Origin of the sequence: Tardiphaga alba (genome assembly GCF_018279705.1) — a bacterium.
In the GTDB taxonomy this organism is placed as follows: domain Bacteria; phylum Pseudomonadota; class Alphaproteobacteria; order Rhizobiales; family Xanthobacteraceae; genus Tardiphaga; species Tardiphaga alba.
Genome location: NZ_CP036498.1, coordinates 1342304 through 1456582, shown reverse-complemented (window position 1 = coordinate 1456582; position 114279 = coordinate 1342304). Strand labels below are relative to the sequence as shown.

Sequence of the window (114279 nt, the reverse complement as noted above, 5' to 3'; positions counted from 1 at the left end):
TCGAGCATCGGATTGCGCACGAAGCGTTCGATCAGGAATGGCATCGTGCCGCCGGCATGGGAGAAGATCCACCGGATGTCCGGGAATCTGCGCGCATTGCCGCTGAAGATGATATCGGCAATCGTGCGGGTGGTGTCGGTGCCGAATTCAATCATGACCGGCTGCTGCGTCGGAGCCAGATTGACGCAGCAATTCGCTCCCGTCGGATGCGTATAGACGAGCGCCTTGCGCCGGTTGAGCTCCTCCATCACCGGAATGAAGGAGGGATCGCCAAGCCACTTGTCGCCATAGCTCGTCATCAGGCCGATCCCGTCAGCTTTCAGGACGTCGAGCGCATAGGCGATTTCCTGCAGCGAACCATCGATGTCGCGCAACGGTACCATCGCGAAACTGCCGAACCGGCCGCGATGATCGGCCACCAGCCTGGCGGCATATTCGTTGGACTCGCGGGCCAAGGAGCGCGCCTGTTGTCCTGTCACGACATTGAGTGCCGGCGTCGTCACCGACAGAATGGACACGGCGATGCCGGCCTTGTCCATGTCCGCGATCGACTTTTCGGGCGTCCAGTTCTGCATCAACGGATCACCGAAATTGCCGGCCTTCGACGCCGACACATAGGTCGGCGGCGACAGGTGATGATGGACATCGATACGAAACGGTGCACCTTCCGCCGCGCGCGCCCGTTGTCCGGTGCCAGCTGCCGCCACGACGGCAGCGCCCGCCAGCCCACGCAGGAAACCGCGCCGGCTCGATGATGTATATGACAGAAGATTGGTCGAATGGAGCATGCAGTTGCATGATCCGGGCAGCATCCCGCCGAGTTTCATGGCCATTCACCTTCCGTTGCCTCGGTGCCTAATCGATGATCGCCACGGCGCGGGTCCAGCCGGCCGATGCCTTCTCGATCTTCACCGGGAAGCACGACACCATGAAGCCGGTGGATGGAAGGCCTTCGAGATTGTGCAGCTTCTCGATGTGGCAATAGCCGATGTGGCGACCTGCCTTGTGGCCTTCCCAGATCAGGCTGGCGTCCTTGGTCTCGGCATATTTCTGCGCGGTGAACACGAACGGCGCATCCCAACTCCAGCCATCGATGCCGGTGAGGCGCACGCCGCGTTCGAGCAGATACATGGTGGCGTCATATCCCATGCCGCAGCCGGAATTGACGTAGTCCTGCTGGCCGTATTTGACGCCGGCCGACGTATTCACCACCACGATCTCCAGCGGGCTCAGCGTGTGACCGATGCGCTTGAGCTCATCTTCGACGTCCTTGGCGGTGGCGACATAGCCATCGGGCAGATGGCGGAAGTCGAGCTTCACGCCCGGCTGGAAGCACCATTCGAGCGGCACTTCATCGATGGTCCACGACCGCTCGCCGCGATTCATGGTGGGGTGGAAGTGATAGGGCGCATCGAGATGCGTACCGTTATGGGTGGAGAGCGAGATCTGCTCCACCGCCCAGCCCTCACCATCCGGCAGATCGTCCTTCTTCAACCCGTCGAAGAACTGCAGCATCCGCGGCAGGCCCTGTTGATGGTCGATATAGTTGATGGTCGGGTGGTTGCCTGGCGGATCGGCGGGAACATCGTTCTGCAGGGGAACGGAGATGTCGATGAGTTTGCGGGCCATGGGTTTTCCTCGTTGTGTTTTTGTTTCGTGTCGTCGTTGCGAAAGGCGTTTCGCCTCCCGCTCGCTTGTCATCACCCGCGACAGCGGGTGATTCTGCAGAATTCGCGTTTACTGGATCGCCCGGTCATAACGCGCAATTGCGCGCTCGACAGGGCGTGCGTCACACGTCCTGCCGCACCACCTTGTTCCTGAGCACGCCGATCTTCTCGACTTCGAGTTCGATCTCGTCATTGTGTTCGAGATACCAGCCGAGTTCGAGACCGCAGCCATTGCCGACGGTGCCGGAGCCGATGAATTCGCCGGGCATCAGCGTCTCGTCCTGCGTGATATGGGCGATGAGCTCCTCGAACGAGAACAGCATGCCGTCGCTGACACCCGCTGAGCGCACCTTGCCGTTCACGCGGCATTCCATCTTCAGCTTGTAGGGATCGCCGATCTCGTCGGGGGTGACGATCCATGGCCCCATCACATTGCCGCCGTCGAAGCTCTTGCCCTTGGCGGGACCGAGACGACCTTCCATTTCGAGGCGCTGCGCATCGCGGGCAGAGAAGTCATTGAAGATGGTGTAGCCGAAGATGTGATCTTTCGCTTTCGCAGCGGAGATGTTGGCGCCCTTGTTCTTGGTGATGACGCCATATTCGAGTTCATAGTCCATCACCTTGCTGTAGCGCGGCCACTGCACCGTGGTGTTGGTGCCGCGCACGCTGAAGCGGTTGGTGATGTAGTAGATGGGAATTTTCTTGTAGACATCGGGCAGTTCACCCGGCGGTTCGGCATCGATCCGGGCCAATTCCGCCATGTCATTCGCCGCGCGTGCCGCGAGCCGTCGCTGGCCTTTCGGCGCGCCGAGAATGTGGATCGGAAACGACATGCCGTCGCGGCACTGCCGGGGCTCCGGCACCGGCGCGAGGATCTCGGCCCCGGCCACCGCGACCGACAGCGCAGCGTCGCTGCCATGCTTCTCGAAAATGCCGCGAGCCTTGTCGAGCGCGGCATCGCCGGCATCGATCAGCGCCAGCATGGAGGCGAAAGCGGGATCGCCGCCATCGCGGCCAGCGGCGGCCGCCAGATCGAACAGCCTGGCATCATTGGCGTGGACGATCCCCACTTTGTCCTGACCGCCGGCACGATATGTCGCGAGTTTCATGAGCGTCTCCCACTTGCTTGTTCTTGATAAAAATATATGATCAAAAAAAATATCGATAAACAAGAGGCGATCGCAAAGATCGTCATGAGGGAGAGACGACAATGACCCGATGGATGATGACCACTGCCGTCGCCATGCTTGCATTGACCGGCACGGCCCAGGCCCAGATCAAGCTTCAGATCGGCTGCACCGCCACCACCGACTGCGCCTCGGCCATGGTCGCGGTGGACGAAGGCATCTTCAAGAAGCATGGCCTCGATGCCGAGATGGTGCCGATCGCGATCAATTCGAACATTCCCGCCGCGATCATGTCGAACTCGATCCAGATCGGCGGACCGACCTCCACCGTGTTCCTGCAGGCCGCCGATGGGGGCCTCGACCTCGTTGCCGTCGCCGGCGCCACCGTGATGGGCCCTTCATCGAATGCCAACATCACCGCATTCGTGCGCAACGGCATCACCATCAAGGAGCCAAAGGATTTCGTCGGCAAGAAAGTCGGCGCCCCCGGCCTCGGCGCCTTCCTGCATGTGCTGTTCGTGAAATGGCTGGTGGAAAAGGGCGTCGATCCGAAGAAGGTCAACTTCGTCGAAGTCACCTTCCCGACCATGCCCGACATTATCAAGTCCGGCGGCGTCGATGCGGTGCTGACCGCCGAGCCGACGGTGTCGCGCATGCTTGCCGCCGGCAGCGGCAGCGTCGGCGCGCGCTATGCGAGCGAGTTGAACCGCAGCGAGCCGATCATCTTCTACGCCGCCTCGCGCGACTGGGCGACGAAGAATCCCGAAGTGATCAAGAAATTTCGCGCGGCCATCGCCGAAGGCGCGAAGATCGTCAACGACGATCGCGAGAAGGCGTCGGCCTCGATCGCCAAATTCACCAAGCAGACCATCGAACTGGTGAAGGCGTCGCCGCCGAACAAGTCCGAGCCCGAACTGAAGCCCGAGCAGCTCGCCTGGTGGATCGACATCATGTCGTCGCAGAAGATGCTCGAGACCAAGCTCGATCTCAACAAACTCATTCTGAAGTAGGAAGCACTGACTGCAATGGCGCCGACCGTCTCGAAAGCTCCGGAAGGTGCTGCGTCTGATACACTGAGCGAACGCGCGGCGTTGCGTCTCGAGCAGGACATCATTGCGGGCGATCTCGCGCCGGGCACGCGCCTCGGCATCGTCGATCTCGTGCAACGCTACGAGATCGGCGCCACGCCGATGCGCGAGGGGCTGTCGCGGCTGATCTCGCGCGGACTGATCGTCGGCATCGGCCAGCGCGGCTTCCGCGTGGCCGATGTCAGCCGTGAGGACCTCGCCGATATCACCCGGATGCGCACCGTGATCGAGGTCGAGGCGGTGCGCCTCGCCATCGAGAACGGCGACGACGCCTGGGAGGCCGACATTCTCGGCACCCTGCATCAGATGCGCCGCCACATCGAGCGCACCGGCGACGAATTCCGCGAGGGCGCGCCTGACTTCGACAGATTGCACAAGGGCTTTCACACTGCGCTGTTGGCTACTTGCGGCTCGCGCCGGCTCCTGACCGCACATTCCGAACTCTACGATCAGGCCTATCGCTATCGCCGCGTGATGATGCGCGGCTTCGACAGCGGCGCGCGTTTCGTCGCGGCGCATCAGATTCTGGCCGATCGCGTCCTCGCCCGCGATGTCGGCGCCGCCCAGGCGATGCTGACGTCGCATCTGCATTCCACACTGGATTACGTCTATCCACCCGGCCGGGGAGGCTGACCATGACCATCGCGGCTGTTCGCACCACCACAGCGCCCGTCACAGGCGAGAAAGCCCAGATCGCGTTTTCCAACGTGACGCTCGATCTCGGCGGCAAGCGCATCATCGAGGACCTCAGCTTCGACGTGAAGCCGAGCGAATTCCTCTGCGTGATCGGCGCGTCCGGCTGCGGCAAGACGACTGCACTCCGCCTTGCCGCGGGCCTGTATCAACCGACCTCAGGACAGGTGAACTTCGACGGCGCCGTGATGCGCGAGCCGCGGCGCGACGTCGCCATCGTGTTCCAGGATTACGGCAAGGCGCTGCTGCCGTGGCGCACCGCGGCCGGCAATGTATCGCTGGCGCTGGAGACCATCGGCATGCCGGCGGCGCAGCGCCCTGCCCGTATCGATGCCCTGCTGAAGAAAGTCGGCCTGCCCAATCATGCCGGCAAGTATCCCGCCGAAATGTCCGGCGGCATGCAGCAACGGCTGCAGATTGCGCGCTGTCTTGCGCAGGAGCCGAAGGCGCTGCTGATGGACGAGCCGTTCGGCGCGCTCGACGCGATGACGCGACAGGGCTTGCAGGACGAGGTGCTGACGTTGCTGGAGAGCAGCAAGGCGACGGTGATCTTCGTTACCCACGATCTGGAAGAAGCGATCTATCTCGGCGACCGCGTCATCGGCCTGCTGCCGCATCCCGGCCGCATCGGCATCGAACTGCCGATCGACCTGCCGCGCCCGCGCGATCAGCTCACCACCCGCGAGAATCCGGAATTCCTGCGGCTGCGCCGTGAACTGTTCGACTTCATCAAGGCATCTGAGTCATGAAGAGCAAGCGCCTCAAGGCGCTGATCCTGCCGGGCGTCTTGCTGATCGTGCTCGAAGTCTGGGCGCAGTCGGTGCAGATCCATAGCGACGCATTGGCGGCACCGAGCGCCATCGTCATCGCTCTGTTCGGCGCGTTCGCCGATGGCTCGATCCTCACCGCCACGCGCGACACGCTGGTGTCGGCCTTTGCCGGGCTCGCGCTCGGCGGCGCGCTCGGGCTGGCCTTCGGAATTGCGCTCGGCCTGATCAAGCAGCTCGACCGGCTGATGGAAGTCACCATCGAATCGCTGCGGCCGATCCCCTCCATCGCGCTGCTGCCGATCGCGCTGATTGCGCTCGGCTTCGGCTATCGCATGGAAATCGTCATCGTCGCCTTCGCCTGCCTGTGGCCGATCCTGATCCTCAGCCGCGCGGCGGTGCGCAGCATCGAGCCGCGGCTGATCGAGGTCTCGCGCGCACTGCGGCTATCGCCGCGCGATCGCGTGCGCAAGATCGTCATCCCCGCCGCATTGCCCCGCATCTTCCTCGCCTTCCGTCTTGCCGCCGGCATCGCGCTGATCGTCGCCGTCACCGTGGAGATCGCGATCAACCCGCTCGGCCTCGGCGCCGGCATCATGATCGCGCAGCAGGCGCTGCGGCCCGATCTCATGCTCGCTTACCTGCTGTGGATCGGCATCATCGGGTATGCGCTGAACATCGGCCTGCTGGCTGCGCAACGCCATCTGTTCGGGCCGGCCGCCATGGTGGGAGACGCCCGATGAGGTGGAGCACCATCTTCTGGCGCATCGCCAGCTTCGCCTTCGCGGCCGCGCTGATCGCTCTGTGGCAACTCGTCGCCGATCTCAAGCTGGTCTCGCCGGTGTTCCTGCCCGGCCCCGATCGCGCCTGGGCAGCGCTGGTGCGCGGCTTCACCAGCGGCACGCTCTGGGACAAGACGCTCGGCACACTCGAGCACATGTTCTACGGCTGGCTGGTCGCCTCCGTCGCCGGCATTGCGCTGGGTGCCATGATCGGTTCATCGAAAGCGATGCGCACCTATGTGGCGCCGTCGCTCGAATTCCTGCGCCCGCTGCCGGTGTCCGCGATCATTCCCGTGGCCATCGCGCTGTTCGGCCTGACCCAGGGCATGGCGCTGTTCGTCATCGCCTTCGGTGCGATCTGGCCGATGCTGCTCGCGACTATTCACGGCTTCGCCGCCGTGGAGCCGCGGCTCTACGAGGTCGCGCGCTCGCTGCACATGTCGCGTCTCGCGGTGATCTTCAAGATCGCGCTGCCCTCGGCAAGCCCGGACATCATCTCCGGCATGCGGCTCAGCCTGACCGTGTCGCTAATCCTTGCTGTCGTCTGCGAGATCCTCGCCGGCCTCGACGGGCTCGGCCATTGGGTGCTGCTGTCGGCCCGCGCGTTCCGCTCCGCCGACCTGTTCGGCGGCGTGATCCTGCTGGGCGTGATCGGCTATCTCACGGCGCTGGCGATGTCAGCAGTGGAGGCGCGGCTGCTGCGCTGGCGCAGCAGTGGACATTAGGACGATATCATTCCGGGGACGCGCATACTGCATGCCCCGGAAATGATAGTGTTGATTACTTCGCAAACACCTTCCCGATCGCCGCCTGGGCGTCGCTCTGGATCTGCTTGAGATGATCGGTGCTGCGGAAGCTCTCTGCGTAGATCTTGTAGACATCCTCGGTGCCTGAAGGACGTGCGGCGAACCAGCCATTGGCGGTGCTCACCTTGATGCCGCCAAAACTCTGGTCGTTGCCCGATGCCTTGCTCTCGGTGACCGTGACGGGATCGCCGGCGAGCTCGGTCATGCCGATCTGCTCGGGCGTGACTTTCTTGAGCACGTTCTTCTGCTCCGGCGTCGCCACCGCATCGATGCGCTCGTAATAGGGCGTGCCGAATTCGGCCGTCAGCTTCTCGAAGCGCTGGCTCGGATTTTCCTTCGTCACCGCCGTGATTTCCGCCGCGAGCAGACCGAGGATCAAGCCGTCCTTGTCGGTGGTCCACACGGTGCCGTCCTTGCGCAGGAAGGAGGCGCCGGCACTCTCCTCGCCACCGAAGCCGAAGGAGCCATCGACGAGACCACCGACGAACCATTTGAAGCCCACCGGCGTCTCGACCAGTTTGCGGCCGAGCTTCTTCACCACGCGGTCGATGATCGCGCTCGACACGATGGTCTTGCCGACGGCAGCGTCCTTGCGCCAGTTTGGACGATGCGCGAACAGATAGTCGATGGCCGTCGCCAGATAGTGGTTCGGATTCATCAGGCCGCCGGTTGACGTGACGATGCCGTGGCGATCCGCGTCGGTGTCATTGGCGAAGGCGACATCGAACTTGTCGCGCATGTTGATCAGCGGCGCCATCGCATAAGGCGACGAGCAGTCCATGCGGATCTTGCCGTCCCAATCCAGCGTCATGAAGCGGAAAGTCGGATCGATCGCGGTGTTCACGATGGTGGCGTCGAGCTTGTAGCGCGCGATCACCGGCTCCCAGTAATGCACGCCGGCGCCGCCGAGCGGATCGATGCCGATCTTCACGCCGGCGCTGCGGATCGCTTCCATGTCGACGACATTGGCGAGATCGGCCACATAGGGCGTGATGTAGTCATAGGGCTTGATGAATTCGGAGGCGCGGGCGCGCGCCAGCGGGATACGCTTCACGCCGGCCATATCGGCGGCGAGGAAACCGTTGGCGGCCTTCTCCATGATCCCCGTGATATCGGTATCGGCCGGGCCGCCATTGGGCGGATTGTATTTGAAGCCGCCATCTTCCGGCGGATTGTGCGAGGGCGTGACGACCACGCCATCGGCGAGGCCCGACGTGCGGCCCTTGTTGTAGGTGAGGATGGCGTGGGAGATCACCGGCGTCGGCGTGTAGCCGCCGTCCTTGTCGACCATGACATGCACGCCATTAGCGGCAAACACTTCCAGCGCCGAAACCATGGCCGGTTCGGCCAGCGCATGGGTGTCGATGCCGAGAAACAGCGGCCCATCGATGCCGGCGCTCCTGCGATAGTCGCAGATGGCCTGGCTGACCGCGAGAATGTGGTTCTCGTTGAAGGAATTATGCAGCGCCGAGCCGCGATGGCCGGAGGTACCGAAGGCGACGCACTGGGTGGCGATGGCGGGATCGGGCTTGCCGGCGAAATAGGCCGTGACCAGCCGCGGGACGTTCACCAGCTGAGAGGGGTCGATCGGTTTGCCGGCCAGCGGATGGACGTGAGCAGCCATGAAGTCTCCTTGCACCAAAACGCCCGGCAACCGCATCTCGGTCGCCGGGGGCGCGATTCATGGCATGTTTTGGCTGACAAATCAGCCGTCATTGCGGACGGCGGACCCTGACGGCCGGCCGGGCGCCTGGATCGTGGCCCAGCCCAAGGCGGCGGCAAAGCACAGGAACATGGCGAGGACGGCGGCGCTGACGATCATGCTATCGACTGGCATTGGTTCTCTCCCCTGATTGTTGGAGAGAACGATGCATCCTGAGCGCGAAAACCGCCTTGAGATGGATCAATTGCAGGAATGACGTCCCCGCGCCGACGGAACCGACGAATCAGGCGGCGGCCAGGTTGTCCAGACGATCGATCGACAGCAGGCGGACGCCATCGGGCACCACCACCAGTGCCTTCTCCTTGGCGAGCTTGGTCAGCGTGCGGCTGACGGTCTCGATGGTGAGACCGAGATAGTCGGCAATATCCTGCCGGCTCATGGGCAGCGGCACTGTCACCGACTTGGCGCCGATGCGGGCATAGCGGGCCTGCAGGTTGAGCAGGAAGGCCGCGACCTTCTCGTCGGCATTGCGGCGGCCGAGCAGCAGCATCTGATCCTGCGCCAGCGACAATTCGTGGCCGGCGAATTCGTGCAGGCGGCGCAGCAGATGCGGCTTGCCATCGACAAAACTCAGGAACGTGGAGCGGGAGAAGCGGCAGACACGCGTCGGGCTCACCGCCTCGGCAGCAACGCCGTAACGGTCCATCAGCGCGAGACCGAGGAAGTCCCCCGGCAGTGCGAAGCCGACGATCTGGCGGCGGCCGTCCGGCAGCGACTTGTAGAGGCGAACGACGCCTTCGGTGACATTGAACACGGCGCCGGCCTGGGCACCCTGATCGAACAGCATGGTCTTGGCCGGGAAGTTCTTGACCTGGCTGATATGGCCCATCTCTTCGAGTTCGTCGGGCTCCAAAGCCGCGCAAACGCTGAAAAGGCGAACCTTGCAATCATCGCAACCTCCACGGCCGTGCTTGCAGTCGGGCTTGTCGCCGCAATGGTCGGCGTGAAGATCCGCAACGGTCATCGCTCTTTCCGTGGTCATTTCGAAGTTCATCAAGGTCATAGCAGTCACGTCCTGAAGTTACCGCATATCACTTGACATGGATCAATCATGACCGCGTTGATCCATATCAATGCCGGTTCTCCAGCCCCGCGCCAGTTTAGCGACCCAAGCGGGAAACGGCCATGAAACATGAGGAATATCAGGCACTACCAATGACCTGGCGCGACGCGCCCGCGGCATATCCGCTTATCTATCTGCACGATGCCAGCGTCACGCTGGACGCATGGCTTGAATTCGTACGCCGGCGGGTAGATGTGGGGACCGACGACACCGGCCTGATCATCATTCGCGACTCACAGAACATCGTCCACGCCCTGTTCGCCTACAGGGTTGACCTCGACCTTAAGGGCGATCGTCAGCTGTGCATCGCGCAGTTGATCGTCGCGCAGATTCCAGGCTCGCAAATCGACCAGGCTGTGATCGCATCGACGCAACAGGCCGCGCATCGCCTCGGCTGTGTCGCGATCACGATCGAGCAGCCGTTCCAGTTGCCGCACCTCTCACAAACCGAGACCGCCGCTTAGTACGGAACACGCATCGCGCTGTCGCATCACGCATCACTGATCGATGCCTGCGCGATACGCGCCGCTGCGCGCGCATCTCGCCATATCTTTCTATCGCATCGTCGTTCGAACGGTCGACGCGTATCAGCCCCGCTCCCCGCACATTCCGCGCTCCATCGACGCCTATGGGATTGTTCGGGAGCGACATGACGACACCCACCACCATTCTGCGACTGGCCATTCGCAACGATGCCGCCGATCTGCAATCCTATTTCGGATCGCTGTCAAAAGCCGCGCGCTATAACCGCTTCCTCGGCCATGCCGCAACACCGACGCTTGATGACATCAACCGCATCATCGGCTGCGACGGCGACAACTTCTTCTGCGTGGTCGCCACCCAGCGATACGGCCTCGCACAGCAGATCATCGGCGAAGCCGTCTGCTCCATCGCGCCAAGTGCGGAGATTGCGCTGTCGGTGGACGACAGCGTGCAGGGCTGCGGCCTCGGCCGCGCGCTGCTGATGAGCCTGGAGTCGCTGGCGGCCCAGCGCGCAGCATGCGAGCTGCACGGCACGATCCTGAGCAGCAATGATCGCATCGCCGTGTTGGCGCGCTCGCTGGGCTATACGCTCGAACGCCCCGAAGGCGACTGGACCCATCGCGTGATCCGCAAGGCGCTGCCGGTCTCGGCCGTGATCCCGTTCCGCTCGAGCCCGGCCATGGCGGCCTCGCCCTGGCCCTACCTGAAAGGCGCCCTGCGCGCCGCCGCGGGGCGCGCGTGACCTGACGAATCATGGCGTTTCGGCTCGCAAGCCCGGGATTGCTCAGGGAACACGGGACAGCGCCCCGGCAGCGCTCGACTGGCCCCCGCTTGGTTGCTAATGCCCTCCCCGCAAGGAGCGCTTGAGTCGGGACATGACGGTTGCAATCGAGATGGGGCACACGACGGCGGGTGCGTCGGCGGCTCTCGACCTCGAGGAACTGCTGGCGACTCGCCTTCTGGTGCAGGGCAATTCCGGTTCCGGCAAATCGCATCTGCTGCGCCGGCTGCTCGAACAGAGCGCCCCTGGGTGCAGCAGACCATCATCGATCCAGAAGGCGATTTCGTCTCGCTCGCCGAGCGCTTCGGCCATCTCGTCATCGATGCCGAGCAGCACACCGAACGCGGCTTGCAGGCGGCCGGCGAGCGCGCCCGCATGCATCGCGTCTCCAGCGTGCTCAATCTGGAAGGCCTCGACGCCGAGAACCAGATGCGCCGCGCCGCGGCCTTCCTCAACGGCCTCTTCGATGCGCCGCGAGACCACTGGTATCCGATGCTCGTGGTGGTCGACGAAGCGCAATTATTCGCCCCCGCCGTGGCCGGCGAAGTCTCCGACGAAGCGCGCAAACTCTCGCTCGGCGCCATGACCAACCTGATGTGCCGCGGCCGTAAAAGAGGCCTTGCCGGCGTCATCGCCACCCAGCGCCTGGCCAAGCTCGCCAAGAACGTCGCGGCGGAAGCGTCCAACTTCCTGATGGGTCGCACCTTTCTCGACATCGACATGGCGCGCGCGGCCGATCTGCTCGGCATGGAGCGGCGTCAGGCCGAGGCGTTCCGCGATCTCGAGCGCGGCCAGTTCATGGCGCTGGGTCCCGCGCTGTCGCGCCGCCCGCTCGGCCTGCGCATCGGCGCCACCGAGACGAGCCCACGCAATGCGACGCCCCGCCTGATGCCGCTGCCGGAAGCGATGCTGGACGACGTGCGCGCCACCATCCTTGCCGCGCCGCCGCCGGAAGCCGTGCGGCCACAACGCCGCGCCCCGGCCTCGCCGGATCTGCTCGGACAGCTGATGGCGGCGAAATCGGCCGCCATGGAAGTGCGTCCGGAACCGGCGGAGCAGCTGCCGAGTGCCGAGGAAATCGCCGCGCGGCGCGAACGCGTCGACCGCGTGCTGCACGCCCTGATGGCGGAGCCCGATGCGGGCTTCCGCGCCGTCGGCGTGCTGTATCAGGAATTCGTCGTCCGCTGCCGCATCGAGGGCCTCGGCGCCGCGGTGCCCGACATGAACGAGTTTCGCCGCATGCTGACCCATGCGCGCGCCGGCCTCGGCTCGGGTGACATCGCGGAGAATGACGGCTGGCAGGACGTAGCGCTGCGCGCCTCCGTGCTGCCCGACGACATGCAGGGCGTGTTCATGATGATCGCCCGCGCCGCCAAGGAAGGCTGGCCCTGCCCCGGCGATGCCGCCATCGCGCGCGCCTATGGCTCGCATTCGCTGCGCCGGGCCCGCCGCCTGCTCAGCTATATCGAGGAACAGGGCCTGATCGTGTGCCAGGTCGACGGCACCGGCAAGCGCATCGTGACGCTGGTCGAACTCGCCTGGGCGACCGCGCCGGGCGACCCCAATGCCGACAACGCCGCGGCTGCGGAGTAACGCGGCTCACGCCTTCAGCGCGTAACCGCCGATATGGAGTTCGCCCGTGGAGGTGCGCTCGACGATGCCGTCGAGGCCATAGACTTCGCGCAACATCGTGGATGTAATGGCGTCCGACGCAGCGCCGCTCGCATAGAGCGCGCCATCCTTCATGACGACGACATTGTCGGCCCAGCGCGCGGCTGCTTGGAGGTCGTGCAACACGGCGATCACCGTCGTTCCCTGCGCGGCGACCTCGCGCACGATCTGCATCACCTGCAACTGATGCCGCAGATCGAGGGCACTGGTCGGCTCGTCCAGCAGCAGCAGCTTCGGCCGGCGCACCAGCGCCTGCGCGAGGCTGGCGAGCTGGCGCTGGCCACCGGACAATTGATCGAAGGCGCTCAAGGCGAGGTCGACGATGCCGAGCCGCGCCAGCACGGCGAGCGACGCATCGCGAAAGCCGTCGTTACTCCATGTCGCCGTCGATGGCGGCGATGCACGCAACGCGCTGATGACGGCTTCCAGCACGCTGAGCGACATGCGCTGTGGCATGAATTGCGGCATGAAGGCCATCACGCCGGCGCGCTGCTGCGCCGACGCCGTCAACAGATCCTGCGTGCCGAAGCGGATCGTGCCGCTGGCGGGGACGAGCCCGGCGATGGCGCGCAGAAGCGTCGTCTTGCCGGCGCCGTTGGGGCCGACAAGGGCCGTGACCTGTGCCCCCGGCACCGGCGGCAGCGACAGACCACGCAGCACCTTTCGTGCACCGTAACCGGCCGCGACATCCTGAACGACGAGATCCGGAGCGCTCATGGCAGGCCTCGCCGGCTGAAGATCAGCGAGAAGAACACGGGCAGACCAATCAGCGCCGTGACGATGCCGATGGGGATCAGCACGCCGGGAATAATGCTCTTGCTGGCAACGGAGGCCAGCGACATGATGATGGCGCCGGTCAGCGCGCTGGCCGGCAGGAAGAAGCGGTGATCCTCGCCGATCAGGAGCCGCGCGATATGCGGGCCGGCGAGACCGACAAAGCCGATGGTGCCGACGAAGGCCATCGCCGTCGCCGTGAGAATGCTGATGCGCAGCAGCGACATGAAACGCAGCATGACGATGTTGATGCCGAGGCTGCGTGCGCGATCCTCGCCGAGCCGCAGCGCCATCATCGGCCACGCTGCGCGCTGCGCGAATGGCAGCGCGATGACGACCACCAGCGCCAGCAGCCTCACCTTCTCCCAGCTCGCGCGAGACAGGCTGCCCATGATCCAGAACACCAGCTGCTGCAGCGCCTGCTGGCTGGCCAGGAACTGCGTCAGCGCCACCAGGGCATTGAAGGTGAAGAACAGCGCGATGCCGCACAGGACCAGAATGTCGGTGCCGGAGCCGCGCATCCGCACCACCGATTGCAGCACGATGACGGCGATGAAAGAGAACACGAAGGCATTGGCCGAGATGATCCAGTTCTGCGGCACGCCGGGAATGCCGATGCCGAGCACGATGGCCAGCGCCGCGCCGAATGACGCCGCCGACGACACGCCGAGCGTGAACGGGCTGGCCAGCGGATTGCCGAGAATGGTCTGCATCTCCGCGCCCGCCGTGGCCAGCGCCAGGCCGACCAGCACCGCGAGCAAGGCCTGCGGCAGCCGCACCTCCCACAGGATGGCACGCTGCGCGCTCGACAACGCATTGCCATCGAAGATGCCGCCGATCACATCGAACAGCCCGAGGCTCGATGGCCCGCTGCCGAGATCGAGCGCGAAGGCGACGAGACTGGTGAGCGCCAGCGCAGCCAGAACCACCACGCGCTTGCGGATGACGCGTTGATAGGCCGTTGCGGCAAGCTGGGTCGCGATATCGGTCACTTCAGGTCGACCCAGTAGATGCCGCTCATCGGCACCGCGAGGAAGCGGGCATTGATCTCGGCCATGGTGGCATTCGGATCGACATCAGTCATCGCTTGCGGATGCAGCCAGCGCGCCATCGCTTCCACGGCGAGCAGATTGAGTGGTGTCGACAGCATGTTGTGGAACAGCCCATGCACATGCTTCTCGCGCACGGCGCGCAATTCGGAAAAGCCGGGCCGCGCGACCACGGCGGCGAGACTGGCCTGGATCGTCTTGGCATCGAAGCCCGGCCCGATCAGCAAGCCGCCGGTCGCCTTCAGATGCGCGCCACCGGTGCCGACATAGATGTCGGGATTCTTGGCGATGATATACTCCAGGCCCAGCTGCGCCGACGGTCCCTTGGAGACTTCGGCGGAAATGCTGTCACCGCCGGCAAAGGCGATGAAGCGGCCGACATTCGCGGCGCCGAGCGAGTGGCAGCAATCGGACGGCGTGGCATGGGTCTCGACCAGGATGCTCGGCCGTTTCTCGCGCGACGCGGCGACGCGATCGGCGACGCGCTTCATATGCGCTTCGTAGAACGCTACATAATCCTCGGCCTGCTTGTCGCGTCCGATGACGCGCCCGAGAATGCGCATGCTGGGAACGGTGTTGTCGAACGGATTGATGAAGAAATCCGTGAACACGACGGGAATGCCTGCGGCTTCCAGCTGACGCGCGACATCGCTGCTGCGGCCACCCGGCGCGAAGCTGGTGCCGAGCACGGCGACGTCAGGCTTGATCGATATGGCCTTCTCCACCGAGAACGATCCGTCATTGCCCATGCCGAGCACGGGAATGTCGTCGATGGCCGGAAACTTCTGGCGATAGGCTGCATAGGTCTCGCTGTCATTGCGGCGGAAGTCACCGAGCCATCCGGAGAGCAAGCTGACGGGATCGGGATGCAGCAATGACAGGCCGGGGAACTGGCGCCCCTCCGCAAGAAGGATGCGTGTCGCCGGCTGCGGCAGCGTGACAGCGCGGCCGGTGATGTCCGTGACAGTAACGGGCTCGGCAACGGCAGGCGCGACTGCGAGGCATGTGCCGAGCACGCACGCGGCAATTGCAGAGATGGTGAAGCGGCGTGTCATGGAGGTCATCACGTGCCTGACATCAGCGAGAACCGCAGCGCCCGGCTGATCGCGGCCGGCAGCACCGATGCATGGTTCTCGTCCTCGAATTCCGTATAGGTGACGGCGAGCGCCGCGGGATCCATGGTCGCGAGATCCGCTGCAAGACCCTTGGCATTCTCTACCATCTTGTTGCGCCGAATCCACGAGTCGTAATCGGCGGAGGCACCGTCCGCGGATTGTGCCTCGGCCTGTTCGAGACCGCCGACGGTGACCAGCAAGCGGCGTGTGGGCACCGTGGGCTTCGCCGCCATGAAGCGCGCTTTGGCCTGCTGCAGATGGTCGCCGCCGAACCAGATCGAGGGACTTGCCGCCGCATAGTTGCGGAACAATGCCGGCCGCGTGAACAGCGTGTGCAGCACGAACAGCCCGCCGAAGGAATGACCGAACAACGCGCTCTGGTCACGATCCGCGCCGAACTCCGCCGCGATCATCGGCTGCAATTCGTCGGCGATGAAATCGAGAAACTCGTCGGCGCCGCCGGTGCGGGTCCAGCCGCCGCGATCGGGACGCTGCGGTAGCGCATCCTCCGGCACGGGCGGCGTGTAGTCATAGGTGCGGCGCTCGGCATCGAGCCACAGCGTGGTGGGATAGCCGATGCCGACCACGATGGCCGGCTGCACGCCGGTGCGCTCCGGCCGGCGCGACTGCAGCGCCACGGCCGATGTCGCGATGGGAAAGGTGCCGTTGCCGTCGAGCAGATAGACGACGGGCATCTTGTCGTGGAGCTGGCCGACGGCCGGCTGCCAGACGAAGATGCGGTAGTCACGCTGAGCCTTCGACACGATGTCGCGAACACTGGCGCCGGGCAGCATCATATTCGGCATAGAGGATACGCTTTGCTGGCTATTGGCTTGCATGATCCGGCATCGACCAAGAGCCGATGCCGGATCCATTCACTTACCACTGGTAACGGATCGTCCCCAGTGTGGTGCGGCCATTGCCGTAGAAGCACTGGTTGGCAGAGGCACACGCCGACACATAGGTCTTGTCTGTGATGTTGGTCATGTTGACCGCAAGCTTCCAGCCCTTGAGCTGCGGCGATGCACCGGCGAGATCGTAATGAACCGCGAGGTCGCCGAGCACGTAGGACGGCACGACCATCGCAGCCGTGTTGGCGGAGTCGCCAAAGGACGAGCCGACATAACGCACGCCGCCGCCGAAGCCGAAGCCGGTGAGCGGGCCGTTCTGGAACGTGTAGTCCATCCACAGCGATGCGGTGTTGCCGGGGGCACCCACCGGTACCTTGCCGATCAGCGCGGCCTGTGAATTCTCGGTGATCGAGATATTCGTGTGCGAATAGGCGCCGATGACGTCGAAGCCAGGCGACAACGTCGCCTTTGCGCTCAACTCGATCCCCTTCGAATGCACCTGACCAAGCTGGATCTGGCAGTTCGGGCCGGACTGCGTGCAGAGCGGATTGGCCGCGAACAGACGTGCAGTATCGACGGCCAGCACGTTGTTCTGAACGATGTCGAAATAGGACAGCATGAAGAAGCCGTTCAGGCCGGTCGGCTGATACTTGACGCCGAACTCATACTGCTTGCCCGTCGTCGGAACGAAGGCCGATCCGGTGTAGTCGGTGCCGATCACCGGCTCGAACGACGTCGAATAGCTCGCGTAAGGCGCGAAACCGTTGTCGAACAGATAGGTCGCGCCTGCGCGCCATGTCGCCGCAGAATCCACGGGCTTCGCACGGTTGGTGTAGACGCCGGTCGCCATCGTCTGGGTATCCGACGACGCGTTCGCCCAGTCCTGACGCACGCCCACGGTGACGGCGAGCTTTCCGAGCCGCATCTGATCCTGCACATACACACCGGTCTGCTCGCGCTTCTGCACGGTCAGCGTGGTGAGCGTGGGCGCAACGATGTTGCCGTAGGACGGGTTGAGATAGTTGACGTTCGGCGGAAGGTTGGCGGCCGAGTTCGGCGCGATATTGCCCGTCGCCGCAATGTTGCCCGAGGTGGCCGTTGCCGAGGTCGACTGGTAGTCGACGCCCATCAACACCGTGTGGTTCAGCCAGCCGGTGGCGAATTTCGCCTCGCCCTGGTTGTCAACCGTGAAGGACTTCAGGTTTTCCAGGAAGTAGGTCGATGACCGCGCCAGACACAGATTGGTGGTCGCGCCCGCGCCGCAGGACGCGCCGGTACCAAAGCCCGTGACAGACAGTGCCTTGAACGTGCTTTCCACTTCCAGGTAGCGCAGGTTCTGGCGCACGGCCCAGGTATCGTTGAACTTGTGCTCGAACTCGTAGCCCACCGAGGTCTGGGTGCGGCTGTATTCGTTGAAGTTGGGATGGCCGGCGAAGAAGTCGCGCGGGATCTGTCCGTTCGGATTGCGCTGCAAGGTGCCCAATGCAGGCAACCAGTTGGGCTGATAGCTCGACGGATCGCGATCATAGCTGCCGCGGACGGTCAGTTTGGTGTCGCTGTTCGGCGTCCACGTGATAGTGGGCGCGATCAGCTGACGCTCAGTGGTCGTGTAGTTGACGTCGGTGTCCGACTTGCGACCCAGACCGATCAGCCGGTACTGGAGATCGCCGTCCTTGGTCAGCGGACCGCTGACATCGAAGCCGCCCTCGACACGGTTGTTGTTCCCAAAGCGCGTGAACACTTCGCCTTGCGGCGTCGCGGTCGGGTTCTTGCTGATCAGATTGACCATGCCGCCGAGATTGTTCTGACCGTACAGTACCGAGGCGGGGCCGCGCAGGATCTCGACGCGCTCCAGCAGGAACGGATCGACCGATGGCATCGCATAGGAGACGCCACGCGGCAGGCGCAGACCATCCCAGAAATGCAGGTAGTTCGCATTGGCGCCGAAGCCGCCGAAGCCGCGAATGAACACGTTGTCGAAGCGATCGCCGACGCGGGTTTCCGCCACCACGCCCGGCTCGTAACGCAGCGCCTCGGCCACCGAGCGCGCGCCCTGTTGCTGGATCTGCTCGCGGGTCACCACCGAGATCGACTGCGGCGTTTCGAGGATGGACGAGTCGGTCTTGCTGCCGGTGCCCGTGCGCTTGGCGACGATGCCCTGCACCGGACCACGTGCGGTCTCGCGCGGCGCGGCCTCGACTGCGGGCGGCGGTGTCACGGCGGCGCGACGCGCAGGCGCGGCTGAGCGGGCGGCACGCTGCTTCGGCGCGGCACGCACGGCGCGCGGCGAGCCGCCTTCGATGGTCACCGCCGGCAGGGTCGAACTCGTTGCCTGCTGGGCGAGCACCGATGTGGCATCGACGAATGGAAGCGCCAGAGCGAGTGGTGAGACATGGAGCAGCCGGCTCCAGCGCAAATGTGTCGTCATGTGTCGGTGATCCCCGTGAAGTCCATGTGACGCCGGATAAATTCCCCGGTCCAGCGTCACCGTCTCTTGGCATGCAGGCCACAGGCGAGATAGGCGCGGACTTTCGTTTGCCGGACTCTCGCTTTCGTCTGAGGTTAGGAGACCTATAAATTGCCGCAGCTGGTGGAGGGGCTAGCGCAGGCTGCTGGGCGACACGCCGAAGCGCTTGCGGAAGATGGTGGCGAAATGCGCGGCGCCGTAGCCGACGTGATAAGCCGCCTCCGAGACGCTCATTTCGCCGGATGCGATGAGCTTGTAGGCCTGTTCCAGCCGGTATTCCTGCAGGAAACCGAACACGGTGGCGCCATAGACCCGACGAAAACCGTCGCTGAGCTTGCGCACATTGAGCCCGACCTGCTGGGCGAGGCCTTCGAGGCTCGGCGGCTGCTGCATCGCCTCGATCAGCAATTCGCGGGCCTGACGAATGCGATCGAAATCGCGCGACGACAGTTGCAAGGCCTGCGGTGCGCTGGCCTGGCTGAGGCATGAGGAGATCGCAAGCGCTGCCAGTTGCATCGCCTTGCCGCCGAGATAGAGCTCGCGCTCGGCGCCGCGGATCGGGCAATTCATGATCTGCGCGCTCAGCGCCTGCAGCGCATGGCCGGCGGAACACGACATCAGAAACGCGTCCTGATCGGCGGATGCATGTGTCGCCTCGAACGACGCCGCCATGGCCTGCGCCATCTCGGCGCTGACGAGGCCCTCCTGCATCTGCACGATAACGTAACGCACCGGCACATCGGCCGCGAACACCTGATCGCGCGTCGCACCATTGGGCGAGCGGATCACAAGCGCGGCGGGGCCGCAGATCTCATGGCCGGCGCCTTCACCCACCGCGATCTGCAGGCGGCCGCTGAGCAGCAGCACGATCTTCACCCCCGATGGCAGCGTCGCATTCACGCGCTTGGGCTGATCGAAACTCTGCACGCCCGCGGACACGACGAGCGCGCCTGACAGCAGGGTCAATCTTTCGCTGGGAGAGGATGATGTGGCGACGGAGGTCAATGGCCTGGCGGGGTTCAGCTGAGCACGAACCTTTGTCACTAAATCAATTGATCCACCGCACCCAAGGTGATTTCGCCCGCGGAACTTATAATTGGTCGAAACAGGAGCGCGCCGGCGGGGTTCCGGCTCACGATACCGGCCCCGTCATCCGGACTGCGCGGGCACGAGCTTGGCGATGGTGGCGAGAAGATCGGTCTGGGTGATCAGGCCGGCGATGGTCTGGTCGCGATCGATGATGATGACGGCATGGGTGCGGCCATCGGTCAGCGTCGGCAACAAGGCGACCGCCGGCGTGCTTGCCGCGGCCGTGGAGGCCGGCGACATCCGCGCGCTCATATCGCCGGTGCTGCCGAGGATTTCGCGCAGGCCGATGGTGCCGACGAGATGGCCCTGCCGATCGATCACCGGCAGCGTGCGCACATTGTGCCTAATCAGCCGCGTGCGTGCGAGCTCCACATCGTCCCACACGCCGACCGTGACGACATCGCGCGACATGATGTCTTCGCACAGGATGCTGCCATGGGTGCGCAGCATCGCCTGCAGCTCGACCTGCCGCAGCAGGCTCTCGAGATCGTCTGGTGCGATGTCGAATGTCTCTTTCAGCGCTTCCAGCGCCTTGTCGATATCTTCCGGCGTGAAGCCGGCGCGCAGTTCGGGGCTGATATCGCGCGTCTGATGCGGGTTCGGCAGCGGCGCGGCGGGCCGGTGCGGATAGGTGTGTCGCGACAATTTGTGAAACAGCAGGCCGAGCGCGACCAACAGCAGCGAATTGAGACCGACGGGGATGAAGGGAAAGAGGAAGCCCGCCGAGGTCACCGCGGGCCCGCCGATGATCGCCGTCAAGGCCGTCGCGCCACCGGGCGGATGCAGGCAGCGCGCGAACGACATGGCGGCGATGGCGATCGACACGCCGAAGCCGATGGCGAGGATCTGGTCATGGACGAAGTGCGCGATAATGACGCCGATCAGCGCCGAGATCGTGTTGCCGCCGATGATCGACCATGGCTGCGCCAGCGGCGACGCCGGCACCGCGAATAGCAACACCGCGGACGCGCCGAGCGGCGCCACGATCAGCGGCAGGCTGGTGTGATCGCCCAGCACGAAGCGGCAGATCAGCGCCGTCAGCGCGATGCCGACCAGCGCACCGACGCAGGCGACCATGCGCTCGCGCAGGCTGGCGCCAGCAAGAATGGGAGCGAAGAATTTGAAGCCGCGACGCCGTTGCGCCGATGCTGGTATTGAACCCTCCGCCCGCTCGGGGCGTTGGCTATCTGTCATGGAGAGGACCGCGCGGTCGACAATAAGAGGAAGCGCGATCGTCGTTGATCACGATGCGGGGTCACCCGCGACACTGCTGGCGACACGAAACGAGAGGCCGCGGGATGCGGCTGGCGTGGTTCTAGCGGCTGTCTCCGCCCGGAACCAGCCCGCAATCACCCCGCGGCACCACATTAAACATCGAAATATCCGATACAAACCATCGATTATATTCGCTTTTCAACCGTCAGCCCACGGCTACCCTCGATGCTGTGGCCATGTCGGCCACGCCAACAGGTGTCGCCATGAAAACGATCGCACACAGCCCGTCGCCGTTCACCACCGTCCTGCGCGCCCTGGACGCCCTGCTCCGGACCATCTTCGCACCCCCCGCCCTCACCATCACGCGGATCAGATCGCAGCCTTGGTTGCGAGATCTGGTCATCCATCCGGCGTGTAACGCAACGCGGACTTGAAAACGGCGTGCCTCAGCGCCGGCGTGCCTTCGGCTTCCCACGCGGCGGCGCAGGTTTCGTCTGCGCCGCCGCCAATTCGTGCATCAATGCAACCGCCTGCGTGATGACGGCGTGATCGCCGTCATCATGGAAGGCGACATAGGCCGCCATGTTGAAATCCGGTGCACCCGTGGCGACATGGAGCTGGCCGCTTGCGAGCAACGGGGCCACGATGCGGCGTGGAAAATAGCCGGCGCCGCCATTCTCCAGCACATGCTGCAGGCCGAGCCAGCCGATATTCGCGGTGATCGCAGCGCCGCTGAAATCGGGAAACAGCGCGATATGGCGCGCATAGAATTCCGGGCCCCAGTCGATATAGACATAGTTCTGTTGCGGCTCCGGCGGATGGCCGCGCCGGGTTGACACCAGCACGAGCTGCTCGATGAAGAGTTGCTCGACCTTGAGGCCGGGCCGGCTCTGCGGCGTATACATCACGCCGATATCGATGCGGCCCTCCACAAGCCCCTGCATCAGCTCCGGCTCGAGCGCACTCTCGGCACGGATCGCGACGTCGGGCATGTCCGCACGCATCGCCGGCAGCCAGCGCAGCAGATACTCCTCCCACAGGCCGATGCGGCCACCGACGGTGAGCGTCGCGCTGAAATCCTGCGCGATGCCGACTTCGTGCCGCGCCTGCTCCACCGTACGCACCAGCATCGATGCGTGTTTCTGGAATTGCCGGCCCGCCGCGGTGAGCGACGCGCCGGCCTTGTTGCGCACGAACAGCACGCAGCGCAGCTGCTGCTCCAGCGTCTGGATGCGCGCGCTGACGGTGGATTGCGTGACATGCAGGCGCTCCGCCGCGGCCACGAAATTCCCGGCATTCACGACTGCAAGGAATGTCCTGGCCAGTTCGGTGTCCATGCCCGCTCCGTCTCCTATGCGCCCTCGTCCAGCGCCACCATCTCACGCTTGCGCCGCAATGCCGGCAATAGCGGCGCGATCAGCAGGATCACCGCAAGGACGAGACACGCCGCCGAGATCGGCCGCTCGATGAAGGTCATCAGGTTGCCCTGCGACAGGATCAGCGACTTGCGCAGATTGTTCTCCAGCAGCGGCCCGAGCACGAAGGCCAGCACCAGCGGCGCCGGCTCGTAGCCGAACTTGCGCATGAAGTAGCCGATGATGCCGAAGGCGATCATCACATGCACGTCGAACACATTATTGCTCGAGCAATAGACGCCGATGATGGTGAACAGCACGATCAGCGGGAACAGAACATTATAAGGCAGCTTGAGTAGCTTCACCCACATGCCGATCAGCGGCAGGTTCAGCACCAGCAGCATGGCATTGCCGATATACATGCTGGCCACGATACCCCAGAACAGGCCGGGATTCTGCGTGATGAGCAGCGGGCCGGGCTGCAGGCCGTGGATGACGAAAGCGCCGAGCAGCAGCGCCATCACCACATTGGGCGGGATGCCAAGGGTCATCAGCGGAATGAAGGCACCGCCGGCGGCGGAGTTGTTGGCCGCTTCCGGCCCCGCAACGCCTTCGATGGCGCCATGGCCGAATTCCTGCGGCCGTTTCGACAGCCGCTTCTCCAGCGCATAGGAGGCGAACGACGCCACCACCGCGCCGCCTCCGGGCAGGATGCCGAGGAAGAAGCCGAGAATGGTGCCGCGGCCGATCGGACCGGCGCTGCGTTTCCAGTCTTCCTTGTTGGGCAACAGCTGCGTGATCTTGGCATTGATGATCTCGCGCTTGATCGCCTGCTCGGTGTTGAGCAGCACTTCGGCAAGACCGAACAGACCCATCACCACCGGGACGAGGCCGATGCCGTCGATCAGTTCGATGCGGCCGAATGTCAAACGCGGCTGCGCGGTGATGCTGTCGAGGCCGACGAGACCGAGCACGATGCCGATGCACGCCATCAACAGCGCCTTGGCCATGGAGCCCTGGGTGAGGAAGGTGAGCACCACGAGGCCGAGCACCATCAGGCTGGCATATTCGGCGGGCCCGAACGCAATCGCGACAGCGGCCAGCGACGGCGCCACCAGCATCAAGGCAACGAGCGCGAATGTGCCGGCGATGAACGAGCCCAACGCGGAAATGCCGAGCGCAGGGCCGGCGCGGCCTTTCTTGGCCATCTGGTGGCCATCGAGACAGGTGACCACCGACGCCGCTTCGCCGGGGATGTTCACCAGGATCGAGGTGGTCGAGCCGCCATACATGGAGCCGTAATAGATGCCGGCCATCATGATGATGCCGCTCTCCGGCGTGCCGGACAGTGTCACCGGCAGCAGCAGCGACATCGCCGAGATCGGGCCGATGCCGGGCAGCACGCCGACCAGCGTGCCGATGAACACGCCGATGAAGCAATAGAGCAGATTGACCGGCAGCAGCGCGACACCGAAGCCGTGAAATACGTTGGCGAGAACGTCCATGATGCCGCTCCCCTCAACCGATCTCGAACGTGCCGGTGGGCAGCATGATCGCCAGACCATGCTTGAGCACCCACCACACACCGACCGGCGCCAGCACCGCGAGCGGGATCGCCAGCGTCCAGCGCACGGGATCGATGATGCGCAACAGCAGGAGCATCAGCGGGATGGTGGCGACCAGGAAGCCGAGCGGTTCGAGCGCGAAAGCATAGGCGATCAGGCAGACGATGATCAGCACCGGCTTGCTCCAGCGCGCATCCTCCCAGCGCGAGCCGAAGGTCGGGCCGCCTTCGGTCACCGAAGCGAGGATGATGCCGACCGCGAAGGCACACATCATCAGGCCGATATAGAACATCATGAAGCCCGAGCCGGGATCATTGATCGTGCCGAGCTTCAGCTTGAGCCCGGAATTAATCACGAAAGCGCCAAGGCCGAGGCCGATCACCCCGGTCCAGAATTCGGAATTGTTGAGACGGAAGGGCGGACGGGTGGTGGAGGACATGGGAGAGCGCTTTCAACATACGTGTCTTGTAGGGTGGGCAAAGGCGCGCTTGCGCCGTGCCCACCATCAAGTGCCGCGGAGGTGATGGTGGGCACGCTTCGCATTGCCCACCCTACAGATGAGAAGCCCTACTTCTTCGCCAGCCCGATGCTATCGATCACCTTGCGCTCCGAATTGGTGACCTCCACCACGAACTTCTTGTAGTCCTCGGTGTTCTTGTAGTTCGGCACCATGTCGTATTTCGCCAGCGTCGCGACCACGGCGGGATCTTCGATGGCCTTCTTGAAGGCGTCATGCAGCTTGGCGACGATTTTCGGGTCCATGCCCTTCGGGCCGGCAATGCCGAAGGGCGAGTCGTAGACCATCGGATAGCCGTTCTCCTTCAGCGTCGGCGCATCCGGGAAGTTCGGCGAACGCTTGTCGGTCCACACCATCAGGAGACGCAGCTTGCCGGCATCGACCAGCGGCCGCCAGCCGGTGGAATCCGCCTGCAGCATGGTGTGATTGCCGAGCACGGCCGCATTGGTCTCGGCGCCGCCCTTGAACGGGACCTGCGTCATCTTGATGCCGGCGAGTGCCGCGATCTGCTCCATGCCCACATGCAGCGAGGTGCCGGTGCCGGGCGTCGCATAGGTCACCTTGCCGGGATTGGCCTTGGCGAAATCAACGACATCCTTCCAGGTCTTGAACTGCGATTCCGCATTCGTCGTGATGCCGAATGTGTAGCCGGTGAGATGGATGATGTAGGAGAAATCCTTGTCGGGATTCCATGAGACTTCCTGCATCAAAGGCAGGCGGAACACGGTGATCGGAATCTGCGAGATCGTGTAGCCGTCCGGCTTCGCTGCGGCCGCCATCGTGGCGGGGCCGACCGTGCCGCCACCGCCACCCTTGTTGTCGATGGCGATGGGCTGGCCGAGATGTTTCGATGCGGCATCGGCGATGGCGCGCATGGAAATGTCGGTGGAGCCGCCGGCCGGCCACGGCACGATCAGCGTGATCGGCTTGGTCGGATATTCCTGCGCGCGGACAATGGTGGCGGTGCCGAGCGTGGCGATCGCCGCCGCAGCAATGGACAAAGACAATATGGACCGTTTGGACAATGCAATGCGATTGCGTTGCAACATGAATTCTCTCCCTCTTTTATCTCTTGGTGGCCGCGGCTCATGTCCGGACCTTGTTGTGACGACAGTGTAACGCGGAAATCTGCGGCGGAAAGTGCGTCTTCCGTCGTATCGCTGCCGTGTTGGCAATGAAGGATGATTTGTGCGGCTGCGCAATTCCGATGGACTATTGTGCATGCGACATACCGTCCGCACGTCATGGCATCGCAACGCGCGTCACGACAACGCGAGGTAGGTCGCCAAAATATTTCGCGGCGCATGTCGGATCACCGTCGCCTGCATCGTCCTTGGTGCAACACCACGTCACTGAAGAGGAAATCGACCATGAGCAAAATGATCTTCGTGAATCTGCCCGTCAGCGACCTGCCGCGTGCGGTCGCGTTCTATGAAGCGGTGGGCGCGACCAAGAACCCGCAATTCTCCGACGACACCGCAGCCTGCATGGTGTTCTCCGACACCATCCACGCGATGCTGCTCACGCATGACAAATACAAACAATTCACGTCGAAGACGATCGTGGATGCGAAGACATCGAGCGAGGTTCTGATCTGCGTCTCCGCCGACACGCGTGATGAAGTCGATGCCATCGTCAACAAGGCGAAGGCTGCGGGCGGTGGTGTCGATCCCACGCCGACGCAGGATTTCGGCTTCATGTATGGCCGCAGCTATGAGGATCCCGATGGCCATATCTGGGAAGTGATGTGGATGGACATGGCGGCCGCCGAAGCCGCGATGGCCACCTGAGTCTGACGTCAGGAGGACATGTGATGTCGAAGATCTCTCCCTGTATCTGGTTCGAGACCGAAGCCGAGCAAGCGGCCAACTTCTACTGCTCGCTAGTGCCGAATTCTTCCGTCGATCGCGTGCAGCGCGCGCCGATCGATTATCCCGGCGGCAAGGCCGGCAATGTGCTGGTGGTCGGCTTCACGCTGGCGGGCCAGACCTATATCGGCCTCAATGGCGGCAGCCCCGCCGCCTTCAGCAATGCCGTCTCCTTCACCATCCACTGCGAGGATCAGGCGGAGGTCGATCGCGTCTGGGACGCCATCCTCAGCAATGGCGGCAAGGAGAATGCCTGCGGCTGGATCAACGACCGCTGGGGCGTGCCGTGGCAGGTCGTGCCCAACGGTTTTACGGAACTGCTCGCCAGCGAGAATGGCGAAGGCGCCAAGCGCGCCATGGCCGCCATGATGGACATGGTGAAGCTCGACATGGCCGCGCTGAAAAAGGCGTTCGACGGCAAATAGGGCGAACCTCGTAGGGTGGGCAAAGCGCAAGCGTGCCCACCGTCGCGTGCACGGCAGGGGTGGTGGGCACGGCGCAAGGGCGCCTTTGCCCACCCTACAGACCGGCACCACCATCGGCCGCCAAGCCCTTGGAAGATCGCCGCAATCGGCACTCTTCCGGGGATCTGTAACCGAATGGCGGAAAAGCGGATTTCCGGCGGTCGCTTTGCTTGACAGGGAGTCCCCCGCCTCCTTATAAGCGGCCCGTTCGCGACGCGGCATCTTGGCCGTCGCGGCCCTGTGGCGGGGTAGCTCAGCTGGTTAGAGCACGGGAATCATAATCCTGGGGTCGGGGGTTCGAGTCCCTCTCCCGCTACCAATTATCCTCCCGATAGAAATCCCAGCCTTTAGCTTCCATTCTTCTCGGCACGGTTCCCTGATCAGGCCGTGCGGCGCAGGGCGTCGTTGGCTGGAGGCGCGGCCTTGCGCTCGCGGTGCATCAGGCGTTGCGCGATGGAGATCATGGGGCGCTCGACCAGATGGAAAAAGGCGAGGCCGGTGATGGTCGCGGCGACCATGCCGATGAACAGGAAGGGCCAAGTATGGCTCATCACCTTGCCCAGCACCGACAGCGCGAGGCCGTGGGTCAAATAGAGCGAATAGGAGGAATCGCCGATGGCGCGCAGCCACGGCCATTGCGGGATCGGCCCGGTGCGCTCAAGGATGATCGCGCCCCAGACCAGCAATGCGGCCGGCACGCCCCAGACCAGAAGCCGCAGCGTAACCCAATCGGTGACATTCAATGCCACCAGCAGAATGAGCGATGCTGCCACGAGGCTCCAGCCGGCACTGCGCGAGAGCAGCATGCCGCGCTGGACGCTCACGGCAATCAGCACGCCGGCAAAAAATTCCAGCATCAACGAGTCCGACCAGGACAAAAGGATCGCATCGGTGCCGCGATAGAACAGGCCACCGATCACGGCGCCGACGAGCACGGTGCCCAGCGTCAGCAGGCGCGCCTGCCGTTTCAGTAGCAGGCAGCATGCGAACACGACGTAGAACAGCATCTCGTAATTCAGCGTCCAGCCTTGCACCAGCACTGGCCAGATCGGATCTGCGCCGCCAGACCCCGGCGGCCGCATCGGCACGAACAGATAGGAGCCGAGCGCATAGGAAAAATCGAATTTCAGCTTCGGGAATGCCGACGGCACCGCGAGCGCACCGACCACGAGCAGCGAGGTGACGAACCAGTACATCGGCACGATACGGATGAGGCGGTGCTTGAAGAACACCAGCGGCGATTGCGGGCGCGCTTCGGTGATGGTCCACATCAGGAATCCGCTGAGCACGAAGAAGATGTCCACGCCGGCATTGCCGATCGCCAGCGTATAGCCGGTCGGGCTGGCGTGAACGGCAACCACGCCCAGTGCCGCGATCGCCCGCAGATACTGGATCGAGACATAGGTCGAGGTCAGACGCGTGCTGCCGGAGTGCTGCATGATCTGCCCATATGACTTCGGCCGGTAAATAACAACCGTGACCGCCACTCATGGTGAATGAAGCGATGCGCGACAACCGTGCGCAACGGCGCATTTGGTAAAATTTGAATCAATTGCGATTCATCGGTCAGCATACCGGTGCCTCCTTGTCGCAGCATCGAAACGATTAACCGCGACAACGGCGATCGATTGCAGGCCGGCGGGCAGATAACTACCATTGTGCAAATACTGCCCCGACATATTCACTCTCTTTTGCTGCAACGGAGCGCGTCGTGACCGTCATTTCAGGCCTTCGTGATATGGACGGAAGCCCGGTGGAATTCCTGAAGATCGCACCCGGCGGATTCGTCATCGTCGATATCGACGGCGAACAGAAGCTGGTTTCGCGCGCGCGCTGGGATGCGCTACCGATCTGGGGACGCACGAAAGACGCGGCGCGCACGCGGCGATACGGTCCGTCGCATGACGCGCTGGTCATCGCATTGATCGGCGCCGTGATCTTCCTGTGCGAGATCATTGCATGGATGCTGCGACCGGTGATGCTGGCCTGGCATGCGATCAAACGACATATAGGCGTCCGACTGCGCGGCGCGGCTTCGGTCGGATATATCCTCTGGCCGGCCTGCATCGCGTTTCTTAACTGACACACCACCCGGCACCCCGGTGCCATGAAAGCCCGCGCTCATGAGGTATAGAAGCGACATCGACGGTCTCCGCGCTTTGGCGGTGCTGCCGGTCGTGCTCTATCACATGAGCATCCCCGGCATGAGCGGCGGCTTTCTCGGCGTCGATGTGTTCTTCGTGATCTCGGGCTTCCTGATCTGCGGCATGGTCGACAAGGACATCCGCAAAGGCTCTTTCTCGATCGTCGATTTCTACAAGCGCCGTGCCCTGCGCATCCTCCCGGCGCTGATCGTGGTGCTGATCGCCACCTCGCTGCTCGCCTATCGCTACCATCTGCCGGTCGAGCTGAAGGAATATGCCGCGAGCCTCGCCAGTGCGATCGCATCGATCTCCAACGGCTACTTCGCTGCGACTGCGGGCTATTTCGATGCACCGGCGGAAACCAAGCCGCTGCTGCACACGTGGTCGCTGAGCGTCGAGGAACAGTTCTATCTGTTCGTACCGATCTTCATGATGGCGATCTATCGCTTCTTCCCGAAGCGCGTCAGCCTGCTGCTGGTGACGGCGACGGTACTGTCGTTCCTCGCCGCCATCGCCATGAACATGCGCAACCCGACTTTCGCCTTCTACCTGACGCCGTTCCGCGCCTGGGAGCTGGCGCTCGGCGCCCTGCTCGCCATCGGCGTGATCCCGACGCCGCGCGGCAAGGTCATGCGCGAAATCTGCGGCGCGCTTGGCCTCATGCTGCTGCTCGGCAGCTATCATTTCGCCTCGCCCACCCATGCGCTGCCGCTCACCGCCGCGGCTGCCTGTATCGGCGCCGTGCTGTATATCGCATCGAATGGCCACGAGATGTCGTTCGCAGGCCACCTGTTGTCGTGGCGACCGATCGTCTTTGTGGGGTTGATCTCCTATTCACTGTATCTCTGGCATTGGCCGCTGATCGTATTCCAGAAGTCCGATGCGATGTTGCTGCAGAGCTCATCGGCGATGGCCGTGAACCTGGCCTTGCTGGCGACGATGTTCGCGCTTGCCATCCTGTCCTGGCGCTTTGTTGAACGGCCTTTCCGCACTGCTGCGCGGACGATGTCCACGCGATCGGTCTTCACGCTGAGCGGTGCTGCGATCGGCGGCGTGCTGGCTGCAGCCTGTCTCGCCATCATCGCCGGTGGCGCGCCCTATCGCTTCTCGCCGCAGGTGGTCACCATCGCCTCCTATCTCGGCTATGATCCCGCGCCTTCCTTCCGCACCGGCAGCTGCTATCTCGGCAACAACCGCCAGAGCTTCGACAGCGAAACCTGCCTGAAGCTCGATCCGGCGCGCCAAAACTATCTGCTGCTCGGCGACAGCCATGCCGCGCATCTCTGGTCCGGCCTCGCCGCCGCATTGCCCGATGTCAATCTGCTGCAGGCAAGTGCGAGCATGTGCCGTCCGCTGATCCAGCCGGTCTCGACGCTGGACATCCGCGCCTGCCCCGCCTTATGAACCAGATGTTCCAGTCCTTCCTCGCCGACCGCAAGGTCGATCGCGTGCTGCTGTCGGCATCGTGGAAAGACGAAGACATCGCCGCGCTCGCACACACGCTGGACGAACTGACATCCCGCGGCTTGAAGGTGACGCTGCTCGGCCCGATCGTGGAATATGATGGCGCGCTGCCGCGGCTTCTCGCCAGCGGGATCCTGCGCGGCGACGACAGCATCGCGCAGGCGCATCGCACCGCCGGCATTCGCGACCGCGACCATGCGCTGCGTGCGCTGGCCCGCGACAAGGGCGTGGATTATGTCTCGGTCTATGACGCCGTCTGCCCCGGCAACCGCTGCGACGAATATGCGGGCCGTGACATTCCACTGCAATTCGATTCCGGTCACCTCACTGCGCCGGGCGCGCTCATGATCGGTCTCCGCATCGCTGCCGCCATGCGCGGCGAGCGGCCGCTGTCGAGCGCCGCTTCGGCCCTGTCGCGTTGAGCCGCATGTCCGCACGCACCACCCTGCGCCTGGTGATCGCCGCATTGTTGCTCGGCCTTGCCGTCACGCTGTCGGTATCCGGCACGGCGGCGCCGGAACCATCGATCGCGACGCTGCCCACCGCCAAATATGCCGGCGCCTTCGTCAGCTGGGGTGATCGCGGCCGTGAATTCAATCTGCGGAAATGGGAAGACGAGCTCAACCAACCGCGCAGCTCGGCGCTCGCCGTCGATTACTATGCCCATGACAAATGGTCGGACTTTGCGGAGTATCGCTGGGTGCCGCTGCTGTGGCAGCGCCTGAACCCGTCACGCAACGTGGTCTGGTCGTTTCCACTGACGGTGAAAGGCACGCCGCTCGCCGACGTCGCCAACGGGTTGCATGACCGTGAATTCGCCGCGGCGGCGCAAGCCATTGCGGATGCGCAGCCGCGCGCGATCATCCGCATCGGCTGGGAGATGAACAGCATCGGCACGCCGTGGTTCGCCAAGGGCCAGGAACAGGACTACATCCGCGCCTTCCGGCATGTGGTCGGCATCTTCCGGCGCTATTCGTCGCAGTTCAAATTCGACTGGTGTCCGAACTGGGGACGACAGGAACTGCCAGCCGATTCCGTTTACCCCGGCGACGACGTGGTCGATTACATCGGCATGGATGTCTATGACTTCAAATGGCCAGGCAATGAAGAGAAACGCTGGCGCGACCGCTATCTCAAGGCCGATTACGGCCTCGAATGGCATCGCGACTTCGCGCGTGCGCATGGCAAGAAGATGAGCTACCCGGAATGGGGCGTCGGACAGTTCGGCGACAATCCCTATTTCGTGCAGAAGATGCACGACTGGTTCGTGCAGAACGACGCCGATATCGCCTATGCCGCCTATTTCAATGTGGACGGCGACTGGCCGACGCAACTCGACACCGGCAACTTCCCGAAATCACAGGCGGTGTTCAACAAACTGTTCCGGCGCACGCCGCCGCGGTGAAGCCGATCAGGCGTATTGGCGCTGCGCTGCCGGCGCTTGCTGCGCGCCGAGTTCACTGAACACGACGCCCACCAGCTTCTGCGCACCGCCATCGAGCCCTGATGTCGCGGCCTGCACATAGTCTTTCGGCGGCACGCGATCGGGGACGACTACAAACACGCCATCAATCGCATCGAGCAGACGGCGATCAGCTGCGCCGGCTGGGCCATTGGGACCATCAAGCACGATCAGATCATAGAGCCCGCTACGCCGCGCGGCTGCGAGCGCATCCAGTGCGGCGTCCTCGAAGCGAACGAGATCGAGACGCTGGATCGCGACGCCGCTCATCTCATCGACGGCCGGCATATGGGCCCGCTCGCCACCCGGCATCCCGGATCGTCCGACCCGCGAATTGAGGCGCTTGGAGATCGCCTGCGCGGAGCGGTCGGCATCGATCAGCAGCACGCGCCAGCCGGTACGCGTCGCGGCCAGCGCGACGTTGAGCGCCACTATGGTGCGGTCGTCGCGCCCGGGGCCCGTGGCTGCAATCGCCACCGGTCCGTTCTGCGAATGGCCTGCGGCAAGCCGCACCATCCGCAGCGATGCATCGGCGAAACGCTGCGAGGCGGGCCCAGTGAGCAAGGTCGGCCATCCCAGACGGACGATGTCGGGCCCGCCGGACAGCGGGAAGATGCCATTCAGGGTGCGCAACACATCGGCTTCCTGCAGCCGGACATAAACGGGCTCGCAGAGCTGAGCGACCGGCGCCGGCATCGGGCGCGGCTGGTGCTGCGGCAAGGGCTGAGGCTTCGGCTGCGACGGAGGTGCCTGAACGACACTGACCGGCTCGGCTTTCGCCTTGCGGCCACCATCCGGCCCGCGCGGCGGACCCATGGTGGGCAGTGGGGCGAGCAACCATGCGAACCGGTCGAGCAGGATGATGCATGCCATAGCGCCGAGTGCGCCAAGCGTGAAGCCGATCATCGCGAGCAGGCTCATGGGCGGCGGGAAGATGCGCCGCTGCGGCGTCGTCGCGGCACCGATGATGCGCGCATTCGACGTGTTCAGGCTTTCCTGCTCCTCGGTTTCGCGCGAACGCTTGAGGAAGGACTGATAGATGGCGCGGCTGGCTTCGACTTCGCGCTCGAGTTCGCGCAGCTCCACCGACGCCTGGCCGAGATCCGAGCTTTGCCGCTTCTGGGCATCGAGCGCCTTGGTCAGCGACGTTTCGAGATCCTGCGCGCGCGTGATGTCGTTCTTCGCGAGCTGGGCGAAGCGCGCGAGTTCCTCGCCGATATTCACGCGGAGATCATCGACCTGCTTATTAGCCATGCGCAGCGCCGGATGCAGCGGGCCGAGTTCGCCGATCAATTCGGCCTGCTTGCGGCGGGCTTCGGCGAACTGAGTACGCAGATTGGCGATGGTCGGCGACATCATCGCTTCTGGAATGGCGCCGGGATCGGTGGCGTTCTTGCGGCTTGCCTCGATCTGGCTGTAGCGCGCCTTGGCATCAAGCAAGGCCGCCTGCGCATTGGCCAGCCGCTGGGCGCCGGACAAAAGCTGCTGATCGCTGACCTGGGTATCCTGCGAGCCGATGAAATTATTGCGCGACTTGTAGACGGCGAGATTGTTTTCGGCGACGCGCAGTCGCTCCTGCAGCTCCTTGAGGCGGCCAGACAGATCGATGGTCGCGCGCCGCGCGGCCGCCGCCTGGGATTCCTTGGACTCGATCATATACGCATCGGCGACCGCATTGGCGAGCAATGCCGCCTTGGTCGCATCACGCGACCAGACTTCGATATCGACGATGAAGGTGCGGTCGGTGCGCTTGACCGCGATATGCCGTCGCAACGCATCGATCGCCGCAGCCTGTTCGTCGATCTCTAGGGTGCGCGCATCGGTATTGGAGCCGAACAGACGCGACAGGAAGCCGAGCGTGGCGCCGCCGCCGAATTCTGGATCGTCGCGCAGCTTCATGTCATCGACGACCTTGCGCAGCACGCTGCTCGACGTCATCAGGCGCACCTGACTTTCCGCAACCATGGTCAGGCCAGACAGGTCCTGCGAGCGCGGGGTGAGCTCGCGCTCCACCAGCTGGAGTTCGCGCGGATCGATATAGAGCTGGGTGGTGGCGGCGAATTTCGGCGTGAGGCTCTTGCCGATCACCACGGCGATCACGGCGCAGGCCAGCGCCGCGCCGATGATCCAGACGGCCCGGCGGAGCAGAAGCCGGATCAGATAAGTGAGGTCGAACGCAGGTGTCGTGGCCGCCGGACGATCGCGTCCTGGCGTATCCGGCCTCCGGTCAACTGGCTCGTCATACTTGAACATTCGCCGTGCCCGAGGCCCCTCAACGCAACACACACCGATCGCGTCTCGCCCTTACGAAGGGTTAACCATGACGCGGCGCCGATAATTGCGCGGGAATGGCAAATATTCAGTTAAATACCTGTGAGGCGAACCGCTTCCGCGACGCTGGCGACCTGAATTTTGCGCGCGGCGGCGCCGGCCAGTGCATGCCGGAGCAGCGCCGGCGAGCAGATGAATTCGCCGGATCGTGTCGCGACCTCATGCGCGTAGAAGATCAGCCAGCCATTCAGGGCACACACGTCATCCAGTGCGCAGTCCACGCCGGCCGCATCGATATGGGCGTCTTCCAGCGGCGTGCTGTGCAGGAAGTGGGGATCGATACGCCCGTGATTGATCCCCGGCTGCACGCTGCGGCAGGTCTGGAAGCGCCCCGCCAATGCGCGCTTGTGGCCGTAGTCGCCGAGGCCCCAGGGATAGGCGAAATTGCGCAGCGTGATCGACGGATCGAGCGCCCGAAAGAAAGCTTCGTTCCGGTCGCCTTCTGCCGCGAGCTCGGCAGGCCCGAGTTCATACATGCGCTTATGCGTATAGGTATGGCAGGCCAGTTCGTGCCCGGCGCGATGCAGCGTCAGGAGTTGTTCACGTGTGGCGTGGCTCCACAGCGGTTCATCCGTGCCCGCCAGGCTACCGGCCACATAGAATGTGCCATGGCAGCCATATTCGCCAAGGATCTCGGCACCCAGCGTCGCGGCGCTGACCGGAACGTCATCGAAGGTGAAGCTGACAAGCGGACCGGGATTGCGCATCTGCTTCCGCGCGACGGCGACATGCATTGCCAGCCGATGCTGCACGCGGGCTGACAATCGCGGCCACAGCGCGTCCGGCCAAACACCCGATCGCGACGCAACCGGAGATGCAGACGGCTCATCAGGCTGGGATAGCGACACGTGCATTACGATTAAGGAGAACTCGTTGGAGTAGAGGGACAGTAGCACAGAAATGTGTAGTAACAGTCGGTTAACGGCTCTTAAACCATGTAAAATACCGCTTGCGACAAATAGTCTTTGCGCGACCTCAAAATAACGCTGCTTTAGACGTGCCGCGGTAGATTTCCACGCTGCGTCACGATGCGCAAGTCGGATACCCGACTCGCGATCAGCACGGACAGCGATCGATTTCCGTGTAAAGCGGCTGCCGATCTCCGATAGGGTGTAATTCCATGACCGCGTCGCGTGAAGTCGCATATTCCTCGGCAGAAACAGGCGTTACGGCCGTTGTCTGCGTGCCGGCTTTCCGACGCCCCGAACATCTCCTGCGCACTCTCGCCTCGGTCCAGGCCCAGCGCACATCGCACCGGTTCGCCGTCGTGGTGGTCGAGAACGATGCTGGCCGCACCAGCATTTCGACGGCGCTCAACTTTTTCGAGAGTTCCAAACTGCCCGGCGCATGCGTCGTCGAGACGCAGCAGGGCAACTGCCATGCGATCAATGCGGCCTTTGCGACGGCCATGGCGCAGTTCCCGAATGCGGAAATGCTGCTGATGATCGATGACGACGAGATCGCTGCGCCGGATTGGCTGCATCGCATGATCGAAGCCGCCATCAGCAGCGATGCCGATGTGGTCGGCGGCCCCGTGTTCCCGCAATTCGACGACGTCACCAAGCGCGACCTCAGCCGGCATCCCGCATTCTGCCCCGCCTATATGTCGAGCGGCCCGGTGCCGATCATCTATGGCAGCGGCAACTGTTTGATCCGACGCCGTGTATTCACGACACTGACACAACCGACTTTCGACGTGCGGTTCAACTTCCTGGGCGGCGGCGACACCGACTTTTTCACGCGCTGCCGGCGCGCCGGCCTGAGCTTCTACTGGGCTGCCGAAGCCGTCATCACCGAAACGGTGCCGCCGGTGCGCACGCAGCCGGGCTGGATCGCTGCGCGCGGGCTGCGGATCGGCGCCATCAACTATCAGATCCGCGCCAAAGTGACGCGCACCTCGCTCGACCGCATCGCGCTGCTCGCACGGGTGATCGCGACATTGCCGCTGTCGGTATGGCGTGCCGGACGCATCGCGCTCACAGAGCGAAAACTGCTGATCGCCATGCATCCTATCACCGTGGCTGTCGGCGGCGTGCTGGCCGCTATCGGCATCGAGCCGCAACCCTACAAGGCGAAATCGGCGTAACGCGATGGCGAGTAGCGGACATCATCCTCCGTTCGACCACACCGACGGATTGCGGATGCAGGCGCCCGCCCTGTCGGCACCGATCAACAATGCAGGCCTCATCGCGTTCATCCGCTGCTGCATCGTGATCGGCTCGCTGCTGCTGATCTGGCTGACCTTCGAGCCTTTCGCCAATCTCCAAAATACCAGCCTGACCGAGATCGCGACCGGGCAGCTCGCCACCACCTACATCACCTTCGGTTCGCTGGCGCTGCTGGCTGTCGCCCTCTGCGCCAGTGACAGCCTACCGGCGCTGCGATCGCTAGGGACGCCGGTCAATATCGCCTTTGTGGCCTGGATGCTGATCAATATCGTGGCGTCTCACCTGCCGGGATTGTCGCTCCAGCGCTTCACGCTGACGGCCAGCGTCACCGCGCTCGCCTTTATGATCCCGCTGCTGCCATCGAGCCGCGCGCAACTCAATCTGTGCCTCGCCATTTCCGCAGGCCTTCTCCTGGCGATCTGCTATCTCGGCCTGCTGCTGATTCCCGACTACGCGATCCACTCCATCAGGGACGCCGTGGAAGCCAATCTCGACGGTGACTGGCGTGGCGCCTTCTCGCACAAGAACATCGCCGCACCGGTGATGGCGATCCTGATCTATCTCGGGCTCTATCTGATCCGCACCGAACTCACGGTGGCTGGCATCTTGATCACGGCAGCCGCCGTGATCTTCATGCTCAATTCCGGCGGCAAGAGCTCGACCGGCTTCTGCGTTGCCATCCTGCTGCTGGTGCAGATCGTCTCGCGCGTGCGTGGCTTCGCGATGAAATGCGCGATCTGCTTCGCCCCGCTCCTTCTCATGAACGTGCTGGCGGTGGGGTCGGCGATCAGCCCCGCCCTTGCCGGCATCGTCGCGACACTGCCGATCGACACGACATTCACCGGCCGCACCGGCATCTGGGAATTTGCGCTGACGGGATTCTTTGGGCGTCCGATCTTCGGCTATGGCTATGGCGCGTTCTGGAACAACCCGGCCAACCAGACCACGATCGGCTCGGCCTTCGAATGGGCCACCGATGCCTCGCACAGCCATAACGGATATCTCGAACTCGCCTTGAGCATCGGCTTCCCCGGCCTGATGCTGGCCCTCGCCGCCCTGCTCTATATGCCGCTGCGCGACTATCAGCGCATCCAGGACGGCGACCAGAACCAGCCGCTGGCGCATTTCCTGCTGACCGTGTGGCTGTTCGGAATCTATCTATCGACGATGGAAACGTTCCTGCTGGATAAGCAAAATCCGATCTGGTTCCTGTTCGTCATCGCCGTCGCCGGGTTGCATTACCTGTCGCGCTTCCGCCTCAAGCCGGATGCGCGCGACGACCGCATCGCCGCTCAGACCTCGGCGTAGATCGCGCGCGCCGTATCGTCCCACCATGCCTGCGCATCGATGGCCGCGTCCGATGGCGCCGTGCGAACGGATTCGAGAATTGCACGCGCATAGCCATCGGCATCCGCGTCGCGCGCCACGAGCGTAATCGTGCCGCGATCGATCATCTCGCGAAAGCGGGGGTGATGGTCGAATTCATGAACATCTTCGGGAGCGGTCACCACGATCGGGCGCCCTGATTGAGCAGCGGCGATGATGCTGGCGCGACGGGCCGTCAGCCCCTCGTCCAACTGATAGCAGAATGCGTCGACCTGCTCGAACAGGCCGAACATCTCGGCATCGGACTCGATGAAGCCACTGACCACGACATCCGACGCAATACCGAGCGCTTCCGCCTTTGCGTGGAACATCTCTTCGATACGATCTGTGCCGCGGATGAAGGAGCCGATATAGACAAGCAGCGGCTTGGCGCCCCGCGTCTTGAGCGCCGCACCGATCGCGAGGACGGCCTCCGGCTGCTTGCCGGGATAGATCGAGCCGAAATGACCGACGATCAGTTGCCCGTCGCGCTTCGCTGCGATCATGCGCTGACGCAGCGGCGAGTCCGCGATATGCGGGGGCGTCACGATATTCGGCGGCAATGGCGCCAGTACGCAGCGGCCAGCCAGCCAGCCGACCACGGGGTCCGCAGCCAGCTGGCGCTTCACCAACAGCGAGAATACGACGATCCGATTGGCCAGCAGCAACGCCGGGATATAGGTCAACCGGCGGGCCCAGTGCAGCGAATCCCACTCGTGCTGAATGACGACCACGCGGCGGCCGCGCAGGCGCGCCAGTGCCAGTGCCGCCAGCGGCCGCAACACGACGCGCTTCCAGCTGACGATCGGGAAATTGCAGGTGACGGTGCGCGCGCCGCGCAAGGCGCGCCAGAACTCACCGAGCGTGCCGCGCGCGCGCGTGAAGCTCACATCGATCCGCATGCCGGGATCAAGAGCATCGAGCGCATCGGACAGCTTTTGCGTGAAATGGCCGACACCACATTGCATCTCGGCACCGGCACCCAGGCAGATCACATGACGCTGCGATGTCCCGGCGGGCAGAGCCGATGAATCGACGACAGCGTTCACCGCGGTAGCCTCGGCCACCCCGTCCGCCAGACCAGACCGATTGGTAAAGGCGGCCTTAACCATGAGAACCATTGACGATCGATCCGAAGGAATTTCGAATCGGAATGAAATACAGTTGAAACTGCAATTGATGCAAAACGCATGTGTCAGTGATTTTACGAGAGCAGAGATGTCGTTCGCACGTCAACGCACTGCTCATTGTTAGATGAAGTTCAGTTAAGAAATCCATGACCCGACGCGAACATGACACGGTCTCGCTGATCACGCCAAGCTATCGGGGCGACCTCGAGCGCTCGGCATTGCTGTTCGAAAGCGTCGACCGCTTCGTCTCGTCCTTCGAGCGTCACTATGTCATCGTCCATGACGAAGACCTCGCGCTGTTCAAGCCGTTCCATGGCGGGCGGCGCGTCGTCATGCGCGCTTCCGAGCTGCTGCCCACATGGTTGCACGAGATCCCGCTGCTGCGCTGGCGCCGCCGCCGCTACTGGTGGTCGTTGCGCGCCAAGCCGGTGAGCGGATGGCACACGCAGCAACTGGTCAAGATCAAGGCCGCCGCGGTCCTGCCGGAGGATCGCTACTGCCTGATCGATTCCGACAATGTTTTCTTCCGCCCGTTCGACGTTGCGACCATCGCGCCACCGCATCCGCCGACCCTGCGGATCAATTACGGTCACGCGGACGACAGCCTGCCCGGGCACCAGACCTGGGTGAGGACGGCCCGCGACATCCTCGGCATGCCGGCACCGACGTTCCCGGCCGACGATTTCATCGACCAGATCATCATCTGGGACAAACAGATCGTGCAGGCGATGATCGCGCGCATCGAGACGGTGACGGGACGGGAATGGTCCGAAGCACTGTGCCGCGCGCGGGATTTCTCCGAATACATGACTTATGGCAACTTCGTCATGGGCACCGATGCCTTGCGCGACGCCGCAGAGATCACCACGGAAAGCCTGAGCAATACGCACTGGACCGAGGACGTCCTCAGCCCCGAGCAAATCATGGCAATGATCGCATCGGCGTCACCGCGGCAGGTCTCGCTGTGCATCCAGTCCTTCAACAAGACGCCGGTCAGCCAGATCCGCGACACGCTGCATGCCTATCTGGCATCGCAATCGAATGCTGCCGCGTGACGGCGGCGAACATGCGGACGTCCTGAGTTGTCGCTGGTCAAGCAAACCTCGGTCTATTTCGCAGCCAACGCGGCATCCGCGGCGTTCGGCCTGCTCAATGTCGTCATCTTCACCCGCCTGATGACGCCTGCCGAATACGGCATCTACATCATCGGCACCGCGCTCGCCGCCATCATCGGCGCCATTCTCTTCACCTGGTTGCGGCAGGCCATCGCGCGCCATGAAGCCAAGGCCGACGGCACCGACATGCGGGCGACGGTGATCGCCGGCTTCCTCTGCATCAGCCTGCCGCTTCCGCTCGTCGTGCTGGCCGCCGCCCATTTCAGCGCTTACGATCTCAAGGCCGTTCCGGCCGGCATCGTGTTCGCGCTCTGCGTCGGCTTCTACGAGCTCAGCATCGAATTGCTGCGCGCGCGACAGCAGACCCACCACGTGCTCTACGCGACGCTCGGCCGCGCGGTGCTGGTGACATTGCTCGGCTGCGGCGTGCTCTATGTCGGCGGCGATGGCCGCGCGCTCCTGCTATCGGGCGGCGTCGCCTATACGCTCGCGGCGCTGCTGGTCTCCCGCGAGGTGTGGGGCCGCACCAAGATTGATTTTTCGCAGACCCGGCTGTGGCACTTCATTGCATGGGGCATGCCGCTGACCTTCTCGATCGGCCTGCTCGCTCTGGCGACATCGACGGACCGGTTCATCGTGGCCTATCTCGCCGGATCCGGCGCGGCCGGGCAATATGGCGCATCGGTGGATCTGGCGCGCCAGGCGCTAATCATTCCGGCCATCAGCGCCGCCTCCGCCTTTGTGCCGATCGCCGTAAAACTGCTCGCCAATGAGGGCAAGGAGGCCGTTCAGACCCATCTGAAGAGCTGCCTCGAACTGCTGCTCGCCATCACGCTGCCCTGCTGCATCGGCTTCGCCATGCTGGCCCCGCGCATCAGCAATCTCGTGCTCGGCGAGGAATTCCGCGCCGTCGGCGCCAGCATCATTCCAATCGTCTCAATCGCTGTGATCTTCCAGATCTTCGTGCAGCAATATCTCCACATCAGCTTCTTCCTATCCAGCCAGAACCGCTTCTATCTGATCAATGCGGTGGTCACCTTCGTGCTGGGGACGATCCTCTCCTATTTTCTGATCGACGCATTCGGCGTCCATGGTGCAGCCTGGGGTCGTGTCGCATCCGAAATCATCAGCCTGCTCAGCGCGCTCTGGCTGGTGCGCAGCGCGTTCACGCTACCGTTCCCGTTAATGAAGTCGGCGAAAGTGGGGCTCGCCGTGGGCGCCATGGCCGTCACGATCGCCATCATTGATCCGCTGTTCCGGGACTGGGACAGGATCGCCGTCGCGGTGCTCGTGCCGTTCGGCGCGGTCATCTATCTCGCCGCCTGCTGGGTGCTCGACGTCGCCGATATCCGCGGCAAGGCCATGCGCGCGATTGTGCGGTTTCGTTCCCGGTTCGCGCCCCAGGATTGAGATTTCGCAACAGCTGCGAGTCTGAGATCGACACCATCTTCCGGTAACCTTGTGCGCGGATTTGGACCGGAATCACCGGCACAAATACTTCAAATGCAAAGTTGTGAGCGTATGTTCCGACCGTCCCGGTACTCATATCCCGGGACTGCGCCGGGTCAGACAACAGGATCGACGCAATCACTCTTCGCAGGGATTGGAGAACAGAACCATGGCCGACCGCATTTTGGTGGATTGGGACGAAAACAATGCACAGCTCTGGGGACATCAGCCGATCCTCATCAAGCACAATCTGCATCAGTCGCCGCTGTTCTCGCGGCAAGCGCTCGCAGAACTGATCGAAGCCTATCCCCGCGAGCACTACAATCTGATCCAGACCGGCCCGCGCGAAAGCCGCCGTGTCTGGCGTGAAGGTGATTTCGGCGGCCTCAGCGGCCTGCAGATCATCGACGCCATCGATGCCGGAACGCTGTGGCTGAATCTCCGCAACGTCACTGAAGTGGATCGCCGCTATCGTGAAGTCGTGCAGCAGCTGTTCGGCGAGATCAACGGCCACGTGCCGGGCTTCGGCGCGCCGCAGCACACGGCAGGCATTCTGATCTCCTCGCCCAAGGCGCAGGTGTATTATCACGCGGATCTGCCCGGCCAGGGCCTGATCCAGATCCTCGGCAGCAAGCGTGTCTATCTCTATCCGACCACGCCACCGTTCCTCACCCCGCAGCATCTCGAAGACATCGCGCTGTTCAGCGTCGAGGTCGATATGCCGTTCGAAAACTGGTACGACAAGCACGCGCTGGTCTACGACTTCAAACCGGGGGAGATGCTGCACTGGCCGCTGAACGCGCCGCATCGCGTCGAGAATCTCAACACCGTGAATATCTCGATGACGATCTCTTATACCGACGAGCAGATTCGCCGGCTGCAGATGGTTAATTTCACCAACGGATTGCTGCGCCATAAATTCGGCTATCAGGCCAAGAGCCGCACGACGTCGGGACCATCCTATCTCGCCAAGCGCCTGCTGCAGCGCGCTTTGCGCAACAGCTCATGGCTGCGCCGCGAGCGCACGGCCCGTCAGTCTGTGGACTTCAAGCTCGACAAGGCCAAGCTGGGCGAGATCATCGACCTGCCCAAGACGGCCGACGCTGCATGAGCCAGGCCGCCGGAATGATCTCCGGCGTCCGGATCCCCCAGATCCGGCGCGACACGTCGCATTACCTCGTCGAGCTGACCTCCAGCTGGGACGACGTGGCGGCGCGTTTGCGCGCGGATATGCTCCATGCGCACAAGACGCCGTTCCAGCATTGGCACTGGCTCGGCGCCTGGTATGACGCGCACCGGCACGACCGCAACAACGCGCCGCTGATCGCGATCGTTCGCGATCCGCGCCAGCATGATGTGCTCGCGATCATCCCGCTGATCGTGCGGTATCAGCACGGCGCCCGCATTGCCGAATTCGCCGGCGGCGCCGACTATAATGCGCCCATCCTCGGCTCGGCCGCGGCCGATCACCCTATCGATCCCGCTCTGCTCTGGGCGTCGCTGCAACAGGCTTTGTCAGCGGCAGGCGGCTGCGACGTCGTGCGCTTCAGCAAGATGCCTTCTGTGATCGGCGACCTGCCCAATCCGCTCGCCTCGCTTGCTCTCGCCCGTCCCTGCGCGATCGAGGGGCATCAGCTCATCATCGATGACGACTACGAGGCCCATCGGCTCGGGCGCGAGCGCACCTTCCGCAAGGAACTCGAGCGCAGCTGGCGCGTCTTCACCAAGCATGAGGGGGCTCGCTTCGAGCGGATCACCGACATGGCCCGCGCGCTGCACGTCTTTGCGACGCTGGAGATGCAGCAGAGCGAACGCATGCGCGGACTGGGCCAGGACTATGCCCTCGACGACAAAGACAGCTCGGCGTTTCATCGCGACGTCATCGGCCGCGGGCTGGATGAAGGTTATGTCGTTCTGACAGCCCTGACCTGCGGCGAGACCATCGTCGCGACCCTGCTCGGCATCTGCATCGAGGCGACCTATCTGATGGTCCGCATCAGCAATGCCGGTGGCATCTGGACCAATTGCTCGCCGGGACGCCTGATCATCGACCGCACCATGGCGGCCTTGCATCACGACGGCATTCGCAAATTCGATTTCAGTGTCGGCAGCTACGACTACAAGCGCCGCTTCGGCGTGACGCCACTGCCGCTTTACGATCTCGTCGCAGCCGTAAACTGGCGCGGCCGCGTCATGCTCGCGGCCGATCGCATCGTGAAGTCGTGGCAGGCCCGCGTCGCTGCGCTCAAGCCGCAGACATAACCTCGACCACACCGCTTTCGACGAGAATTTCACCGGCCTCGGGCTGGCTGAGAAACCCCGACGGGCTCGCCGTGCGGCCATAGGCGCCCGACTGCAGCACCGCGATCAGATCGTCTGCGGCGAGATCCGGCAGATCGGTCTTGCGGGCCAGCGTGTCGAGTGGCGTGCATAGCGGGCCGACCACGGTGGCCGGCGATGTGTCACGCGCATCCATCCGCGCCGGCGCCACGATCGGATAGTCGCGCTTGATGATCTGGCCGAGATTGCCGGACGCCGCGAGATGATGATGCATGCCGCCATCGGTGACGAGAAAGCGCGTACCACGTGACAGTTTCGAGGCGTTGACTGCCATCACATAGACGCCCCCGGGGCCAGCAAGAAACCGTCCGGGCTCGACAATGGGACGCGCGTCGGCAAGCAGCGGATCGGCGCGCAGCAGGCGCTGCAGATCCGGAACGGCCTTGGTGATCCCCGCCAGATCGAGCGTGCCTTCGCCCTGGAAATAAGGAATGCCGAGGCCACCGCCGAGATCGATGGTGTGCAGCGGCTTTCCCGCAAGGGCGGCGACGCGCGAGGCCACATCGATGGCGTGACGCCACTGGGACAGCAGCACATCGACATCGAGAATCTGCGTGCCGGCGAACAGATGCACGCCGCGCAGGTCCAGCGCGTCCTGCGCCATCACCGCAGCGACGACGTTTGACAGATCTTCTTCGTCGAAGCCGAACGGCGCCGGCTTGCCGCCCATGCGCATGGCGCCGCCTTGCGCGGCCGCCACTGGATTGACGCGGATCGACATGCGGACGCGTAGACCGACCCGCGCACCGATCGCGGCCACGCGGGCGATCTCCTCGTAGCTCTCGACATGGACTTCGTCGATGCCATCAGCGATGACGGCTTCCAGTTCGGCAACGCGCTTGCCGGGACCGGCAAACAGGATGCGATCCGGCGCGACACCTGCGGCACGCGCCGCGCGATATTCACCGATCGATGCGATCTCGACACCCGCGCCTTCGGAGGCAAACAGGCGAATGATCGCCGGTGCCGGATTGGCTTTGACGGAATAATGGATATGCGCAAAGCCCTGCAGCGCCTGCTTCAGCGCGCGGTAATTCGCCCGCATGACGCCGCCGTCATAGATGAACAGCGGCGTGCCATGATGTGCGGCGAGTTCGCGCACCGGCAAGCCGCCCACGCACAAATCCGCACCGGACACACTGAAATGACGCTGGACCAGCGTCTCCGTCAGCGTCGGTGTCATTGCGTCAGCCTGCGACATGCTTGCCCCGTTGCTGCGCCAGCAGCGGATAATCGATCTTGCCGTTCGGCGTCGTCGGTAGCGCATCGACGAATTCGATCGCGCGCGGGACCATGAAAGCCGGGAGCTGCTGCGACACCGCCTGCAGAATAGCGGCAGCATCCGCCGTTGCGTCGCGCGCGACGGCGACGGCATGCACCTTCTGCCCGGCTAGCGGATCGGGCAGACCGATCACCGCCACCTGCTTGAGAGCGCCTGTGGCCATCATGACTTCCTCGACCTCGGATGGACTGATCCGATAACCGGACGACTTGATCATCGCATCGGCGCGACCGACGAAGCTGAAATAGCCCTCGTCATCCTCGACGACGAGATCGCCGGAGTAACATACGGTGTCGCCGCCCTGGATCGCCGGCACGAACGGATTCGGCCGCAGCACCTTCGCGGTGTCGTCGGGCCTGTTCCAGTAACCGAGCGAGACCGTCGGCCCGCGATGCACGAGAATGCCGGGTTCGCCCGGTTTGCAGCGCATCCCGTCCGCCGTGACGGCGAACACCTCGCATTCGGGAATCGCACGGCCGATCGATGTCGGCCGGATATCGACTTGATCGGGCGGCAGGAAGGTCGATCGGAACGCTTCGGTCAACCCGTACATCAGGAAGATCTGCGTATCCGGAATCAGTTCGCGCAGCCGCTTCGAGGTCTCGGACGGCACGGCGCCGCCAGAATTGGTGATGTAGCGCAGCGACGGCAATGGCGTGCGCGCCAGCGACGGCGCAGCCTTGGTCAGGATGGCCCAGATGGTCGGCACGCCCGCCAGACCGGTGATCGCGTGCTGCTGAATGGCACGCACGATCTCGTCGCCGAGACGGAAGCTGAACAGCACGATCACGGCGCGTTGCTGCACCACCGTGAGGAACTGATTGAGGCCGTAGTCGAAGCTGAAGGGCAAGATCGACAGGATGCGTTCCTGCGCGGTTATGCCGAGATACTGGATCACGATCCGCGATCCCGCCAGCAGATTGCGATGACTGAGCATCACGCCTTTCGGCCGGCCGGTCGAACCAGATGTATAGAGAATCGCAGCGAGATCCTCGCCCAATGCAGCCTCGCGCCTGGCGCTGACGGCTGGTGCGGATTGCGGCGTGATGTCCTCGACGCACAGAATGGCTTTGAGCGGCACGCCGTCCAGTGCTTCGCGAATGCCATCCAGCGCAGCCCGCGAGGTGATCACGATACTGGCGCTGCAATCCGTGACGATATGACGGACCTGCGGCATTTTCAGCAAGGCGTTGACCGGCACGAACACGCCGGCCGCATGGCTGACGCCGAAGATCGCCCAGCATTCCTCGATGCTCTTCGGCAACGCGATGGCCACGCGCTCGCCCGGCACGAGGCCATGGGCGCGCAGGACCTCCGAACAGCCGACGACATGACGCAGCAGTTCGCCATAGGTCAATGTGCGCGCACCATCGATGATAGCGGTGCGCGGCTCGTCGGCGGTGCCGTCGAGCAGGTGGTGAAGGAGATAAGCGGGCCGGGTCACGGCAGTTTGCGCTCGACCAGCGCGACGAGATGCGCCGGGGTCTTCAGATTGTCGGCGTCGAAGTCATCGTCATCGAGCGCGATGCCGAACTGTTCCTCGAGAAATGTCACGACTTCGAGGAAGCCGAGTGAATCGATGGCCGCGCTGCCGAGCAGTGGCGTGTCGGTGTCGACGGCGCCAAGCAACGGAAAGCGCTGCTGCAGATAGCCGGTAATTGCCGCGCCGATGGCGGCGGTGTCCGTGATGGTCCCTGTGGTCATTGGCCCCTCCAAGATGTGCGGCAGGTTCAAGCCGTGCCGAGAAACACGAATTCAGAATAAGCGAGATCGACTTCCGCGCTGCCGCGCGGCCCCTTGATAAAAGTCGGCTCGGTCCAGCGCGCTGCGAAACTGCCCGCTGCGGAGTCTTTGCGGGTCGCATCCATGCGCAGGAAGAGCACCTTTTGTCGCAGCAGGAAGCGCGAGATGGCGCCGAGATTGTCCGTGACGAGCTGCTTGGACGCGGCGCGGATGAGGCGGACGCCCGGCACGCCGCGGCGCTGCATCGGCGTGAAGATGAGCGGCGACACCTGCCCGCCCGTCCGCAGGGCGCCGACGATGCAGCCGAGCGCGCGATGCTGCGCGAGCAGATGACGGTCATCGGCAGTCAGTTCGTCATACGCGTGCTCGAATGACAGCACGGTGGCGGAACCACCGAACCGCATCGCGGTGAGCGGCAACAGATAGATCAGGAAGCCTTCGTCGAGCAGATCGAAGCCTAGCCTGCGATTGATGACCTGCGCAGCGGGATTCGGCGTAAGATCGAAAAACACGGTGTTCGCAGTGGCGACGACCTTCTTCATCATCCGCGCAGCGAGCCAGCGATGCGGCTCGTCCATGTACCAAGCGGCAAGATGAATGACATCGGTCATCCCCGTCGCATCCGGCCGCTGGCTCGGGATCGTCAGCACCACGCCTGCGTCATCATTGCCGACGGTCATGAGATAGCCGATGGGCGGATGTCGCGCGGCATCGCGCATGGTTAAGATTCGCTGAAGACCTGCGCGCCAGAACGCATCGTCACGTTCGGGAAAGCCACGGACGAGAATCGACGTGGCGACGTCGACATTGCTGTCGTCGATCGGGCGCAAGTCGAGAGAGGCCATGGATTCCCACCGGTCATTCAAACGGGCCTTCCTTGGCCACGTCATATAGATACAACCAGTAGAGATAGATCCGACTAATACCGACGCGCTCCCTGCGCGAAATCAGGATTCAGCGTAAAAAAATCGCCACCCTATCGTTGCGTGATGTCGGCAGCGGCGGGTTCCACACCCATGGACCGCCAACTACGCGTAGTCTTGCGGATCGCAACCGTGTCCTGCCCAGCGCTCAGCAATGCAAAGCCACAGCGCACAAACATCACGGACAGCGCATCGATATCGCCCGCTTCCATGCTTTCGGTCTCATAGATCACGAGTTTCGTGGTCAGCGCCGCGAAATCGAACTGCGACAGGATGGCATAATCGAGCCCCTCGGCATCGACGACGACGATGTCCGGATCCCGCTCGTCGATCTCCGCCAGAAGTTCCGGCACCGTGCAGCAGGGCACGTCCTGCGAGCGGATATAGGATTCGATATCGGGAATCTGGTCGCCGAATTTGCGTATCTGATCGGCCGACAGTGTGCCGACGCCGCGCGCCCAGCGGGGCAGCCGGCCTGACGAGCAATCCAGCGAGAACATGGTCATATGCCCGGCTTCGCTGGCGATGGCTTTCTGCACGTAGCGCAGGCCCGGAAGGCCGCGATAGGTGTTCTGCAATTCGCGATGGTAATTGGCCTGCGGCTCGACAAAAGCGCCGCGCAACCCGTGACGGAAGATCGCCAGGTTGAGCGGATCCGACATGTAGCCATCATTGGCGCCGATCTGCAGGAAGCTGCGCGCGCCATCCTCTCGCACCAGCTGATCGACGATCGCCTCGACGCGCCGCATCCGGTAGCCGCCGAACTGGAAGGCGAACTTGCGCAATTGCGACTTCTGTCGCGCGGACAGCGACTGGGCCGCGAGGGATCGAAGGCTCACTTTGGCTACTCCTGTAAGCCAGCAGCCTTCATGCAAAGGCCTTAAGGTTTTGGTACCGATGCGCGACACGCCTGCCGGTGACGCATCAGGAGATCAGCACATGATTAACGATCGCAGGGCGCCGCACGCTCGATCGCATGTTTGGTTGTGGATGTGCTCATGAGCAGAGCTGCGACCACCAATGCGGCACCCGCCGCGAGATAAGGGAACAAACCTAAAGCCAATATCGCCTCCTGCCGAAGTTCGTCTTCGATCGATGGCGATCCTCGTCCCCGGGCCTTTCCGGTGACCTAAAAAAAGCGGTTGCCGGTTGGTGAACGCCGTCGATGGTTGAGAGGATGCAAACGCGGCAAGGGAAACCTTTACGATCGGGCAATCATATTTGCCGACCAGACCTCATGCCCATCCGGTCACGTCGTTTCCGCATCCGGACGCGTGCGGCGGAAGATGGAGGCGCGGGCGGTCAGGCCGGATGCGATGAAATTCGCCACAGTCTGCACGCGGTTGAGGCCGACCACGTCGAGATGGGTAGCCATCCAGTAGCTGCGCGTGAAGGAGACATCCGGCAACACCATTTCGAACACGGGGTCATCGTGAACGGCGTAGTCATGCAGGATGCCGATGCCGGCGCCGGCGCGCACGGCCGCCATCTGCCCCATCGCCGTCGCGCATTCGAAGCGGGAATATTCGGGCCTGTAGAGCTGCGGCACGAAATTCAGTCGGTCCGCAAACAACAGATCCTGCACATAAGTCACGACGGAATGCGCCGAGAGGTCGTCGATGGTCTGCGGCTGCGGATGGCGGTCGAGATAGTCGCGCGTCGCATAGAAGTGTAACGAGTAATCGATCAGCCGACGGATCGACAGCCGCCCTTCATCGGGGCGATCGATCATGATCGCAAGATCTGCCTCGCGCTTCGATAGCGAGAGCGTGCGCGAGATCGGCACCAGTTGGATCGTCAACGTCGGATATTGCCGCTTAAGATCGGCGAGCAGCGGGCAGAGAAACAGCGTGCCGAAACCATCGGGCGCCGCGATGCGCACGGTGCCGGCCAGATCGGATTCCGATTGCGACAGGTCGCGCTGGGCGCGCAGCAGGTTCGACTCGATGGCCTCCGCCGAGGCCAGCAGGCGCTCGCCGGCTTCGGTGAGCACGCTGCCGGTGGGGCGGCGGTCGAACAGCCGGCATCCCAGCGACTTTTCCAGCGCGATCACGCGCCGGCCGACGGTGGCATTGTCCATCTGCAGCGTCGATGCCGCCGCAGAGAAATGCCCGCCGCGCGCGACCGCCAGAAATACGCGTATATTGTCCCAGTCCATCCCACACCCGCACATCTGCAAGGAAGCTGACGGGTATTTACGGCATGTCGGCCGGGCGGCCAACCGCATCGATCAGGCGCCGGCAACGGCCCGGCCGCGGCGCGCATGGGCCTGATGGGCGCCGATACAGGTCCAGACGCTGAGCACCACAAAGGCGAAGGCGGCGCTTTCGAGCAAAGTCGGCCATCGCCGCTCCCACACATAGCCGTAGAACAGCGCGAACAGCGTCTCGAACAGGATCATCTGTCCGACCATGGTCAGCGGCAGCAGCCGGCTCATGCGATTCCAGAACGCATTGCCGACAATGGAGGCCAGCACCGCTATGGCGATCGACACGCCGGCGAACTGCGCCCAGGCCAGCGCATCATGCGCGACGGTGCCGGCAAGGATGGCCAGCGGAATGAGAACGAGGCTCTGCGCACCGGTGACGACGCCGGTGAGGAGATTCCAGTCGGAGGCCGAGATATCGTTCAGGCGCGCCAGCGCGCGGCTGTTGCCGATCGCAAAACAGGTCCATGAGACCAGCGCTCCAATCGCACAGAGCAAACCGATAAGCTGTTGTTGCTGCGAGGCTGCGGACGGCACCTGCAGCGCCTCCAGGCCGATCATGATGGCACCCGCCGAGCAGAGAATCAGCGACGGCATCAGGCGGCCGAGCGGCACGGCGCCCGCGGCCCGGCTGCCGATGATGGTCACCGCGACCGGCAGGAAGCCGATCACCAGCGAGGTCATCGCGATGCCGCCGATCTGAACCGCGCTGGTCAGCAATGTGTAATAGAGCGTGTTGCCGGCAAGTCCGAGCCAGAGCAGCGCGCTCCAGTCGCCGCGGCTCAGCTTGCGGCAAAGCTGCCGCCAGCGCGGCGCGATCAGCAGTGCCGAAATCGCGCCATAAACGAGATAGCGCCCGGCGGCCAGTTGCAGCGGGCTGAAAGCGGGCACCAGCTCCGGCGCCAGAAAGACCAGCCCCCAGAGCGCGCCAGCCCCGGCCCCGAAGGCGATGCCGAGGGATGTTGTCGTCTGCTGCGATCCGGACATCGAACTGGCCATTGGCGGAAATCTTGTTCTACCGAGCGATATCATCGCGCAAACGAGAAAAGTGCTCTTGATTGAGGCCCGAAATGCAACAAATACTCGCGCATGACGCGCAAAGCTTCTCCTTCCCGCTCTCTCGACCCATTTGACCGCGCCATCCTTCGGCTGGTGCAGGAGGACAATCGTACCCCGCAGCGCACGATCGCCGAGGCCGTGAATCTCTCGACCGCGGCGGTCCAGCGCCGCATCACGGCGATGGAGGCCACCGGCGTCATCGCGCGCAACGTGGCCATCGTCGATCCCGCAGCCGTGGCGCTCACCATCACCGCCATCGTCGAGGTCTATCTGCGCGATGAGCGCGCGGCGACCGTCGATGCCGCCAAAGCCCGCTTCCGTGACGCACCGGAGGTGCAGCAGTGTTACTACGTCACCGGCGGCACCAGTTTCGTCCTCATCGTCGTGACGCAGGACATGCGCAGCTATGAGGCCTTCACCCGCAAACTGTTCGAGGAGAACGACGCGGTGAACAACTATCGCACGCTGGTGGTGATCGACCGCGTCAAGACCGACACGCAGATCGTGATTCCGGATTAGCGGCTCGGGGCATCGACTGCGCCTCTTGAACCGGCCGGTGGACGTGCTATGAAGCCCCCGGCGCTGGACGACCTGCGCTGGCCTAATTCGTCGGGGACGGCCCCACATCTCTTTTGGGAAGAGATGTAGGGAGTGCCGGTCCGACCACCGATTCCCCCTGCATCCTTCCACCACCTTCGCTCCGTTGCGAAACGGCAGCGCGCTTTATCGTGTGTGACAGGACGCCATGGCAGGACCTATTGAACAATTCGAGATCAAGCCGCTGCTGCATCTCGGCGAGATCGGCGGACAGCAGATCAGCATCACCAATGCGACCGTCTATATGTTCCTCACGGTCGGCATCATCAGCGCTTTCATGCTGCTGGCGACGCGGCGCGGACGTCTTGTTCCGAACCGCTGGCAGTCTTCCGCAGAGATGACGTTCGAGTTCGTGGCGAAGACGATCCGCGAGAATGCCGGCGAAGAGGGCATGCGCTTCTTCCCGCTCGTGTTCTCGCTGTTCTCCTTCATCCTGGTGGCCAATCTGATCGGCATGGTGCCTTACGTCTTCACGGTGACAAGCCATCTGATCGTCACCGCGGCGCTGGCGATGCTGGTATTCCTCACCGTCACGATTGTCGGAATCGTCCGCAACGGTTTCGGCTTCCTCAAGCTGTTCGTGCCTACTGGCGTGCCCGGCTATATCGTTCCGTTCATCGTGCCGATCGAGGTGATTTCGTATCTGTCGCGCCCGGTGAGCCATTCGGTGCGTTTGTTTGCGGTGATGCTGGCTGGACATATCACGCTTAAGGTCTTTGCCGGCTTCGTGGTGGGCCTGAGCAGCCTCGGCGCGCTGGGCATTCTCGGCGCCATCATGCCGCTGCTCATGGTGGTGACATTGACCGGACTCGAGTTCCTGATGTCGGTCATTCAGGCCTATGTCTTCACGATGCTGACCTGCATGTATCTCAACGACGCCCTGCATCCCGGTCACTGACGCAAACGCACCCACTGAACAAACCGTATTTCGGGAGGACGGCCTCCCCATATCGGACATATCGACCGGGACGGCCCGGTCATGAGGAGGTCGACATGGCCTGGATCTATCTTGTTGCAGCTGGTGTTTTCGAAATCGTGTGGGCCTACACGATGAAGCAATCCGAAGGCTTTTCAAAGCTTTGGCCGAGCGTGATCACCATCGTGACGATGATCGCGAGCTTCGCGCTGCTGTCGCTGGCCATGCGCACGCTGCCGCTGGGCACGGCCTATACGATCTGGACCGGGATCGGCGCCATCGGCGCATTCATCGTCGGCATCACCGTGCTTGGCGAGGCCGTGACGATGATGCGTATCGCGGCCGCTTTGCTGATCGTTTCCGGCCTCACCATGATGAAGCTGTCGGCCGTCTCGTAAGACGCACTCCTCCGACCACCCCACACATCACAAGACCAGCGGACGGCGACATCTGATCGCCGTCCACTGCATCACTGCGCGACAGGCTATGCGCGGACCACCTCATCCGGCTGCAACAAGCCAGCCTGGTCCAGCTTATAGGCATAGGCTTCCTTCATCTTCAGGTTCCCGCTGTCCGTATAGACGAGCAGACGGTCGCCATCGGTGCGGGTCTTCACCATCCCGAATGCAGTTCGGCTGAAGCCGAAGAATTCGCCGCGCTTCTTGTCCTTGGTCTTGTCGGTGACGCGGGACCATCCCTCGACGTTGAAGAAAGCCACCAGCTCCGTCACCAGCACCAGCGGTTCCGGCACGCGCGACCACTTGCCCAGGGCACCCACCAGCGTCGCGCGCGGATGGATGTACTCCTTGCGCGCATTTTCATCGCCGCTGGAAATGATACTGACGACCGGCGCGACGGCCTGGATAAAGGCGCCGGAGAAATCGGCCGATCCATGATGCGGGACCTTGAACACCTCGGCCTTGAGGTTGATGTTGCCGCCATTGTGCTCGCGCGTGAGGTAGCGGCCGGCCTCGTCATTGAGATCGCCTGAGAACAGGTAGCTGATCCGCCCATAGGTCATGCGGAACACGATGGAGTGGCCGTTGATCGTATGCGAGGCCGACAGGCCGCTGGTCTTGAGATCGTCGACGTCGAGGGATTCATGCCCGATGCGCGGACCGCGCGGCGGCTTGCCGAGAAATTTGAGCGCGGGCTTGCCACCGACCTCCGTGGTCAGTGGCCCCAGCACCTCGACCTTGATGTCTTCCTCGTTGAAAAAATCGAAGGCGTCATTGTCCCCGATAGCGAGCCGCCTGAATTCGACTTTGGCGCGCTTGTTATAAGTCGCCAGCGCATTTTTCCAGGTCTTGAACGGCGCATTCATCTCGTCGTCATCGACCTTCAGCAGGTTGGTTTCGAGGCCAGTGAGAAACAGGTCTTTGCCGACTTTTCGGGTCGGACCGAGCATTGCCGCTTCCGGACGGTTCTTGCTGCCTTTCTTCTCCGGGCGCTTGACGATGCCATTGTGATAGACGCGCTTCGGCTGCATGAAGAGGCGCTTCCGCGGCGTCTTGTTCTCTTCCGACTTGAAGATTTCCGGCAGTCCGAGAAAGTGATCGGCATCGCCATGGGTGACGAGAATGCACTCGATCTCCTTGGGGCGGCTGAGCGAGGTGCCGCGGAAGCGGGATGCGAGATAGCGGGCGAATAGCTGATTGTCGCCGCCATCGACCAGCATCACCTTGCCCTGCGGCGACTCGATGACCGAGCCATCGCCCTGCTGGACATCGACGAAGTTGACCTTCAGCACCTTGTTCTGGCGGCGCGGGATGATGACATCCGCGAGCTTCAATCCTGATGTTTTGGACGGCTGGATGTAAGCGATGGTCTTTTCCGGCAGGATGCTGCCATCGTCCTGTTCGACGAAATCGACGGCCTCGATTTCGGCATAGTCGCGGGTCTGCTTGACGACACTGATCTCATCGCCCCAGGCGAGCGTCCTGATCAGTTTCTTCCGGTCTTTCTCCTGCCAGATATCGACGAGATCGACATTCACAACGAACTTGGTCGCCATAGTCGCAGCCCCCGGGGTTATTGACGTTTGGATCGTCCCCGCGAGGCTAGCAGCACAAAACCTGTAATTGCACCTCTATTTTCCACACCGCAGCAGCGGCCGGAGTAAACGAGGCGGCGCGGTGCGCTCCTGACCACACGCTTCAGCCGGAAGCCGATGCATCGCGCCGCCTTGTGCCGTCTTGCTACCAGGCGTAGCGGGCGACACCCTTGCCGGCATAACTGCGGCTGACGTCGGAGAACTCACCTTCGAAGGTCGCTGCGAATGTTAGGCCATTGGCGAAGGCCAGCTCGGCCGCTGCCGACGTCAGCGCCGTGTTGCTTGCCGGTCGCGCGCCGTTGACCACGAAGCTCGATCCCGGCAGCGACTGGAATGCCGCGCTGATATTGCGATCGGTGTTGATGTCATGCGCCCATGCTGCGCGGCCACGCAGTGTCAGGATCGCATCATTGAGCGCGTAGGACGTATCGCCGCGCAGGCCGAGCTCCGTGCGGGTCGCAGCAGCCCTCTTTGCCGCATAGGTCAGTGCCAGTCCTGTCGCGCCGACGGCGGTCTCCGCATAGGCCGGCAGATCGAACACCGTGACCTGGGCCGCCGCATAGGGCGTCACGCCGATGCGGCCGAGCGCCGGCAGCAGCCAGCGATGGCCGCCTTCGATGCGGGCCGAATAGGCATTGGCATCGAAGGACGCCCGCAACCGCTCGCTGGCCGGCAGAGTGAGAACGCGATCGGTGCTGACATCCTGCCAGCCATAAGCGACGGCCGTGGTGATATAAGCCGCAGCCATGTCATGACGCAGGAAGGCGCCGGCCTGGAACAGATCCGACCGGCCGGTGCCGTGGCCGGCCACGGAGAAATTCGTGCCGCCACCGGCGAGCGCGAAGCCGGCCAGCGTGGTCGGCGACAGCAGATAGTCGGCGCCCACCGCACCGCCTGCGATCGCGCCGGTGGTCCGCCCGGAGCCCACAACAGCATTGCCATCACTGGTCCGCGAACCGCCGAAGCCGGCCGCCCAGACATTCCACCGGTCTGCAAAGACGCGCGGCGGGGCCTTGGCGAACATGGCGTAAGCATCCCGTTCCGCCGGGCTGCGCTTGCGGCCATCGGCTGTGCGGGCAAATGCATCGCGATCTGCCGCAAAGCCGATGGCAGATGCCCCCGCCCCGGTGCGGCCGGCCGCGAAGGGATCGGTCATCACGCCCATGAACTGGCTCATGGCATCCACCGTCGTCTGCTGCACGCCGGTCGCGGTCTCGCCTGATACTTGCGTCAGCGCATGGAGCAGATCGTTGCCGGACAGTGCGAACAGCGCATCGATGCCGGGCGGCGTTGCCGTGTTGTTCACGAGGCCGCGATCGATGCCTGCTGCGACATTTCGCTGATTGATGGTGGGCATGCCCGGTAGCGTCGGCGACAGCAGGCCCGGATCCAGCGTCAGGATCACATCATTGCCCACATAACTCAGACGCGCATTGCGGGCATAATTGTTCGTGAGCATGACGCTATCGAATGTGCCAGTGAGCGTACCGGCCGTCATGATCGTGTAGCTGGTGGTCGCGGACAGACGCGTGAGTGAATCCACACTGACCTTGCCCGTGATGGTCGCAGTCCCGCCGACGATCGTCTTGTCGGACGCCGCGCCGGACACTTCAACCAGATAGGCAGCGGCTGCGGTCATGGTCAGGCCGGCACTCACGGTCAGCGCGCCAATCCCGTTGCCTGGCGCAAGCTCGCCGCCGCCAATCGCCGTTTTACCGACAATGCCGTTGCCGCCGAGACGACCGCCAGCAACGACGGTGAGACTGCTGGCCCCAGAGATATCGCCATCGACGCTGAGCGTACCGCTAGTGACATCGACCGTGCCGTCATAGATGCTGGTGCCGGTCAACGTCCAGTTCGATCCACCAAACTTTTTGAAGCTGGAGAAGCCCTGATATTGGAAAACAAGCTGCGAGACGTCGAATGTCGCGTTGCCTTCGCCGCCAAGCTCGAACCTGTTACTGCTGCCGCCGAGCACTGTGCCGGAAATCACTGATCCCGGTGCCAGCGTGAGCGTATTATTGCTACCCGTAAAGGTGATGGCGGCGGTGCCACCGCTGATCGTCCCGCCATTGTAAACGGATGAGCCACTTGCAGCCAGCGAGATGCCGGTCACGCCACCCGAGATTGAACCGAAATTCGAGATACTGGCCGCACCGGAGCTGTGGATGCCCGACGTGCCGCTCGAGATCACCCCAGTCGCTTCATTGCCCACGAATAAATCGCCGGTCGAATTGATACCGGCCGTCACCGTCCCCGAGATCGTACCAGCATTGCCGATCGTTCCGGATCCAACACTCACACCGACATCGCTGCCGCTCATCGTGCCCCCGGCACGATTGATCACGAATGCGAGCGTACCTTGGACAGCCAAGCCGGCCGTCGCCGTGATTGTCCCTTCATTGATGACCCAGATACTATTGCTGGCATACACGCCGCCACCGCCGGAAATCTGCCCCCCTGCATAGTTTGTAACGACCGCATCTGTAGTCGCGAAGATTCCGTTCCCGTTCCCGGCTCCGGTGATAGCGCCGTAATTATCGACTCTCGCCGCGCCCATCGTGAGGACACCGAATCTGCCCGATATACTCCCGCTCACGCCGTTCGTAACGAACGCATCTGTCGCACGTATTCCAGCAGACGTCGTTCCCGTGATGCTTCCATGGTTGTTGACCCACACCTGGTCTGTCGTTTGAACGCCGTAGAGTCCACCGCTGATCTGCGCACCGACCTCGCTCACCACAGAACCGCCGATCCCGGTCTGCAATCCGTTATCGTCACCGGTCACCGAGCTGCCTGCAGTCACCCGGATCGACATCCCGGTATCCAGGCTTGATCCATAGCCAGAGAACCCGTTCGAAGTTCCCGGTGCGCCAGCGCCCTGATTGATCGTTGTTCCCGTACAGACGGCACTCACATTGTTGGCGGGCATCGGCGTGCACGCCGCATCGGCGGAGCTTGCCGACATCAGCGCGAGGGATGACGCTACCGGAATGAGCGCGCCCGCGCGCTTCTGCAAATGGTTGAGACTGAACAAGACCATCACCCCGCCAAGAATTCCCTGCATCAAACACATTGCGGGGCTGCAGGATTCGCCGCGCCTGCGTAACGTGCCGATGGCGGGGCATGCGGGCGTCAACCGGCCGGTTGATCGATGCGGGTGGAGAGGCGCTTTTCGGATAGTGATGCTACACTGTGGCTCTACGGCATCACCTGCAGATATCGAAACTCGCGATGTAGAAACGGATCCACGGCGAACGGCTCGCCGCAAATATCCCGTATGCGACCATGCCGAGCAGCGCGATCCCACAAGCCATACGCGCCCGAACGCCAAAAGCCCGGCGCAAGGCCGGGCGTTCGTCTCCGGCGTGCATGTTACTTCTTGCGCGGATCGTCGGCGGGATCGACATAGGTGATCCCCTGAGGTCCGACGCCGTGAAGCTGAATTACCGTCTCTTCGGGAAACAGCGCATAATGCGTCATGCCTTTGGCGACGTAGGAATAGCCACCAGCTTTGACCGTCTCGACCTTCTTCTCGTCGAGCTTGTCGCCGGTGCCGATCTGGAACACGCCGGACAGGACCGTGACATTCTCGTCGTTCGGATGCGTATGCGCGGGGATGCGAAATCCGGCGGGCACCTTGAGGCGCACGACATACATGCCCTCCTTGGTCGGATCGCCCTTCACCACCGTGAACTGCGAGCCTTTGGCATAGGCCGCCGGCGCGATCCATGTGAGTGCATCGGCCTGAACCGTGGTGTGATGATCGCTCGCCGCGTGACTTTTGCCGATGCGATCCAGCATCAGCATGCCGACGGCCGACAGCACGCCGGCTGCCGCGCCGGCGATGAGAATGCGCTTGTCCATGATGTTTCCTCCCGGTGACGGCCATGCGCCGATACGCATGGGCAGCCCGAGTGTTTGGCGACATCAGGTCGCGATGGCGTCAACCGAATGGTTGATTCCGGAATTCTGCTCGCGCCAGCGCGCTGGCGGCAAACCGAATTCGCGCTTGAAGGCGCGGCTGAACGCCTCCTCGGACGCATAGCCGACATTGTGGGCCAGCTGCCCGATGGTCTTGCCGGTTTCTTTCAGATGCAGTTTCGCGGCCTGCAGACGCAGCGCGGTCTGATAGCGGATCGGCGATTGTCCGACCGTGGCGGTGAAGCGGTCCATGAAGGCGCTGCGCGACAGGCCGACCTGTTTTGCCAGCGATTCCGCGGACATCGGCGTGCTGATGCTGTCATGAATGAGCGCCAGCGCGCGGCCGATCACGGGATCCCGCAACCCGCGCAGCCAGCCCCCCTCGTCCTCACGCAGCGTCAGCGCATATTGCCGGACGGCCTCGACCAGCAGCAGTTCCGACAGTCGCGACATTACGCTCGACGCCGCGAGCCGGCCCGCGGCGAATTCGCTGGCGGCGAAACGCAGCGAGGCCTCGATCCAGTCACCTGATGTCCCCTCCCTGACATCCAGCATCAGCGTCTTGGGCAAGGTCGCAATCAGGGGACTGTAGGCGTCCTCGCTGGCGAGGAAGCCGCAGATCATGCGGGTATCGTCACCGCCGCCGCCATATCTGATACGTCGTGGTTCGCTCCCGGACACTGACGTGGCCCCGAGCAGGTCAGCGGCGCTGACAGGCGCGATACCAGGTGCGCTTGCGAGCAAGTGTTCGTCATTGCCGGGGAACAAGACGACCTGGCCTGCGTGAACCTCGACGGGCGTCTCGTCGCCGACCGTGATCAGCACCGATCCTTCCGTGACATAATGATAGCAAATCACCTGTTGGGGGTCGGCAGAAACCGCCTGCACTCATCCGCACTCATCTTCGCTTTCACGCACCACGGTGCGGTGAAATGCGCATCGACAAAAACTCCGCCGATGAGGCGCACCGACCTCAATACATCGGACAGCGGATCAACCATTCCTCGAACCTTCGATAGTTTGGACGTTCGGTCAGTGAAACCGGCCTTGCGATCATTCACGCGTGCCGCATGCTACTCTAACCCACAGCCTCCAAATCACAACCTGAGCGAAGCACGTGCACTAAGACGCAGCGCGGAATTGTTCGCCCATTTATTGGACAGGCACATATGACTACACTTACTGCAGAGCCGGACTACACAGCGATCAAGACTCGCCAGCAGGCCACATGGGCTTCCGGCGATTATGCTCTTGTCGGAACCACGCTGCAGCTCGTCGGCGAACGCCTGTGCGATGCGATCGACATTCGTGCCCATGAGCGCGTGCTCGACGTCGCCGCCGGCAATGGCAATGCGACGCTCGCCGCGGCACGTCACTATGCCGACGTGACCTCCACGGACTATGTGTCCGCGCTGCTGCAGCGCGGACAGGAACGCGCCCGCGCTGAACGCCTCGATGTCACCTTCAAGGAAGCCGATGCGGAGAACCTACCATTCGCGGATGGCACTTTCGATGTGGCGCTATCGACCTTCGGCGTGATGTTCACGCCCAATCAGGAGAAGGCCGCATCGGAGATGTCGCGCGTGGTGCGCCGGGGCGGCCGGATCGGCCTGGCGAACTGGACGCCGGCAGGTTTCATTGGCCAGATCTTCAAGACCATCGGCAAGCATGTTCCGCCGCCGGCCGGCGTGATGTCGCCGGCCCTGTGGGGCACCGAGGGACGCCTGAACGAGTTGTTTCCGAACCACGAGATCAACATCACCAGACGTATCTTCCATTTCCGCTATACCTCATCGCGGCATTGGCTGGATATCTTCAAGGCCTATTACGGCCCGACGCACAAAGCCTTCGCGGCGCTCGACACCGAAAAGCAGGCCGCATTGGAGGCGGACCTCATCGATGTGCTGGAACGGATGAACCGCGGCGGCGCGGGAACGCTGATCGTGCCCAGCGAATATCTCGAAGTCGTCATCGTCCGCTCCTGATCGTTCCATCTCTCCTCCATGCCGTGCGGCCGGCTTCCGACCGCACGGCATCAATATCGGGATCATCATGCTCGACCGGACCGTCTCCGATCTGATCGGTGGAATTTACGATACCGCGCTCGATCCGACCCTCTGGCCGGATGCGCTCGAACGACTGTCGGCGCATGTCGGCGGTTGCGGCGCGGGCATCTATTCGAAGAACTCCGTCGATCGCACGGCGGACATCGCTTACGACTTCGGCGTCGGCAGCGCGTTCCGGCAGAGCTATCTGGATACATATGTCCGCATGGACCCGACCACGGTCGGTTTCTATTTCTTCGACGTGGAGGACATCGTCACCATCGCCGACATCCTGCCGCGTGAAGAATTCATGAGCTCGCGGTTCTACGACGAATGGGTGAAGCCGCAGGGCTGGATCGACATGGCGACAGCGGTGCTGGAAAAATCCGCAACGAATTGCGGCGTGTTCAGTGTCTTCCGCCACGAAAGCCGCGGCCCCAGCGACGAAGCGATGCGGCAGCGGCTGACGATGCTGACGCCGCATATCCGCCGGGCCAACCAGATCGGCAACATTCTCCAGTCGCACAAGACAGACACGCGCTCGCTGACGGACACCCTCGACTGCCTCGCAGCCAGCCTGTTTCTGGTGGATGCCAATGGCCACCTCATTCAGGCCAATCTGAGCGGGCGGCAATTGCTCGCCGAAGGCACCGTGTTGCGCAGCTTCGGCCGCAGGCTCCGCGCCATCGACCCCGCCTCCGACGAGGCCATGCAGATGGCACTCGAACATGACGACACACAGACGGTCCCTGCACGGACCACGATTCCGATTTCATCTTCAGGCAACGGACATCATGTCCTGCATGTCCTGCCGCTGACATCCGAAGCGCGTCAGCGCAGCGGCATCGGTAGTGCGGCCAGGAAAGCGATCTTCGTCTCGCTAGCGGAGCTCGGCGCTCCGTTAACGCCAGACATCATCGCCCGCGTGTATGGCCTCACACCGAGCGAACTGCGCGTGTTGCTGGCGGTGTTCGAGGCCAATGGCGTGCCGGAGATTGCCGAAGCGCTCGATATTTCCGAAGCGACGGCAAAAACCCATCTGCATCGGTTGTTCGGCAAGACCGGCACCAAGCGGCAGGCCGATCTGGTGAAACTGGTCGCCGGCTTCGTTGGTCCGCATCGCTAGCCGCACGAACTGCGCCCGTGTAACGTCTGCCGTCACACAACGTGATTTGGACGGACGAGCGAGATGCGAATTGCAGTGATCGGAGCCGGTGCGGTCGGCTGTTACTATGGCGGCCAACTGCTGCGTGCCGGCCACGACGTTACGCTGGTCGGGCGGCGCGCGCATGTGGACGCCATCAATGCACGCGGCCTTCATTTCGAGAGCGCCACTTTCACCGGCTTCATCCCGGCCAAAGCCGTCACCGAGATCGCTGAACTCGCGTCCCCGGACCTGATCCTGCTCGCCGTCAAATCCGCCGACACGGACGAAGCTGCACGAGCGCTGCTGCCAGTGCTGAAGCCCGATACGATCGTGCTCAGCCTGCAGAACGGCGTCGATAATCCGCAGCGCCTGCGCGCCTTGCTCAGCCAGCCGGTGATCGCGGCCGCCGTCTATGTCGCGGCCGAAATGCCCGGCACGGGTCACATCAAGCACAATGGCCGCGGCGAGTTGATCATCGGCGCGTCCGATCGTAGCGCCCCAGTTGCGAAGCTGCTCACAGGTGCGGGCGTTCCAACGGAGATCGCGGACGATATCGACGCCGTGCAGTGGAGCAAGCTGCTCAACAACTGCGCCTATAACGCGCTGTCGGCCGTAGCGCAGATTTCTTATGGCGAGATGTTCAAGGTGAGTGGCGTGCCGGAACTTGTGACCACCACGGTTCAGGAATGCATGGCGGTGGCAAAAGCCAGCGGCGTGGCGCTGCCGGACGGTCTGCTCGACAATATTCTCGGCCTCGCCGCCACCATGCCGAAACAGCTGTCGTCAACGGCACAGGATCTCGCACGTGGTAAGCCGTCGGAGATCGACTTTCTCAACGGCTTCATCGTGCGCAAGGGCAAGGAACTGGGCGTTCCGACGCCAGCCAATCTCGCTTTGCACGTGATGGTCAAACTTGCCGAGCGGACAGGCGTGCGGCAAGCGTGATCGTCACGCCGAGACGTGATCCGTCCCGACTGTGCACGATCCCGCTGGATCTCAGCCGAACACTTTCGACAGGTCCTGATGCAGCTGTTTCATGCCGGCGGGCCCGTTGAAGATGTCCTTCACTTCGGCCAGTGCCTGCTGCGTCATCGCCTCTTCCGACCGCAAACCCTGCGCCGCCGTGGCGAGAATGCGGCAGGCAATGGCGGCCTGGTTGGTCGATGTCCGGTGCTGCGGGGGAACCTTGGCGACGACCTTGTGCAGGACCTCACGCATCAGGGCGATGGTATCGGGATCGTAGGATGCCGTCATGAACGCCTCCCGGTTTATTCTTATGTAGGAACGCTACACCCGTCTTCAATTTCGCGGTGCTAACATTCGCGTGTTGCAGCCCGATGCCGCACCTGCGCACGGCACGACCGTCAGCCGGCGCGGGCGATCGTATCCACCGCCGACGGCTGGGCGAAGGTCACGCAATTGCGGCCGGAACTCTTCGAGGCGTAGAGCGCCTTGTCGGCCGCCAGCGCCAGCGCGCTCGGGTCGTCGCCGGTCTCGCCGATGGCGATCCCTACGCTGGCGCCGATGGTCAGTTCGAGGTCGACCATCGCAAAAGGCTCGGACAGGATCTTGACGATGCGGCGCCCCAGCAGCATCGCCTCGTCGCGATTGGCGACCGCGCATTGCACGACCAGAAACTCGTCACCGCCCATGCGGACGGCAAAATCTCCGTCCCGCAACATGCCGCTGAGCCGGCCTGCCACCGCCTGCAGCAAAGCGTCGCCGATGGGATGGCCGTATCGGTCGTTCACGACCTTGAAGCCGTCGAGATCGATGCTCTGAACCGCCATCAGCTCGCTATATCCCTGCGAGCGGGTGGCAGTGAGGATGAGCTTTTCCTGGAAGCCGAGGCGGTTGGCCAGTCCCGTCAACGGATCGTGCCGCGCGAGCATGGCGAACTGATGCTTGAGCGAAATCTGCTCGACGGTCTGGCGATACAGGAAACTGACCGTCTCGAAACTGCCCAGCAGGAAAGCCAGCAGGATCACCGTATAGAACAGGAAGCTGCCCTCGATCCGACCAATTGCGGACACGGCCGTCGGCAGCGCGACCATCATCAGTGCCGGCAACGCAATCGCGGGGCGCGCGGAAATCCGGCATACGATCCCGGCCGCATAACCGAACACGAGCGCCGTGGTCAGCAATTGATGGGCTGAACTGGTGCCGCGGAACGCGACGAAGCCAAGCAGGCCGATCAGGGATGCGAAGACGAAGCTGCTGCCGCCATAGAGATATTCCCAGCGGCGCGACTCCGCTGGCGAGAAACCGCCGCGCGGCTTGCGCTTGTTGTAGAGAACGTCACAAGCGATCCGGAAAACGGTCACCGCGGCGCCGACCGCGCTGAGCACGCCGAGCCACATATTGCCGGACGCGCTGGCCATATGGGCGGCCACGATCGCCAGGGTGAAACCGGAGATCGCCAGCGGCACCCGGGTCTGAAAACACATATCGACGAGTTCGACCCGGACATGATCCGGAACGTCCGCGAATGCCCTACGCCACAAACCCTGCACCACAGTCCTCACTCCCAAGGACATCCGGGTACCAAGCAAAGCTGAAGGATCACGGAGTGCCATTGTTCAAATTGTAGAGAACACGAGGGTGACGTCGGAAAACCGCTCGGGAGGTCTCTGCGAGATCGTCCCTGATGCACCGACGACACAGGGATGCTACCAAGAATCATGCGTCTTTTCATCTTCGGTGTCGGTTACAGCTGCGAATATTTCCTACGGTTCCATGCCGGCGATGTCGAGCGCATTGGCGGCACCGTGCGCAGCGATGCGCGCCGGCGCGCGCTCGCAAGCCTGAATGCCGATCTGCATATATTTGACGAAGATCATGCCGATCCGCTCATTGCCGAGCGGCTAGCGGAGGCCGACCGGATCATCGTGTCGGTGCCGCCGGGCGCGGACGGCGATCCCGTGCTGTCGCGCTTTGGCCAGCAACTGGCCGCCGGTACCGCCCGCGTGATCTATCTTTCGACCGTCGGTGTGTATGCCGACCACGCCGGCGGCTGGATCGACGAAGCCGCCACGGCCGTGGCCGACGAAGGCAGACGTGGCCTGCGGACGCGTGCGGAAGCCGCCTGGCAGGCCGCCTGCCCCGATCGCGTCAGTATCCTGCGCCTTGCTGGGATCTACGGGCCGGGCCGCAATGCCTTGCGCAACCTGCGGGACGGCCGGGCGCACCGGATCGTCAAACCCGGACAGGTGTTCAACCGTATTCATGTGGATGACATCGCGAGGGCCATCAATGCAGCCGTCGCCGCTGACAAAGGCGGCATCTGGAATATCTGCGACGACGAGCCTGCGCCGCCGCAGGATGTGGTGACCTATGCCGCTCAGCTGATGGGGATGGCCCCGCCGCCGGAACAGGATTTCGACACGGCCGACCTCAGCCCAATGGCCCGCAGCTTTTATGCGACGAGCAACCGCATCTCCAATGCCCGGCTCCGGCAGGAGCTTGGCATCGACCTCGCCTTTCCGGATTATCGTAGCGGTCTCAAGGCATTGTGGAACGCCGGCGAAGGCCGCTAGTTTGCTCCGAACAGGTTCAATGACCGGACATCGGCCCCGATGGATCAAATCACCCCCGTTTCCGCACATCCCGAGCTGACGCACCCCAAACCGGGCATTGTCGGTGCGGCCGTCTATGCCAAGGGGCGGAAGGTCAAGGAACTCGAGGGGATCGCGGACGCCAAGAAGTGGACAACCAAGCCCGGCCATGTGGTCTGGATCGGCCTGTTCGAGCCGTCCGACGACCTGCTGCATGAGATCCAGCAGCAATTCGACCTGCATCCGCTGGCTATCGAGGATGCGCACAAGGCGCATCAGAGGCCTAAGCTCGAGCAATATGGCAAGGCCCTGTTCGTGGTCGCCCGGACCGCGCAACTGATCGACGGCCGCATCGCCTTTGGCGAAACGCATATGTTTGTCGGGCCGCGTTATGTGGTGACCGTGCGCCACGGTGCGTCCAGTTCCTACCGCGCCGTGCGTGAGCGCGCCGAGTCCTGCCCGACCACCCTGGCCAATGGCGAGGACTTCATCCTGTACTCGGTGCTGGATTTCATCGTGGATGAATATGCGCCGGTGCTCGACCAGATACGGACCGAGGTCGAAGCGCTGGAAGACAGCCTGTTGAAGCGCACCTTGTCCTCGCACCAGATCGAGCGGCTCTACTTGTTGCGTCGTGACCTGCTGCGTCTGCGGGATGCGGCCGCGCCGCTGGCCGAGGTCTGCCATCGCATCGAACATGCCGAAGTGGTGCAGATCGATCCCGAGATGCAGCCGCTGTTTCGCGACGTGACCGACCACATCCACCGGGTCAAAGAAGACATCAACAGCCTCCGCGAGGTACTGGCCTTTGCATTCGAGGCCAGCCTCATGCTCGGCCAGGCTCAACAGACCGACGTCACGCGGCGGCTGGCGGCATGGGCCGCCATCCTCGCCGTCCCCACTGCGCTGGCCGGCATCTACGGCATGAACTTCGACAACATGCCCGAACTCAAATGGCACTACGGATACTTCGCGGTTCTCTGCGTGATCGGCAGTATCTGCGCGGGATTGTACTGGCGTTTCCGACGCAACGGCTGGATTTAGCCCGGGATTTCAGGCAAATGCTGGCGGTCTGGCGAAAGTCGCCTACCTCGCTGTGAGGCGATCGTCGGCACTATCGGCCTCCCCGCCTGCTCCGAACCTCAACCCAACCGCGTGATGCACAACTTCCTGATCAAGGTCGGTCTTCGCTTCGAAGATCCGCACGACGAGCGCCGCTTCATGCGCAGCTTCGTGCGGGGCGATCTGCGTTTCACGCAGGCGGCGATGGTGCTGGGCGCGATCGTCTACTGCGCTTTCGCGATCTGGGACTGGATACTCGATCCCGTGGCCTGGACCACCAGCTTCGCGATCCGCGGCGCGGTGGCCGGCTTTGTCCTGCTGCCGCTGACGGCACTGCTGTTCGTGCCGCGGGCGCAGCGCTTCGCGGAGTGGATCTACCTGATCTATTGCGTCGTGCCCGGCTGCGTTCTCAGCCTGATCTATCTCGTCATTGATCGCGGCTTCGAGCACGCCACGGCAGGCATGATCATTGTCATCCTGTTCGTCTCGACACTGCTGCCGCTGCGCCTGCCGTCGCTGATGCTGTTCTGCATCTCGACCTGGGGCGTCTTCATCACTTGCGAATCCTACGCGACCTATCTCACCGAAGGCCTGCGCTTCATCAATAATTTCGAGATCAGCTTCGCCTATATCCTGTCGCTCTATGCCGTCGGCGCCCGCGAATTCCGCGCACGCCAGCAGTTTCGCACCGCCGAGGCGTTGCGGATCGAGAAGGAGCGGTCCGAAGCATCATTAGTCGAACTGCGCAACACCCAGGGACAGCTCGTGCAGGCGGAGAAGCTGGCCTCGCTGGGCCAGCTCGTCGCCGGTGTCGCGCATGAAGTGAGCACGCCGCTCGGCCTGGCATTGACGACAACGACGGCGATGGACGGTGAATTGAGCCGGCTCGCCACGACCATCCAGTCCGGCCAGGTGCGCCGTTCGGAGCTGACGCAGAGCATCGCCCGCATGCGCGAGGGCATGAAGCTCCTGTTCGACAATCATCATCGCGCGGCTGACCTGGTGCATAGCTTCAAGCAGGTGGCGACCGATGAAGCCGATGAAGAGCGGCGCAGCTTCGACATGTGCGAATGGCTCTGCGAGATCATGAGCACGCTGCAGCCTTTGCTCAGCCGCCGCGGACATCAGGTCAGCGTTCATTGCGAGGATGGCATCACCGCCGACACCTATCCCGGCGCGCTGGCGCAGGTCATTCGCAATCTCTCGCTCAATGCGGTGATCCATGGATACCCGGACAGGCAGATCGGCGAGATCACCATTGCCGTGACGCGCCTCGATAGCGCGCGGATGCGGATCACCGTGACCGATGACGGCGCCGGCATCGACGCCGACGATCTCCCCAAAGTGTTCGATCCGTTCTTCACCACGCGGCGCGACAAAGGCAGCACCGGACTCGGGCTGCATATCGTGTTCAATCTCGTGGTCTCGACCCTGAAGGGACAGATCGACCTCGCCAGCACGCCCGGCGACGGCACTCGCGTTACACTGGATCTGCCACTGCAACCCGAGGCGCTACAGCCGGCGGCGTAAGCTGCAGTGGCATGGTGGGCACGATGTCGGCGATGACCGGCAGATGATCCGAGATCGCGCGCGCGGCTGGATCGGTGAAACTATCGATGATCTTGACGTTGCGGCCATAGATCCGGTCGAGCCGCATCAGCGGCCAGCGCGATGGAAAGGTGCGGTGGCGCGTGCGTTCCGGAAATGTCTGCGCCAGCGACTTGCGCACCGAATTGACCCAGAACCAGTCGTTGAAATCCCCGATGATAACGGACGGATGCGCGGGCTCATGCGCCAGCGTGAGCAACTTGCCGGTCTGCTGCCGCCGCTCGCCGATGCTGAGGCCGAGATGCGTGGCGATCACACGGAATACGCCGCCCTTGGTCGCGACATCGGCGACCACGGCACGGCGCGGCTCGTGCTCGCCATAGGAGATATCGTGGATCTCCGGCGGCGCGGCCCATGGCCAGCGGCTGATCAGCATCTGGCCATAGTCGCCGTCGGTGGTGGCGATGGATTTGATACCGACGCTGTGGCCACCCAGCGCCTCTTCCAGAATGAGAAACGGATTGATCCCGCCGCCACGCGAGTCGATCTCCTGCAGCGCCACCACATCCGGCGACCATTTACGGATCAGCGCGATCACGCCGGGCAGATCGAATTTCGGATTGAGCGCAAACGTGCCGTGCACGTTCCACGTCATGATGCGGATGGAGGGCGCGATCACCGGCGGCGGCTCCACCACGTCACCACGAATTGCGCGCCGATGGAGAATGCGACCCACACCGCGATGCCGAGCAGCAGCAGCGCCACGCTGCCCCAGGATGGATTGCGCAGGAGATCGGCAATCTGCGAGCCGAACACCGACATGGCGATGAGGCCCGGCGCCATGCCGATCACCGTGCCGATGATGAAATCGCGAAACCGCACGCCGCTGGCACCGGCTGCCATATTGACCAGCGAGAACGGCGCCAACGGCAGCATGCGGATCAGCACCACGGCGATGACGCCATTGCCGACGATCTTGTTCTGGATGCGCCGCAGCCGCGGCCCGAGCATCCGCTGTACCGGCTTGATGCCGACGATGCGCCCGACCGCATACAGCAGCGAGGCGCTCGCAAGCGTGCCGAGCAGCGCGGATCCGAGGCCGATCCATGGCCCCAGCGCTGCAGCCGTCACCGCGATCATCACCGTGACCGGAAACAGCACCGCGCCGCCGATGACGAAGCCGGCGACGATCAGGAGCGGCGCCCAGGGCGAGCCCTCGATGGAGCGCAGCGTTGCCAGTAGCGTATCGGCATCGGTGAACTGATAGAGCGGCGTAAAGCGCCACATGGCGGCAATCGCACCGACCGCCCCGACCAGCGCTAGCAGTTTGATCGATGTCGGCACCGTGGCCCGCGCGGCACGCTCCAGCCCGAGCGGCCGCAACGGATCGGCGACCGGCGTGACGAAGTCCACGATCTCCCTGGCGTCGGGAATGCCGTCTTCCACCGGCTGCAAGCTGGCGCCATTTTCGCGCAACGTCGTCGCGGTTTCGATCAGCGAGCCGATCTGCGTCAGGCGTTCCGCGACTTCGTCTGCCGTCACGCCGCAGAAATGTGCGAGATGGCGGTCGCGGATGTCCGCAATCCGTTGTCGCTCATCGGCATTGGCCGCTTCGATCACCAGATCGCATTCGGAATCCGCGCCCATGGAGCGGTTGTTGAGATTGGCGGAGCCGATACGCAGAAAGCGATCGTCGACGATCATGACCTTCGCATGCACCATGACCGCGGCGGTGACATGATCCTCGGTCGCCTGCGGATGCAGCAAGCGCACGCGGTCGGCAACGCCGGCATCGTCGAACACTTTCATGAATTCGAGCCGGCCATTGCGCATGGTGCGCGCCTCGATCCACGACGCGTGCGTTTTCGGCGCGATCAGCAGCAGTTCGAGTTTCGGCTTCCGCTTGAGCTGCTCGGCCAATTTGCGGGCGATATGTTCGGCGCTGAGAAACTGGTTCTCGATATAGATCATCCGCTCGGCGGCTTCGATGGACGCCATGAACAGGCGATCGACTTCATTGACCGCCGGTTTGCCGCGCGCATAGGGCTCGGTGCGCGCAATGCCGATCATCGCCTGTTCGAAATCCGGTGCAAATCCATCCGGCCACAGCGCACGCGCAGGGCCGAGCTCCGGGGCCGCGCCGCAATTGGCGCAGGACCAGCGTTGCCGCACCAGTTCTGCAAGGCACCGCGCGGCGTCGCCATCCACCACCATCTGCACATCGTGAAACGGCGGATAGGCTTCGCCTGCGGGATCGACGCGACTAGGTGCTATGGCGGCATGTTCATCCGTGTCCCAGCGGCGGATGGTGAGGTCGAGGCCGCCGGAAAAGGCGACGCTGTCATCCACCACCACGATCTTCTGATGCTGCGCCGAGCCGGTGGGCAGGCAGTCGTCATAACAGAAGATCAGCCGGTCACTGTTCGGCACGCTGAATTTGGCCGACGGAAACCACTCGCGCTCGCCGGCATACAGCACCGGCGAATTCCAGATCAGCAGATGGATGTGGAGATCGGGCCGCTCATTAAGCAGCGCATGCAGGAACGGGCCGAATTCGCGAGGATAGCCGTCGTCGGCATCGCCGGATGGGCCGACCAGCGGCGTGCGACTGTGCACGTCCCAGCCGACGATGAAAACCGAGCGCTGCGCCTTCAGCAGGCAGCGGCGCAGGGCAAGAAAGTAGTTCGCAGCATCATTGAGGACGGCGGCACGCCGACACGACACGTGGCGCCAGACTGTCCGGCCTTCCACGATGATGCTGTCCGTCTGCGGACGCGCTTTTTCGAGGATGGCCTGGGACTGCACAATGAAAGACCTGCGTCATGGGGATACCCCATGGGAACGCAGGTCGATGCGGGAGGTTCCGTAGCCCGGATGGAGCGCAACGCAATCCGGGAATCAGAACATCAGCAAATCGCTGGTTCCCGGATTTCGCTTCGCTCCATCCGGGCTACAGGTTCCGCGCCTCAGAACCCGAGCGCCATGCCGTCCTTGCGATGATCCGAGGCGCCGAGCAGCACGCCGCGCTTGTAGTCGATCTGGATCGCCTGGGCGCCGCCGATGCCGGCTTCCATCATCTGCAGCTTGTGGCCGCGCGCGGCGAGTTCGTTGCGAACCGCTTCCGGGATCGTGTTCTCGACCTGCAATATGCCGTTGGTCGCGAACGAGCGCGGCGCTTCGGCGGCTTCCTGGATGTCCATGCCGAGGTCGAGCACATTGGACATGTATTGTGCGTGGCCGGTGGCCTGATAGTGCCCGCCCATCACACCGAACGGCATGATCGCGCGACCATCCTTCATCAGCATGCCCGGAATGATCGTGTGCATCGGGCGCTTGCGTGGGCCGAGCGAATTCACATGGCCCGGTGCTGCGCGAAAACTCCAGCCGCGGTGATGCAGCAGCACGCCCGACTTCTTGGCATAGATGCCGCTGCCGAACGGGCCGAACAGCGAATTGATCAGCGACACCGCATTGAGGTCGCGATCGACGACGGTCAGATACACCGTGTCCTTGTGGATGACGGAATCCCACTCTTCTTCCGGCGAGGCCTTCTTCATGTCGATCTTGGCGCGGAGATCGCCGATGAACTGATCCGACAGGAAGCGTTCGACGTCGGTCTTTGCCACGGCCGGATCGCAGAAATAGGCGTCGCGGGTGCGGTAGGCCGCCTTGGTGGCTTCGGCGAGCACATGGATGCGATCGGCTTCGCTCAGGTTCTTGATGTCGTAGCCGGCCAGGATGCGCAGGATCATCAGCGCAGCGACGCCCTGCCCGTTCGGCGGGATTTCGGTGACGTCATGGCCCTGATAGCTGGTGGACACCGGCGTCACGTAATCGGAGCGCTGGGCGTCGAAATCATCGGCTTCGTGGGCGCCACCGACAGCGCGCAGCGTGGTGATGATGTCGTCCGCCACCTGGCCCTGGTAGAAGCCGTTGCGACCCTCGCGCGCGACACGGCGCAGCGTGGCGGCAAGCGCCGGCTGCACGCGCTTGTCGCCGATCGCCGGTGCATGGCCGCCCGGCAGATATTGCGCGGCGCAGTCCGCATGGGCCTCCAGCTTGCGGCGCCACTTGGCCCAGTCCATCGACACACGCGGCGTGATGATGAAGCCATTCTCGGCGGCGTCGATGGCCGCTGCGAAAACCTCGGCCAGCGGCTTCGACCCGTGATCCCTGCTCAGCGTGCACCAGGCATCGATGGCGCCGGGCACGGTGACGGTCTCGACGCAGGTCTCTGGAATGTCGCGCTGGCCGCTATTGGCATATTTTTCGGAATCGATCTTGGCCGGGGTGCGGCCGGAGCCGTTCAGCGCGACCGGAGCACCGCCCTTCGGCGAATAGAGCGCAAAACAGTCGCCGCCGATGCCGGTCATCGCGGGATCGACCACGCATTGCACGGCCACAGCCGCCAGCGCAGCGTCGATGGCATTACCGCCCGACTTCAGCATCTCCACCGCAGCCAGAGTGGCCAGCGGATGGGAAGTTGCGGCCATCCCGTGCTCGGCAACGGCGACGGAACGGGCAACGGCCATGAAGTCACGCATGATGGTCCTCGAATGGTTGGTGGCATACCAGAACAGTTGTCCCCCAATACATCCGGAGCGCGCGTTTGTGAATGCAGCGTGACGAACAAAAAGCCGACACGGAACGCTCCATTTGTCGCCACCCGCGAAAGCGGGTGGCCCAGTAAACACTGGCGGATATGCTGCAGCACAACCGCCGGTGTTTACTGGATTGCCCGGTCAAGCCGGGCAACGACAGTGTGGAGAATTCACCCCACCTGCCGCCTTTGATCAGACCAATAGGTTGCCCGGATCGCCTTCTTGTCGATCTTGCCGAGTGGCGTCTGCGGTAGGGCATCGACGAAAGCGATCTGCTTGGGCGCGTGGAGACTGCCCTTGCGGTCCTTCACCAGCGCGATCAGTTCTTCCTCGCTGGCCTCGCTATCCCGTCGGCGCACCACCAGCGCGAACACGCTCTCGCCCCACTTCTCGTCGGGCACCCCGATGACCGCCGCCATGCCCACCGCCGGATGTGCCGACAGCGCGTCCTCGATCTCGCGCGGATAGACATTGAAACCGCCGGACACGATCATGTCCTTCTTGCGATCGACGATATAGAGCCGACCTTCCTCATCGGCGCGGGCGATGTCGCCGGTATGCAGCCAGCCGCCAGCCAGAGCCTGTGCGGTCTGCTCCGGCTGCTTCCAGTATTCCGCCATCACCAGCGGACCACGCGCGCAGATCTCGCCGGGCTGGCCGGGTTCGACATCGTTATTGTCGTCGTCGAGCAGGCGCACCTGACAGATCGCGGTCGGGAAGCCGCAGGCCTCGAACAGTTCCGGCCGCTTCAGGTCATGATCGCGCTTCGGCAGCGTGGCGATCGGATAGCATTCGGTCTGGCCATAAAGCTGCGAGAACACGGGCCCCAGCCGCTCGATGCCTTCGCGCAACCGGTTCGGCGACATCGCCGAGGCGCCGTAAAGCAACAGTTCGAGCGACGAGAGATCGTGCTTGTCGATGCCTGGATGATCGAGCACGCCATAAATCATCGTCGGCACCATCAGCGTGAAATTGATCCGCTCTTTGGCGATGGTCGCGAGCAGCACGTCCGGATCGAACTTGTCGAGCAGATGCACGGTGCCACCGCGCAGCAGGGTCGGCACCACATTGGTGCCCGACACATGGCTGATCGGCGCCACCGCGAGATAACGCGGGATGCTCGGCAGTTCGAATTCGCTGAGCACGCTGGCCGACATCGCCGCCATGGCGCCGGACGAGCGCAGCACGCCCTTGGCGCGGCCGGTGGTGCCGCCCGTATAGTTCAGCGATGCGATCATATGCGGCTGCGAGAGATCGGTGATGGACGCGGTGCCGCCCGCCTCGATGGCCGCGAGCGCATCGGTGCCGTAAGGTGCCGGGCCGAGCGTGAGTATCTTGAGGTCTGGCAGCGCCGCCTGCAACTCCGCACCGCGCGCCAGATAATGCGAGCTATCGAGCACCAGCACGACCGCTTCGGAATCTTCGAGCTGGAAGCGATGCGCTTCGGCCGAGCCCAGCGCGTGCAGCGATGTCACTTTGGCGCCGAGCCCCTGCGCGGCTATGCCGAAGCACCACGTCTCGGCGCGGTTCGAGGTGAGCAGCCCGACCGTCGATGTCGGTGTCACGCCGCTCGCTGCGAGCAGCCGCTGCGCGCGTGCGACAAATTCCAACGTTGCGGCGCCGGTCCATTCCACCGTTTTGGTCTTGAAGGCGATGCCGCGGCCATGGCGCAGCAGAGCGCGCGTGGTCAGCGCGAAATTGGTGGGAGATTCATGCACGCTCATATAGCCGCCCTCTTCTTAGCCGGAGGATTGGGTCAGGCGACGCAGCGTCGCCTCCCATGCAGCATGATATTGATCGCACGTCCTTGCAACCAGCGTCACGACAGAGCTGATGACCCCGCCTGACACAGGCGAATGGTCTCCGCGAACACGCCCCGGCATCCCTGCCGGGGCGCTCCGCCATCAGGCGGCGACCGCCGGCTTTGCGACCACCTGCTTGCCGCCGAACTCGGCGATGGCCTGGTCATATTCATCACGCAGTCGTGCAATGACGGTGGCGACAGCCGGCGCATCCTTGATGGAGCCGAGGCCCTGCCCTGCGCCCCAGATATCCTTCCAGGCCTTGGCCTTGGTGTTGCCACCGGAGCCGAAATTCATCTTCGACTTGTCGGAGACCGGCAGATTGGCGGGATCGAGGCCGGCTGCGACGAGCGATGGCGCGAGATAATTGCCATGCACGCCGGTGATCAGGTTCGTGTAGACGATATCGCCCGCCGCATAGTCGATCAGCGACTGCTTGTAACCCTCGACGGCATTGGCTTCCTGCGTGGCGATGAAGCGCGTGCCCATATAGGCCATGTCGGCGCCCATCATCTGTGCCGCCGCAATGCCATAGCCATCAGCGATGGAGCCGGACAGCAGGATCGTGCCGGAGAACCACTGACGCACTTCACGCAGCAGCGCAAAAGGCGACAGCGTGCCGGCATGGCCGCCGGCGCCGGCGCAGACGAGAATCAGGCCATCGACGCCCATCTCGGCAGCCTTGCGCGCATGGCGGATGGTGGTGACATCGTGAAACACCTTGCCGCCATAGGAATGCGCGGCATCGACGATGGACTGCGGCAGCTGCAGGCTGGTGATGATCGCCGGCACCTTGTGCTTCACGCAGATCTCCATATCCGCATGCAGGCGATCATTGGAGGGATGGCAGATCTGGTTCACCGCATAGGGCGCCACCGGCAGATGCGGATTCTTAGCGGCATATTCGCCAAGCTCGTTCTCGATGCGCGTGAGCCATTCACCTAGGACCGCGACGGGACGTGCATTGAGCGCCGGGAACGAGCCCACAATGCCGGCCTTGCACTGCGCGATGACCAGCTCCGGACCCGACACGAGAAACAGCGGTGAGCCCATCACGGGCACGGAGAGGCGATTCTGGAAGATCGACGGCAGCGACATGTGTGTTTCCATCCCGGATTTAAGTTGAGAGGATGATATCGGGAAATGCGGGATGGGTGATGCTCAAATATGGAGATGCTATCCGCCACATTTGGATACAAGACTTTTCACCTCATGGTGAGGAGGCGCCTTGGCGCCGTCTCGAACCATGAGATGGCGGGATGCAGAGCTTCGCGACCATCCTTCGAGACGCGCGCAAGAGCGCGCTCCTCAGGATGAGGGCCGAGCATGCGTCACCCCAGCAGCCGTGCCTGATCCTGCTTTGCCTGTTCCGCGATGAAATCCAGCACCGCGCGGATTTGCGGTGCGTCCACCAGATCCGGATGTGACAGCAACCAGATCTCGGTGGAGCTGCGCAGCTTTTCGGGCAGCACGCGCACCAGTGTTTTGTCGGCATCGCCCGAGATGCACATCAACGGTGCGAAGCCGAGCCCGGCGCGTGCCGCTGCAATCAGATCGATATGCGACGAGCACTGCAGCGCGCGGCGCGCATGCCGGGAGAGATTATCAAACCAGCCCATCAACGGATTATCGCCGACCAGTCCGATCGAGGTGTGGTCGGACCATTCCTCGCGTGTCTTCGGCAGCCCATGCGTCCGCGCATAGGATTTCGAGGCATAGACGCCCACGCCAAGCCGCCCGACTTTGCGGCCAACCAGATTTTCATTGCCCGGACCGAACAGCCGCAACACGATATCTGCCTCGCGTCGGCGCACCGACGCCGGCCAGCCATCGACGCGGATTTCGAGCATGATGTCGGGATAGCGGCGATTGAATTCGGCGATAGCGCCCATCAGCCACGGACCGGAGAGCACCTCGGTGATCGACAACCGGACGGTGCCGATCGGCTTTTCGCGGATCTCCGCGATCACGGACTCGATCCTGACGGCTTCCAGGCGCATGTTCTCGAGTTGCCGATGGAGCCGCTCGCCGGCCGGTGTCAGCGAATAGCCTTCAAGTGAACGCGCAATCAGGCGGACGCCGGTGATGGCCTCGAGCTCGGCGAGCCGGCGGCTCACTGTCTGCGCACTGACTTTCAGCAATGCGCCAGCGCGTGTCAGGCTCGCCTCCCCCGCGATCACGGAGAAGGTGCGCAGCAGATCCCAATCCAGCCCCTGCATGTCTCATCCCGAAGCAATGTGTTCGGGATGATGTACACGCTGGCGCATGATCCCGAAAAGTGGGTACCGGTTTTTCGGATCAGATCATGCTCCAAAACAATTCCCGGGTCACTCCGCCGGAGTAGCCGCGGGATGTGCGCTTTGCGCGCTCTGGGCCTTTGAGCCGCCCGGGAAAATCTTGCGCACCAGCACGTAAAGCACCGGGACGAAGAACACGCCGAGCGCCGTGGCCGTCACCATGCCGCCGGCCACGCCGATACCGATGGCGTTCTGGCTTGCTGAACCGGCACCCGTGGCCAGAGCGAGCGGCATCACGCCGAGCACGAAAGCCAGCGACGTCATCAGGATCGGACGCAGACGTTGCCTGGCCGCATGCAGCGTCGCCTCGATCAGCGACATGCCCTTCTGTTGCTGCTCGATGGCAAATTCCACGATGAGAATCGCGTTCTTCGCCGACAGACCTATCGTCGTGAGCAGGCCGACCTGGAAATAGACGTCATTGTTCTGCCCGAACAAGGTCGCCGCGCCGAGCGCGCCAAGAATGCCGATCGGCACCGACAGCATCACCGCGAACGGGATCGACCAGCTCTCATACAGCGCCGCGAGCGAGAGGAATACGATCAGCACCGAGATCGCATAGAGATACAGCGTCTGGCTGCCGGTCAGCCGTTCCTGGAACGACAGGCCGGTCCATTCATGGGCGTAGCCCGGGCCGAGCTTCGCCATCGCTTCGTCCACCGCGGCCATGGCCGTGCCCGAACTCGTGCCCGGCGACGGTTGGCCCTGGATCTGCACCGCGGCGACGCCGTTGTAGCGCTCCAGACGCGGCGAGCCGTAGCTCCAGCGGCTGGTGGCGAAGGCCGAGAACGGCACCATCGATCCCGATGAATTGCGGACGTACCATTTGCCGATATCCGTCGTGTCCATGCGGAACGGCGCATCGCCCTGCAGATAGACCTGCTTGACGCGGCCGCGATCGATGAAGTCGTTGACGTAAGCGCCGCCCCACGCCGCCGAAAGCGTGGTGTTGAGATCGGTGAGATTGATCCCGAGCGCCGTCGCCTTCGCCTGATCGATGTCGAGATTGAATTGCGGCGTGTCGTCCTGCCCGTTCGGGCGCGGTTGCGAGATGCGTGGATCCGCCGCGAGCAGGCCGAGCAGCTTGTTGCGCGTCTGCAGCAGCGCCTCATGCCCGGCATTGCCGGTGTCCTGCAGGTAGAAGTCGAAGCCCGACGCGTTACCGAAGCCGGGCAGCGACGGCGGCAGCACGGCGAAAGCCATGGCGTCGCGGATCGTCGAGAAAGCCGCCATCGCGCGGCCTGCCACCGACTGGGCGGATTTCGCGTGATCCTCGCGCTCGCCGAACGGCTTCAGGCTGACGAAAGCGAGACCGACATTCTGGCCCTGACCGGCGAAGGAGAAACCCTGCACGGCGAACACGCCCTCCACGGTGTCCTTCTCGTTCTCCATGAACTGCTTCTCGACCTTCTGGATGACGTCCAGCGTCCGGCCCGAGGTGGCGCCGACCGGCAATTGCACCAGCGAGATGATGACGCCCTGGTCTTCGGTCGGCAGGAACGACGACGGCAACCGCACGAACAGGAACACCACACCGGCCACGACCACCGCGAACGCGACCAGCGCGCTCGCCGGCCGCTTCACCAGGCGGCTTGTCCAGCTCTGATAGCCACCGGCGGTGCGATCGAAATTGCGGTTGAACCAGCCGAAGAAACCGCGCTTCTCGTGATGGCCTTTCTTGGGCTTTTTCAGGATCGTCACACACATGGCCGGTGTCAGGATCAAGGCCACCAGCACCGACAGCACCATCGCAGACACGATAGTCAGTGCGAATTGCCGATAGATGATACCGACCGAGCCCGAGAAGAACGCCATCGGCACAAACACGGCCGACAGCACGACACCAATGCCTACCAGCGCACCGGTGATTTCGTTCATCGATTTCTCGGTCGCCTCGCGCGGCGACAGGCCTTCTTCCTCCATCACGCGCTCGACGTTTTCGACCACGACGATGGCGTCGTCGACCAGCAAGCCGATCGCCAGCACCACGGCGAACATGGTCAGCGTATTGATGGAGTAGCCGGCAATGGAAAGGATGCCGAACGTGCCGAGCAAAACGACGGGCACCGCAATGGTCGGGATGATGGTCGCCCGCCAGCTCTGCAGGAACAGGAACATCACGAGGAAGACCAGCACCACCGCCTCGAACAGCGTATGCACCACCTTCTCGATCGACAGTTTCACGAAGGGCGTGGTGTCGTAGGGATAGATCACCTTCAGGCCCGCCGGCATGTTGGCCGTGAGCTGGTTGATACGCGCCTTCACGCCTTCCGAGGTCGCGACCGCATTGGCGCCGGTGGCGAGCGAGATGCCCATGCCGGCCGCGGGCTTGGTGTTATAACGCGCCACTGCGTCATAGCTCTTCGAGCCCAGCTCGACGCGTGCGACATCCTTCAACCGCACCGTCTGGCCGGAGGTCGATGTGCGCAGGATGATGTCCTGGAACTGCTCGATGGTCTGCAACCGGCTCTGCGACGTGATCGTCGCATTCAGCTGCTGCCCGTCCACCGCCGGCAATCCGCCGAGCTGGCCCGCGGTCACCTGCGTGTTCTGCGCCTGGATCGCCTGGGTGACGTCGCCCGGCATCAGGTTGTATTTGGTCAGCTTCTCCGCATCGAGCCAGATGCGCATTGCATATTCGGCGCCGAACAGCTGCACCTGGCCGACACCGGAGACGCGGCTGATCGGCTCGTTGATCGTGCTGGCCACATAGTCGGCGATGTCGCTCGCATTCATCGAGCCGTCTTCGGAAACGAAGCCGAGCACCATCAGGAAGCTCGACGACGACTTCACGACGCGGATGCCCTGCTGCTGCACCACCTGCGGCAATAGCGGCGTCGCCAGCTGCAGCTTGTTCTGCACCTGCACCTGCGCAATGTCGGCATTGGCCTCATTGGTGAAGGTGATCGAGATCTGCACCACACCGGTCGAGGTCGAATAGGACGACATATATTGCAGGAAGTCGACGCCGGTCATGTTCTGCTCGATGACCTTGGTCACCGAATTTTCGGCCGTCGTCGCATTGGCGCCGGGATAGTTCGCGGTGATGGTGATCACCGTCGGCGCGATTTGCGGATATTGGGCGATCGGCAGCTTCAGGATCGCCAGAAGGCCGCCAAACATGATCAGAATGGCGAGGACCCAGGCGAAGATCGGCCGCTTGATAAAAAAGTGCGACATGATCGATTAGTCCTTGCGCGTATCGGTCGCCGCGCCGGCCGCATTGGCCTGCCGCCCCGGCGCCACTGTGAGACCCGTCTTGGGATCGACAGTGACATCGATGGTCTTCGCGACCTGGCCCGGCTTCGCCTTTTGCAGTCCGTCGAGGATGACGCGGTCACCATTCTTGGCACCGCCCTCCACCAGCCAGTTCGGGCCGATCGACTGCGCGACCTTGATCACACGCTGCTCGACCTTACCGTCCTTGTCGACGAACATCGCAACGGCCTCACCGCGCGGATTGCGTGACACGCCGCGCTGCGGGATCAGGATCGCGGTCGGATCGACGCCGGCGATCACGCGCGCCCGCACATACATGCCCGGCAGCAGGTTGCGCTCGGGATTGGCGAAAATCGCACGGGTCGAGACCGAGCCCGTGGTTTCGTTGACGCTGGAATCGGTGAAGCCGAACTTACCCTTCTGCGGATGCGTCTTGCCGTTTTCCAGCACCAGTTCGATCTCGACGCCGCCGGCCGGTCGCTTCAACCGACCGCTGGCGACTTCGCTGCGGATACGCTCCATCTCCGATGTCGCCTGGTCGAGATCGACATAGACGGGATCGAGCTGCTGGATCGTGGTCATCGCATTGGTCTGGCTGGCGGTCACCAGCGCGCCGGGCGTGATCATCGATTTGCCGATACGGCCGGAGATCGGCGCCAGCACCTTGGTGCGATCCAGCGCGATCGCCGCGGTGTCGCGATTGGCCTCGGCCGACTTCAGATCTGCCTCGCCCTGTTTGAAGCTGGCCATGGCGCTATCGACATCCTGCTGGCTCGCCGCATTGGTCTTGAGCAGCTGCGCCTTGCGCTCTGCCACCAGCCGCACCAGCGCAAGATTGGCCTGTGCCTTCAGCACATTTGCCTCGGCGCTTTCCAGCGCGGCCTGATACTGCACGGGATCGATCTGATACAGCAGATCGCCCTCCTTCACCTCGGCACCTTCCGTGAAGACCCGCTTCAAGAGGATACCCGTCACCTGCGGGCGCACTTCGGAGACCTGATAGGCGACTACGCGCCCAGGCAGCACGGTGGAAACGGAGGCCTCTTGCGGCTTCAGCGTCATCACACCCACTTCGGGCGGCGGCGGTGCTGCGGCTTCCGACGCAGGCTTACCGCACCCGGCCAGAGCGAACACAGCGATCAAAGCCAGCGGGCGAGCAATTCCAGATGTCATTACCATCACCAATGCAAAAACGGCGCACGACACCGCGCAATCCCGCGCAGCTGACGTGGCCGTGAGAAATTTTGGGAAACTCTCTGGTTTCCGCTTAGGAAACTTGCTAGTTTCCTTGCGCCAAGTCAAGCGTCCGGCAGGTCGGCCCTGCTCAAGCGTTTGTGAGGCGGCTCGTATAACGGAGTGAATGTTCAATGGTTGCATCGGCCGGCGCAAAGAAGCCGCGGGGGCGCGTTTTGCCGCAGCAAAATGACCTGCGCGTGACATTGCCCGATGCCGGTGATCCATCCGCCGAGCGGATCGCCCAGCTGCTGGCGGTCGCCAAACGTACCTTCGGCGAGAAGGGGTTTGCCGCCACCACCATGGACGATATCGCCGGGGCTGCCGGCATGTCGAAAAAGACGCTCTACAAACTGTTCGACAGCAAGAGCGACCTGTTCCGCGCCATGCTCACGCACAATCTGCAACGGTTTCAGTTCGGAGTCGCATCGCGGTCGGGCATACCCGTCATCGACGAACTCCGGGAGGCCATGCGCTTCATTGCCGACGTGGTCTTCAGCCCCGACGAGATCGCCCTGCATCGCCTGATCGTCGCGGAACGCAAGCAATCACCAGCCCTCGCCGGCATCTTTACCGACGTCATTTTCAAGAGCGGCGACAACGGCGTCGTCGATTGCATCAAACGCATCAAGCTGAAATCCACGCTCGAAGACCTCCCCGCGCGCACTGTCGCGGAGATGATGATCGGCGCGGTCTTCAGCCACGACCATTTTCGCGCGATGGTCGACGAGACCCATCAGGTCAACCGGCGCGCCATCAACAAGCGGATCGATGCGGTGATCGCGACGTTTTGCGAGGCGGCGTAGCCGGATGGAACGCCCCATCCCCGCCCCAATTTCTTAACCGATTGCTCACCATGACCGGGCACACTGCGCCATCGCGCAGCATGCCGCTGCGTGGCATCGGATGGGCATGCCATGTTCCAGACATTCCTGCGGTCTCGCGCCCAAACCTATTTGCGCAGCATTGTCGGCGAACGCGAGTTCCGCGCCCGCTCGCCGGAGCGCGATGCCGAGACCGACCGTGAACGCCTCGATGCGGTGATGACCGCTATCAACCAGGCACTGGGAAGCGCCGAAGCCGAGCAGGCGGGCCTGACCAAGCGCGTCGATGACGTGCTGGCGCGCGCGGCCGTGACATTCGGCAATGGCGACGATGAATATCTGACCCGTGAAAGCCTCGACAGCCATCACCTCGATCTGTTCGAGACCGAGATCCAGAACGGGCAACGCCGCCTGCGCGAGCTGACCGGTAGCATTGCGCATTTCAAGTTTCTGAAAAGCGCGTTCCTGTCCCGCTTCCCCGACTACAAGGCCGCGCCAAATACGAGCGCGTAACGCGCTCACCCGTGGCGCATGTCACGGTTGGGATTGCCGCTGGGCCTGGCGCTCCGCGTCCGTCCAGCGCCGGCGCGGACCTGCTGCATCCCCACCGCCAGTGTTGCGCCGGCGCTCGCCGGTGAAATTGCGCATGTTCTCGTTGACGAAGGACATCAGCTCGGTGCGGAAACGCTCGGCCGAGAATTTCTGCGCATGTGCCCGGCACACATCGCGTGAGAAATCGTCTTCGCGCGCGATGAAGGCGCGCACGCATTCCGCGATCGCCGCGGGCTCATTGGCATCGAAAAACATGCCGGTGCGAAGCTCTGGCGATGCCGACACCGTTTCGCGGGCGCCACCGCGCCCGAAGGCAAGCACCGGCGCGCCTTCGGACTGCGCCTCGACCACGATGATGCCGAAATCTTCCTCTGCGGCAAACACGAAGGCACGCGCGGTCGCCATCAATTCGCGCAGCTTGGTATCGCTGACGAAACCGGCGAAACTGACATTGGGATTGGCCAGCGCCTTCAGCCGTTCGGCCTCGGGTCCATCCCCGGCCACGATCAGCTTCTGATCCGGCATCAGATTGAATGCCTGGATCACGGCCTCGATCTTTTTGTAAGGCACAAGGCGACTCGCCGCGAGGAAATGTTCACCGACCGGAAGATGCTTCGGCAGCGATGACATCGTCACCGGCGGATAGATCACGCGGGCATCGCGGCCGTAGACTTTTTTGATGCGCTTGGCGACGAAGTTCGAATTCGCCAGCATCGCGTCGGGCCCATGCGCCGTGCGGACGTCCCAGATCCTGATCCGGTGCAGCAACGCGCGCGCCAATGCACTCTTAATCCCGGCCGTGTAGCCGCTCTCGTTGAGATAAGCGTGCTGCAGATCCCATGCATAGCGCATCGGCGAATGCACGTAAGAAACGTGCAACTGGTTCGGACCGGTGATCACGCCCTTGGCGACGGCATAGCTGGACGAGATCACCAGATCATAGCCAGACAGGTCGAACTGCTCGATGGCGATCGGCATCAACGGCAGATAGGCGCGATGCTTGGTCTTGATGAAGGGCATCCGCTGCAGAAAACTGGTCCGCGCCTTCTCGAAGCCGATCTTTGCGCGATCCTCCGGCGTCAGCGCATCGAACAGCGTGAACACATCTGCGCCCGGATAGCATTGCAGAATTTCCCGCAGCACCTGTTCCGCACCGCCGAGCGTATACAGCCAATCATGAACGACAGCGACGCGCATTGAACCTCGAGACGGATCGTGACCAAGCGATTGGTCCACTAAATAGACCAACGAAGTCTTTCTACAATCCGGCGATTACAACTTGCGTTAATTGGATCGCGGCCAATTCGTAAAATCAGATTCAGATTGATTGCGTTCGTGCGCGCGATGCGTCGAAGCCTACCTACGACGCTGCAGTTCCATAGAGCGAAGTGCGCCAATACGCAGCTATGTACCGAGACGAGCGACGATCTCGACCACTTCCGCCGCGGTAAGGGTAACAGCAATATGCGCATACATTTGCGAAGTGATCGCGTGCGAAGCGCGACGAATGGTATTGACGCAAATAAAACATCTACACGCGAGCCCGCATGCGGATGTCGAATCATCGAACCAGTAGTTTCATTTACTTCGGCCGCACACTCTGATCGCCACCAGGGCTTCCCGGCGGCGGAATCACCGGCGTGTTGCTGCTGTCCGATTTGGGTGCGGGGGCGCGCATGGCCGGATCCACATTGCTCGGCGGGCATAACACGCCGTCCGATTTCGCGAGCTTGTCGCCGAGATTCTCAGAGCTCTTTCCGTCGGTGCTTGGCGTGATCGTGCCCTGAGCGTTTGTCTGCGTCGGAGTGCAATTCGCATTGGGGCGGTCGGCAGCTGGCGGGGCCGTTTGCGCCGGCGGTGTCGCAGGTGCAGGTGGTGCCTGCGCAAAGACTGCACCGGAACCAGCGATTGCAAAACCTGCTATGAGAAATGTCTGCCTGATGCTCATCGGAAGAGAACCGCCGGCCGCGCCGGATGTTCCTTCACGACAGCAACGTCACGCCTTGACGTAGCGGATCAGCGAGAAATGCCCCATCGGCGCCATCGGGCGCCGTTCGGCCAGCGTCACGCCGCCATGGGCACTGCACCAGTTCGCCAGCCGCGCCCACGGGAACTCTGGCCGCCAGCCGAGCCGGCGCGCCAGCGGGGCGAAAGCCAGCTCGAAGATTTTGCGCGGGCCGCTTTCGGCGCCGATGTGATTGACCAGGATGAGCTCGCCGCCCGGCTTCAGCACGCGGACGAAATCATCCAGCGTCGCTTCAGGATCCGGCACGGCGGTGATCACATACTGCGCCACAACCGCATCGAAATGATTGTCGGGGAATGCGAGGTTCTTCGCATCCATCACCGCCAGCGTCTCGACATTGTCGAGCTTGTGCGTGCGCACGCGCTCATGCGCCCGGCGCAGCATCGGCTCGGAAATATCGACGCCGCAGATCTTGGTCGTCGATGCGTAGTCGGTCAGCGACAGGCCGGTGCCGACGCCGACATCGAGGATGCGGCCGCCAATACGGTCGGCTTCGCTGATGGTCGAGCGACGACCTTCATCGAACACCTTGCCGAACACCATGTCGTAAATAGGCGCCCAGCGCCCGTAAGCCTTCGCGACCCCCGCGCGGTCGATATCGCCAGCCATGCCCCTGCCTTCAACTCCTCACACGCGCATTGCTGCGACGTCAGGGACATTAGCACTGCGATTGGCCGCACCGACAGAGCTTTTCGCCGCAGCGCTCTTGATGAAACCGCCGCCGAGCACGCAGGCCTGTCCGGATTGCGCGTCATAGAACACGCAGGCCTGGCCGGGGGACACGCCCTCCTCGCCGCCGACCAGCTCGACTTCGTAGCCGCCGTCAACCTTGCGCAGCCAGGCCGGGGCCGGTGGACGCGTCGAACGGACACGCACGAAGATTTCGAGGCCGGCGCCGATGGCCTGATCCATCGTCCCGCCGCCGATCCAGTTGACGTCGCGCAGCGCGATCTTGTGCATCCGCAAAGCCTCGCGCGGGCCGACCACGACGCGGCGTCTCTCCGCATCGAGGCGGATCACATAGAGCGGTGCCGACGATGCGATGCCGAGACCTCGGCGCTGGCCGATGGTGAAATGCGCGATGCCGTGGTGACGGCCGATCACATGGCCATCCATATCGACGATGTCGCCCGGCTCCATCGCATGCGGCTTCAGCCGCTCGATGATGTCGGTATAGCGGCCGGTCGGCACGAAGCAGATATCCTGGCTGTCCTGCTTGTCGGCCACCGACAGATCAAACTGCCGCGCCAGCTCGCGCGCCTGCGGCTTGGTCATGTCGCCGAGGGGGAAGCGCAGGAAATCGAGTTGCTCTTGCGTGGTTGCGAACAGGAAGTAGCTCTGGTCACGGTCGCTATCGGCGGCACAGACCATGCTGCGCGAACCATCCGCACGGCGGCGCGAGGCGACGTAGTGACCGGTGGCCAGCGCCTGCGCGCCAAGCTCGCGCGCGGTGGCGAGCAGGTCGCGAAACTTGACCGAGCGATTGCATTCGATGCACGGCACCGGTGTCTCGCCGAGAGCATAGCTCTCCGCGAAATTGTCGATCACCGACTCGCGAAACTTGGACTCGTAGTCCAGCACGTAATGCGGAATGCCGATCCGCTCCGCCACGTCGCGGGCATCGTGAATGTCGCGCCCGGCACAGCAGGCGCCCTTTCGATGCATCGCGGCGCCGTGGTCGTAAAGCTGCAGCGTAATACCGACGACGTCATAGCCCTGCGACTTCAACAGCGCCGCCGTTGCCGACGAATCGACGCCGCCGGACATGGCGACAACGACGCGCGTGTCCTCCGGGCGACCTTCGAGATCGAGACTGTTGAGCATGGTTCAAGGCCATGAGCTGGGACCGCAAACGGCGAAACCGATCGCGATCAGGAAAACTGAGGCAATCCCGGAACTTACAGAGATCCGACGATGGCTGGGATAGTGCACTTTAATATAGGCGACGTTGCGCTCAATCAATTGCGGGGGACCGGCTTCGAACGGCAAATCTTGCCGCCGGGCAGAAACGAAGCGGCAAGCGGCAACGTTCCGACATCCGCGGAAATCAACTAACCCATTGATTTATATGAAAATCATATAGCGCCCGGTTGCTGGCCCGGTCCTTGCTGAATAGGCACTGGAACTCTTCTGGAAAGGCCACCCGTGGTTAGCGTCACGTCCGATATCGCCTCGACCCTCGCACCGAAGTCCGCGCGCTCGAAATCCGCGCGCGATGACCTGCCCGCGAGCGCCGACCAGTTCGGTACCCTGGTCAGCCGGAACAGCGCTGATCCGGCCCCATCGGCCCAGCCGGACATTACGGCTCCTGCCCCCCGACGCGACGACCGGTCGACAGCGGACCGCCCGCGGGCAAGCGACCGGCGGGATGACCGCGCCGCGGCCTCGCAAGACCGCCGTACGGATGCCAAGCCGGGGACGGAACGGCCGGATACCGCCAAGCGGGCGGACGACAAGGCGGTGAAATCCGACCAGGCCTCCGATTCCAAATCGAAACCTGCGGACGAGACGGCAGATCCCAAAGCTGCCGCAAGCGATACCGAGACCACCGACGGCACCAATACCGACGCCGCTGAAAAGCCGGTGACGTTGGAGATGGTGGCCATCGCCGTTCCGATCTCCGCTCCATCGGCTGATGCGACCGTGGCACCGGCCACGCCGGACATGGCCGGCAACAGCCAACCCCTCGCCATTGCCGCCGCTGCCGCGCTCAAGGCCAAACTGGATGCCGGCGCGACAACCACCGCGACCGGCGCCGAAGCGTTGCCGAGCGACATGTCGATCGAAGGCGAGCAAAATTTTGCTGCGCTGATCGCGTCCGCAACGGCGGCTGCGCCGAAGGGCGGCAAGAAAACAGACGCCGAAGCTACGGCGACCGCGACATCGACCACCGACGCGAAAGCGGACGGCGATGTCGAAACGATCACGACATCGCCATCTCTGAATGCACCGGCTCCCGCGTCGAAGCCTGTTGCGGAAGTGAAGTCCGATCCGGCTGCCGTCGCAACACGGGCGCCCGAAGCCGCTCCGGCGGATGGCGAACTGGCGAAGGCAGCTGCAGCTCAGCACAAGGAGCAGCGCGCCGAACAGGCGCCGCAGACGGCCGCCCCGGATCTCACCAACACGACCCCAGCGCCTCAACAGCAAACGCATCTGCAGGCGGCCACCAATGCTGCCGCGGTCGCGCCGCAAGCCAATATGCCCGCCGCGGCCAATCCACCCGTGCCGCTCAGCGGCGTCGCCGTCGAAATCGCGCAATCGGCCAAGGCCGGCAAGACCTCGTTCGATATCCGGCTCGATCCAGCCGAACTCGGCCGTATCGATGTGCGGCTCGAAGTCGATAAGCACGGCAATGTGACCTCGCATCTGACGGTCGAAAAGCCGGAGACGCTGACCATGCTCCGCCAGGACGCGCCGCAATTGCAGCGCGCACTGGAACAGGCCGGCCTCAAGACCAATGACAGCGGACTGCAATTCTCGCTGCGCGATCAATCCCAGCAGCAACAGCAGCAGAGTGGCGAGCAGTCGGGCCGCCATATGCACCGCCTGACGATCAACGACGACGACACCGTCACCGTGGCCCCTGCAGCACGCGGCTATGGCCGCATGTATGGCGCCAATGGCGGCGTCGATATCAGTATTTGAGAGGAGTGACCCATGGCAGTTGATGCGACCTATTCGAACCCTGTCGTCTCCGGCACCTCAACCGTTACGAATACGGGCACCAATGCAAACTCCACGACGGGTCTTGCTGATAACTTCCAGACCTTCCTGACGCTGCTCACCACGCAGCTGCAGAACCAGAACCCGCTCGATCCGCTGGACACCAACCAGTTCACCCAGCAGCTCGTGCAGTTCGCGCAGGTCGAACAGCAATTGAAGTCGAACGACTACATGAAGTCGCTGGTCGAAATGGAAAAAGCCACCCAGGCCACGCAGGCGCTGGTCTATGTGGGCAACAATGTCGCCGTCGATGGCTCGACCGCACAGTTCAAGACCTCGGCGACATGGAATCTCCTTGCCGACAAGGCATCGACGGCAGAGGTCAGCATCAAGAATTCTGCGGGCAACGTCGTCTATAGCGGCAAGTACTCTTTGAAAGAGGGCCAGGGCACGTTCGTTTGGGACGGCAAGGGCAATGACGGCGTGCAGTATCCGGAAGGCTCCTACACGCTGACCGCAACCGCCAAGGACGACAACGGCCGCGACGTCGCAATCTCGACGGAAGTCCAGGGCATCGTCGATTCTGTCGATCTCTCGGCCAGCCCGGCGCTGCTCTCGATCAACGGCGCCAACTACACCGTCGATAAGATCAAGCGCGTGGTGCGCCCGACCACGGCACCAACGACACCGACCACGCCAACGACGCCGACCACGTGAGCCGTGGTGTCGGGGACGGGCGTGGCGGGTAGTTGAGCCGCTGGCCTGCGGTCAGCTGACTGCTCGTGCGTCATTGACGTATGTGTCATTGACGCATAAATTAATCCCTCATGACCACCCTGCAGACTGTCGTCGAGCTGCCGGAATTGTTGCGGCGCGCCAAGATGATCATGACAGACGGCGAACGCGTCGCTCTGGTGGACTTCATTGCAACTAACCCAGAAGCGGGCGTCTCGCTCGGCGGCGGACTGCGCAAAGTTCGCATTCCGCGGGAGGATGGCGGCAAGAGCGGCGGCTATCGGACAGTCTACGTGTTTGGCCGCGTGCACATGCCGATCTATCTCGTGACCGTGTTCGCCAAAAACGAAAAAGACAACCTGACGAAGGCCGAGCAGGCCGCCGCCGTCGCATTGGCCAAGGCGCTTATCGCAATTCATGGAGACGAGTAATGAGCGCTTACAAGAGCATCATGCAGGGACTGAACGAGGCGCTGGATCATGCCAAAGGCAAGGACACCGGCGCCATTGTCCGCAAGGTGAAGGTGCCCTCCGTCGATGTCGCCGCGATCCGCGCCAGCACCGGTCTGTCGCAGAGTGCGTTCGCACGCAGCATCGGCGTCGCCAAGGGGACGTTGTTGAATTGGGAGCATGGCCGCCGCCAACCCACCGGCCCCGCACAGGTACTGCTCGCCATGATCGCAAAACGCCCATCGCTGGTGAGCGAGTTGCTGCGCTGACAGGCCTCGCGCCTGTGGCCTGATTGGAGCGCTGCACAGTTCCGGCTGGCACTTTCGGCGATGGATATCGCCGCGCTCAGCGCATTCTACGGCTGCACGTGTGCGCCGCACTGCCCTAACCTCAATCGTCAACAAACCCTTTCACAAAGTCTATTCGCATTGGAGTTGTAGGCTTAGGCAAATTTTAAGCCGAGGGGCGTAGTTTGTTTCAGTGAGTTCAGTGGTTGAGAGTAGTGTGAGTACGCCATGACAGAACCCCATCGCCCGAGGGTCAAATACGTCATCGGGCCTGACGGCAGCCCATTAACAATTGCCGATTTGCCCGCGCCGGGTACCAAGCGCTGGGTCATCCGCCGTAAGGCCGAAGTCGTTGCCGCTGTACGCGGTGGCCTTCTCTCTCTGGAAGAGGCCTGCAGCCGATACACGCTGACCGTGGACGAGTTCCTGTCCTGGCAGTTTTCCATCGACCAGCACGGCCTGGCCGGACTGCGGACCACCCGCCTCCAGCAATATCGCCAGTAAACAGTTTCTTAATATCCCCGATTTGATGAAAACCGGCTCTCCCCAGGGAAGCCGGTTTTTGCCGTTTGGCAATAATGTGGCCAGCCGTTAACCGGCGTTAACCATATCGAAACCATACCCCGGCAAAATTTGCCCAGTCGGTCCTGGAGACCGAATCTCCAGGGGCCGGTTGTGCAGGGTCTGATCAGTTTCCTTAAAGGTCTCGGCGCCGCGCGCCTGGCAGCGATGTTCGCCGTCACGGTCGCCCTGATGGGCTTTTTCGCGTTTGTCATCATGCGGGTCACCACCCCTCAGATGACGACCCTGTTCACGGATCTGACGGTCGAGGACTCATCGGCCATCATCAAGGATCTGGAACGCCAGGCGATCCCCTACGAGATCAAGAACGAGGGCGCCGCCATTATGGTGCCGAAGGACAAGGTCACCCGCCTGCGCATGAAGCTGGCCGAAGGCGGCCTGCCCAAGGGCGGCGGCGTCGGCTACGAAATCTTCGATAAGTCGGACGCTCTCGGCACCACCAGTTTTGTCCAGAATATCAATCATTTACGCGCGCTCGAAGGCGAACTCGCCCGAACCATCCGGGCGCTCGACCGCGTTCAGTCGGCTCGCGTTCATCTGGTCCTCCCGGAGCGTCCGCTGTTCTCCCGCGAGACCCCAGAGCCGTCGGCTTCGATCGTGGTTCGGGTCCGCGGCACCCTCGACCAGCAGCAGGTCCGGGCCATCCGCCATGTGGTCGCCTCGGCGGTCAACGGCTTGAAGCCGACGCGGGTCTCGATTGTCGATGAAGCCGGTCAGCTCCTCGCCGATGGCGCCAGCGACCCGAACGCAGAGACAGCAGCCGGCGACGAGCGTCGCACCGCCTTCGAAAAGCGGATGCGCAACCAGGTCGAGGCCATCGTGTCCTCGGTGGTCGGCTCAGGCCGCGCCCGTGTCCAGCTCACCGCCGACTTCGACTACAACAAGGTGACCCAGACCTCCGACCAATTCGACCCGGAAGGCCGGGTGCTCCGCTCCAGCCAGACCCGCGAAGAGCAATCCCAGAGTGGCGCGGCCGACGGCCAAGTCACGGTCAATAACGAACTTCCCGGAAATCAGGGCCAAGGCAACGCTGCAAACGCCAAGGACCAGAGCAAGAAGTCGGAAGAGACCAACAATTACGAAATCTCCCGCATTACCAAGACTGAAGTCACCGAAGCCGGCCGCGTCAATCGTATCTCGGTCGCGGTTCTGGTGGATGGCAGCTACAGCAAGAACGAAAAGGGTGAGCAGGTCTACGCCCAGCGCCCAAAGGAAGAACTCGACCGCATCGCCACTCTGGTCCGCTCCGCCATCGGCTTCGATCAGAAGCGCGGCGACCAGGTGGAAGTGGTCAACCTGAAATTCGCCGAAGGCCCGGCGGCCCCCCCGGCCGCAGAGCCGACCGGCCTGCTCGGCGCCCTTCAGTTCACCAAAGACGACGTGATGCATGTGATCGAGCTCGGCGTGATGATGCTGCTCGGCCTCGTGGTCGTGTTCATGGTGATCCGCCCGCTGGTGCGCCGGATCCTCGCATCCGAGCCGGCAGCGCCGGCACTGCCGCCCGCTGGCATGATGGCGCTTCCAGACAATGTGACGGTGGCTGCGGACGGCACCACCCTCATCCCCGCGACCGGCGCCAACATGATCGACGTCGCGACCATCCAGGGTCAGGTGCACGCCCAGTCGGTTCACCGCGTTGGTGAACTGGCCGATCGCAATCCCAATGAAACCGCCGCCATTGTTCGTCAGTGGCTGCAGGAACCGGCATAATCGATGGCAGCAGTCCCGCAACTCGCCGACGACAATTCCAGCGACATCGCAACGGTCGTCGCCGGCCTTGCTGCGCGCCAGAGCGGACGCGCGCCCTCGAAGCCGATCAGCGGCCCGAAGCGCGCGGCCATCCTGATGCTGGCACTCGGCGAAAAATACGGCGGCAAGGTCTGGTCGCTGCTCGACGATGACGAAGTGCGCGAACTCTCGTCCCACATGTCCAATCTCGGCACCATCGAGCCCGATACGGTCGAAGACCTGATGCTCGAATTCGTGTCGCGGATGTCGGCCTCGGGCGCCCTGATGGGCACCTTCGACGCCACCGAGCGACTGCTGACCCAGTATCTGCCGGCCGAACGCGTCACCGGCATCATGGAAGAAATCCGCGGCCCGGCCGGCCGTAACATGTGGGAGAAGCTCTCCAACGTGCAGGAAGAGGTGCTCGCCAACTACCTCAAGAACGAATATCCGCAGACCGTCGCCGTGGTGCTGTCGAAGCTGAAATCCGAACACGCCGCCCGCGTGCTCGGCATTCTGCCCGAAGACCTCGCGCTCGACGTGGTCAACCGCATGCTGAAGATGGAAGCGGTGCAGAAGGAAGTGATCGAGCGCGTCGAGCAGACGCTCCGCGTCGAGTTCATGTCCAACCTGTCGCAGACCCGCCGCCGCGACGCCCACGAGGTGATGGCTGAAATTTTCAATAATTTCGATCGCCAGACGGAAACGCGCTTCATCACCTCGCTGGAAGAAGACAACCGTGAAGCGGCCGAGCGCATCAAGGCGCTGATGTTCACCTTCGACGACCTGATCAAGCTCGATGCCGGCTCGGCGCAGACGCTGATGCGCAATATCGACAAGGATAAGCTCGGCATCGCGCTGAAGAGCGCGAATGAGGAAGTCCGGGCCTTCTTCATGGGCAATATGTCGTCGCGCGCGGCCAAGATGCTGACCGACGACATGGCCGCGCTGGGACCGGTGCGTCTGCGCGATGTCGACGAGGCGCAGGCGCTGCTCGTCAATCTCGCCAAGGACCTCGCCGCCAAGGGCGAAATCGTGCTGACCAAGAACCGCGCCGACGACGAGCTGGTGTATTGATGGCCGCCCCCGCCAAATTCATGTTCGACATGGACTTCGCAGCGCCCGACAAGGCGCGCGCGCCCGTCATCACGCCGGCCGAAGTCGCCGAGAAAATCGCACAGGCCGAAGCCCAAGCCTATCGCGCAGGCTTCGATGCCGCGCAGCGCGAAGCCAAGGCCGAAGCCGACCGCCGCATGGCGCTGGCGCTCGAGCAGATCGGTGTCGCTATCGGATCGATCTCGCAGGGTTTTGGCGGCATAGCGACCAAGATGGAGACCGAGGCCGTCGATGTCGCCGTCGCCGTGGCGCGCAAGCTGTGCGACGAGTTGGTGGCCCGCGAGCCGCTGACCGAAATCATGGCGCTGGTTCACGACTGCTTCAAGCACCTCGTGGCAACGCCGCATCTGGTCGTCCGCATCAACGACGCTTTGTATGACGAAGCGCGCGAGCGCATCGAGAAGCAGGCCAAGCAGAGCGGTTTTGCCGGACGTCTCGTGATCCTCGCCGAACCGGATATCGAGAACGGCGACTGCAAGATCGAATGGGCCGATGGCGGTGTCGTGCTGGAACGCGCGGCCATCAGCGCCAAAATCAATGAACTCGTCGGACGCTATATGGCGTCCCGCAATCAGGCTTGAGTGCCGTGAGGACTGAACCATGAGCGATCCACAGGTCCCGCTTCCCGATCTCAACGCCAATGAGCCGATGGTGAATGGCGATATCGGTTATGCCGAGGAAGAAAACATCACGCGCATCGCAGCGGATCTTGAGGCGGTCTTCGACGTGCCGGTTCAGGTCTCGGCCGTGCTCGGACGCTCCAAGATGGATGTGGGCGAATTGCTGAAGCTCGGGCCGGGCACGGTGCTCGAACTCGACCGCCGCGTCGGCGAAGCGATCGACATCTATGTGAACAACCGACTGGTGGCGCGCGGCGAAGTGGTGCTGGTCGAGGAAAAACTCGGCGTCACCATGACCGAAATCATCAAGGCCGACAATTAACGGACTCGTCGCGCCGGCCATGGCGCGCTCAGGATAACAGGAGATCACCATGCGGCTTCTCATCGTCGGCACCCTGAAAGGGCAGCTCACAACGGCGACCAAGATCGCCATGGATAACGGCGCCTCGGTGGTGCACGCCGAAGGCCTCGACCAGGCCATGAACGTGCTGCGATCGGGCAAGGGCGCAGACCTTCTGCTGGTCGACGTCGCGCTCGACATCCGCGACCTCGTGATGCGGCTCGAGGCCGAGCACATCCACGTGCCCATCGTGGCCTGCGGCATCACCAGCGATGCTCGCGCCGCCGTGGCCGCGATCCATGCCGGCGCGAAAGAATACATCCCGCTGCCGCCCGATCCGGAACTGATCGCCGCCGTGCTCGGCGCCGTCGCCAATGACGCGCGCGACCTGATCTATCGCGACGAGATGATGGGCAAGGTGGTGAAGCTGGCGCAACAGATCGCCGGCTCCGACGCCTCGGTGATGATCACCGGCGAAAGCGGCACCGGCAAGGAAGTGCTGGCGCGCTATGTGCACAACCGTTCGAACCGATCGAAGAAGCCGTTCATCTCGATCAACTGCGCGGCCATTCCCGAACATCTCCTGGAGTCCGAACTGTTCGGCCACGAGAAGGGTGCCTTCACCGGCGCCATCGCGCGCCGCATCGGCAAATTCGAGGAAGCCACCGGCGGCACGCTGCTGCTGGACGAAATCTCGGAAATGGATGTGCGACTGCAGTCGAAGTTGCTGCGCGCCATTCAGGAACGTGTGATCGACCGTGTCGGCGGCACCAAGCCCGTGCCGGTGGATATCCGCATCATCGCCACGTCGAACCGCAACCTGTCGGATGCGGTGAAGGCGGGCACGTTCCGCGAGGACTTGCTGTTCCGTCTCAACGTCGTCAACCTGAAGATCCCGGCGCTGCGCGATCGTCCTGCCGATATTCTCGAACTCGCGCAGCATTTCGCCAAGAAATATGCCGAAGCCAATGGCGTGCCGGTGCGTCCGCTCTCGGCGGACGCACGCCGCGTCCTCACCGGCAATCGCTGGCAGGGCAATGTGCGCGAGCTCGAAAACACCATCCACCGTTCGGTGCTGATGTCCTCGGGCGACGAGATCGGTGCTGATGCGATCCTGACGCCCGATGGCGATCGTCTCGACCTTGCCAAGACCTCGCCGGCCGTGGCTCATGCGACCATGGCCGCCGAGACGGTGACGCGCGCGCTGGTCGGCCGCACGGTGGCGGATGTGGAACGCGACCTGATCCTGGAGACGCTGAAGCACTGCCTCGGCAACCGCACCCACGCGGCGAACATTCTCGGCATCTCGATCCGCACATTGCGCAACAAGCTGAACGAATATGCGGATGGCGGCCTGCCGATCACACCAGCCGGTGCGGGTTCAGGCGATTATCGCGGGATGATGGGCGCGGCCTAAGCCTGCGTTCGTCGATCCTCAGTCTGTCATCACCCGCGAAAGCGGGTGATCCAGTACACGGCGACTTCTCGGCCTTATCACGACTGCCAGCGCCTACTGGATCGCCCGGTCCCAGCGCGCAATTGCGCGCTTGGCCGGGCGACGACAGGTTGAGTTGAACGTCACGAATAACTCGGCGCATCCTGCTTGCGGAAAATCTTGATGGGATCGCCCGGCGTCAGATCCGGTTTGCCCCACATGTGCCAGGCAAACAGCGCGAGATAGCCGATCGACAGCGCGCCGACGATATAGACCAGCCAGACGCCGACACGCTTCACGCCGGCGCTCCATGCCGCACCAGGCGGCGATGCCACAGCCAGATCAGCGGCACGACGACGAGTTCGCCAATCAGGCTGACCAGCAACCCCACCGTCGGAAAGCCGTGGCCGATCACCGCCAGCAGACGACCGGCGGCACCGAACATCAGAATGAAGCTCACCACCGCGATCCGTTCGCCGCGCTTCTCCACATGCGGGATCGCCGACCAGTAGATCAGGCCGGCGGCAATCAGCACGCCCTTGATGAAGCGCACATAGCCTTCCATCGTGACACCGATGGTGGCGACGCCGGACAGGCTGGTGCCGAACAGCACGCCGGTGAGCCCGAACAGGATGGCGACGAGGCCGGCAATCGCCAGTGCGATCTGAAGCAGTGTGCGTTCCAATCCGGTCTCCTCTCGCGGCAGGCAATGGTCTATAACTGGGCCATCCCGCGCATCAGGGCAACCGTCCATATGGGCGCATCGGTCGTGCGCTTGCGCCGGCCGCCTGAATGGTTAGCTTCATCCACCGAGTCGCCGCCATAGCGGCCGCCTTCCCGAGATCCAATGACCAGTTTCACCCCGCATCAGGACGCCGCGCTCAAAGCCGTGGGCGATTGGCTGAAGGCCAAACCCGGCCAGAACGGCACGCCGCAAGTGTTCCGCCTGTTCGGCTTCGCCGGCACGGGCAAGACCACACTTGCGCGCCATGTGGCCGATGATGTCGATGGCGACGTGAAATATGCCGCCTTCACCGGCAAGGCGGCGCTGGTGATGCGCAACAAAGGCTGCCACGAAGCCTCCACCATCCATTCGCTGATCTATCGCGCCCGCGAGACCGGCGAGGAAACCCCGAATTTCGAACTCTGGGACGATGCACCCGCGTCCAAGGCCAAACTGATCATCGTCGATGAATGCTCGATGGTGGATGCCGAACTGGGCCGCGACCTGCTGTCCTTCGACTGCCCGTTGCTCGTGCTCGGTGATCCCGCGCAGTTGCCGCCGATCCAGGGCGGCGGCTTCTTCACCAGTAGCGAACCCGACGCGATGCTCACCGAGGTGCATCGACAGGCCGAGCACGATCCTATCGTCCGCATGTCGATGGATGTGCGTGAAGGCCGTCCGCTCAGCATCGGCACATTCGGCGACAGCGAGGTCGTCTCGCGAAAATCGCTCGATCCGGAACGCGTGATGGCCGCCGATCAGGTGCTGGTCGGCCGCAACAACACGCGCCGCGCCTACAATATGCGCATCCGCGAGAAACTCGGCCTGACCGACCCGTTGCCTGTCGCCGATGACAAGCTCGTCTGCCTACGTAACAATCGTAAGAAGGCGCTATTCAACGGCGGATTGTGGCGCGTGCGTGCGCGCGCCACGTCGAAATCCGCCATCGTCACCATGCGGATCATGCCGGACGAGGATTTTGGCGGGAAGGTCACGAAAGTCTCGGTGCGCGCCGACTGCTTCACCGGGGGCGTCGAGACGCTGCCCTGGGAGCAACGCAAGCCCTATGACGAATTCGACTACGGCTATGTGCTGACCGTGCACAAGAGCCAGGGCTCGCAATGGGACGACGTGGTGCTGTTTGACGAGAGTTTTGCGTTTCAGGACAGCCGCGCGCGCTGGCTCTATACCGGCATCACGCGCGCGGCAAAGCGGTTGAGCATTGTCGTCTGAGGCGGGTCAGACCCAGCGCGTATCGAATTGCTTGGCAAGGACGACAAACTGCAAGTCGTCCCGCAGGAATGTGCCCACGCTATCGTCGCCATAAGGAAAGGGCTCGGTTCGCCCGGTATCGATGAAGCCGCAACGCGCATACCAAGCGATCAGCATATGGCGTTGCTTGATGACGGTCATTCTCGCAACACGCGCCCCTCTTTCGCTGGCCAGACACTCGGCGCTCTATAGCAATCGACGACCGATACGCGCGCCCTGAATGGCCGGATCGACCGCCAGCATAGAGAGCATGCAGCTTTCGTCATCGTTTTCGACCGCGATACATCCCAGTGGATCGATATGACGGTCATCGCGCGCGACCAGTATCGTGATCGTCGGATCGGCAATCATCGCTTCCATGTCAGCGAGTCGAATCCGCGCGCCGGAGATCAGATCCGTTTCCGCCGTCCATCCTACACTTCCACCGCTGCCGCGATAGGCGGCATTGACGATTTGCGTGAGAGAAACGGCGTCGCTGGCAATTGCAGTGTCAATTCTCATCGTTACTTCCAGTTCGTACGTGGCGTTTAACGCGCCGGGTCGTTGACGCACGACTTCTGCGTCACTCCGAGATCCACGCCCATCAGGACCAATGGGCGAAGCGTAGCAGGCGCAAGATGTTCGCGGTGACGGCGTCAGGCGACTCCAAGCAAGGTGTATGCCCGGCGCCGGGCAACGCAATGAACGGACACCCGATCAGTTCTGCCATCTGCTCGCCCTCACGCGGAGGTCGCGGCACGTCTTCCAGACCGGTCATGACGATGCAGGGACACCTGATCTTGACCAGGTCACTCGCGGCGTCGCGGCGCTCGAAAATCATCTTGCCAATGGGAAGGACACTGTCCGCAAGGCGCTCCGACAGTATTTGCGACATCCCATGACGCACGATCGCCACGACGTCGGGTTTCGTCTCAAATGTTGCCGGGGCAAGCAGGATTCGCAGTATCTGCTCTTGCATAGCCGCCGGAATGCCTTGAGCATCCCTCACAGTCTCCATCAGTTGTGAATAGGACTGCTTCGATGCCTCCGGCTCAGGACCAAGATATGTGCCGATGAGCGCGAGCGCGGCAACGCGATCAGGTTGCAGAAAGATCATCTCGGCTCCCCACATCCCACCGAAGGAAAGGCCGACGATCGCAGCTTTATCGATGCCAAGCTCGTCCATGAGTGCGAGATATTGCTCGGCGACATGCCGGTTGTTTGCAACGCCACGGGGCAAGGCGCCGCTGTCGCCGTGGCCCCAGAGATCGGGTGCAATCACGCGATAGCGCCGGGACAGTTCGGCAATTTGAGGCGTCCATATACGTGCGTCGCAGAGGAAGCCGTGCCCCAGGATGACCGGGGGGCCTTCGCCTGCGTCGATATAGGCGGTAGCGATGGATGAACTGTATTTTTTGTCGAACATGGATCGGAAAACCCTTGGATGCACGACCGCAGATCGGGGCGATCGATTGAGGAGTGCAGTGGATGGACGCAAATTAGGCGCGCTTTTTTCCCTTATGTCGCTGTCATGCCTCGCGAAGCCGATCCCAGAAGTCGGGAGATTCGGGACTGACGGGAGAACGTTTCTCTGGCATCGAATGCTGAGCAGCGTTGAGGATGGTCGCCATGTCCGCATCGCTGAGCGGCGGACCGATGATGTCGATCTCGGCCAGTTCGGCGATAGCGCTGAGCTTGCCGACATCGGTGATCGCGAGGCCGCTTTTCTCGATTTCACGAAAGAAGCATTCGAAGTCTCCCGGCGAGACGATCACATGCAGATGAACTTCATCTTCGCCGTAGGAGCGCCACGCGTGTGCGATCCGCTTGGGCAGAATGACGACATCGCCCGGCTTCGCAACGTGGCTTTCCGTTTCGCTCCATACGGCAATCGTGCCCGATTGTACGATGAAGAACTCATCGTCGGCGCGATGGATATGACGCGGCGGTCCGAAGCCAGCAGGCGCGTAGTAGTCCATCAGCACGAACGGACCAGATGTGGAACTGGCAGGAATTCTCGTTCGCGCACGTTCACCCCAGCTTGTGACCGCGTATCCGACATCTGCGGGATGATCGATAATCGCAGCCCGTATCGTGTTGGAAGTCATCGCTGTTCCCTTCTTGCGTTTGGTGACCACACGACCGAGATCGTCGTGGCACGTTGTTGCAAGCAGGTGGGTAAGCTGCGTCAGCTGCAATGTGTACTTAAAAGGTTGCTAAACACCGTAAGCACATCCTAAAAGATCCTTAAGTGGAGACGGCATCGGGCCATGGTTCGTGATTGAAAACATCAGCGCCTTGTTCAACGATCGCGTGATGATGCTGATCACGTGGCCAACCTCTTCAGGATGGCCGCAGATCGCGCGCGGGATAGGCGCTCGCTTCGTGCGGCCCGACATGCTGGCCGTACTCGTTGCAGGAAGCCGATATCCAGCCATCCTGGGAACGGATTGGTCAAAGGGATGGACCGCCGTTACAGTCGCCAGAGTGACGGACTACACATCGTGCCAGATCAAAGGACCTGCGGAACTGCATGAAACAGTTCCGCAGGACCTCGAACTCGTCGCGGCCTATCGCAGCCGGATCACCGCCCTGTTCGGGAAGGCAGGCGCAGAACACGGCACGATCGACGAGTGGATCGGAGGAACGGATCTCAGACGTATCGTCATCAAGGTCTGTGAAGTCTACGATCAAACGCCGGGCCCCCGCGCGGGCACCACGGTGAAGGCAACAGCATGGTCGTGACCCTCGACCATCTGGCCGCCTGTTTCGAAGGCATCTATCCATCAGCGATCGCTACCCAATCCGCCGATGGCACGCCCAACATCTCCTATCTGTCGCATGTCTGGCGGATCGATGCGCATCATATCGCGCTATCGAACCAGTTCTTCGCCAAGACCGCCGCGAATATCCGCTCCAACCCGCGCGCAACGGTGCTGCTCGTCGATCCGCACAGCGGCGTTCAGTACCATGTGGCCGTTATCTGGCAACGCTCGGCCGATCACGGGCCGCTTTTCAAGCAGATGACTGCCGACCTGAACGCGACGAGCGCGCAAATCGGCATGTCGGATGTGATGCGGTTGCGGAGCGTGGACATTTTCCGCGTCGAGAACATCACCATGGTCGCGGCGAGTGATCACTTGCCTGCGTCATCGCAGCCGCTTCTCGACGCCGCCGCCATTGCATCGACGACGCGTGCGATCGGCGACATCAACGATCCATCTCAACTTCTGACCACACTTCTGGATTCGGTCAGAGAATTCGGCTTCGACCATGCCATTCTTCTGTTGAGCGATACCGGACAAGAGACGCTGACCACCGTTGCCGCAATTGGATACGGGCCAGGCCATGTCGGCGCCGAGGTCCCCTTCGGCATCGGCCTGATCGGCGGCGCAGCGCGATCAAGCCAGCCAATTCGCATCAACGATGTGAGCCGGCTACGTCGCATGGGCGGCGCGGTGATCCACTCATCGCACCCCGAAGACCTGCACGCGCGGCAGATCGCCATGCCGGGACTCTCTGACTCCCTGAGCCAGATCGCGGTTCCGATGATCGTCCATGGCAAGGTTCGCGGCGTCTTGTTCGTCGAGAGCGCAGGCAGGCTCGCCTTTGATCGCTCAGCAGTTGCAGGACTCGAGATCATCGCCAGCTACGGGGCTGCGATCCTTGCCCTCAACCAGCACGCGGAGGACATCGTTGCCGCTGCAGTCACCCAGGTGCCTGCACCAGCCGCGCCGTTCGAGAGAGACAAGATCGCCTACCTGCATCACGCTACGGATAACAGCGTGTTCATCGACCATGCTTATGTCATCAAGGGGCTCGCCGGGCGGCTCCTGACCTACATGGTCGACCAGTACGACAGCGATGGCCGACGGGAATTCACCAATCGCGAATTGCGGCTCGCGATGGCCGATGGGCTGCCGGACTTCAAGGACAACCTCGAAACCAGGCTACTCCTGCTGCGCCGGCGCCTGGAGGAACTCGTGCTTCCGATTCGCCTGGTTCGCGTCGAACGCGGACGGCTACGGCTTGAGGTGTCGGGGCGTATCGAGATCTGCCCGCGGGCATGAGGCGCGCTCTGCGCCGGCACGGCTCTGCCGATTGAGTAGATCTCTTCCACCAGCAACGCGCGAAACTGCGCGGGAATGCCGCAGGAACTAAATACCGCTGCCCTGAAACCGTCACCCTGCTAAGGCGTTAGTTCCATTCCTTGGAATCGAGGCAGGAGTTGAAATGAACTTGATGAAGTCCGCCGCCGCAGTCGTTTTCGCCGGTATTACCGCTGTGTCTTTCTCGGCACCGGCCGTGTCGGCCCCTCTCATGACCCAGAGCGCAATCAGCCAGAACGCCGTCAGCCATAACGGCTCCGGCATGGTCGAGCAGGTGCAATATTATCGCCGCCACCATCACCACCGCCATTACGGCTATCACGGCGGTTATCGCCGCGGCCCGAGCGCCGGCGCCGTGATCGGCGGCCTCGCTGCCGGTGCGATCATTGGTGGCGCCATCGCCGCCAGCCAGGCCCAGGCTGCCCAGCAGCAGCAGAACCACGCTTATTGCGCCCAGCGCTACCGGTCCTACGACCCGGCTTCTGGCACCTATCTGAACAACAACGGCATGCGTTACGCCTGCCCGTAAGAGATCGACATTCCGATCGGATGAAGCCGCGAGACTCCGTCTCGCGGCTTTTTCTTTGGCTTCAGCGTGGCCTCCTCCCTCACGAAACCGTGTCCGTCGCCGTGTAACGCGCTCCTCCGGTGTTCGTATCTCGAATGACTGCCCGGCGCGGCAATTGCCAGCCGCTTCCGTCGGGCTAGACTGCCGCTATCGGCACGCGACACATCGAGAGGATCCGCCATGCGTTCCCTGTTCCGCCGTCTCACGCTCACCGCCGCTGCCGGCGCCCTTGCCGTCACCACCGCGCTGATCGCACCGACCTTCGCTTCCGAAGAAGCCGTCGTCATTCCCGCTCCCGCCACGGATGCGCAGGCCGCAGACGGTTTGCAGACCGCTGTGATCGCCGGCGGCTGCTTCTGGGGCGTCCAGGGCGTGTACCAACACACGAACGGCGTCGTCAGTGCCGTATCGGGCTATTCCGGCGGCAGCAAATCGACTGCGAACTACACCGCGATCGGCACCGGGACCACCGGCCACGCCGAGGCCGTCGAGATCAAATACGACCCGAAGAAGATCAGCTACGGCAAGATCTTGCAGATCTATTTCTCGGTCGTCCACGATCCGACCCAGCTCAATCGCCAGGGTCCGGACACCGGCACGCAATATCGCTCGGAAATCTTCGCGACCACGCCGGAGCAGAAGAAGATTGCCGAGGCCTATATCGCGCAGCTCAATGCCGCCAAGGTCTACAAGAAGCCGATCGCCACCAAGCTCGGCATGCTGCAGGCATTCTATCCGGCCGAAGCTTATCATCAGGACTACCTGACGCTTAATCCAAGGCAGCCCTATATTGTCTATAACGACCTGCCAAAGATCGAGAACCTGAAGAAGATCTTCGCCGACAATTACATTGAGAAGCCGACGCTGGTGAATGCGGCCAAAGCCACGAATTGACGTGGCCTCGCAAGCCGGCGCAAGGCGGAACTGGAGGCATGATGTCCGACACCAAATCCACCGCTGACAAAGTCGTCAAAAGCGAAGCCGAATGGCGCGCCGAACTCACGCCGATGCAATATGCGATCCTGCGTGAGAAGGCGACCGAGCGGCCGTTCAGCGGTGAGTACGAATTCACCGAGACACCCGGCACCTATATCTGCGCCGGCTGCGGACAGACGCTGTTTGAGTCGGACGCGAAATTCGACTCGGGCTGCGGATGGCCGAGCTTCACGCAGCCATCACGAGAAAGTCATGTCGACGAAGAACGCGACACCACGCATGGCATGATCCGCACGGAAGTGCTGTGTTCTAAGTGCGATGGACATCTTGGGCATGTGTTCAACGATGGGCCGGGACCGACGGGATTGCGTTACTGCATCAACTCTGCGGCCTTGAAACTTCAGCCCAAATAAATACGTATCTCGCATCGAACGATTTCAATGCCCCGCACGACCCAATGGGTGGCGCGGGGCATTTCTGTCCCGACGCCAATCATTGCCTCCTGCATGGACATGCCTTTTCGGCATGCACGCCATTAACGAATTCCGGAAGATCACGATGTCGACCCGTTCCAACCGTCTGCTGCTCGGTCTCGCGCTTGCGGGGCTTCTGATCGAGAGCATCGTGTCGCATCCGGCACTGGCGACGGACAAGGTCTCGCTGTTCAAGGTCATCACTGCGAAAGACGAGATCATCATCGGCCTGACCGATGATCAGCTGTCGTCCTTCGAGGCCAAGAACGCGGGCGGCGTGGCCAAGCATCTCGTGCAGAAGGGCACGCTCACGGCCTGGCAGTACGGCGTCCGCAAGGCGGAGGCCGGCGCGCTCGAACAGGCACCGCTGCGGCAGGTCGGACTTTTGTCAAATGACGCTCTGCGGGTGGAGCCCTACACGACGCCGCTGAAGATCGTGCCGCTGCCCGATATGACGGGCCAATAAGCAACAGGCTTAACGCCTCACTCGCCGATTACGGGTAAACCTCTCAAATTCCTCATCAATTACGTCATTACCTCTGCAGCACGAAGATCGCGCCTGCAAAGTTCCTGGTGTCGCAATCGCGCAAAAAGTGCTTATATGGGGACATGTCCAGACAACATGTCCGCCTGTAGCCGCGCTTTCGGCCGCACTGCGAGTGACACCCCTTTCGTTGCGTAACCGATGAGGTCCCCGACCATGGCTGCTTTCAGCTACAATGCCTCCGCCGAGCTTTTCCCCGCCGCAATCCGCAAGAAGAAGCGCGCTGGTTTCGCCTATCGTCGTTTCGATACGGCAGCAGCCGCGGTTCAGTTCGCGATGGAACAGTTGCCGGCGGATTCGCTGAACGGCGCCTATCTGCAGGTGGATGAAGCGCGCTTCGATCAGCGCGGGATTCGCACGCTGTATGAAAGCGAGCACTTCCCGCTGGAGCGCCGTCCGCGCCCGGATGCCAGCGACGAGGCTGACGCGGACGCCGCGTAATCCGACTGCGAAGATTGCGCCGAGGCTCGCTTAGAGTCTCGGCTGCTTGTCCAGCCATTTGCGCAGCATTTTGACGTTGCGCATATTGGCCCGGAACATCACGTCGAACGCATCGCCGACAAACGGCACGATGCCGACCGCACCATCGACAGCGACATTGCCGAGCATACGCGCCGTGATGTGCCATGGCGCGCCGAGTGCGCGCGCCTCGCGCACGAGCCACAGCGAGATCGCCGTCGTGATGAGATCGCCGACGATCGGGATCAGACCGATCAGGCCGTCGATGCCGTAGCGGATCTTGGTTCCCGGCACGACGAAGGCGACATCCAGCAACTGAGCGATCGCTTCGATCCGGGCGATGCGCTGCTCGCGCGTCAGCGGCGCGAACGGGTTTGCTCCGGCCTGCCCGAAATCGAAGCGCATGCCCTGCCCGGCCGGGCCGAATTCACCCGGGTGAAACTCGTTGCCATCCTGGTCGATGATGGGCCCGGGCCTGCCCCCGGCGGGGCGGGGGGTCTGCATTCGGGAAAAGACCTGTTCATTCGTCATGGGGAAGACATGGGGCGCATCCAGCCGCGACGCAAGCGGCATGCGGTCGCGCGCCGATGCACCCAAAAATGCCCGCCCGATCCGCCCAGCGAACGTTGAAATGGCGCGGGATCGCGTTATTCTTCGAAATCCGGACCAAATGGTCCATTTTCGCAAAGCCGGGATTGCATATGCGGCGACCATTGGGGGACGTTTGCCTGGACATTGCGAGCTTCGCGCGCGAGCGGAAGCACGAATTCCTATCCTACATCCTGCGCCTGGCCGCAGCCGAGGCCTACAAGACCACGGCCGAGGACGATGTGTTCGAACTGCCGATGCAGCGCAAGCTGGCGGCGCGCTCGCTGATCGTCGGCATCTGGGACTGGGACATCAGCAACGACCGCAACCATCTCGACGCCGGCGCCGCCAATTTCTTCGACGTCGATCCCGAGCAGGCGGCACGGGGCCTGCCGAATATGAACTATCTCAGAGCGATTCATCCGGACGATGTGGGCCGTGTGCAGGCGGCTGTCGCCACGTCGATGCGGATGGGTGGCGCGTTCGAATGCGAGTACCGGCTGATCAAGAACGACCGCATCAGCTGGGTGCTAGCGCGCGGGAGCTGTACGCTTGACCGCCACGGACGGCCGGTGCGGCTGCCGGGGGCGCTGATCGACATCACCCACGACAAGACGATGAACTGACCGGTCACGCGCTCCGTGTGACCGCTTACGCCGTCCGCGCGCGGACGTGGTCGATCAACGCGTCCATGTCCATCTCCGGGGCCAGCGACGGCGCCTTGGGTTCGCACACCGCATAGCGGTTCTTGCCGTCATTCTTGGCGACATAGAGGGCCTGGTCGGCGGCGGCGATCAGGCGTTCCGGATACTGGCCGATCTGCGGCTGCCACTGGGCGACACCGATGGAGGCGGCGATCTGCACTTCGCCGGGCATGCAGGCGGCGGCATCGGCGCGGCAGGCATCGAGAATGCGGCCGGCGATCAGCGCGCCTTCGGCCAAAGTCGTGGCCGGCAGGATGATGCAGAACTCGTCGCCGCCGGAGCGCGCCAGCAGGTCGCCCGGCCGCAGCTTGCTCTGGGTCATGAGCGTGAAGTGCCGCAGGCAGTCGTCGCCGGCAGCATGGCCGTGGCCGTCATTGATTTCCTTGAAGCCGTCGAGATCGACGGCCAGCAGCGCGAACGGCTTCTGCGTGCGCCGCGCCAGCGCGCATTCCTCGGTGAGGCGCTGCACCAGATGGCGGCGATTGGCGACGCCGGTGAGGTCGTCCACCAGCGCGAGCTCGGCGACCTCATCGCGGAGGCGGTCGATGGCCATGACGAGAAACGCAAAATTCCAGCACATCGCGAGAAAGATCAGCACCAGCAACAGCCCGGCCTGAACATGGTTCAGATCGATCAGACTGATCGTGCCGCCGACATCCACCAGACCGCACAGCGAGCGGATCGCATGGGCGGTGATGACCAGCACCGCGAGCACCGCGGACAGCCAGCCGCCGGCGGTGCGGCCGCCATTGCTGCGCGACAGCGCCAGCGGGATCGTGGTGGCAACCGACACCGATTGCAGCGCTGCATAGACGGCAATCCGCATGGCGATGCTGTCATGCCAGACGGTGAACACCGTCATGCCGATGACGCCGAGGGTCACCACCGCCATTTCCAGCCGCCAGTTCGGCGCACGGCCATAGAAGCGGCTGACGCCCATGGCAGCGAGACTGGTGGAGCACAGCAGCAGGCCGTTGCCGAGCACGATGGGAATGACGGGATCGATGTCGGTCATCACGCGCAGTAGCGAGACCGCCATGCCGATCGCTGCGGTGAAGGCGGCGCCGGACCAGTAGCGCGCGGCGATCAGGTTCGGATAGCTGCGGCACACATAGGCCCACACCACGCCGAGCGCTAAAAAATTGACGTCGAACACCGTGAACAGCGTCGGTACGCTCAGCATGGAGATCGCTCCATGGGCTGATACGCGCACGCCTGCACGCTGGTTTGGATGGCCGTCATTCCGCTCACTCGCAGTTCCGCAATGCGGGCAAAATGCGGCGCGGATGCTTAAGGGAGTCTCACCGGCACGGGATAATCCACACTGTGGTTGGGAAAGGATGAAGGGTTTGTCTTCATCCTTTCATGACCATACGGGTTCCATCCGTTCGCTGGGCGATCATCGCGCGTAATCAAGCGGTTAGCCCGATACCCCGTCAACGCCCGAAAACCGTCAGCCGCCGGCGGCGAGGCGGTCGGCGAAATAGCCGATGGTCTTGCGATAGATGGTGGCCCGGTTCCACTCGCGCATGGCCTCGAAATTCGGCGTGCCCTCGCCATAAGGCTGGCCGCCCTTGAAGCCCGCGGTCTTCAACAGGTTCGCGGTGGAGGCCAGCACGTCGGGCACCGAGTGGCGCAGATCCACATGGCCGTTGCCGTCGAAATCGACGCCGTATTTGATATAGCTCGACGGCAGGAACTGCGTCTGACCGAGTTCGCCCGCATAGGCGCCGACCAGATCCTTCAGCGGCAGGTCGCCGCGCTGCACGATCTTCAGCGCCGCCAGCAATTCGCCCTGGAACAGTTCGGTGCGGCGGCAGTCATGCGCCATGGTCGCCAGCGTGCGGATCACCGGCATCTTGCCGATATCGCCCTTGCCGAAATCCGACTCGAGGCCCCAGATCGCCACCACGATTTCCGGCGGCACGCCGAAGCGCTGCTCGATGCGCGACAGCAGCGAGGCGTGACGCTGCAGCATCTGCAGGCCCATCTTGATGCGGCCGGCGCCGACGCGGGTCGAGACATATTGCTCGAAGGTCTTGTTGAAGGTGCCGCGCTGGCGGCGATCGAAATTCAGCACCGCCTGGTCCTGCGTCACGCCGGCAAAGGCCTGCTGGATCACGCTTTGCGAGACGCCGGCGGCCGCCGCCTCCTGCGACATCGCGGCGACAAAGCCCTGGAAGTCACCCCCGCATTTGGCGGCGTAAGACGGCGTGGCAAAGGCGGCAGATGCAATCGACAGCGTGGCAATGGCGGCGAGACGAAGTCTGGAGATCGGCGTCATGAAATTCCTGCCCGGTTGCGACCGGCCCGATGCGGCCGCGGGAAAAGCCTGCGCGACCATGCCATGACGGATGTGTCGGAACAACGGCATCGGGTTTCGGATCGCGGTGAAGCGGTGCGTCATCGTTGAGTGCACGTGTGAGAGGCGCGCTGTCTTTTCCCTCCCCGGAGCGCAGCGACTGGGGAGGGTGGATTGAAGCGAGCGTTCAGCGAGCTTCAAGACGGGTGGGGTCTCTCCCCACGTGACGTCCGTGCGTGGGGAGAGACCCCACCCCGACCTCCGCTTCGCTCGGTCGACTACGACGGACGAATTCGTCCGTCGGACCCCACTGCGCCGCTGCGCGGCTTGAGGGAGGGAGATTACGCGCTCCTGCGCGTCGTTGTCTGTTCAACATGTCAAACAGCCCTATCCTGAACCCACGCGATCTCGTTCTCGCGACGCCAGCGGCGCCCGAGCTTTGCGCATTCCCACTTCCCCCTACGAGAGGGAGCGCGGAACGCCGGGTGCCCGATGCACCCTTGGGCCTGATGCCGATGCGGTACTCCGCAAGGGAAGACATCAGGACTTTCGGACCACGGGCACTTGCTTACTTGCCCGACGTTCCGCACGCGGTGTTCGGCTTGCTCGTGTCGCCGGGGTCGACGGCCCCTGCAGACCCCTTTGCCCAAGGCGATGGGCCGGGACAGAGCACTCAGGCCAGACGCCGCCGAGAGGGTCGTCCGCCGAGCGGCACAAGGTCTCAGTCCATCTGAAGGAAGGTCGTTTCTGCGCCCAGGGGTAAACCGGGGCAGATCCGTCCGCCGACCGGCGAACGTCTTCCGAGCACCCACCCGACGCCCCAACCTTGGCGCCCACCGCATCCAGCCCCGCGAACGTGACGATCGCGAACGCCCCTCTCATCGAGGCCGGACAAACGAGACAATAATCCTTTCCGGAAATCCGTCAAGTACAAATCGTGAACATTCCTCACGCACGCCCGGCGTGTGCCTGGGGCGACGCCAATCCGGCCACGGCAAGCGGTACTGGTGGCAGCCAGGGCGGCGACGACAGGCTGTTGATGGCATGCATGCCCTGCGTGCAAGGGCTTTGACTCCGGCGCCGGCATCGCCGACAAGCCGCGCATGGCCAAGAAACCCGGTACCAATCCCAAAGGCGAATTCGCCTTTTTCAACGTCACTTATGTGGACGGCTCGCAGCGCTCCAACCGCCGCGTCCCCTCGGAGCTGCTCGGCGGCCTCGACGGCGACGAGCCGGCCAAGCAGGCCATCGCCGACCAGGACCGCGAGATCGCAGAAAAGAGCGGCAAGCCGCCGCTTGAGATCGCAAGCGTCGAGCGCGTTGGGGCGAAGAAGAAGTAGTTCGCTTCGCAAGAACAGTAGCTGAATTGGAAATGGCCGGGCTTGTCCCGGCCATTTTGCGTTAACCACGCGTTAACAAAACACACCCGGAGCATCAAAATATAACTATAAGTTGCACAATCTCTGCGGGTGACAAAGATGAGCAACAAGCTGTTCTTCGGAGACAATCTCCATATCTTGCGGACCAACATTCGCACGGAAAGTGTCGATCTCGTCTATCTCGACCCGCCGTTCAATTCGAACGCGAGCTATAATATTCTGTTCCGAGGGCCAGGCGGTCGTGATGCAGAAGCTCAGATTGAAGCGTTCGATGATACTTGGCACTGGGGGCCAACAGCAGCGGAAGCTTACGATGATGTGCTGCGATCGGGACTCCCAGTAGCCGATCTCATAAAGTCTCTTAGATCATTCCTCAGAGAAAACGACATGATGGCTTACTTAGCTATGATGTCGGTTCGTCTAATTGAACTTCATCGCGTTCTAAAGCCAACAGGCAGTCTTTATCTGCACTGCGATCCAACGGCGAGCCATTACCTTAAGCTTCTACTAGACGGCATCTTCGGTCCAACCAGCTATCGAACCGAATATAGTTGGAAGCGCTCATCTGCTCACAATGATGCAAAGCAAGGGCGAAAGCAGGCCGGCAATATTCGTGACGTGATATTGTTCTACACGAAAAGCTCTTCTGATTGGACATGGCACTGGCTCTACACGCCTTACGACGAAACTTATGTTCGTGATTTTTACAAGTATCAAGAAGAAGGCACGAACCGCCGTTACAGGATGGGCGACCTAACCGCCGCAAAAGAAGGCGGAAACACGCGGTATGAATGGCGAGTGAAACGGCGCTTGAACGGAAACTGGCAAGCCGACACAGACGACGACCATCTAAATCCAAAGCCGGGGTGGGAATACAAAGGAATCCTGCCGTATGGAAAGCGGATATGGGCATATTCCTTCGAGAACATGATGAAGTTCTCTGACGCCGGTCGCATTGCTTATGCAGGTTCTGGCGTTCCCAACTACAAGCGCTACCTAGATGAAATGCCGGGCGTTCCCCTTCAGAACAACTGGTCTGACATTAAGCCCGTTGGGCCAAGCGAACGCTTGGGCTACCCCACTCAAAAGCCAATCGCGCTACTGGAACGCATCATCGAATCATCTAGCAACCCTGGAGATGTTGTCCTTGACCCATTCTGCGGCTGCGGCACCGCAATTCACGCAGCTGAAAAACTGAACAGGAAATGGGTTGGGATAGACGTCACATTTCCAGCCATCCAGATCGTGAACGATCGGATGAAGTTTCATCACACCGCATCAAGCTACGAAATTCGCGGCATCCCAACTACAGTAGAAGACGCAAGAGCACTTGCAAACATCGACAAATTTCAGTTCGAGTTCTGGGCAGTATCCTTAGTGGGAGCACATTCGCGATACGGGAAAGCGCAAGCCGACCGTGGAATTGACGGTCAGTTCTATTTCAAATGCGATGCAAAGCGCGACGGCACCGGCCTAATCTCCGTAAAAGGAGGCAAGAACCTTTCTCCATCCATGATCCGCGACTTGAGAGGCACAATGGAGCGCGAGAAAGCGGAGATGGCCGTTTTTATCTCTATGGAGAAGCCGAGCCAGCAGATGCGGGTTGAGGCCGCAAGTGCTGGATTCTTTGATAGTTCGCAAGGAAAGCATCAGCGAATTCAAATTCGCACTATCTCTGACCTACTAACTGGAAAAGGCATTGACTGCCCGCTTCAGTACACGACGGTCACGATGGCGCAACGCGGAAAGGAAATCATGCGCTACGAACAACGGCGGACCGCTATGGATCCAATTCAGCTGCTGCAGCAACGAACACTTTTACTGCCAATATCGGGCGGATACTCCGCAAGCAAATCCGGCCAGATGAGTTTGGCGATCGAAACGCCGCAGGCAAAAACAAAAGAGAAGAGAAAAGCCGGTTAGCAGAGCGGGCAATGTACCGATGCACGCCAACGCTCTAAGCTCCATCTGTGCACTACAGATTTTCTGAAATTGAATACGATATTGTCATGAGGAAAGACTCAATGGCCCCATTCAAAATGCAAGAACGAGACCTTGATCTCTTTATCCTTGAAGAACTGCACAGCAACACTAATTTTCAAATTTGGTTCGCCGAAAAAGTTGGTCTGGCCGGCTATGCTTTCTTAAATGCTGAGCACTCAGTATACGTCAAAATCAATGAAAAATGGGGCGAGACAGACGTCCTCTCCTTCTTCAAGAAAGGTGAAGAGACGGTTGCAGTGTTGGTCGAAGACAAGATTGCAGCTGCTTTTGCCGACCAACAGGTGGAGCGCTATCATGAACGAGGCGCCGATCTGGTCAAACTTGGACGCGCTAATCGCTACGCCACTGCTCTCATTGCGCCAAATTCATACTTTGAAAAAATTCCAAAAGGCGAGGACTGGAGCAGCAGAATTTCAATTGAAGAACTCCGCGACTGGTTCTCGTCTGCTCATTCAAGTTATGCTCGCTGGCGCGAGCAAGCACTGACAGATTGCTTAGATCGCCTTTCTCGAAGCAAGGCGGCAGGATCCGCTGTATATCTCAGATTCTCTGAAGAATTCGCCGCGTTTCTAAAAGAACAACCCGACTCTTTCTCGCACGTGCCAACTGGCGATTCATGGGGTTATTTCATCTCGCATCCCGAAAAACCGAAAAACGTCCAGCTTATATGGAAAACTGGCATGAACCGCGTGGACCTATCACTGACAGGACCAAATGTTGGGAAGGCGAAAAATATAGATCTTCCTCTCAGTGTACGCGCCGCGTTTGCCGATGGGAAATCGCTTGCGAGTGACATGCTCGGGATAGACGTACCTGCCATTGATGTCACGATCTCAATCGGAGACCAGTTGGACATAGTGATTGATGTCTTGGCTGCAGTACAAGAGCTCTTTTCGCTGATCCCCATCATTTTGGCACATCCTGGAAACTAGCAAGTAGCCGCATGCGCGTAGCGATATGCGTGCTACATTACAGGTCGGCGATACGCGACAATTCGCGTAGCCCCCTCTCCAGCAAGCGAGAGGGGAGACGTGAGCGCGAGACACGGCCTGCAGTGACGCCGCCCATCCCCTCCCCCCACGCTGTCGCCCAAAACCCACACCGTGTTTGAAATCTTCGGTTGTGCGGCCGAAATCCCCGCTTCCGCGCCCGCACGTGGCTAGGCGGGGGCGCTGGCCGGTTCCATAGTTCCCCAACTGATTTGGATCAACCGGGGGACGGCGAGATGACAGCGCGCACAGGCTTGATCGTGGCGGCGGGCGTGATGGCGGCGGGGATGGCGCAGGCCGAGACCGTGCCGTCCAATGCCGAATTGTTTCGCATGCTGAAGGAGCAGCAGCAGACCATCAGCGAGCTGCGCAGCGAATTGAAGGCGGCGCGGCAGGAGCGGCGCGCGGCGATCACGCGCGAGACCCGCGAGGTCACCGCCGTGGCGCGGCAGGCCGGGCGCGATGCTGCGAAGGATGCGATGGCGTCGGCGCCGCCGGCACAGGCCTATGCGATGGTCGGCAAGGGGCCGGCGCTGTCGCAGGCATCAGGCCGCGGCGCCTATGTGGGCGTGTTCGGCGGCGGCGGCAGCCGCAGCGGCAGCGACCTCAGCCAGCTCGGCACGGTGTTTTTCATCGAGGCCGTGGGCGGCCCGTCGGCCGTGAATGCGAACGGGCGCACCGGCAGCGGCGGTGTCGGCTTCGGCGGCGCGCATCTCGGCTATGAATGGGCCTATGGCACGCATCTGATGCCCGCGCTGGAGATCGAGGGTTTTTATATCGCCGGCAATGACCGCCGCGCGACGCTGGACAATCCGACCATACGGCTGGAGGAGCATCGGTTCGACAATACGCTGCCGACGCGCAGCACCGTGCTGCTGGCGAATATGGTGCTGGGCTTCCGCTCGCCTTATGCGAATATCACGCCCTATATCGGCGGCGGCTTCGGCGCTGCGCATGTGTCGATCAAGGGCGCCACCTCGTCGCAGCTCGATCCGGCGGAGCCCGGCATCAATCACTTCAACAGCAATCCGGACGCCGCGGTCTGGACCTTTGCCGCGCAGGCCAAGGCCGGCGCGCGCGTGGCGCTCGGCAGCGGCGCCTATCTGTTCGGCGAATATCGCTATCTCTATATCGGCGACACCAGCCACGTGTTCGGCTCCACCAACTATCTCACCCATGCGGCCACCAGCCCCTGGACGGTGAACAGCGGCGGCACCTCGCACCATCTCGCCGCCGGCGGCGTCGGCTTCAACTTCTGACGGGTGACGGGGAAGCTCATGTCTTTGTTTGTTAGAGCATGATCTTTTCCGAAAACCGGTATCCACTTTTCGGGATCATGCTCTAGAGCGTTTTCGAGCGAAGTGGATTCCGGTTCGCGTGAAGAAAACGCGTCAAAACAAGAATCTAGAGCTTCGGTTCTGATTCTATCAGAACCGATCATGCTCTAGAGGCAGGCGTCCAGGCCTTCCCGGCCGCCTGCGCCCTTCTCGCCCGGCAGCGACGTCCGCATCCGGGGAAAGCGGGTCAGATAGATCTCCTTCGCTTCCTGGTAATGGCCATAGCGGGCCAGCGCGGTGACGACGACCTGCGAGGCATCCTGCGGGTAGTCCATGCTCACCGGCCGGCTGCGCAGATACTCCAGCAAAGCCGGCACCAGCGCACGGCCGATCGCCTCATCCGCCATGCAGGCGGCTTCGCCGGCGCTTTTGGCGGATGCCGGCTGCTTCAGCCGT

General features: G+C 62.7%; 107 protein-coding genes, 1 tRNA gene and 2 pseudogenes (2 of these 110 only partly in view). 54 read left to right on the top strand and 56 right to left on the bottom strand.

From position 1 onward, the window contains the following. The 3 genes from RPMA_RS06890 to RPMA_RS06880 form a co-directional block, all read right to left on the bottom strand. Positions 1-833: the 5' portion of an amidohydrolase family protein gene (locus tag RPMA_RS06890; RefSeq protein WP_211912122.1), read on the bottom strand. Its footprint begins 271 nt before the window's first position; the window shows 833 of its 1104 coding nt (coding positions 1-833); its start codon is at positions 831-833; the stop codon falls past the left edge of the window. Positions 834-855: 22 nt separating this feature from the next. Beyond that, positions 856-1629: a cyclase family protein gene (locus tag RPMA_RS06885; RefSeq protein WP_211912121.1), complete on the bottom strand. Its 774-nt coding sequence runs from the start codon at positions 1627-1629 to the stop codon at positions 856-858. 160 nt (positions 1630-1789) lie between these two features. Further along, positions 1790-2776, bottom strand: a complete 987-nt coding sequence (locus RPMA_RS06880) for a fumarylacetoacetate hydrolase family protein (RefSeq protein ID WP_211912120.1) — start codon at positions 2774-2776, stop codon at positions 1790-1792. A gap of 101 nt (positions 2777-2877) precedes the next feature. Between RPMA_RS06880 and RPMA_RS06875 the strand changes: the two genes are divergently transcribed. Genes RPMA_RS06875 through RPMA_RS06855 form a run of 5 tightly spaced genes read left to right on the top strand, consistent with a single transcriptional unit; the run spans position 2878 to position 6849 of the window. Beyond that, positions 2878-3804, top strand: coding sequence for an ABC transporter substrate-binding protein (locus RPMA_RS06875; protein WP_211912119.1), 927 nt, complete (start codon positions 2878-2880; stop codon positions 3802-3804). A 15-nt stretch (positions 3805-3819) separates the two neighbouring features. Further along, a complete protein-coding gene (locus RPMA_RS06870) occupies positions 3820-4515 on the top strand; it encodes a GntR family transcriptional regulator (RefSeq protein WP_211912118.1) in 696 nt (231 codons plus the stop codon). 2 nt (positions 4516-4517) lie between these two features. Continuing rightward, positions 4518-5324 carry an ABC transporter ATP-binding protein gene (locus RPMA_RS06865; protein ID WP_211912117.1) on the top strand — a complete coding sequence of 269 codons (807 nt, stop codon included), beginning with the start codon at positions 4518-4520 and terminating at the stop codon, positions 5322-5324. Then, on the top strand, positions 5321-6085 hold the full coding sequence (locus RPMA_RS06860; RefSeq protein WP_211912116.1) for an ABC transporter permease: 765 nt from the start codon (positions 5321-5323) through the stop codon (positions 6083-6085). The genes RPMA_RS06865 and RPMA_RS06860 overlap by 4 nt, the downstream gene beginning before the upstream one ends. Beyond that, a complete protein-coding gene (locus tag RPMA_RS06855; protein WP_211912115.1) occupies positions 6082-6849 on the top strand; it encodes an ABC transporter permease in 768 nt (255 codons plus the stop codon). Before RPMA_RS06860 ends, RPMA_RS06855 begins: the two co-directional genes overlap by 4 nt. 55 nt (positions 6850-6904) lie before the next feature. Here the strand turns inward: RPMA_RS06855 and pgm are convergent, their stop codons facing one another. The 3 genes from pgm to RPMA_RS06845 all read right to left on the bottom strand — a co-directional run bounded on the left by pgm (position 6905) and on the right by RPMA_RS06845 (position 9617). Then, the gene (gene pgm, locus RPMA_RS06850; RefSeq protein WP_211912114.1) at positions 6905-8554 is read right to left on the bottom strand and encodes a phosphoglucomutase (alpha-D-glucose-1,6-bisphosphate-dependent); all 1650 of its coding nucleotides are present in this window, start codon (positions 8552-8554) and stop codon (positions 6905-6907) included. An 81-nt stretch (positions 8555-8635) separates the two neighbouring features. Further along, entirely contained in the window at positions 8636-8767 is a 132-nt protein-coding gene (locus tag RPMA_RS28230; protein ID WP_256438215.1) for a hypothetical protein, read from the bottom strand. Positions 8768-8876: 109 nt separating this feature from the next. Beyond that, entirely contained in the window at positions 8877-9617 is a 741-nt protein-coding gene (locus RPMA_RS06845; RefSeq protein WP_211912113.1) for a Crp/Fnr family transcriptional regulator, read from the bottom strand. Between the two features lie 161 nt (positions 9618-9778). Between RPMA_RS06845 and RPMA_RS06840 the strand changes: the two genes are divergently transcribed. The 3 genes and pseudogenes from RPMA_RS06840 to RPMA_RS06830 all read left to right on the top strand — a co-directional run bounded on the left by RPMA_RS06840 (position 9779) and on the right by RPMA_RS06830 (position 12573). Next, positions 9779-10180: a hypothetical protein gene (locus tag RPMA_RS06840; RefSeq protein ID WP_211912112.1), complete on the top strand. Its 402-nt coding sequence runs from the start codon at positions 9779-9781 to the stop codon at positions 10178-10180. Between the two features lie 185 nt (positions 10181-10365). Next, complete coding sequence (locus RPMA_RS06835; protein WP_211912111.1) at positions 10366-10941, top strand: GNAT family N-acetyltransferase; 576 nt, start codon at positions 10366-10368, stop codon at positions 10939-10941. Positions 10942-11074: 133 nt separating this feature from the next. Next, positions 11075-12573 (top strand): annotated as a pseudogene (locus tag RPMA_RS06830) (helicase HerA domain-containing protein). A gap of 6 nt (positions 12574-12579) precedes the next feature. Here the strand turns inward: RPMA_RS06830 and RPMA_RS06825 are convergent. The 11 genes from RPMA_RS06825 to RPMA_RS06775 all read right to left on the bottom strand — a co-directional run bounded on the left by RPMA_RS06825 (position 12580) and on the right by RPMA_RS06775 (position 25697). Continuing rightward, positions 12580-13368 carry an ABC transporter ATP-binding protein gene (locus RPMA_RS06825; RefSeq protein WP_211912110.1) on the bottom strand — a complete coding sequence of 263 codons (789 nt, stop codon included), beginning with the start codon at positions 13366-13368 and terminating at the stop codon, positions 12580-12582. Next, entirely contained in the window at positions 13365-14417 is a 1053-nt protein-coding gene (locus tag RPMA_RS06820) for a FecCD family ABC transporter permease (RefSeq protein ID WP_249225581.1), read from the bottom strand. The genes RPMA_RS06825 and RPMA_RS06820 overlap by 4 nt, the downstream gene beginning before the upstream one ends. After that, a complete protein-coding gene (locus RPMA_RS06815; RefSeq protein WP_211912109.1) occupies positions 14414-15538 on the bottom strand; it encodes an ABC transporter substrate-binding protein in 1125 nt (374 codons plus the stop codon). The genes RPMA_RS06820 and RPMA_RS06815 overlap by 4 nt, the downstream gene beginning before the upstream one ends. Next, a complete protein-coding gene (locus RPMA_RS06810) occupies positions 15538-16428 on the bottom strand; it encodes an alpha/beta hydrolase (RefSeq protein WP_211912108.1) in 891 nt (296 codons plus the stop codon). The genes RPMA_RS06815 and RPMA_RS06810 overlap by 1 nt, the downstream gene beginning before the upstream one ends. 40 nt (positions 16429-16468) lie before the next feature. Further along, positions 16469-18868 carry a TonB-dependent siderophore receptor gene (locus RPMA_RS06805; protein WP_211912107.1) on the bottom strand — a complete coding sequence of 800 codons (2400 nt, stop codon included), beginning with the start codon at positions 18866-18868 and terminating at the stop codon, positions 16469-16471. Positions 18869-19039: 171 nt separating this feature from the next. Further along, the gene (locus RPMA_RS06800) at positions 19040-19873 is read right to left on the bottom strand and encodes a helix-turn-helix transcriptional regulator (protein WP_211912106.1); all 834 of its coding nucleotides are present in this window, start codon (positions 19871-19873) and stop codon (positions 19040-19042) included. Positions 19874-20056: 183 nt separating this feature from the next. Then, positions 20057-21190, bottom strand: coding sequence for an HPP family protein (locus RPMA_RS06795; RefSeq protein WP_211912105.1), 1134 nt, complete (start codon positions 21188-21190; stop codon positions 20057-20059). A 467-nt stretch (positions 21191-21657) separates the two neighbouring features. Beyond that, positions 21658-22548: a LysR family transcriptional regulator gene (locus tag RPMA_RS06790; RefSeq protein WP_211912104.1), complete on the bottom strand. Its 891-nt coding sequence runs from the start codon at positions 22546-22548 to the stop codon at positions 21658-21660. A gap of 14 nt (positions 22549-22562) precedes the next feature. Further along, on the bottom strand, positions 22563-24071 hold the full coding sequence (locus tag RPMA_RS06785) for a tripartite tricarboxylate transporter permease (protein WP_211912103.1): 1509 nt from the start codon (positions 24069-24071) through the stop codon (positions 22563-22565). Positions 24072-24084: 13 nt separating this feature from the next. Further along, positions 24085-24570 (bottom strand): tripartite tricarboxylate transporter TctB family protein, encoded by a 486-nt coding sequence (locus RPMA_RS06780; protein WP_211912102.1) that lies wholly within the window; start codon positions 24568-24570, stop codon positions 24085-24087. A 128-nt stretch (positions 24571-24698) separates the two neighbouring features. After that, complete coding sequence (locus RPMA_RS06775; protein WP_211912101.1) at positions 24699-25697, bottom strand: tripartite tricarboxylate transporter substrate binding protein; 999 nt, start codon at positions 25695-25697, stop codon at positions 24699-24701. 321 nt (positions 25698-26018) lie between these two features. On the opposite strand from RPMA_RS06775, the gene RPMA_RS06770 reads away from it, so the two are divergent. From RPMA_RS06770 to RPMA_RS06760, 3 genes are all read left to right on the top strand, one after another. Continuing rightward, positions 26019-26438 carry a VOC family protein gene (locus RPMA_RS06770; protein WP_211912100.1) on the top strand — a complete coding sequence of 140 codons (420 nt, stop codon included), beginning with the start codon at positions 26019-26021 and terminating at the stop codon, positions 26436-26438. Between the two features lie 23 nt (positions 26439-26461). Beyond that, complete coding sequence (locus RPMA_RS06765; RefSeq protein ID WP_211912099.1) at positions 26462-26941, top strand: VOC family protein; 480 nt, start codon at positions 26462-26464, stop codon at positions 26939-26941. Between the two features lie 281 nt (positions 26942-27222). Beyond that, positions 27223-27299: transfer RNA gene (locus tag RPMA_RS06760), tRNA-Met, on the top strand. A 61-nt stretch (positions 27300-27360) separates the two neighbouring features. On the opposite strand, the gene RPMA_RS06755 is transcribed toward RPMA_RS06760, so the two are convergent. Beyond that, positions 27361-28419 (bottom strand): acyltransferase family protein, encoded by a 1059-nt coding sequence (locus tag RPMA_RS06755; RefSeq protein ID WP_211912098.1) that lies wholly within the window; start codon positions 28417-28419, stop codon positions 27361-27363. 272 nt (positions 28420-28691) lie between these two features. On the opposite strand from RPMA_RS06755, the gene RPMA_RS06750 reads away from it, so the two are divergent. The 3 genes and pseudogenes from RPMA_RS06750 to RPMA_RS06735 all read left to right on the top strand — a co-directional run bounded on the left by RPMA_RS06750 (position 28692) and on the right by RPMA_RS06735 (position 31993). Further along, complete coding sequence (locus tag RPMA_RS06750; RefSeq protein WP_211912097.1) at positions 28692-29063, top strand: hypothetical protein; 372 nt, start codon at positions 28692-28694, stop codon at positions 29061-29063. Between the two features lie 40 nt (positions 29064-29103). Next, a pseudogene (locus tag RPMA_RS06745) lies at positions 29104-31010 on the top strand (acyltransferase family protein). 5 nt (positions 31011-31015) lie between these two features. Continuing rightward, positions 31016-31993, top strand: a complete 978-nt coding sequence (locus RPMA_RS06735; RefSeq protein WP_211912094.1) for a glycoside hydrolase family 26 protein — start codon at positions 31016-31018, stop codon at positions 31991-31993. Between the two features lie 6 nt (positions 31994-31999). Here the strand turns inward: RPMA_RS06735 and RPMA_RS06730 are convergent, their stop codons facing one another. Next, a complete protein-coding gene (locus RPMA_RS06730) occupies positions 32000-34303 on the bottom strand; it encodes a GumC family protein (RefSeq protein ID WP_211912093.1) in 2304 nt (767 codons plus the stop codon). Positions 34304-34413: 110 nt separating this feature from the next. Continuing rightward, positions 34414-35115, bottom strand: coding sequence for a polysaccharide deacetylase family protein (locus RPMA_RS06725; protein ID WP_211912092.1), 702 nt, complete (start codon positions 35113-35115; stop codon positions 34414-34416). A 386-nt stretch (positions 35116-35501) separates the two neighbouring features. Here RPMA_RS06725 and RPMA_RS06720 point away from each other — a divergent pair, with 386 nt between their 5' ends. Continuing rightward, positions 35502-36467 (top strand): glycosyltransferase family 2 protein, encoded by a 966-nt coding sequence (locus tag RPMA_RS06720; protein WP_211912091.1) that lies wholly within the window; start codon positions 35502-35504, stop codon positions 36465-36467. A gap of 55 nt (positions 36468-36522) precedes the next feature. Beyond that, the gene (locus RPMA_RS06715) at positions 36523-37857 is read left to right on the top strand and encodes an O-antigen ligase family protein (RefSeq protein WP_211912090.1); all 1335 of its coding nucleotides are present in this window, start codon (positions 36523-36525) and stop codon (positions 37855-37857) included. Here RPMA_RS06715 and RPMA_RS06710 read toward each other — a convergent pair. Beyond that, positions 37842-39035, bottom strand: a complete 1194-nt coding sequence (locus RPMA_RS06710) for a glycosyltransferase family protein (RefSeq protein ID WP_249225580.1) — start codon at positions 39033-39035, stop codon at positions 37842-37844. The genes RPMA_RS06715 and RPMA_RS06710 overlap by 16 nt on opposite strands. 155 nt (positions 39036-39190) lie before the next feature. On the opposite strand from RPMA_RS06710, the gene RPMA_RS06705 reads away from it, so the two are divergent. From RPMA_RS06705 to RPMA_RS06690, 4 genes are all read left to right on the top strand, one after another. After that, positions 39191-40099, top strand: coding sequence for a DUF6492 family protein (locus RPMA_RS06705; RefSeq protein ID WP_211912089.1), 909 nt, complete (start codon positions 39191-39193; stop codon positions 40097-40099). Between the two features lie 27 nt (positions 40100-40126). Then, entirely contained in the window at positions 40127-41569 is a 1443-nt protein-coding gene (locus RPMA_RS06700) for a lipopolysaccharide biosynthesis protein (protein WP_211912088.1), read from the top strand. A 208-nt stretch (positions 41570-41777) separates the two neighbouring features. Continuing rightward, positions 41778-42719 carry a cupin-like domain-containing protein gene (locus RPMA_RS06695; protein ID WP_211912087.1) on the top strand — a complete coding sequence of 314 codons (942 nt, stop codon included), beginning with the start codon at positions 41778-41780 and terminating at the stop codon, positions 42717-42719. Further along, positions 42716-43870: a GNAT family N-acetyltransferase gene (locus tag RPMA_RS06690; protein WP_211912086.1), complete on the top strand. Its 1155-nt coding sequence runs from the start codon at positions 42716-42718 to the stop codon at positions 43868-43870. The genes RPMA_RS06695 and RPMA_RS06690 overlap by 4 nt, the downstream gene beginning before the upstream one ends. Here the strand turns inward: RPMA_RS06690 and RPMA_RS06685 are convergent. From RPMA_RS06685 to RPMA_RS06655, 7 genes are all read right to left on the bottom strand, one after another. Continuing rightward, positions 43854-45149: a type III PLP-dependent enzyme gene (locus RPMA_RS06685; protein ID WP_408056512.1), complete on the bottom strand. Its 1296-nt coding sequence runs from the start codon at positions 45147-45149 to the stop codon at positions 43854-43856. The genes RPMA_RS06690 and RPMA_RS06685 overlap by 17 nt on opposite strands. Next, positions 45136-46674 carry an AMP-binding protein gene (locus tag RPMA_RS06680; RefSeq protein WP_211912085.1) on the bottom strand — a complete coding sequence of 513 codons (1539 nt, stop codon included), beginning with the start codon at positions 46672-46674 and terminating at the stop codon, positions 45136-45138. Before RPMA_RS06680 ends, RPMA_RS06685 begins: the two co-directional genes overlap by 14 nt. Continuing rightward, the gene (locus RPMA_RS06675; RefSeq protein WP_211912084.1) at positions 46671-46934 is read right to left on the bottom strand and encodes an acyl carrier protein; all 264 of its coding nucleotides are present in this window, start codon (positions 46932-46934) and stop codon (positions 46671-46673) included. Before RPMA_RS06675 ends, RPMA_RS06680 begins: the two co-directional genes overlap by 4 nt. Positions 46935-46960: 26 nt before the next feature. Further along, positions 46961-47818: a hypothetical protein gene (locus RPMA_RS06670; protein ID WP_211912083.1), complete on the bottom strand. Its 858-nt coding sequence runs from the start codon at positions 47816-47818 to the stop codon at positions 46961-46963. Between the two features lie 131 nt (positions 47819-47949). Then, a complete protein-coding gene (locus RPMA_RS06665; RefSeq protein WP_211912082.1) occupies positions 47950-48735 on the bottom strand; it encodes an FkbM family methyltransferase in 786 nt (261 codons plus the stop codon). Positions 48736-49145: 410 nt separating this feature from the next. Beyond that, complete coding sequence (locus RPMA_RS06660; RefSeq protein ID WP_211912081.1) at positions 49146-50054, bottom strand: LysR family transcriptional regulator; 909 nt, start codon at positions 50052-50054, stop codon at positions 49146-49148. Positions 50055-50126: 72 nt separating this feature from the next. Beyond that, a complete protein-coding gene (locus RPMA_RS06655) occupies positions 50127-51101 on the bottom strand; it encodes a DMT family transporter (protein ID WP_249225579.1) in 975 nt (324 codons plus the stop codon). 90 nt (positions 51102-51191) lie between these two features. Between RPMA_RS06655 and RPMA_RS06650 the strand changes: the two genes are divergently transcribed. The 3 genes from RPMA_RS06650 to RPMA_RS06640 all read left to right on the top strand — a co-directional run bounded on the left by RPMA_RS06650 (position 51192) and on the right by RPMA_RS06640 (position 53072). Then, the gene (locus RPMA_RS06650; RefSeq protein ID WP_211912080.1) at positions 51192-51680 is read left to right on the top strand and encodes an Lrp/AsnC family transcriptional regulator; all 489 of its coding nucleotides are present in this window, start codon (positions 51192-51194) and stop codon (positions 51678-51680) included. 226 nt (positions 51681-51906) lie between these two features. Then, positions 51907-52656: a F0F1 ATP synthase subunit A gene (locus RPMA_RS06645; protein WP_211912079.1), complete on the top strand. Its 750-nt coding sequence runs from the start codon at positions 51907-51909 to the stop codon at positions 52654-52656. A gap of 95 nt (positions 52657-52751) precedes the next feature. Further along, positions 52752-53072, top strand: coding sequence for a DMT family transporter (locus RPMA_RS06640; protein WP_211912078.1), 321 nt, complete (start codon positions 52752-52754; stop codon positions 53070-53072). Positions 53073-53158: 86 nt separating this feature from the next. Here RPMA_RS06640 and RPMA_RS06635 read toward each other — a convergent pair whose 3' ends face one another. The 4 genes from RPMA_RS06635 to RPMA_RS06620 form a co-directional block, all read right to left on the bottom strand. After that, a complete protein-coding gene (locus tag RPMA_RS06635; RefSeq protein WP_211912077.1) occupies positions 53159-54688 on the bottom strand; it encodes a ComEC/Rec2 family competence protein in 1530 nt (509 codons plus the stop codon). A gap of 184 nt (positions 54689-54872) precedes the next feature. Then, positions 54873-57764, bottom strand: coding sequence for an autotransporter outer membrane beta-barrel domain-containing protein (locus tag RPMA_RS06630; protein WP_211912076.1), 2892 nt, complete (start codon positions 57762-57764; stop codon positions 54873-54875). A gap of 338 nt (positions 57765-58102) precedes the next feature. Then, complete coding sequence (locus RPMA_RS06625; RefSeq protein WP_211912075.1) at positions 58103-58594, bottom strand: cupin domain-containing protein; 492 nt, start codon at positions 58592-58594, stop codon at positions 58103-58105. 63 nt (positions 58595-58657) lie between these two features. Beyond that, on the bottom strand, positions 58658-59476 hold the full coding sequence (locus RPMA_RS06620) for an AraC family transcriptional regulator (protein ID WP_211912074.1): 819 nt from the start codon (positions 59474-59476) through the stop codon (positions 58658-58660). A gap of 344 nt (positions 59477-59820) precedes the next feature. Here RPMA_RS06620 and RPMA_RS06615 point away from each other — a divergent pair, with 344 nt between their 5' ends. The 3 genes from RPMA_RS06615 to RPMA_RS06605 all read left to right on the top strand — a co-directional run bounded on the left by RPMA_RS06615 (position 59821) and on the right by RPMA_RS06605 (position 62788). Further along, positions 59821-60636, top strand: a complete 816-nt coding sequence (locus RPMA_RS06615) for a class I SAM-dependent methyltransferase (protein WP_211912073.1) — start codon at positions 59821-59823, stop codon at positions 60634-60636. Positions 60637-60703: 67 nt separating this feature from the next. Then, positions 60704-61822 carry a helix-turn-helix transcriptional regulator gene (locus tag RPMA_RS06610; RefSeq protein WP_211912072.1) on the top strand — a complete coding sequence of 373 codons (1119 nt, stop codon included), beginning with the start codon at positions 60704-60706 and terminating at the stop codon, positions 61820-61822. A 63-nt stretch (positions 61823-61885) separates the two neighbouring features. Further along, on the top strand, positions 61886-62788 hold the full coding sequence (locus tag RPMA_RS06605) for a ketopantoate reductase family protein (protein WP_211912071.1): 903 nt from the start codon (positions 61886-61888) through the stop codon (positions 62786-62788). Between the two features lie 51 nt (positions 62789-62839). Here the strand turns inward: RPMA_RS06605 and RPMA_RS06600 are convergent, their stop codons facing one another. Further along, complete coding sequence (locus RPMA_RS06600) at positions 62840-63097, bottom strand: hypothetical protein (protein WP_211912070.1); 258 nt, start codon at positions 63095-63097, stop codon at positions 62840-62842. Positions 63098-63207: 110 nt separating this feature from the next. After that, the gene (locus tag RPMA_RS06595) at positions 63208-64359 is read right to left on the bottom strand and encodes a GGDEF domain-containing protein (RefSeq protein WP_211912069.1); all 1152 of its coding nucleotides are present in this window, start codon (positions 64357-64359) and stop codon (positions 63208-63210) included. A 165-nt stretch (positions 64360-64524) separates the two neighbouring features. Here RPMA_RS06595 and RPMA_RS06590 point away from each other — a divergent pair, with 165 nt between their 5' ends. The 3 genes from RPMA_RS06590 (at position 64525) to RPMA_RS06580 (ending at position 67989) form a co-directional block, all read left to right on the top strand. After that, positions 64525-65379, top strand: coding sequence for a Rossmann-fold NAD(P)-binding domain-containing protein (locus tag RPMA_RS06590; RefSeq protein WP_211912068.1), 855 nt, complete (start codon positions 64525-64527; stop codon positions 65377-65379). A gap of 39 nt (positions 65380-65418) precedes the next feature. Further along, positions 65419-66441, top strand: coding sequence for a magnesium/cobalt transporter CorA (gene corA / locus RPMA_RS06585; RefSeq protein ID WP_211912067.1), 1023 nt, complete (start codon positions 65419-65421; stop codon positions 66439-66441). Positions 66442-66555: 114 nt separating this feature from the next. After that, positions 66556-67989 carry a sensor histidine kinase gene (locus tag RPMA_RS06580; protein WP_211912066.1) on the top strand — a complete coding sequence of 478 codons (1434 nt, stop codon included), beginning with the start codon at positions 66556-66558 and terminating at the stop codon, positions 67987-67989. Here RPMA_RS06580 and RPMA_RS06575 read toward each other — a convergent pair. The 8 genes from RPMA_RS06575 to RPMA_RS06540 all read right to left on the bottom strand — a co-directional run bounded on the left by RPMA_RS06575 (position 67940) and on the right by RPMA_RS06540 (position 81099). Then, a complete protein-coding gene (locus tag RPMA_RS06575; protein ID WP_249225578.1) occupies positions 67940-68686 on the bottom strand; it encodes an endonuclease/exonuclease/phosphatase family protein in 747 nt (248 codons plus the stop codon). The two genes, RPMA_RS06580 and RPMA_RS06575, sit on opposite strands and share 50 nt — an antisense overlap. Next, complete coding sequence (locus tag RPMA_RS06570; protein WP_249225577.1) at positions 68683-70812, bottom strand: VTT domain-containing protein; 2130 nt, start codon at positions 70810-70812, stop codon at positions 68683-68685. Before RPMA_RS06570 ends, RPMA_RS06575 begins: the two co-directional genes overlap by 4 nt. A gap of 161 nt (positions 70813-70973) precedes the next feature. Then, the gene (gene ggt, locus RPMA_RS06565) at positions 70974-72551 is read right to left on the bottom strand and encodes a gamma-glutamyltransferase (protein ID WP_211912065.1); all 1578 of its coding nucleotides are present in this window, start codon (positions 72549-72551) and stop codon (positions 70974-70976) included. A 227-nt stretch (positions 72552-72778) separates the two neighbouring features. Further along, positions 72779-74332, bottom strand: coding sequence for an AMP-binding protein (locus RPMA_RS06560; RefSeq protein ID WP_211912064.1), 1554 nt, complete (start codon positions 74330-74332; stop codon positions 72779-72781). Positions 74333-74512: 180 nt separating this feature from the next. Continuing rightward, complete coding sequence (locus tag RPMA_RS06555; RefSeq protein WP_211912063.1) at positions 74513-75508, bottom strand: NAD(P)H-dependent flavin oxidoreductase; 996 nt, start codon at positions 75506-75508, stop codon at positions 74513-74515. A gap of 233 nt (positions 75509-75741) precedes the next feature. After that, positions 75742-76629: a LysR family transcriptional regulator gene (locus RPMA_RS06550; RefSeq protein ID WP_211912062.1), complete on the bottom strand. Its 888-nt coding sequence runs from the start codon at positions 76627-76629 to the stop codon at positions 75742-75744. Between the two features lie 108 nt (positions 76630-76737). Then, the gene (locus tag RPMA_RS06545; protein ID WP_211912061.1) at positions 76738-79887 is read right to left on the bottom strand and encodes an efflux RND transporter permease subunit; all 3150 of its coding nucleotides are present in this window, start codon (positions 79885-79887) and stop codon (positions 76738-76740) included. Positions 79888-79893: 6 nt separating this feature from the next. Then, positions 79894-81099, bottom strand: coding sequence for an efflux RND transporter periplasmic adaptor subunit (locus RPMA_RS06540; protein WP_211912060.1), 1206 nt, complete (start codon positions 81097-81099; stop codon positions 79894-79896). A gap of 194 nt (positions 81100-81293) precedes the next feature. On the opposite strand from RPMA_RS06540, the gene RPMA_RS06535 reads away from it, so the two are divergent. Then, the gene (locus RPMA_RS06535) at positions 81294-81965 is read left to right on the top strand and encodes a TetR/AcrR family transcriptional regulator (protein WP_249225576.1); all 672 of its coding nucleotides are present in this window, start codon (positions 81294-81296) and stop codon (positions 81963-81965) included. 111 nt (positions 81966-82076) lie between these two features. Next, the gene (locus RPMA_RS06530; RefSeq protein ID WP_211912059.1) at positions 82077-82496 is read left to right on the top strand and encodes a hypothetical protein; all 420 of its coding nucleotides are present in this window, start codon (positions 82077-82079) and stop codon (positions 82494-82496) included. Between the two features lie 21 nt (positions 82497-82517). Here the strand turns inward: RPMA_RS06530 and RPMA_RS06525 are convergent, their stop codons facing one another. From RPMA_RS06525 to mnmA, 4 genes are all read right to left on the bottom strand, one after another. Next, positions 82518-83732 carry a glycosyltransferase gene (locus RPMA_RS06525; RefSeq protein WP_211912058.1) on the bottom strand — a complete coding sequence of 405 codons (1215 nt, stop codon included), beginning with the start codon at positions 83730-83732 and terminating at the stop codon, positions 82518-82520. A 385-nt stretch (positions 83733-84117) separates the two neighbouring features. After that, a complete protein-coding gene (locus RPMA_RS27965) occupies positions 84118-84483 on the bottom strand; it encodes a hypothetical protein (protein ID WP_249225575.1) in 366 nt (121 codons plus the stop codon). A gap of 48 nt (positions 84484-84531) precedes the next feature. Further along, positions 84532-85170 carry a class I SAM-dependent methyltransferase gene (locus tag RPMA_RS06520; RefSeq protein ID WP_211912057.1) on the bottom strand — a complete coding sequence of 213 codons (639 nt, stop codon included), beginning with the start codon at positions 85168-85170 and terminating at the stop codon, positions 84532-84534. A gap of 18 nt (positions 85171-85188) precedes the next feature. Continuing rightward, complete coding sequence (mnmA, locus tag RPMA_RS06515; protein WP_211912056.1) at positions 85189-86385, bottom strand: tRNA 2-thiouridine(34) synthase MnmA; 1197 nt, start codon at positions 86383-86385, stop codon at positions 85189-85191. Positions 86386-86706: 321 nt separating this feature from the next. Here mnmA and RPMA_RS06510 point away from each other — a divergent pair, with 321 nt between their 5' ends. From RPMA_RS06510 to flbD, 10 genes are all read left to right on the top strand, one after another. Then, a complete protein-coding gene (locus tag RPMA_RS06510; RefSeq protein ID WP_211912055.1) occupies positions 86707-88206 on the top strand; it encodes a flagellar hook-length control protein FliK in 1500 nt (499 codons plus the stop codon). 12 nt (positions 88207-88218) lie between these two features. Then, positions 88219-88941, top strand: coding sequence for a flagellar hook capping FlgD N-terminal domain-containing protein (locus tag RPMA_RS06505; protein ID WP_211912054.1), 723 nt, complete (start codon positions 88219-88221; stop codon positions 88939-88941). 110 nt (positions 88942-89051) lie between these two features. Then, complete coding sequence (locus RPMA_RS06500) at positions 89052-89390, top strand: type II toxin-antitoxin system RelE/ParE family toxin (protein ID WP_249225574.1); 339 nt, start codon at positions 89052-89054, stop codon at positions 89388-89390. After that, positions 89390-89677 carry a helix-turn-helix domain-containing protein gene (locus tag RPMA_RS06495; RefSeq protein WP_211912053.1) on the top strand — a complete coding sequence of 96 codons (288 nt, stop codon included), beginning with the start codon at positions 89390-89392 and terminating at the stop codon, positions 89675-89677. The genes RPMA_RS06500 and RPMA_RS06495 overlap by 1 nt, the downstream gene beginning before the upstream one ends. A gap of 246 nt (positions 89678-89923) precedes the next feature. After that, positions 89924-90199 (top strand): CtrA inhibitor SciP, encoded by a 276-nt coding sequence (gene sciP, locus RPMA_RS06490; protein ID WP_211912052.1) that lies wholly within the window; start codon positions 89924-89926, stop codon positions 90197-90199. 171 nt (positions 90200-90370) lie between these two features. After that, on the top strand, positions 90371-91987 hold the full coding sequence (gene fliF, locus RPMA_RS06485) for a flagellar basal-body MS-ring/collar protein FliF (protein ID WP_211912051.1): 1617 nt from the start codon (positions 90371-90373) through the stop codon (positions 91985-91987). A gap of 3 nt (positions 91988-91990) precedes the next feature. Next, on the top strand, positions 91991-93082 hold the full coding sequence (gene fliG, locus RPMA_RS06480) for a flagellar motor switch protein FliG (RefSeq protein ID WP_211912050.1): 1092 nt from the start codon (positions 91991-91993) through the stop codon (positions 93080-93082). Further along, positions 93082-93702, top strand: coding sequence for a FliH/SctL family protein (locus tag RPMA_RS06475; RefSeq protein ID WP_211912049.1), 621 nt, complete (start codon positions 93082-93084; stop codon positions 93700-93702). The genes fliG and RPMA_RS06475 overlap by 1 nt, the downstream gene beginning before the upstream one ends. A gap of 19 nt (positions 93703-93721) precedes the next feature. Beyond that, entirely contained in the window at positions 93722-94063 is a 342-nt protein-coding gene (gene fliN, locus RPMA_RS06470; RefSeq protein WP_211912048.1) for a flagellar motor switch protein FliN, read from the top strand. A gap of 49 nt (positions 94064-94112) precedes the next feature. Continuing rightward, the gene (gene flbD, locus RPMA_RS06465) at positions 94113-95498 is read left to right on the top strand and encodes a sigma-54-dependent transcriptional regulator FlbD (protein ID WP_211912047.1); all 1386 of its coding nucleotides are present in this window, start codon (positions 94113-94115) and stop codon (positions 95496-95498) included. Between the two features lie 161 nt (positions 95499-95659). Here flbD and RPMA_RS06460 read toward each other — a convergent pair whose 3' ends face one another. Further along, complete coding sequence (locus RPMA_RS06460) at positions 95660-95815, bottom strand: hypothetical protein (protein ID WP_211912046.1); 156 nt, start codon at positions 95813-95815, stop codon at positions 95660-95662. After that, positions 95812-96201 (bottom strand): DUF4345 domain-containing protein, encoded by a 390-nt coding sequence (locus RPMA_RS06455; RefSeq protein WP_211912045.1) that lies wholly within the window; start codon positions 96199-96201, stop codon positions 95812-95814. Before RPMA_RS06455 ends, RPMA_RS06460 begins: the two co-directional genes overlap by 4 nt. A 162-nt stretch (positions 96202-96363) precedes the next feature. On the opposite strand from RPMA_RS06455, the gene RPMA_RS06450 reads away from it, so the two are divergent. Continuing rightward, positions 96364-97473 (top strand): ATP-dependent DNA helicase, encoded by a 1110-nt coding sequence (locus RPMA_RS06450; RefSeq protein WP_211912044.1) that lies wholly within the window; start codon positions 96364-96366, stop codon positions 97471-97473. A 6-nt stretch (positions 97474-97479) separates the two neighbouring features. On the opposite strand, the gene RPMA_RS06445 is transcribed toward RPMA_RS06450, so the two are convergent. The 4 genes from RPMA_RS06445 to RPMA_RS06430 form a co-directional block, all read right to left on the bottom strand. Beyond that, complete coding sequence (locus RPMA_RS06445; protein WP_211912043.1) at positions 97480-97653, bottom strand: hypothetical protein; 174 nt, start codon at positions 97651-97653, stop codon at positions 97480-97482. Positions 97654-97698: 45 nt separating this feature from the next. After that, a complete protein-coding gene (locus RPMA_RS06440) occupies positions 97699-98064 on the bottom strand; it encodes a hypothetical protein (RefSeq protein WP_211912042.1) in 366 nt (121 codons plus the stop codon). 31 nt (positions 98065-98095) lie between these two features. After that, complete coding sequence (locus tag RPMA_RS06435) at positions 98096-98917, bottom strand: alpha/beta fold hydrolase (protein WP_211912041.1); 822 nt, start codon at positions 98915-98917, stop codon at positions 98096-98098. A gap of 103 nt (positions 98918-99020) precedes the next feature. Then, complete coding sequence (locus RPMA_RS06430) at positions 99021-99689, bottom strand: cupin domain-containing protein (protein ID WP_211912040.1); 669 nt, start codon at positions 99687-99689, stop codon at positions 99021-99023. A 79-nt stretch (positions 99690-99768) separates the two neighbouring features. Between RPMA_RS06430 and RPMA_RS06425 the strand changes: the two genes are divergently transcribed. The 7 genes from RPMA_RS06425 to RPMA_RS06395 all read left to right on the top strand — a co-directional run bounded on the left by RPMA_RS06425 (position 99769) and on the right by RPMA_RS06395 (position 104562). Continuing rightward, positions 99769-100236, top strand: coding sequence for a hypothetical protein (locus tag RPMA_RS06425; RefSeq protein ID WP_211912039.1), 468 nt, complete (start codon positions 99769-99771; stop codon positions 100234-100236). Continuing rightward, on the top strand, positions 100227-101561 hold the full coding sequence (locus RPMA_RS06420; protein ID WP_211912038.1) for a GAF domain-containing protein: 1335 nt from the start codon (positions 100227-100229) through the stop codon (positions 101559-101561). The genes RPMA_RS06425 and RPMA_RS06420 overlap by 10 nt, the downstream gene beginning before the upstream one ends. Before the next feature lie 163 nt (positions 101562-101724). Then, positions 101725-102129, top strand: a complete 405-nt coding sequence (locus RPMA_RS06415; protein ID WP_211912037.1) for a BA14K family protein — start codon at positions 101725-101727, stop codon at positions 102127-102129. A 219-nt stretch (positions 102130-102348) separates the two neighbouring features. After that, positions 102349-103062, top strand: coding sequence for a peptide-methionine (S)-S-oxide reductase MsrA (gene msrA / locus RPMA_RS06410; RefSeq protein ID WP_211912036.1), 714 nt, complete (start codon positions 102349-102351; stop codon positions 103060-103062). A gap of 41 nt (positions 103063-103103) precedes the next feature. Then, complete coding sequence (gene msrB, locus RPMA_RS06405; RefSeq protein WP_211913486.1) at positions 103104-103517, top strand: peptide-methionine (R)-S-oxide reductase MsrB; 414 nt, start codon at positions 103104-103106, stop codon at positions 103515-103517. 145 nt (positions 103518-103662) lie between these two features. Beyond that, complete coding sequence (locus RPMA_RS06400; RefSeq protein ID WP_211912035.1) at positions 103663-104043, top strand: hypothetical protein; 381 nt, start codon at positions 103663-103665, stop codon at positions 104041-104043. A gap of 234 nt (positions 104044-104277) precedes the next feature. Continuing rightward, the gene (locus RPMA_RS06395) at positions 104278-104562 is read left to right on the top strand and encodes a hypothetical protein (protein ID WP_211912034.1); all 285 of its coding nucleotides are present in this window, start codon (positions 104278-104280) and stop codon (positions 104560-104562) included. A 30-nt stretch (positions 104563-104592) separates the two neighbouring features. On the opposite strand, the gene RPMA_RS06390 is transcribed toward RPMA_RS06395, so the two are convergent. Then, positions 104593-105111, bottom strand: a complete 519-nt coding sequence (locus RPMA_RS06390; protein WP_211913484.1) for a DUF4112 domain-containing protein — start codon at positions 105109-105111, stop codon at positions 104593-104595. 170 nt (positions 105112-105281) lie between these two features. Here RPMA_RS06390 and RPMA_RS06385 point away from each other — a divergent pair, with 170 nt between their 5' ends. Continuing rightward, positions 105282-105794 carry a PAS domain-containing protein gene (locus tag RPMA_RS06385; protein WP_211912033.1) on the top strand — a complete coding sequence of 171 codons (513 nt, stop codon included), beginning with the start codon at positions 105282-105284 and terminating at the stop codon, positions 105792-105794. Positions 105795-105819: 25 nt separating this feature from the next. On the opposite strand, the gene RPMA_RS06380 is transcribed toward RPMA_RS06385, so the two are convergent. Both RPMA_RS06380 and RPMA_RS06375 read right to left on the bottom strand, forming a co-directional pair. After that, positions 105820-107055 carry a GGDEF domain-containing protein gene (locus tag RPMA_RS06380; protein ID WP_211912032.1) on the bottom strand — a complete coding sequence of 412 codons (1236 nt, stop codon included), beginning with the start codon at positions 107053-107055 and terminating at the stop codon, positions 105820-105822. Between the two features lie 270 nt (positions 107056-107325). After that, positions 107326-108147, bottom strand: a complete 822-nt coding sequence (locus RPMA_RS06375) for a lytic murein transglycosylase (protein ID WP_211913482.1) — start codon at positions 108145-108147, stop codon at positions 107326-107328. 1130 nt (positions 108148-109277) lie between these two features. On the opposite strand from RPMA_RS06375, the gene RPMA_RS06370 reads away from it, so the two are divergent. From RPMA_RS06370 to RPMA_RS06355, 4 genes are all read left to right on the top strand, one after another. After that, complete coding sequence (locus RPMA_RS06370) at positions 109278-109514, top strand: hypothetical protein (protein ID WP_211912031.1); 237 nt, start codon at positions 109278-109280, stop codon at positions 109512-109514. 138 nt (positions 109515-109652) lie between these two features. After that, on the top strand, positions 109653-111476 hold the full coding sequence (locus RPMA_RS06365; protein WP_211912030.1) for a site-specific DNA-methyltransferase: 1824 nt from the start codon (positions 109653-109655) through the stop codon (positions 111474-111476). A gap of 101 nt (positions 111477-111577) precedes the next feature. Beyond that, positions 111578-112489 carry a hypothetical protein gene (locus RPMA_RS06360; RefSeq protein ID WP_211912029.1) on the top strand — a complete coding sequence of 304 codons (912 nt, stop codon included), beginning with the start codon at positions 111578-111580 and terminating at the stop codon, positions 112487-112489. Positions 112490-112782: 293 nt separating this feature from the next. Further along, positions 112783-113805, top strand: a complete 1023-nt coding sequence (locus RPMA_RS06355; RefSeq protein WP_249225573.1) for an SPFH domain-containing protein — start codon at positions 112783-112785, stop codon at positions 113803-113805. 185 nt (positions 113806-113990) lie between these two features. Here RPMA_RS06355 and RPMA_RS06350 read toward each other — a convergent pair whose 3' ends face one another. Continuing rightward, positions 113991-114279, bottom strand: partial view of a hypothetical protein gene (locus RPMA_RS06350; RefSeq protein WP_211912028.1) — the end only. 1433 nt of this gene lie beyond the right edge of the window; only the last 289 of its 1722 coding nucleotides appear in the window; its start codon lies beyond the right edge, outside the window; it ends in the stop codon at positions 113991-113993.

What these genes read in the sequence shown, in the direction of transcription:
- RPMA_RS06605 (WP_211912071.1), top strand. Translation starts at nt 61,886, where the DNA reads ATGCGAATTGCAGTGATCGGAGCCGGTGCGGTCGGCTGTTACTATGGC.
- RPMA_RS06580 (WP_211912066.1), top strand. Translation starts at nt 66,556, where the DNA reads ATGCACAACTTCCTGATCAAGGTCGGTCTTCGCTTCGAAGATCCGCAC.
- RPMA_RS06360 (WP_211912029.1), top strand. Translation starts at nt 111,578, where the DNA reads ATGGCCCCATTCAAAATGCAAGAACGAGACCTTGATCTCTTTATCCTT.
- RPMA_RS06695 (WP_211912087.1), top strand. Translation starts at nt 41,778, where the DNA reads ATGGCCGACCGCATTTTGGTGGATTGGGACGAAAACAATGCACAGCTC.
- RPMA_RS06525 (WP_211912058.1), bottom strand. Translation starts at nt 83,732, where the DNA reads ATGCGCGTCGCTGTCGTTCATGATTGGCTGTATACGCTCGGCGGTGCG.
- RPMA_RS06530 (WP_211912059.1), top strand. Translation starts at nt 82,077, where the DNA reads ATGTTCCAGACATTCCTGCGGTCTCGCGCCCAAACCTATTTGCGCAGC.
- RPMA_RS06790 (WP_211912104.1), bottom strand. Translation starts at nt 22,548, where the DNA reads ATGGACACCGAACTGGCCAGGACATTCCTTGCAGTCGTGAATGCCGGG.
- RPMA_RS27965 (WP_249225575.1), bottom strand. Translation starts at nt 84,483, where the DNA reads ATGAGCATCAGGCAGACATTTCTCATAGCAGGTTTTGCAATCGCTGGT.
- RPMA_RS06520 (WP_211912057.1), bottom strand. Translation starts at nt 85,170, where the DNA reads ATGGCTGGCGATATCGACCGCGCGGGGGTCGCGAAGGCTTACGGGCGC.
- RPMA_RS06505 (WP_211912054.1), top strand. Translation starts at nt 88,219, where the DNA reads ATGGCAGTTGATGCGACCTATTCGAACCCTGTCGTCTCCGGCACCTCA.
- RPMA_RS06840 (WP_211912112.1), top strand. Translation starts at nt 9,779, where the DNA reads ATGAAACATGAGGAATATCAGGCACTACCAATGACCTGGCGCGACGCG.
- RPMA_RS06445 (WP_211912043.1), bottom strand. Translation starts at nt 97,653, where the DNA reads ATGACCGTCATCAAGCAACGCCATATGCTGATCGCTTGGTATGCGCGT.
- ggt (WP_211912065.1), bottom strand. Translation starts at nt 72,551, where the DNA reads ATGCGTGACTTCATGGCCGTTGCCCGTTCCGTCGCCGTTGCCGAGCAC.
- RPMA_RS06855 (WP_211912115.1), top strand. Translation starts at nt 6,082, where the DNA reads ATGAGGTGGAGCACCATCTTCTGGCGCATCGCCAGCTTCGCCTTCGCG.
- RPMA_RS06770 (WP_211912100.1), top strand. Translation starts at nt 26,019, where the DNA reads ATGAGCAAAATGATCTTCGTGAATCTGCCCGTCAGCGACCTGCCGCGT.
- RPMA_RS06395 (WP_211912034.1), top strand. Translation starts at nt 104,278, where the DNA reads ATGGCTGCTTTCAGCTACAATGCCTCCGCCGAGCTTTTCCCCGCCGCA.
- RPMA_RS06815 (WP_211912109.1), bottom strand. Translation starts at nt 15,538, where the DNA reads ATGACCTCCATGACACGCCGCTTCACCATCTCTGCAATTGCCGCGTGC.
- RPMA_RS06615 (WP_211912073.1), top strand. Translation starts at nt 59,821, where the DNA reads ATGACTACACTTACTGCAGAGCCGGACTACACAGCGATCAAGACTCGC.
- RPMA_RS06380 (WP_211912032.1), bottom strand. Translation starts at nt 107,055, where the DNA reads ATGCTGAGCGTACCGACGCTGTTCACGGTGTTCGACGTCAATTTTTTA.
- RPMA_RS06710 (WP_249225580.1), bottom strand. Translation starts at nt 39,035, where the DNA reads ATGGTTCTCATGGTTAAGGCCGCCTTTACCAATCGGTCTGGTCTGGCG.
- RPMA_RS06400 (WP_211912035.1), top strand. Translation starts at nt 103,663, where the DNA reads ATGTCGACCCGTTCCAACCGTCTGCTGCTCGGTCTCGCGCTTGCGGGG.
- RPMA_RS06655 (WP_249225579.1), bottom strand. Translation starts at nt 51,101, where the DNA reads ATGGCCAGTTCGATGTCCGGATCGCAGCAGACGACAACATCCCTCGGC.
- RPMA_RS06385 (WP_211912033.1), top strand. Translation starts at nt 105,282, where the DNA reads ATGCGGCGACCATTGGGGGACGTTTGCCTGGACATTGCGAGCTTCGCG.
- RPMA_RS06625 (WP_211912075.1), bottom strand. Translation starts at nt 58,594, where the DNA reads ATGGACAAGCGCATTCTCATCGCCGGCGCGGCAGCCGGCGTGCTGTCG.
- RPMA_RS06715 (WP_211912090.1), top strand. Translation starts at nt 36,523, where the DNA reads ATGCAGGCGCCCGCCCTGTCGGCACCGATCAACAATGCAGGCCTCATC.
- RPMA_RS06475 (WP_211912049.1), top strand. Translation starts at nt 93,082, where the DNA reads ATGGCCGCCCCCGCCAAATTCATGTTCGACATGGACTTCGCAGCGCCC.
- RPMA_RS06435 (WP_211912041.1), bottom strand. Translation starts at nt 98,917, where the DNA reads ATGTTCGACAAAAAATACAGTTCATCCATCGCTACCGCCTATATCGAC.
- mnmA (WP_211912056.1), bottom strand. Translation starts at nt 86,385, where the DNA reads ATGCTCAACAGTCTCGATCTCGAAGGTCGCCCGGAGGACACGCGCGTC.
- RPMA_RS06370 (WP_211912031.1), top strand. Translation starts at nt 109,278, where the DNA reads ATGGCCAAGAAACCCGGTACCAATCCCAAAGGCGAATTCGCCTTTTTC.
- RPMA_RS06610 (WP_211912072.1), top strand. Translation starts at nt 60,704, where the DNA reads ATGCTCGACCGGACCGTCTCCGATCTGATCGGTGGAATTTACGATACC.
- RPMA_RS06860 (WP_211912116.1), top strand. Translation starts at nt 5,321, where the DNA reads ATGAAGAGCAAGCGCCTCAAGGCGCTGATCCTGCCGGGCGTCTTGCTG.
- RPMA_RS06450 (WP_211912044.1), top strand. Translation starts at nt 96,364, where the DNA reads ATGACCAGTTTCACCCCGCATCAGGACGCCGCGCTCAAAGCCGTGGGC.
- RPMA_RS06635 (WP_211912077.1), bottom strand. Translation starts at nt 54,688, where the DNA reads ATGGCGACCAAGTTCGTTGTGAATGTCGATCTCGTCGATATCTGGCAG.
- RPMA_RS06545 (WP_211912061.1), bottom strand. Translation starts at nt 79,887, where the DNA reads ATGTCGCACTTTTTTATCAAGCGGCCGATCTTCGCCTGGGTCCTCGCC.
- RPMA_RS06880 (WP_211912120.1), bottom strand. Translation starts at nt 2,776, where the DNA reads ATGAAACTCGCGACATATCGTGCCGGCGGTCAGGACAAAGTGGGGATC.
- RPMA_RS06835 (WP_211912111.1), top strand. Translation starts at nt 10,366, where the DNA reads ATGACGACACCCACCACCATTCTGCGACTGGCCATTCGCAACGATGCC.
- RPMA_RS06555 (WP_211912063.1), bottom strand. Translation starts at nt 75,508, where the DNA reads ATGTCGCTGCCGTCGATCTTCCAGAATCGCCTCTCCGTGCCCGTGATG.
- RPMA_RS06775 (WP_211912101.1), bottom strand. Translation starts at nt 25,697, where the DNA reads ATGTTGCAACGCAATCGCATTGCATTGTCCAAACGGTCCATATTGTCT.
- RPMA_RS06735 (WP_211912094.1), top strand. Translation starts at nt 31,016, where the DNA reads ATGTCCGCACGCACCACCCTGCGCCTGGTGATCGCCGCATTGTTGCTC.
- RPMA_RS06420 (WP_211912038.1), top strand. Translation starts at nt 100,227, where the DNA reads ATGGTCGTGACCCTCGACCATCTGGCCGCCTGTTTCGAAGGCATCTAT.
- RPMA_RS06705 (WP_211912089.1), top strand. Translation starts at nt 39,191, where the DNA reads ATGACCCGACGCGAACATGACACGGTCTCGCTGATCACGCCAAGCTAT.
- pgm (WP_211912114.1), bottom strand. Translation starts at nt 8,554, where the DNA reads ATGGCTGCTCACGTCCATCCGCTGGCCGGCAAACCGATCGACCCCTCT.
- RPMA_RS28230 (WP_256438215.1), bottom strand. Translation starts at nt 8,767, where the DNA reads ATGCCAGTCGATAGCATGATCGTCAGCGCCGCCGTCCTCGCCATGTTC.
- RPMA_RS06535 (WP_249225576.1), top strand. Translation starts at nt 81,294, where the DNA reads ATGGTTGCATCGGCCGGCGCAAAGAAGCCGCGGGGGCGCGTTTTGCCG.
- RPMA_RS06560 (WP_211912064.1), bottom strand. Translation starts at nt 74,332, where the DNA reads ATGAGCGTGCATGAATCTCCCACCAATTTCGCGCTGACCACGCGCGCT.
- corA (WP_211912067.1), top strand. Translation starts at nt 65,419, where the DNA reads ATGGATCAAATCACCCCCGTTTCCGCACATCCCGAGCTGACGCACCCC.
- RPMA_RS06765 (WP_211912099.1), top strand. Translation starts at nt 26,462, where the DNA reads ATGTCGAAGATCTCTCCCTGTATCTGGTTCGAGACCGAAGCCGAGCAA.
- sciP (WP_211912052.1), top strand. Translation starts at nt 89,924, where the DNA reads ATGACAGAACCCCATCGCCCGAGGGTCAAATACGTCATCGGGCCTGAC.
- RPMA_RS06805 (WP_211912107.1), bottom strand. Translation starts at nt 18,868, where the DNA reads ATGACGACACATTTGCGCTGGAGCCGGCTGCTCCATGTCTCACCACTC.
- RPMA_RS06670 (WP_211912083.1), bottom strand. Translation starts at nt 47,818, where the DNA reads ATGGCCTCTCTCGACTTGCGCCCGATCGACGACAGCAATGTCGACGTC.
- RPMA_RS06500 (WP_249225574.1), top strand. Translation starts at nt 89,052, where the DNA reads ATGACCACCCTGCAGACTGTCGTCGAGCTGCCGGAATTGTTGCGGCGC.
- fliN (WP_211912048.1), top strand. Translation starts at nt 93,722, where the DNA reads ATGAGCGATCCACAGGTCCCGCTTCCCGATCTCAACGCCAATGAGCCG.
- RPMA_RS06825 (WP_211912110.1), bottom strand. Translation starts at nt 13,368, where the DNA reads ATGAGCGCTCCGGATCTCGTCGTTCAGGATGTCGCGGCCGGTTACGGT.
- RPMA_RS06590 (WP_211912068.1), top strand. Translation starts at nt 64,525, where the DNA reads ATGCGTCTTTTCATCTTCGGTGTCGGTTACAGCTGCGAATATTTCCTA.
- RPMA_RS06415 (WP_211912037.1), top strand. Translation starts at nt 101,725, where the DNA reads ATGAACTTGATGAAGTCCGCCGCCGCAGTCGTTTTCGCCGGTATTACC.
- RPMA_RS06550 (WP_211912062.1), bottom strand. Translation starts at nt 76,629, where the DNA reads ATGCAGGGGCTGGATTGGGATCTGCTGCGCACCTTCTCCGTGATCGCG.
- msrB (WP_211913486.1), top strand. Translation starts at nt 103,104, where the DNA reads ATGTCCGACACCAAATCCACCGCTGACAAAGTCGTCAAAAGCGAAGCC.
- RPMA_RS06875 (WP_211912119.1), top strand. Translation starts at nt 2,878, where the DNA reads ATGACCCGATGGATGATGACCACTGCCGTCGCCATGCTTGCATTGACC.
- RPMA_RS06685 (WP_408056512.1), bottom strand. Translation starts at nt 45,149, where the DNA reads ATGTCGCAGGCTGACGCAATGACACCGACGCTGACGGAGACGCTGGTC.
- RPMA_RS06755 (WP_211912098.1), bottom strand. Translation starts at nt 28,419, where the DNA reads ATGCAGCACTCCGGCAGCACGCGTCTGACCTCGACCTATGTCTCGATC.
- RPMA_RS06885 (WP_211912121.1), bottom strand. Translation starts at nt 1,629, where the DNA reads ATGGCCCGCAAACTCATCGACATCTCCGTTCCCCTGCAGAACGATGTT.
- RPMA_RS06845 (WP_211912113.1), bottom strand. Translation starts at nt 9,617, where the DNA reads ATGACCGTTGCGGATCTTCACGCCGACCATTGCGGCGACAAGCCCGAC.
- RPMA_RS06355 (WP_249225573.1), top strand. Translation starts at nt 112,783, where the DNA reads ATGACAGCGCGCACAGGCTTGATCGTGGCGGCGGGCGTGATGGCGGCG.
- RPMA_RS06795 (WP_211912105.1), bottom strand. Translation starts at nt 21,190, where the DNA reads ATGACAGATAGCCAACGCCCCGAGCGGGCGGAGGGTTCAATACCAGCA.
- RPMA_RS06645 (WP_211912079.1), top strand. Translation starts at nt 51,907, where the DNA reads ATGGCAGGACCTATTGAACAATTCGAGATCAAGCCGCTGCTGCATCTC.
- RPMA_RS06540 (WP_211912060.1), bottom strand. Translation starts at nt 81,099, where the DNA reads ATGACATCTGGAATTGCTCGCCCGCTGGCTTTGATCGCTGTGTTCGCT.
- RPMA_RS06780 (WP_211912102.1), bottom strand. Translation starts at nt 24,570, where the DNA reads ATGTCCTCCACCACCCGTCCGCCCTTCCGTCTCAACAATTCCGAATTC.
- RPMA_RS06600 (WP_211912070.1), bottom strand. Translation starts at nt 63,097, where the DNA reads ATGACGGCATCCTACGATCCCGATACCATCGCCCTGATGCGTGAGGTC.
- RPMA_RS06725 (WP_211912092.1), bottom strand. Translation starts at nt 35,115, where the DNA reads ATGCATGTCGCCGTCGCGCGGAAGCAGATGCGCAATCCCGGTCCGCTT.
- RPMA_RS06640 (WP_211912078.1), top strand. Translation starts at nt 52,752, where the DNA reads ATGGCCTGGATCTATCTTGTTGCAGCTGGTGTTTTCGAAATCGTGTGG.
- RPMA_RS06660 (WP_211912081.1), bottom strand. Translation starts at nt 50,054, where the DNA reads ATGGACTGGGACAATATACGCGTATTTCTGGCGGTCGCGCGCGGCGGG.
- msrA (WP_211912036.1), top strand. Translation starts at nt 102,349, where the DNA reads ATGCGTTCCCTGTTCCGCCGTCTCACGCTCACCGCCGCTGCCGGCGCC.
- RPMA_RS06390 (WP_211913484.1), bottom strand. Translation starts at nt 105,111, where the DNA reads ATGACGAATGAACAGGTCTTTTCCCGAATGCAGACCCCCCGCCCCGCC.
- RPMA_RS06720 (WP_211912091.1), top strand. Translation starts at nt 35,502, where the DNA reads ATGACCGCGTCGCGTGAAGTCGCATATTCCTCGGCAGAAACAGGCGTT.
- flbD (WP_211912047.1), top strand. Translation starts at nt 94,113, where the DNA reads ATGCGGCTTCTCATCGTCGGCACCCTGAAAGGGCAGCTCACAACGGCG.
- RPMA_RS06870 (WP_211912118.1), top strand. Translation starts at nt 3,820, where the DNA reads ATGGCGCCGACCGTCTCGAAAGCTCCGGAAGGTGCTGCGTCTGATACA.
- RPMA_RS06495 (WP_211912053.1), top strand. Translation starts at nt 89,390, where the DNA reads ATGAGCGCTTACAAGAGCATCATGCAGGGACTGAACGAGGCGCTGGAT.
- RPMA_RS06810 (WP_211912108.1), bottom strand. Translation starts at nt 16,428, where the DNA reads ATGCAAGCCAATAGCCAGCAAAGCGTATCCTCTATGCCGAATATGATG.
- RPMA_RS06690 (WP_211912086.1), top strand. Translation starts at nt 42,716, where the DNA reads ATGAGCCAGGCCGCCGGAATGATCTCCGGCGTCCGGATCCCCCAGATC.
- RPMA_RS06675 (WP_211912084.1), bottom strand. Translation starts at nt 46,934, where the DNA reads ATGACCACAGGGACCATCACGGACACCGCCGCCATCGGCGCGGCAATT.
- RPMA_RS06365 (WP_211912030.1), top strand. Translation starts at nt 109,653, where the DNA reads ATGAGCAACAAGCTGTTCTTCGGAGACAATCTCCATATCTTGCGGACC.
- RPMA_RS06650 (WP_211912080.1), top strand. Translation starts at nt 51,192, where the DNA reads ATGACGCGCAAAGCTTCTCCTTCCCGCTCTCTCGACCCATTTGACCGC.
- fliG (WP_211912050.1), top strand. Translation starts at nt 91,991, where the DNA reads ATGGCAGCAGTCCCGCAACTCGCCGACGACAATTCCAGCGACATCGCA.
- RPMA_RS06865 (WP_211912117.1), top strand. Translation starts at nt 4,518, where the DNA reads ATGACCATCGCGGCTGTTCGCACCACCACAGCGCCCGTCACAGGCGAG.
- RPMA_RS06730 (WP_211912093.1), bottom strand. Translation starts at nt 34,303, where the DNA reads ATGTTCAAGTATGACGAGCCAGTTGACCGGAGGCCGGATACGCCAGGA.
- RPMA_RS06785 (WP_211912103.1), bottom strand. Translation starts at nt 24,071, where the DNA reads ATGGACGTTCTCGCCAACGTATTTCACGGCTTCGGTGTCGCGCTGCTG.